Origin of the sequence: Actinomadura nitritigenes (genome assembly GCF_017573545.1) — a bacterium.
Lineage (GTDB): Bacteria > Actinomycetota > Actinomycetes > Streptosporangiales > Streptosporangiaceae > Spirillospora > Spirillospora nitritigenes.
Window position 1 is genome coordinate 114,054 of record NZ_JAGEOK010000006.1, and the last position, 113,172, is coordinate 227,225.

General features: G+C 73.8%; 101 protein-coding genes (1 of these 101 cut by a window edge). 40 read left to right on the forward strand and 61 right to left on the reverse strand.

The genetic code is table 11. The annotated features are described in order from the left end of the window. Positions 1-155: 155 nt before the first annotated feature. The 10 genes from J4557_RS10455 to J4557_RS10500 form a co-directional block, all read right to left on the reverse strand. The gene (locus tag J4557_RS10455; protein WP_208266282.1) at positions 156-503 is read right to left on the reverse strand and encodes a hypothetical protein; all 348 of its coding nucleotides are present in this window, start codon (positions 501-503) and stop codon (positions 156-158) included. Between the two features lie 152 nt (positions 504-655). After that, positions 656-1,168, reverse strand: a complete 513-nt coding sequence (locus J4557_RS10460) for an ATP-binding protein (protein ID WP_208266283.1) — start codon at positions 1,166-1,168, stop codon at positions 656-658. 219 nt (positions 1,169-1,387) lie between these two features. Next, the gene (locus tag J4557_RS10465) at positions 1,388-1,969 is read right to left on the reverse strand and encodes a PadR family transcriptional regulator (protein WP_208266284.1); all 582 of its coding nucleotides are present in this window, start codon (positions 1,967-1,969) and stop codon (positions 1,388-1,390) included. A gap of 59 nt (positions 1,970-2,028) precedes the next feature. Further along, positions 2,029-3,867 (reverse strand): fatty acyl-AMP ligase, encoded by a 1,839-nt coding sequence (locus J4557_RS10470; RefSeq protein ID WP_208266285.1) that lies wholly within the window; start codon positions 3,865-3,867, stop codon positions 2,029-2,031. 7 nt (positions 3,868-3,874) lie between these two features. Continuing rightward, positions 3,875-5,623 (reverse strand): acyl-CoA dehydrogenase family protein, encoded by a 1,749-nt coding sequence (locus tag J4557_RS10475; protein ID WP_208266286.1) that lies wholly within the window; start codon positions 5,621-5,623, stop codon positions 3,875-3,877. Positions 5,624-5,760: 137 nt separating this feature from the next. Further along, entirely contained in the window at positions 5,761-6,156 is a 396-nt protein-coding gene (locus J4557_RS51605; RefSeq protein WP_208266287.1) for a nuclear transport factor 2 family protein, read from the reverse strand. A gap of 215 nt (positions 6,157-6,371) precedes the next feature. Next, a complete protein-coding gene (locus J4557_RS10485; RefSeq protein WP_208266288.1) occupies positions 6,372-6,962 on the reverse strand; it encodes an SGNH/GDSL hydrolase family protein in 591 nt (196 codons plus the stop codon). Between the two features lie 32 nt (positions 6,963-6,994). Beyond that, positions 6,995-7,213: an acyl carrier protein gene (locus J4557_RS10490; RefSeq protein WP_151596800.1), complete on the reverse strand. Its 219-nt coding sequence runs from the start codon at positions 7,211-7,213 to the stop codon at positions 6,995-6,997. 507 nt (positions 7,214-7,720) lie between these two features. Then, entirely contained in the window at positions 7,721-8,752 is a 1,032-nt protein-coding gene (locus tag J4557_RS10495; RefSeq protein ID WP_208266289.1) for a sulfotransferase family protein, read from the reverse strand. 75 nt (positions 8,753-8,827) lie between these two features. Further along, positions 8,828-9,442: a hypothetical protein gene (locus J4557_RS10500; RefSeq protein WP_208266290.1), complete on the reverse strand. Its 615-nt coding sequence runs from the start codon at positions 9,440-9,442 to the stop codon at positions 8,828-8,830. Between the two features lie 452 nt (positions 9,443-9,894). Between J4557_RS10500 and J4557_RS10505 the strand changes: the two genes are divergently transcribed. The 3 genes from J4557_RS10505 (at position 9,895) to J4557_RS10515 (ending at position 17,812) form a co-directional block, all read left to right on the forward strand. After that, complete coding sequence (locus tag J4557_RS10505) at positions 9,895-10,770, forward strand: hypothetical protein (RefSeq protein WP_208266291.1); 876 nt, start codon at positions 9,895-9,897, stop codon at positions 10,768-10,770. Between the two features lie 63 nt (positions 10,771-10,833). Further along, positions 10,834-12,870, forward strand: coding sequence for a flotillin family protein (locus J4557_RS10510; protein WP_208266292.1), 2,037 nt, complete (start codon positions 10,834-10,836; stop codon positions 12,868-12,870). Between the two features lie 97 nt (positions 12,871-12,967). Then, entirely contained in the window at positions 12,968-17,812 is a 4,845-nt protein-coding gene (locus J4557_RS10515; protein WP_208266293.1) for a DNA repair ATPase, read from the forward strand. Between the two features lie 116 nt (positions 17,813-17,928). On the opposite strand, the gene J4557_RS10520 is transcribed toward J4557_RS10515, so the two are convergent. From J4557_RS10520 to J4557_RS10530, 3 genes are read right to left on the reverse strand one after another with little or no spacing between them, the layout of a single operon-like run. Continuing rightward, on the reverse strand, positions 17,929-18,078 hold the full coding sequence (locus J4557_RS10520) for a hypothetical protein (RefSeq protein ID WP_190854725.1): 150 nt from the start codon (positions 18,076-18,078) through the stop codon (positions 17,929-17,931). Beyond that, positions 18,075-18,959 carry a hypothetical protein gene (locus J4557_RS10525; RefSeq protein WP_208266294.1) on the reverse strand — a complete coding sequence of 295 codons (885 nt, stop codon included), beginning with the start codon at positions 18,957-18,959 and terminating at the stop codon, positions 18,075-18,077. Before J4557_RS10525 ends, J4557_RS10520 begins: the two co-directional genes overlap by 4 nt. Then, entirely contained in the window at positions 18,947-19,741 is a 795-nt protein-coding gene (locus J4557_RS10530; protein ID WP_208266295.1) for a DUF6084 family protein, read from the reverse strand. The genes J4557_RS10525 and J4557_RS10530 overlap by 13 nt, the downstream gene beginning before the upstream one ends. Before the next feature lie 452 nt (positions 19,742-20,193). Here J4557_RS10530 and J4557_RS10535 point away from each other — a divergent pair, with 452 nt between their 5' ends. Both J4557_RS10535 and J4557_RS10540 read left to right on the forward strand, forming a co-directional pair. After that, positions 20,194-21,234 carry an aldo/keto reductase gene (locus J4557_RS10535; RefSeq protein WP_208266296.1) on the forward strand — a complete coding sequence of 347 codons (1,041 nt, stop codon included), beginning with the start codon at positions 20,194-20,196 and terminating at the stop codon, positions 21,232-21,234. Beyond that, a complete protein-coding gene (locus tag J4557_RS10540; protein ID WP_208266297.1) occupies positions 21,231-21,680 on the forward strand; it encodes a VOC family protein in 450 nt (149 codons plus the stop codon). The genes J4557_RS10535 and J4557_RS10540 overlap by 4 nt, the downstream gene beginning before the upstream one ends. 54 nt (positions 21,681-21,734) lie before the next feature. On the opposite strand, the gene J4557_RS10545 is transcribed toward J4557_RS10540, so the two are convergent. Next, positions 21,735-22,427: an SDR family oxidoreductase gene (locus J4557_RS10545; RefSeq protein WP_208266298.1), complete on the reverse strand. Its 693-nt coding sequence runs from the start codon at positions 22,425-22,427 to the stop codon at positions 21,735-21,737. A 157-nt stretch (positions 22,428-22,584) separates the two neighbouring features. Between J4557_RS10545 and J4557_RS10550 the strand changes: the two genes are divergently transcribed. Further along, positions 22,585-23,517, forward strand: coding sequence for a helix-turn-helix transcriptional regulator (locus J4557_RS10550; RefSeq protein WP_208266299.1), 933 nt, complete (start codon positions 22,585-22,587; stop codon positions 23,515-23,517). Positions 23,518-24,522: 1,005 nt separating this feature from the next. Beyond that, a complete protein-coding gene (locus tag J4557_RS10555) occupies positions 24,523-25,800 on the forward strand; it encodes an HNH endonuclease signature motif containing protein (RefSeq protein WP_208266300.1) in 1,278 nt (425 codons plus the stop codon). A gap of 932 nt (positions 25,801-26,732) precedes the next feature. On the opposite strand, the gene J4557_RS10560 is transcribed toward J4557_RS10555, so the two are convergent. The 6 genes from J4557_RS10560 to J4557_RS10585 all read right to left on the reverse strand — a co-directional run bounded on the left by J4557_RS10560 (position 26,733) and on the right by J4557_RS10585 (position 33,970). After that, positions 26,733-27,491, reverse strand: a complete 759-nt coding sequence (locus tag J4557_RS10560; RefSeq protein ID WP_208266301.1) for an MgtC/SapB family protein — start codon at positions 27,489-27,491, stop codon at positions 26,733-26,735. Between the two features lie 259 nt (positions 27,492-27,750). Next, complete coding sequence (locus J4557_RS10565) at positions 27,751-29,232, reverse strand: CoA-acylating methylmalonate-semialdehyde dehydrogenase (protein WP_208266302.1); 1,482 nt, start codon at positions 29,230-29,232, stop codon at positions 27,751-27,753. Positions 29,233-29,241: 9 nt separating this feature from the next. Beyond that, positions 29,242-31,092, reverse strand: coding sequence for a 3D-(3,5/4)-trihydroxycyclohexane-1,2-dione acylhydrolase (decyclizing) (gene iolD / locus J4557_RS10570; protein ID WP_208266303.1), 1,851 nt, complete (start codon positions 31,090-31,092; stop codon positions 29,242-29,244). Positions 31,093-31,173: 81 nt separating this feature from the next. After that, entirely contained in the window at positions 31,174-32,076 is a 903-nt protein-coding gene (locus J4557_RS10575; RefSeq protein WP_208266304.1) for a Cgl0159 family (beta/alpha)8-fold protein, read from the reverse strand. After that, on the reverse strand, positions 32,073-33,035 hold the full coding sequence (iolC, locus tag J4557_RS10580; RefSeq protein ID WP_208266305.1) for a 5-dehydro-2-deoxygluconokinase: 963 nt from the start codon (positions 33,033-33,035) through the stop codon (positions 32,073-32,075). Before iolC ends, J4557_RS10575 begins: the two co-directional genes overlap by 4 nt. Next, positions 33,032-33,970 (reverse strand): TIM barrel protein, encoded by a 939-nt coding sequence (locus tag J4557_RS10585; RefSeq protein ID WP_208266306.1) that lies wholly within the window; start codon positions 33,968-33,970, stop codon positions 33,032-33,034. The genes iolC and J4557_RS10585 overlap by 4 nt, the downstream gene beginning before the upstream one ends. A gap of 208 nt (positions 33,971-34,178) precedes the next feature. On the opposite strand from J4557_RS10585, the gene J4557_RS10590 reads away from it, so the two are divergent. The 3 genes from J4557_RS10590 to J4557_RS10600 all read left to right on the forward strand — a co-directional run bounded on the left by J4557_RS10590 (position 34,179) and on the right by J4557_RS10600 (position 37,543). After that, entirely contained in the window at positions 34,179-34,901 is a 723-nt protein-coding gene (locus J4557_RS10590; RefSeq protein ID WP_208266307.1) for a GntR family transcriptional regulator, read from the forward strand. A 202-nt stretch (positions 34,902-35,103) separates the two neighbouring features. After that, complete coding sequence (locus tag J4557_RS10595; RefSeq protein ID WP_208266308.1) at positions 35,104-36,456, forward strand: phytase; 1,353 nt, start codon at positions 35,104-35,106, stop codon at positions 36,454-36,456. 124 nt (positions 36,457-36,580) lie between these two features. Then, entirely contained in the window at positions 36,581-37,543 is a 963-nt protein-coding gene (locus J4557_RS10600; RefSeq protein WP_208266309.1) for a LacI family DNA-binding transcriptional regulator, read from the forward strand. Between the two features lie 25 nt (positions 37,544-37,568). Here J4557_RS10600 and J4557_RS10605 read toward each other — a convergent pair whose 3' ends face one another. The 10 genes from J4557_RS10605 to J4557_RS10650 all read right to left on the reverse strand — a co-directional run bounded on the left by J4557_RS10605 (position 37,569) and on the right by J4557_RS10650 (position 47,934). Continuing rightward, on the reverse strand, positions 37,569-38,345 hold the full coding sequence (locus tag J4557_RS10605) for an MBL fold metallo-hydrolase (RefSeq protein WP_208266310.1): 777 nt from the start codon (positions 38,343-38,345) through the stop codon (positions 37,569-37,571). After that, entirely contained in the window at positions 38,342-39,184 is an 843-nt protein-coding gene (locus J4557_RS10610; RefSeq protein ID WP_208266311.1) for a Cof-type HAD-IIB family hydrolase, read from the reverse strand. Before J4557_RS10610 ends, J4557_RS10605 begins: the two co-directional genes overlap by 4 nt. Continuing rightward, positions 39,181-40,032 (reverse strand): inositol monophosphatase family protein, encoded by an 852-nt coding sequence (locus J4557_RS10615; RefSeq protein WP_243775562.1) that lies wholly within the window; start codon positions 40,030-40,032, stop codon positions 39,181-39,183. Before J4557_RS10615 ends, J4557_RS10610 begins: the two co-directional genes overlap by 4 nt. Next, positions 40,029-40,889 (reverse strand): HAD family hydrolase, encoded by an 861-nt coding sequence (locus J4557_RS10620; RefSeq protein ID WP_307799624.1) that lies wholly within the window; start codon positions 40,887-40,889, stop codon positions 40,029-40,031. Before J4557_RS10620 ends, J4557_RS10615 begins: the two co-directional genes overlap by 4 nt. Further along, positions 40,886-42,010: an ABC transporter ATP-binding protein gene (locus J4557_RS10625; RefSeq protein WP_208266312.1), complete on the reverse strand. Its 1,125-nt coding sequence runs from the start codon at positions 42,008-42,010 to the stop codon at positions 40,886-40,888. The genes J4557_RS10620 and J4557_RS10625 overlap by 4 nt, the downstream gene beginning before the upstream one ends. A 3-nt stretch (positions 42,011-42,013) precedes the next feature. Continuing rightward, positions 42,014-43,837, reverse strand: a complete 1,824-nt coding sequence (locus tag J4557_RS10630) for an ABC transporter permease (RefSeq protein ID WP_208266313.1) — start codon at positions 43,835-43,837, stop codon at positions 42,014-42,016. 143 nt (positions 43,838-43,980) lie between these two features. Further along, positions 43,981-45,177 (reverse strand): ABC transporter substrate-binding protein, encoded by a 1,197-nt coding sequence (locus J4557_RS10635; RefSeq protein ID WP_208266314.1) that lies wholly within the window; start codon positions 45,175-45,177, stop codon positions 43,981-43,983. Positions 45,178-45,302: 125 nt separating this feature from the next. Then, positions 45,303-45,962 carry a DUF47 domain-containing protein gene (locus tag J4557_RS10640; RefSeq protein ID WP_208266315.1) on the reverse strand — a complete coding sequence of 220 codons (660 nt, stop codon included), beginning with the start codon at positions 45,960-45,962 and terminating at the stop codon, positions 45,303-45,305. After that, on the reverse strand, positions 45,959-46,942 hold the full coding sequence (locus J4557_RS10645; RefSeq protein ID WP_208266316.1) for an inorganic phosphate transporter: 984 nt from the start codon (positions 46,940-46,942) through the stop codon (positions 45,959-45,961). The genes J4557_RS10640 and J4557_RS10645 overlap by 4 nt, the downstream gene beginning before the upstream one ends. Beyond that, a complete protein-coding gene (locus J4557_RS10650) occupies positions 46,939-47,934 on the reverse strand; it encodes a Gfo/Idh/MocA family protein (protein WP_208266317.1) in 996 nt (331 codons plus the stop codon). Before J4557_RS10650 ends, J4557_RS10645 begins: the two co-directional genes overlap by 4 nt. Before the next feature lie 438 nt (positions 47,935-48,372). On the opposite strand from J4557_RS10650, the gene J4557_RS50820 reads away from it, so the two are divergent. The 4 genes from J4557_RS50820 (at position 48,373) to J4557_RS10670 (ending at position 56,577) form a co-directional block, all read left to right on the forward strand. Then, the gene (locus tag J4557_RS50820; protein WP_208266318.1) at positions 48,373-51,222 is read left to right on the forward strand and encodes an AAA family ATPase; all 2,850 of its coding nucleotides are present in this window, start codon (positions 48,373-48,375) and stop codon (positions 51,220-51,222) included. A gap of 238 nt (positions 51,223-51,460) precedes the next feature. Next, complete coding sequence (locus tag J4557_RS10660; RefSeq protein ID WP_208266319.1) at positions 51,461-53,920, forward strand: M4 family metallopeptidase; 2,460 nt, start codon at positions 51,461-51,463, stop codon at positions 53,918-53,920. A gap of 77 nt (positions 53,921-53,997) precedes the next feature. Continuing rightward, positions 53,998-55,869 (forward strand): M1 family aminopeptidase, encoded by a 1,872-nt coding sequence (locus J4557_RS50825; protein ID WP_208266320.1) that lies wholly within the window; start codon positions 53,998-54,000, stop codon positions 55,867-55,869. 234 nt (positions 55,870-56,103) lie between these two features. Continuing rightward, a complete protein-coding gene (locus tag J4557_RS10670; protein WP_208266321.1) occupies positions 56,104-56,577 on the forward strand; it encodes a hypothetical protein in 474 nt (157 codons plus the stop codon). 57 nt (positions 56,578-56,634) lie between these two features. On the opposite strand, the gene J4557_RS10675 is transcribed toward J4557_RS10670, so the two are convergent. Continuing rightward, positions 56,635-57,123: a hypothetical protein gene (locus J4557_RS10675; RefSeq protein ID WP_208266322.1), complete on the reverse strand. Its 489-nt coding sequence runs from the start codon at positions 57,121-57,123 to the stop codon at positions 56,635-56,637. A 441-nt stretch (positions 57,124-57,564) separates the two neighbouring features. Here J4557_RS10675 and J4557_RS10680 point away from each other — a divergent pair, with 441 nt between their 5' ends. Both J4557_RS10680 and J4557_RS10685 read left to right on the forward strand, forming a co-directional pair. Next, on the forward strand, positions 57,565-58,197 hold the full coding sequence (locus J4557_RS10680) for a TetR/AcrR family transcriptional regulator (protein ID WP_208266323.1): 633 nt from the start codon (positions 57,565-57,567) through the stop codon (positions 58,195-58,197). Continuing rightward, positions 58,197-59,531, forward strand: coding sequence for a carotenoid oxygenase family protein (locus tag J4557_RS10685; protein ID WP_208266324.1), 1,335 nt, complete (start codon positions 58,197-58,199; stop codon positions 59,529-59,531). Before J4557_RS10680 ends, J4557_RS10685 begins: the two co-directional genes overlap by 1 nt. A gap of 31 nt (positions 59,532-59,562) precedes the next feature. Here J4557_RS10685 and J4557_RS10690 read toward each other — a convergent pair whose 3' ends face one another. From J4557_RS10690 to J4557_RS50830, 3 genes are all read right to left on the reverse strand, one after another. Continuing rightward, entirely contained in the window at positions 59,563-60,975 is a 1,413-nt protein-coding gene (locus tag J4557_RS10690; protein WP_208266325.1) for an NAD(P)/FAD-dependent oxidoreductase, read from the reverse strand. A 62-nt stretch (positions 60,976-61,037) separates the two neighbouring features. Next, on the reverse strand, positions 61,038-61,523 hold the full coding sequence (locus J4557_RS10695; RefSeq protein ID WP_243775563.1) for an Lrp/AsnC family transcriptional regulator: 486 nt from the start codon (positions 61,521-61,523) through the stop codon (positions 61,038-61,040). 81 nt (positions 61,524-61,604) lie between these two features. Beyond that, positions 61,605-61,739 (reverse strand): hypothetical protein, encoded by a 135-nt coding sequence (locus J4557_RS50830; protein WP_279576035.1) that lies wholly within the window; start codon positions 61,737-61,739, stop codon positions 61,605-61,607. Between the two features lie 146 nt (positions 61,740-61,885). Between J4557_RS50830 and J4557_RS10700 the strand changes: the two genes are divergently transcribed. Beyond that, on the forward strand, positions 61,886-62,491 hold the full coding sequence (locus J4557_RS10700) for a TetR/AcrR family transcriptional regulator (RefSeq protein ID WP_208266326.1): 606 nt from the start codon (positions 61,886-61,888) through the stop codon (positions 62,489-62,491). Here J4557_RS10700 and J4557_RS10705 read toward each other — a convergent pair. Next, complete coding sequence (locus tag J4557_RS10705; protein WP_208266327.1) at positions 62,454-62,768, reverse strand: helix-turn-helix transcriptional regulator; 315 nt, start codon at positions 62,766-62,768, stop codon at positions 62,454-62,456. The genes J4557_RS10700 and J4557_RS10705 overlap by 38 nt on opposite strands. Positions 62,769-62,970: 202 nt before the next feature. On the opposite strand from J4557_RS10705, the gene J4557_RS10710 reads away from it, so the two are divergent. Beyond that, positions 62,971-63,420 (forward strand): STAS domain-containing protein, encoded by a 450-nt coding sequence (locus J4557_RS10710; RefSeq protein ID WP_208266328.1) that lies wholly within the window; start codon positions 62,971-62,973, stop codon positions 63,418-63,420. Positions 63,421-63,475: 55 nt separating this feature from the next. On the opposite strand, the gene dapD is transcribed toward J4557_RS10710, so the two are convergent. Together dapD and J4557_RS10720 are read right to left on the reverse strand one after the other, a co-directional pair. Beyond that, on the reverse strand, positions 63,476-64,432 hold the full coding sequence (gene dapD, locus J4557_RS10715; protein WP_307799627.1) for a 2,3,4,5-tetrahydropyridine-2,6-dicarboxylate N-succinyltransferase: 957 nt from the start codon (positions 64,430-64,432) through the stop codon (positions 63,476-63,478). Between the two features lie 88 nt (positions 64,433-64,520). Then, positions 64,521-65,291 (reverse strand): hypothetical protein, encoded by a 771-nt coding sequence (locus J4557_RS10720; protein WP_208266330.1) that lies wholly within the window; start codon positions 65,289-65,291, stop codon positions 64,521-64,523. A gap of 265 nt (positions 65,292-65,556) precedes the next feature. Between J4557_RS10720 and J4557_RS10725 the strand changes: the two genes are divergently transcribed. After that, the gene (locus J4557_RS10725) at positions 65,557-66,621 is read left to right on the forward strand and encodes an SMI1/KNR4 family protein (RefSeq protein WP_208266331.1); all 1,065 of its coding nucleotides are present in this window, start codon (positions 65,557-65,559) and stop codon (positions 66,619-66,621) included. Positions 66,622-66,658: 37 nt separating this feature from the next. On the opposite strand, the gene J4557_RS10730 is transcribed toward J4557_RS10725, so the two are convergent. The 5 genes from J4557_RS10730 to J4557_RS10750 all read right to left on the reverse strand — a co-directional run bounded on the left by J4557_RS10730 (position 66,659) and on the right by J4557_RS10750 (position 70,083). After that, positions 66,659-68,068, reverse strand: a complete 1,410-nt coding sequence (locus J4557_RS10730) for an SMP-30/gluconolactonase/LRE family protein (protein WP_208266332.1) — start codon at positions 68,066-68,068, stop codon at positions 66,659-66,661. A 32-nt stretch (positions 68,069-68,100) separates the two neighbouring features. Beyond that, positions 68,101-68,715: a DUF4304 domain-containing protein gene (locus J4557_RS10735; protein WP_208266333.1), complete on the reverse strand. Its 615-nt coding sequence runs from the start codon at positions 68,713-68,715 to the stop codon at positions 68,101-68,103. Positions 68,716-68,889: 174 nt separating this feature from the next. Further along, complete coding sequence (locus J4557_RS10740) at positions 68,890-69,120, reverse strand: DUF397 domain-containing protein (RefSeq protein ID WP_208266334.1); 231 nt, start codon at positions 69,118-69,120, stop codon at positions 68,890-68,892. Further along, positions 69,083-69,271 (reverse strand): DUF397 domain-containing protein, encoded by a 189-nt coding sequence (locus J4557_RS10745; protein ID WP_208266335.1) that lies wholly within the window; start codon positions 69,269-69,271, stop codon positions 69,083-69,085. The genes J4557_RS10740 and J4557_RS10745 overlap by 38 nt, the downstream gene beginning before the upstream one ends. Further along, positions 69,268-70,083 carry a helix-turn-helix domain-containing protein gene (locus J4557_RS10750; RefSeq protein WP_208266336.1) on the reverse strand — a complete coding sequence of 272 codons (816 nt, stop codon included), beginning with the start codon at positions 70,081-70,083 and terminating at the stop codon, positions 69,268-69,270. The genes J4557_RS10745 and J4557_RS10750 overlap by 4 nt, the downstream gene beginning before the upstream one ends. 98 nt (positions 70,084-70,181) lie before the next feature. Here J4557_RS10750 and J4557_RS10755 point away from each other — a divergent pair, with 98 nt between their 5' ends. After that, positions 70,182-70,610: an ATP-binding protein gene (locus J4557_RS10755; protein WP_208266337.1), complete on the forward strand. Its 429-nt coding sequence runs from the start codon at positions 70,182-70,184 to the stop codon at positions 70,608-70,610. Between the two features lie 37 nt (positions 70,611-70,647). Here the strand turns inward: J4557_RS10755 and J4557_RS10760 are convergent, their stop codons facing one another. From J4557_RS10760 to J4557_RS10770, 3 genes are all read right to left on the reverse strand, one after another. After that, positions 70,648-71,775, reverse strand: coding sequence for a CU044_5270 family protein (locus J4557_RS10760; RefSeq protein ID WP_208266338.1), 1,128 nt, complete (start codon positions 71,773-71,775; stop codon positions 70,648-70,650). Continuing rightward, the gene (locus J4557_RS10765) at positions 71,772-72,374 is read right to left on the reverse strand and encodes an RNA polymerase sigma factor (RefSeq protein WP_208266339.1); all 603 of its coding nucleotides are present in this window, start codon (positions 72,372-72,374) and stop codon (positions 71,772-71,774) included. Before J4557_RS10765 ends, J4557_RS10760 begins: the two co-directional genes overlap by 4 nt. 95 nt (positions 72,375-72,469) lie before the next feature. Next, entirely contained in the window at positions 72,470-73,081 is a 612-nt protein-coding gene (locus tag J4557_RS10770) for a TetR/AcrR family transcriptional regulator (protein WP_208266340.1), read from the reverse strand. 101 nt (positions 73,082-73,182) lie between these two features. Between J4557_RS10770 and J4557_RS10775 the strand changes: the two genes are divergently transcribed. Then, positions 73,183-73,833 carry an FMN-dependent NADH-azoreductase gene (locus J4557_RS10775; RefSeq protein WP_208266341.1) on the forward strand — a complete coding sequence of 217 codons (651 nt, stop codon included), beginning with the start codon at positions 73,183-73,185 and terminating at the stop codon, positions 73,831-73,833. Beyond that, on the forward strand, positions 73,830-74,150 hold the full coding sequence (locus J4557_RS10780; RefSeq protein WP_208266342.1) for a DMT family transporter: 321 nt from the start codon (positions 73,830-73,832) through the stop codon (positions 74,148-74,150). Before J4557_RS10775 ends, J4557_RS10780 begins: the two co-directional genes overlap by 4 nt. A gap of 75 nt (positions 74,151-74,225) precedes the next feature. On the opposite strand, the gene J4557_RS10785 is transcribed toward J4557_RS10780, so the two are convergent. The 3 genes from J4557_RS10785 to J4557_RS10795 all read right to left on the reverse strand — a co-directional run bounded on the left by J4557_RS10785 (position 74,226) and on the right by J4557_RS10795 (position 76,673). Then, positions 74,226-75,353, reverse strand: coding sequence for a hypothetical protein (locus J4557_RS10785; protein ID WP_208266343.1), 1,128 nt, complete (start codon positions 75,351-75,353; stop codon positions 74,226-74,228). Continuing rightward, entirely contained in the window at positions 75,350-75,790 is a 441-nt protein-coding gene (locus tag J4557_RS10790) for a hypothetical protein (protein ID WP_208266344.1), read from the reverse strand. Before J4557_RS10790 ends, J4557_RS10785 begins: the two co-directional genes overlap by 4 nt. Before the next feature lie 100 nt (positions 75,791-75,890). Continuing rightward, entirely contained in the window at positions 75,891-76,673 is a 783-nt protein-coding gene (locus J4557_RS10795) for an inositol monophosphatase family protein (protein ID WP_307799630.1), read from the reverse strand. A gap of 188 nt (positions 76,674-76,861) precedes the next feature. On the opposite strand from J4557_RS10795, the gene J4557_RS10800 reads away from it, so the two are divergent. Further along, complete coding sequence (locus J4557_RS10800) at positions 76,862-77,284, forward strand: Fur family transcriptional regulator (protein WP_208266495.1); 423 nt, start codon at positions 76,862-76,864, stop codon at positions 77,282-77,284. Between the two features lie 15 nt (positions 77,285-77,299). Further along, complete coding sequence (gene katG, locus J4557_RS10805; protein ID WP_208266346.1) at positions 77,300-79,510, forward strand: catalase/peroxidase HPI; 2,211 nt, start codon at positions 77,300-77,302, stop codon at positions 79,508-79,510. Positions 79,511-79,581: 71 nt separating this feature from the next. Here the strand turns inward: katG and J4557_RS10810 are convergent, their stop codons facing one another. The 8 genes from J4557_RS10810 to J4557_RS10845 all read right to left on the reverse strand — a co-directional run bounded on the left by J4557_RS10810 (position 79,582) and on the right by J4557_RS10845 (position 86,689). Next, on the reverse strand, positions 79,582-80,016 hold the full coding sequence (locus tag J4557_RS10810; RefSeq protein ID WP_208266347.1) for a Fur family transcriptional regulator: 435 nt from the start codon (positions 80,014-80,016) through the stop codon (positions 79,582-79,584). A 92-nt stretch (positions 80,017-80,108) separates the two neighbouring features. Then, positions 80,109-81,023 (reverse strand): ABC transporter substrate-binding protein, encoded by a 915-nt coding sequence (locus J4557_RS10815; protein ID WP_208266348.1) that lies wholly within the window; start codon positions 81,021-81,023, stop codon positions 80,109-80,111. Continuing rightward, positions 81,020-82,132 (reverse strand): LLM class flavin-dependent oxidoreductase, encoded by a 1,113-nt coding sequence (locus tag J4557_RS10820; RefSeq protein ID WP_208266349.1) that lies wholly within the window; start codon positions 82,130-82,132, stop codon positions 81,020-81,022. Before J4557_RS10820 ends, J4557_RS10815 begins: the two co-directional genes overlap by 4 nt. Beyond that, positions 82,122-82,958: an LLM class flavin-dependent oxidoreductase gene (locus J4557_RS10825; RefSeq protein WP_208266350.1), complete on the reverse strand. Its 837-nt coding sequence runs from the start codon at positions 82,956-82,958 to the stop codon at positions 82,122-82,124. The genes J4557_RS10820 and J4557_RS10825 overlap by 11 nt, the downstream gene beginning before the upstream one ends. Further along, positions 82,955-83,791 (reverse strand): ABC transporter ATP-binding protein, encoded by an 837-nt coding sequence (locus J4557_RS10830; RefSeq protein ID WP_208266351.1) that lies wholly within the window; start codon positions 83,789-83,791, stop codon positions 82,955-82,957. Before J4557_RS10830 ends, J4557_RS10825 begins: the two co-directional genes overlap by 4 nt. Then, the gene (locus J4557_RS51610; protein WP_208266352.1) at positions 83,788-84,675 is read right to left on the reverse strand and encodes an ABC transporter permease; all 888 of its coding nucleotides are present in this window, start codon (positions 84,673-84,675) and stop codon (positions 83,788-83,790) included. The genes J4557_RS10830 and J4557_RS51610 overlap by 4 nt, the downstream gene beginning before the upstream one ends. After that, positions 84,672-85,676, reverse strand: coding sequence for an NrtA/SsuA/CpmA family ABC transporter substrate-binding protein (locus J4557_RS10840; protein ID WP_208266353.1), 1,005 nt, complete (start codon positions 85,674-85,676; stop codon positions 84,672-84,674). Before J4557_RS10840 ends, J4557_RS51610 begins: the two co-directional genes overlap by 4 nt. Next, positions 85,673-86,689, reverse strand: coding sequence for an ABC transporter substrate-binding protein (locus J4557_RS10845; RefSeq protein ID WP_208266354.1), 1,017 nt, complete (start codon positions 86,687-86,689; stop codon positions 85,673-85,675). The genes J4557_RS10840 and J4557_RS10845 overlap by 4 nt, the downstream gene beginning before the upstream one ends. Before the next feature lie 59 nt (positions 86,690-86,748). Between J4557_RS10845 and J4557_RS10850 the strand changes: the two genes are divergently transcribed. From J4557_RS10850 to J4557_RS10910, 13 genes are all read left to right on the forward strand, one after another. Further along, a complete protein-coding gene (locus J4557_RS10850; protein WP_243775564.1) occupies positions 86,749-87,540 on the forward strand; it encodes an IclR family transcriptional regulator in 792 nt (263 codons plus the stop codon). Between the two features lie 103 nt (positions 87,541-87,643). Continuing rightward, the gene (locus tag J4557_RS10855) at positions 87,644-88,858 is read left to right on the forward strand and encodes an acyl-CoA dehydrogenase family protein (protein WP_243775604.1); all 1,215 of its coding nucleotides are present in this window, start codon (positions 87,644-87,646) and stop codon (positions 88,856-88,858) included. 55 nt (positions 88,859-88,913) lie between these two features. Beyond that, entirely contained in the window at positions 88,914-89,387 is a 474-nt protein-coding gene (locus J4557_RS10860) for a flavin reductase family protein (RefSeq protein ID WP_208266356.1), read from the forward strand. Between the two features lie 76 nt (positions 89,388-89,463). Next, complete coding sequence (locus J4557_RS10865) at positions 89,464-91,086, forward strand: ABC transporter substrate-binding protein (protein WP_208266357.1); 1,623 nt, start codon at positions 89,464-89,466, stop codon at positions 91,084-91,086. A gap of 2 nt (positions 91,087-91,088) precedes the next feature. After that, positions 91,089-92,048, forward strand: a complete 960-nt coding sequence (locus tag J4557_RS10870) for an ABC transporter permease (protein ID WP_208266358.1) — start codon at positions 91,089-91,091, stop codon at positions 92,046-92,048. Continuing rightward, complete coding sequence (locus tag J4557_RS10875) at positions 92,045-92,953, forward strand: ABC transporter permease (protein ID WP_208266359.1); 909 nt, start codon at positions 92,045-92,047, stop codon at positions 92,951-92,953. The genes J4557_RS10870 and J4557_RS10875 overlap by 4 nt, the downstream gene beginning before the upstream one ends. Beyond that, positions 92,950-94,617, forward strand: a complete 1,668-nt coding sequence (locus J4557_RS10880) for a dipeptide ABC transporter ATP-binding protein (RefSeq protein WP_208266360.1) — start codon at positions 92,950-92,952, stop codon at positions 94,615-94,617. The genes J4557_RS10875 and J4557_RS10880 overlap by 4 nt, the downstream gene beginning before the upstream one ends. After that, on the forward strand, positions 94,614-95,459 hold the full coding sequence (locus tag J4557_RS10885) for a DUF1684 domain-containing protein (RefSeq protein ID WP_208266361.1): 846 nt from the start codon (positions 94,614-94,616) through the stop codon (positions 95,457-95,459). The genes J4557_RS10880 and J4557_RS10885 overlap by 4 nt, the downstream gene beginning before the upstream one ends. After that, a complete protein-coding gene (locus tag J4557_RS10890) occupies positions 95,456-95,983 on the forward strand; it encodes an NADPH-dependent FMN reductase (RefSeq protein ID WP_208266362.1) in 528 nt (175 codons plus the stop codon). Before J4557_RS10885 ends, J4557_RS10890 begins: the two co-directional genes overlap by 4 nt. Then, the gene (locus tag J4557_RS10895; RefSeq protein ID WP_208266363.1) at positions 95,983-97,344 is read left to right on the forward strand and encodes an NtaA/DmoA family FMN-dependent monooxygenase; all 1,362 of its coding nucleotides are present in this window, start codon (positions 95,983-95,985) and stop codon (positions 97,342-97,344) included. The genes J4557_RS10890 and J4557_RS10895 overlap by 1 nt, the downstream gene beginning before the upstream one ends. Next, on the forward strand, positions 97,341-98,537 hold the full coding sequence (locus J4557_RS10900) for an LLM class flavin-dependent oxidoreductase (protein ID WP_208266364.1): 1,197 nt from the start codon (positions 97,341-97,343) through the stop codon (positions 98,535-98,537). The genes J4557_RS10895 and J4557_RS10900 overlap by 4 nt, the downstream gene beginning before the upstream one ends. Next, positions 98,534-99,649 carry an LLM class flavin-dependent oxidoreductase gene (locus J4557_RS10905; RefSeq protein WP_208266365.1) on the forward strand — a complete coding sequence of 372 codons (1,116 nt, stop codon included), beginning with the start codon at positions 98,534-98,536 and terminating at the stop codon, positions 99,647-99,649. The genes J4557_RS10900 and J4557_RS10905 overlap by 4 nt, the downstream gene beginning before the upstream one ends. Then, positions 99,646-100,800, forward strand: a complete 1,155-nt coding sequence (locus tag J4557_RS10910; protein ID WP_208266366.1) for an LLM class flavin-dependent oxidoreductase — start codon at positions 99,646-99,648, stop codon at positions 100,798-100,800. Before J4557_RS10905 ends, J4557_RS10910 begins: the two co-directional genes overlap by 4 nt. Positions 100,801-100,815: 15 nt before the next feature. Here J4557_RS10910 and J4557_RS51615 read toward each other — a convergent pair whose 3' ends face one another. The 5 genes from J4557_RS51615 to lanL all read right to left on the reverse strand — a co-directional run bounded on the left by J4557_RS51615 (position 100,816) and on the right by lanL (position 109,451). After that, positions 100,816-102,549, reverse strand: a complete 1,734-nt coding sequence (locus J4557_RS51615) for an ATP-binding cassette domain-containing protein (protein ID WP_208266367.1) — start codon at positions 102,547-102,549, stop codon at positions 100,816-100,818. Continuing rightward, positions 102,546-104,372, reverse strand: coding sequence for an ATP-binding cassette domain-containing protein (locus J4557_RS10920; RefSeq protein ID WP_307799634.1), 1,827 nt, complete (start codon positions 104,370-104,372; stop codon positions 102,546-102,548). Before J4557_RS10920 ends, J4557_RS51615 begins: the two co-directional genes overlap by 4 nt. A 146-nt stretch (positions 104,373-104,518) precedes the next feature. Beyond that, positions 104,519-104,677, reverse strand: a complete 159-nt coding sequence (locus J4557_RS10925; RefSeq protein ID WP_208266368.1) for a VenA family class IV lanthipeptide — start codon at positions 104,675-104,677, stop codon at positions 104,519-104,521. Between the two features lie 5 nt (positions 104,678-104,682). Further along, on the reverse strand, positions 104,683-106,635 hold the full coding sequence (locus J4557_RS51620) for a S9 family peptidase (RefSeq protein ID WP_208266369.1): 1,953 nt from the start codon (positions 106,633-106,635) through the stop codon (positions 104,683-104,685). Beyond that, entirely contained in the window at positions 106,632-109,451 is a 2,820-nt protein-coding gene (gene lanL, locus J4557_RS10935) for a class IV lanthionine synthetase LanL (protein ID WP_208266370.1), read from the reverse strand. The genes J4557_RS51620 and lanL overlap by 4 nt, the downstream gene beginning before the upstream one ends. Positions 109,452-110,276: 825 nt before the next feature. Between lanL and J4557_RS10940 the strand changes: the two genes are divergently transcribed. The 3 genes in view from J4557_RS10940 to J4557_RS10950 are tightly spaced (each overlapping or abutting the next) and all read left to right on the forward strand, a layout consistent with a single transcriptional unit that may run on beyond the window. Then, positions 110,277-111,842, forward strand: coding sequence for an ABC transporter substrate-binding protein (locus tag J4557_RS10940; protein ID WP_243775565.1), 1,566 nt, complete (start codon positions 110,277-110,279; stop codon positions 111,840-111,842). Next, positions 111,843-112,826: an ABC transporter permease gene (locus J4557_RS10945; protein ID WP_208266371.1), complete on the forward strand. Its 984-nt coding sequence runs from the start codon at positions 111,843-111,845 to the stop codon at positions 112,824-112,826. Continuing rightward, positions 112,816-113,172, forward strand: the 5' end (the start) of a protein-coding gene (locus tag J4557_RS10950; protein WP_208266372.1) for an ABC transporter permease. It continues 534 nt past the right edge of the window; 357 of the gene's 891 nt are visible here — the first part of the coding sequence; its start codon is at positions 112,816-112,818; its stop codon lies off the right edge, out of view. The genes J4557_RS10945 and J4557_RS10950 overlap by 11 nt, the downstream gene beginning before the upstream one ends.

Sequence of the window (113,172 nt, forward strand, 5' to 3'; positions counted from 1 at the left end):
CCGCGTTCGGGGCCGCCGGCCGGCCTTCGGTGTCCAATCCGATCACCCACTCGTCGGGGTCGGGCCTGCTGTCGGCCCGGTGCAGGGTTCGTCGAACTCGGGTCGGGGCGGGCCGGCTCCGGGGGCCGCGCCTCGCCGGGGGCGGGACGGGGCGCTCACGGGTGCGCCTCGTCCAGTGCGGCGCGGGCGACCAGGCCGCGCAGCCGGCCGGTGATCATCTCCACCGCCTCGGCATGGCCGCGCGCCGCCTTCTCCCGCGTGCTGTAGCGCCCGACGTCGGCGTGCATCGACAGGTCGGACACGATCGTCTGCCAGAGCAGGGGTCTCCCGTTCGCCGCGAACCCCAGGTCGATCACGGTGAACCAGGTGGAGACGACCACCACGACTCCGCCGACGCGGATGACGTCCTGGGCGAGCAGCCTCGACCGCGCGTCCAGCAGCAGCCGCTGCGCCTCGTCCGCCGTGGCGCGTATCCCATCCGCCCGGTAGTACTCCACGGACATGGCAATCCCCATCGCCGCCGATATGGGCGTCCGCCGGCGCGCGCGCGTGGGTCCCGCCGTTCAGGTGACCGGCGGGAAGGGGCTGCGCCGCGCCGCGAACGGTGCACCGTCCCCGGGCCCGCGCGGGTGCTCGGGCCGGGACGGTGCCCGGGTCAGCGCGCGTGCGGCTCGTCGTGCGGCCGGCCGTCCAGCTCGCACCAGACCGTCTTGCCGGAGGCGGTGAGGTCGGTGCCGTGCCGGTAGGCGAGGGCGGCGACGAGGAACCAGCCGCGGCCGGTCTCCTCCATGAGGTCGACGGGCCTGGAGTGCGGCAGCGCCGCGCCGCGGTCGTGGACCTCGATCCGCAGCCGGGACCCGTCGCGCAGCAGCCGCAGGCACAGCAGCGAGCCGGTGCCGGCGGCGTGCCGGACGGCTCCCGTGACCAGTTCGGAGATCAGGACCTCCGCGTCGTCGCGGACGTCCGCGGCCCCGGCGGAGCCGAGGACGGCGCGGCCGAAGGTGCGGGCCCGCGGGACCGACGCGCGCTCTGCGGGCAGGGTCAGCTCGCCGAGCAGGACGGGGTCCGGCCCGTCCATCGTGGTGAGGCCGTGCGGGTGTGCGGGGACGGAGTGGTGGGGGGTGGCCAGGGTGCTAGGCAACTCGATGGTGCGGTGTTCGCCCGACATGTGGAACGCCTCCTTGACTAAGGCGTGGCGGCCCGTCCCGGCCCGGCCTTGACTCCTGGCCGGGGAGGTCGCTGGGGGTGAATGCCCGTACCGCCGTCCGGGGCGCCCGTTGGGGCGTCCCGCGCCGCCCGCCCGGCAGGGCCGGGACGGGGGCGTACGGAGGCACGGTGTGCGAAGGGGCCGGAACCGCGCGGCCGGCGGCCGTGCGGCCGGCGCCGGTCATGGCGCCTCGCCCCCTTCGGCGTGGGCGCCCGCCCTGGCGCGCAGCAACCGGGCGGTGCTGGTGAACCACTCGTGGTGCTCCTGCTCGAACCGGCGGCCCCGCAGGCACGTCAGGTAGGGGCCGATCGGCGTGGCGCTGCGCAGGAACGTGTGCTCGTCCTGGTCACCGCGCAGGCGTGCGAGCATGCGCTCGAACAGCTCGACCTTCGCGGCGGACATGCGGGCGCGCTCCTCCAGCTGCGCGATCACCGCGTCCGCGGAGATGTGGTCGACGGCCTGCACCATGACGAGGATGTTCTCGCGGATGGTCCCGGGTTTCGCGGGCGTGCTGGCGAAGCGCTCCAGCTCGTCCACGCCGGCCCGGGTGACGGTGTAGACGCGCTTGTTGGGACGGTCGTGCTGGATGACCTGCCGCCCGCTGATCAGGCCCTCGGTCTCCAACCTCGACAGCTCGGAGTAGAGCTGCTGCGGAACGGCGTGCCAGAAGTTGGAGACCGACAAATCGAAGATCTTGGCCAGCTGGTAGCCGCTGTACTCGCCGTCGAGCAACGCCGCCAGGACCGCGTGACGCAAGGCCATCGGACTTCTCTCCCTGCTTGACTCAGGGTGATGCCCGACGTTATCAGACAACGACATGATTAGTCATGCTTTTGACTAGGGTGAGTATGGACGAATTTCGCGACGCCCGGTTCGAGGTCCGCCCCGAGCGCCCCGATCTCGCCGTCCAGCAGCGCCTGCCGGGTCGGGCCGCGCCGCAGCTTCCCGCTGGTCGTGCGGCGTACGGAGCCGCGCCCGGTCAGTACCACGCTGAGCGCGGGCAGCTCGTGCGCGCGCGCCACGGCGGCCTTGATGAGCCCTGCGAGCTCGTCCGGCGCCGTCCCGGCCGCAGCCCGCGTGCTGATCTCCTGGACGAGCACGACCTGCTCCCGGCCGTCCTCGGTCGTCACGCCGTCGAGCACGAACGCGGCGCCGATCAGCGCGGCGGGGTGGGCCGCCTGCGCGGTCTCCTCGATGTCGTGGGCGTGGATGTTGCGGCCGTTGACGATGATCAGGTCCTTGCTGCGGCCGGTGACGAACACCTCGCCGCCGTCGATGAACCCGAGGTCGCCGGTGCGCAGGAACGGGCCGTCGCCGTCCGCGGTGCGCGCCTGGAACGTCACGCGCGTCGCGACCGGGCTGTGCCAGTAGCCCTCAGCGACGCTGCCGCCGCGCACCCAGATCTCCCCCGCCCGCCCGTCCGGCAGCGGCTCCAGGCTGTCGGGGTCGACGATGCGGACGTCCAGGGTGACCGGGCGGCCGCTGCTCACCAGCCGCCGCACCGTCCCGTCCACCGCGTCCCCTCCCGGCCCCTCGCGCTCCTCGGACGCCTCCGCCGGCACGGCCCGGCCGCGGGACAGGGCGGCGGCGTCGAAGTCGCGGATCACCGGGCCCGTGCCCCACGGCGCGGCGCTGATGAGCAGCGTCGCCTCCGCCATGCCGTAGCACGGCATCCACATCCGCGGCTCGAACCCGGCGGGCGCGAACCGCTCGCTCCACCGCTCCAGCGTCGCCGCGCGGACCGGCTCCGCGCCGTTCTTCACCGTCTCCAGCGACGACAGGTCCAGCGCCTCAAGCTGCCGGTCGGTGACGCGGCGCAGCGCCAGTTCGTACCCGAAGTTCGGCGCGACGATGATCGTCGCGCGGTGCCGGGTGACGAGCTCCAGCCACAGCGCGGGCCGTTTGATGAAGGTGATCGGCGACGTCAGCACGTACCGCATGCCGAGGTACAGCGGCTCCAGGAACTGGCCGACGAGCCCCATGTCGTGGAAGTGCGGCACCCAGCCGACGCCGATCGACGCCGGCGTCCCCTGGATGCGCCGCCGGATCTCCTCGGCGTTGTACAGCAGGTTCCGGTGGGTGACCATCACGCCCTTCGGCTCGCTCGTCGAGCCGGACGTGTACTGCAGGAACGCGAGCGTGTCCGGGCCGAACTCCGGCATCGTCCACGCGTCCGCGTCGGCGAGCGGGTCCTCGCCGCCGGCGGTCTCGGTGTCGAGGCACTGCACCTTCCCGGCGAGCCCCGCCTCCTTCAGCCACCCCTCCAAGCCCGCGAGATGGGCGCTGTCGGTGAGGATCCAGGTGATGTCGGCGTCGGCGATGATCCGGCGGGTGCGGTCGAAGCGCCCCGCGTCCAGCACCGGAAGCGGCGCCGGGACGGCCACGACCCGCGCGTACAGGCAGCCGACGAACGCCGCCATGAACTCCAGGCCCTCCGGATACAGCAGCAGGACGGCCCGGTCCCGCAGCCCGCGCTCCTCCAGCCGGCGGGCCAGCGCCCTGGCCCGCCGGTCCAGCTCGGCGAGGCCGAGCACGTCCTCCCGGTAGGCCCGGCCGGGGCCGGGCTCCTCCTTGACGAAGGTGAAGCCCCGGGCGTCCCCGTGCGTCCGCACGGTCTCCCGGACGGCCGACACGAAATCGGTGTGCTTGTCCATGCTCATGGCGGCGTCACACGTCCTCGGCCAGCGTCGTCAGCGTGAACCAGCGGCCCTCGCCGGAGGAGCGGAACATCGCCTCCTCCAGCGTCGGCAGGAACTCCTCCGACAGGACCGTGTCCGGGTAGGTGCGCTGCAGCAGCCGCTGGAGGCACAGGACGAGCCACTGGCCGCCCGCGAACGCACCGCCGAACTCGCGGTGGTTGTGCAGCCACGTGAGCATGCACGACACCATCGCGTGCAGCTCGCAGTACCGGCGCGCCCGCATCAGCGCCGCCACCGACGAGGTGTCGCCCTCGCTCTCCCGGATGCCCTCGTCGACCTTCGCGCGCAGCGCGCCGATGCTCGACACCAGGTCCTTCAGCTCGGCGGCGACGCCCGGCGCGGCGTGCGCGTTCGCCGCCGCGAGCAGCTCCTCGGAGATCTGCTCGAACCGCTGCCCGACCTCGTCGCGGCCCTCGTTGGTGAGCTGGAGGCGGCGTCCGTCCGGCTGCCAGGTCGGCGGCGTCCGGGTCCAGGAGAACAGCTCGGCGAGCAGCTCGTCCTCGCCGCCCGTCTCGTCCGGCGGACGGCAGAGGAACGGCAGCTGCGCGGCGACGTTCGCGAGGTTGACGTGCGTGGTGCCCTCGAAGATGCTCGCGATCGCGTGGTCGCGCTGCAGCTTCTGGAACACCCCGTGCGCCACGCCCTCGCGCAGGTAGCCGCGCGCCGCCAGGACCGTTCCCATGCTGGCGACGACCTCGTCCCCCTGCACCGGGACGAAGTACTTCACGATCGACGACCACAGGCTCAACCGGCCCGGCGCGACCGTCAGCGCGCGCGCCACCGGTATCGCGACGCACTCGGCGATCAGCAGGTCCAGGTGTGCCTTCAACAGATGGTCGCGGATCACCGGGATCTGGTAGATGTCCGCGCCGTAGAGGGTGCGCCGGCGCGCGTACTGCATCGCGATCCGCACCACCGCGTCCATCGTCCCGACCGACAGCGCCGCGATCGCCGTCCGGGTGATCTGCAGCGTCTTCAGGGTCTGGACGAGCCCGGCGCCGCGCCGCCCGATCACGCAGTCCGCCGGCAGGCGCGCCCCGTCGAACACGACGCCGCTGAGGTCGTGGCCGCGCAGCCCGACCGTCCGGACGGGCGGCAGCGTCGACCAGCTCTCCGGGTCCAGCGCCGTCTTGTCGACGAGCAGCAGCGAGAAGTCCCTCGGACCGGTCCTGGCGTACGTCGTGACGAACCGCCCGCGCGTCGCGTTGCCGACCGGCCACTTCGTCCCGGTCAGCACCAGCTCGTCGCCCTTGCTCACCGCCTCGGACTCGCTCGCCATCACGTCGCTGCCGTGGTCGGCCTCCGACACCCCGAAGCAGGCCAGGTCGCCGTTCAGCACGCCGTCCGCGACCGTCCTGCGCTGCCGGTCGTCGCCCCACAGCCACACCGGGTTCACCGCCAGCAGGCCCGACCCGTACATCACCGCGACCGTGACGCTGCGCCGCGAGATGCCGCGGGTGACGAAGAACAGCTCCTCCAGCGTCGTCAGGCGCCCGCCCAGCCCGGACGGCACCAGGTACTTCGGGAACCCCCAGGCCCGGACGGCGTCCACCGCGCCGGCGGGCAGCTCGTCGCGCTCCTCGGCCTCGACGATCGCCTTGTAGGAGAACGGGCCGGCCTCGTCGTCCATGGGATCGCCGAGGAAGCCGTCCAGATCGGCTGCGATGCCGTGCGCCGGCGACAGGCCGGCGCGTGCGGGGACCATTCCGCTGTCCATCTTCCACTCCCTGTAGCCGAACTTGTCGCGGCGTCCGCGTGCCCTCACCGGCACGCGCCGCCGCACGGGACGGCGCCGTCCGGGGCGGCCCCCCGCACCCCCGGTCCGCGCCGCCCCCTCACGAAGGGGGCGTCCCGTCACGCCCCCTGGTCCTCCATGCGGCGGCCGACCACGCGGGCGAGCGTCATCGCCGCGGGCAGCGGCCGGACCATGACCGTCAGCCCGGTCACCAGCCCGGTCTCGCCGAACCTGAGCAGGTCGAGGCCCTGCACCGCCTTGCCCATCACCCGCGCGCTGAACACCAGCGCCTGGGACGGGGCGCGCGCCGGATCGGTCCCGGCGAGCTCGTCGGTGTAGCGGAAGTCCTCGAACACCTCCAGCAGGACGCGCAGCAGCGCGGTGACCGCGTCGCGCCCCTGGTAGGGCTTCACCATCACCGGGCTGTGGAACTCGATGCCCGGGTCCAGCGCCCGCGTGATGGCGGCGAGGTCCTTGGCCTCCACCGCCGCTCGGAACGTTCCGGGGACCGTCACGTCGCCGCTCCCTTCGCTGTGGCGGCGCGCGCCGCGGTGGCGGCGCCCGCCTCGACGGCCCGGGCGCGGTCGCGCGCCCGGGCCCGGTGGACGGCGGGGGGCGGGTGGAGGCCGCCGGCGGCCGACGGCGCCGGCGATCGCGGGACATGGGCGGGCGAGAATGGTCTCTTCATCGTCATCCCGACTGTTCGACTGCCCCCGAGACTGCCTCCATCTCAGTTAGCACGCTCGCCGAGCATGCCGGCGGCGAGGTGTTCCATCACCTCCGCGACATAATCGTGCCCGGCCGGGCTGAGGTGGATTCCGTCGGAACTCCACATCGCGGGGTCAGCGATTTTCGTCACCGTTTCCCGGGCCGGGAAAGCCATTCCGAAGTCCCGTGCGGCACGTTCCAGCTCGACGTTGAACAGGGTGATGCGCTGGAGCACGCGTTTCTTACGGAACTGCGAGATGGGAGACCGGTCGAGCAGCGGCGGGCGGGGCACCGGAATCGCCAGCAGGACGGCGCCGGCGTCCCGCGCCCAGCCGTGCACCTCATCGAGCCGGGCGCCCGCCGCGGCGGGCTCGAACCCATTCAGCGCGTCGTTCATGCCGCAGCCGAGCACCGCCAGCCGGGGCCGCGCGGCGCGGACGGCGGGGAGCTGGTCGCGCACCACGTCCTCGATCGTGGCGCCCGCGTCGGAGACGTTCAGCACGTCACCGGAGTCCACGCCGAGGCGCCGCGCGAGCCGGCCGGCCCAGCCGAGCCAGCCGCCCGCCGGGTCGGGGTCGTCGCGGCCCTCGGCCACGCTGTCGCCGAGCACCACCAGGGCGGCGCCCGCGGCCGGCGGGCCGGCCATCACGCGACGAGGTCGAGGAGGTAGGCGGTGAGGTCGGCGACCGTCTCGCGGCGCCGCGCCTCGGCCACGTCCACCTCCACCTGCAGGTGGTCCTCGATGTCGCTGATGATGCTGATGGCGTACACCGAATCCACGCCGTAACGTGCGAGTTCGACTGCCGGGTCAATATTTTCCGTCGGCCTGTCGAGGTAGAAGGCGATGCGGTCAAGAAGCCACATCTGGAGCTCGTCGTGGGAAATTGTTTGCGATCCGCTCACCGCACTCCCCTTTTTGTCAGAGGATCTTCTGAACCAAACCCCGATGGCCATCCGTAGCTGAGCACATGGCACGGTACATGCATATGTTCGGCATGTCACAGATCTGTCTGTGAACGATCGGACACGAGCATGTCACTTTTCCGTAAATTAAGTCAGTTGAGCGGTAAAACGGAGCCCGCGTACCGCGCGGTAACAGGTTCCGTAAGGGGCCCACGACGGGCGCCGTCAGGCGACCGCCGTCACGGCCGCCCCACGCGGCCACTCCTCCCCCGCCGGCCGTCCCACGGCACGCGACCTGCACCGTTCCCCACGACCGCGCCCCCGTGCCCGCGGCGGGCGGCGGGCCGGCCCGGGCACGTTCCATGAGAATTTCGGACAACCGCCCAATCGGGCCCTGAAGACGGGCGCCAGCGGGGCCGAAGACGGTCCGAAAGGGGCGCCGCGCGCCCCGAGGTCACGCCCGTTCGGTCACTGATCGGGCGAAATGGGAAGTATTTCCGATCCGATCGCCGGGCCGGTCAGCAATGAACCGACGGGATTCGGCTCGCGCAGGCGCGCCGCCCGATCCCGGACCGCCCGCGCGCGCTGGGCCCGCCAGCGGTGCGCCGCCGTCCGGCGGAATCTCGCGACGTGTGCCGCCTCCGGACGGGCCCGTCCCGCCGGCGCGTACCCGTGCCGCCGCAGCCGGTCGGCCAGGACGTGCTCGACGAGGTCGGCCTCCCACGGCTCCATCCGCGCCGCCCATGCGCCGACGTTGCGGTCGTTGACGGCCTCGTGCGTCCGCAGGTGCCACCGTCGCTCGGCCGGGACCGTCCGGCGCGCGTGATGGTGCGGCTCTGCCATCGCCTCGTCGTACTCCTCCTCCAGGAACCCGCACAAGGCCACCAGCGACCGCTCGGGCTCGGCGACGAGGTCCTCGTAGCGCATCTCGAAGTAGCGGCGGGGGCCGAGCCGCCGCGCGAGCCGGCTCCCGGTGTCGACGGCCTCACGCCAGGTCAGCGCGGCGGAGTGGACGTCGCCCTCATACCAGGGCATCCGCGCGAGCGAGCTGACCGCGTCGCGGCCGTCGCGGACCAGGTGGACGAACTGCGCGTCCGGGAACATCCGCAGCAGCATCGGCACCTTGCGGAAGTAGCTCGGCCGCTTGTCGCCCCACCGCGCCTTGCCGTGCTCCCGCGCGTAGCGGCGGAACACGGCCGCGAGTGCGGAACCGAGCGTCGGCGGGCCGTGCACGATGTCGCCGACGACCGCGCCGGGGTCCAGCCCGAGGACGTCGAACTTCGTCCCGTCGCCCGTGGTGATCCACTCGCCGAGCGCCCGCCGGTTCGCCTCCGCCCGCAGGTCGCCGAAGCCGAGCCGCCGCGCGTACGCGACGTGCACGAACCTGGTCTCGGACGGCACCGCCAGGCGCCGGTGCGAGTGCAGCATCTGCTGCAGCAGCGTCGTGCCGGAGCGCGGGCAGCCGAGGACGAACACGGGGCGGTGGGACTGGCTGGTCATGGCGCGGGAAGCTACGGCCGCCGCCTGAACCGGACCTCAGACCGACCTCAGAGTTCGCTGAACGTGATGACTCGACTACTCGGCGCGACGGCGCAGGCTCGCGGAGAACGTCGCGGCGCCCGTGACCACGAAGAGACCCGCCGCTATCTCCAGGGCCAGAGCGGTGTCACCTCCGTCGCCGGGACCGTCCGGAAGCCGCGGCTTCAGCAGGCCCGCCGGATCCGTGCGCAGCGTGACCGCCTGGGACGGCTTGAGGTCGGTCGAGCAGTTCTGCTGCTCCGTGAGGTGGTGGACGGCGCGCCCGCCGCCGGCCTCGACCACGGTGCACGACAGGTCGGCCCCGCGCCGGGCGTCCCGCTTCTCGACGTGCGCGACGACGGCGTGGACGGGCTTCCCGGCCGTCCTCATGTAGAGCTCGTACAGGCCGGGACCGGCGAAGAAGGTCAGGGCGAGGCCGGCGCAGGACAGCACGACGGCCGCGCCGGGCCGGTGCCAGACCCCGCCCGCGAGCGTCGCGGCGACGGCGAGCGCGGCCAGGGCGACGACGACGCCGGCCACGACGAGCCCGTGCGGGTACTGGGCGAGGAAGCCGCCGGCCGTGAACGACACCGGGACGAGCAGCCCCCAGCCGAGCGATTTCCAGAACGGGCGGGCCAGCGGCCCGTCCGTGCCTGCGGGAGGCGATCCCACGACGACTCCTGCCTTCTCCGGGGGACGAATGCCTGCCATCCTGCCGTATCGCGGAAACGGCGAGGCCGCGCCCGGAAACGGATGCAACGGCCGCTCTGGAAGCCCACAAAGGCTTCCACCTCGGCCAGAACTACGCTAAAGTAACTCCCGGTGTGCCGGGAAGTCTGGTCGGCGAGACAGGATTTGTCTCCGACCAGGAGGTTATTCCAGATGACTCCCCGGCCCTTTCTCACGCCGCGGCGGATACCGTGCGGCACCTCCCACCCCGCTTCGCGCGGCTTCGGCGCGCGCTCCGGCCTGACGGCCGCGACCTGGGCGGACTCCTTTCCGGACACATGACCTGCCGTAGCCGGCGGGTACGCCGAATACGGCTGTGCATTTTCTGGTGAACCGGTGACCGCAAATGCGGTCCGGGCGGTGAATGACGCCTCGAGGCGGGAGCGTGCACACCCATGCGTGAATTCGTCGACACCGTGCTCGGCTTCCCCACGGCGCTTTTCAGCTTCTCTCTGGTGGTGGTCGCCGCGTACTGGACGCTCGTCCTGCTCGGCGGCCTGGGGCACTTCCACGCCGGCACCGATGGCCATACGGGGGCCGGTGCCGGCGGGGGAGGCCACTTCCACGGAGACGGCGGCCTCCACGCGCACGGCGGCTTCCACGGGCACGGGGGCTTCCACGGGCACGGCGCGGCGCACGGCCACGGGGCCTTCCACGGGCACAGCGGCGCGGACGGGCACGGCGGCGGCCACGATCCGTCCGGCGGCCACGAGGACGGCCACGGGTCGGGCGGGCCGCTGGCCGCGATCGGGCTGGGCGGCGTCCCCGCCACCATCACGCTGTCGCTGCTGATCGCGCTGGCCTGGTTCGCGAGCCTGGCCGGGTCGGTGCTGGCGGGCGGCACGCCGGCGCCGCCGCTCGCCGCCGCCGTCCTGGCCGCGGCGCTCGCGGCGGCGTGGCTCGGGACGCGGCTCGCCATCGTCCCGCTGCGCCGCGTGTTCCGGGAGGAGCCGGCGGCGTCGCTGCGCGACTTCGTCGGCCGCACCTGCGTCATTCGCACCGGACGGGTCGGCGTGGACTTCGGCCAGGCCGAGGTGACCGCCGACGACGGCTCGTCCGCCATCGTGCAGGTCCGCCGGCACGCCCTGGACGTCGCGGCCGACGGCGCACGGGGCGGCGCGGCAGAAGGCCCGCCGGGCGGCCCGGCCGAAGGCCCGCCGGGCGGCGCCGTGCGGCCCGCGCTCGGTGCGGGCAGCATCGCGCTGATCTTCGACTTCGATCCGGACGGCCAGTTCTTCTGGGTCATGCCCTACGACGGCCCGACCCCCTGACCTCCGCACTCCGCACCCTCTGACCCCCGCATCCCCACATCCCCCCAGTAGACAGGGATCCCGATGGACGCCATCACGATCGGAGCGGGCGTGCTGATCGCGCTCGCGCTGCTCATCGCCCTCGGCCTCGCGCTGATGATGACGCGGCTGTTCCGCAAGGTCGACCAGGGCAGCGCGCTGATCATCTCCAAGCTGAAGAAGGTCGACGTCACCTTCACCGGCGCGGTGGTCCTGCCGGTCCTGCACAAGGCCGAGCTGATGGACATCTCGGTGAAGACGATCGAGATCGAGCGGACCGGCCGGGACGGGCTGATCTGCCGGGACAACATCCGCGCCGACATCCGCATCACGTTCTTCGTCCGGGTGAACAAGACCGTCGAGGACGTGATCAAGGTGGCGCAGGCGATCGGCACCGACCGCGCCAGCCACCAGGACACGCTGCAGGCGCTGTTCGCGGCGAAGTTCTCCGAGGCGCTCAAGACCGTCGGCAAGCACCTGGACTTCACCGACCTCTACACGCGCCGGCACGAGTTCCGCGACCACATCATCGAGCTCATCGGCACCGACCTGAACGGCTACAGCCTGGAGGACGCGGCGATCGACTACCTGGAGCAGACGCCGCTGCTGTCGCTGGACAAGTCCAACATCCTCGACGCGCAGGGCATCCGGAAGATCACCGAGCTGACCGCGATCGAGCACGTCCGCACCAACGAGTACACCCGCAACGAGGAGAAGGAGATCACCCGCCAGAACGTGGAGGCGCGCGAGGCGATCCTGGAGCTGGAGCGCCGCCAGGCGGACGCGCAGCTGCGGCAGCAGCGCGAGATCGAGACCGTCCGTGCGCGGGAGCAGGCGGAGACCGAGCGGGTGCAGGCGGAGGAGCGGCTGCGCGCGCAGACCGCGCACATCCGCACCGACGAGCAGCTCGGCGTGCAGCAGGAGAACCGCAACCGCGAGGTGGCGGTGGCGGAGAAGAACAAGGAGCGGGTCATCGCGGTCGAGAACGAGCGGATCGAGAAGGACCGCATGCTGGAGGTCATCGCCCGCGAGCGCGAGACGGAGCTGACCCGCATCGCCGCGAACAAGGAGGTCGAGGCGGAGAAGCGGGAGATCGCGAACGTGATCCGGGAGCGCATCGCGGTCGAGCGGACCGTCGCCGAGCAGGAGGAGTCCATCAAGCGGGTGCGGGTGGTCGAGGAGGCCGAGCGGACCCGCCAGGCGGTGATCATCCAGGCCGAGGCGGAGGCGCAGGAGAGCCTCGTCAAGGACATCAAGGCGGCGGAGGCGGCGGAGGCCGCCGCGCAGCACCGCGCCCGCGAGCAGCTGACGATGGCCGACGCGCGGCGCCAGGCGTCCGAGCTGGACGCGGAGGCCAAGATCCGGCTGGCCGAGGGGATCCGCGCGGAGGCCGCGGCGGAGGGCCTCGCGGAGGTCGAGGTCCGGGAGCGGGACGCGGCGGCGATCGAGAAGGTCGGCCGCGCCGAGGCCGCGGTCGCCGAGCAGAAGGCGCTCGCCGAGGCGACCCGGATCCGGGGCGGGCTGAAGGCCGAGGCCGAGGGGCTCACCGACAAGGCGGCGGCGATGGCGGCGCTGGACGACGCGACGCGCCAGCACGAGGAGTACCGGCTGCGGCTGGCGGCGGAGAAGGACATCCGGCTGGCCGGGATCCAGGTGCAGCGGGAGGTCGCGGAGGCGCAGGCCGCGGTGCTCGCGGCGGGGCTGGAGAAGGCGGACATCGACATCGTCGGCGGCGACAGCGTGTTCTTCGACAAGCTCGTCGGGTCGATCACGCTCGGCAAGAGCGTGGACGGGTTCGTCGGGAACTCCGAGACCGTGCGGGCGCTGGGCGGTTCGTGGCTGGACGGGACGGGCTCGCTCAGCGGCGACCTGACCCGCGTCCTGGGGTCGGCGGGCGGCGGAGGCGTCGGCGACCTGACGATCGCGGCGCTGCTGACGCGGCTCGCCTCGACCGGCGGCCCGAACGCGCCCGCGCTCAGCGACCTGCTGCAGGCCGCGCAGCGCCTCGGCGTGGCGGACGCGCCGCTCGCGGCCGCGCCGCCCGCGGAGTCGAACGGCACCCCGCTGACCCCGGCGACCTGACCGTCCGGCCGCATCGACCCGCGGCGCGCCGCCCGCAGCGACCCCCCATGGGGCGGCGCGCCGCGACCGGACTCCCGACCAGGATGGAAGTGGACGCGTGAGCGGGCTCGACCAGGGGACGTACGAGGTGCTGCGGGCGCGGCTCGCGGAGCGGGCCGCGGAGGCGGCGCGGCGGGCGGAGGCGCTGAACGCCCGCCGGCTGGAGGTGTTCGGCGGCGCCGAGCTGCGGCTGACCGGCACCGAGCAGGTCCGGACGGAGCGCGCGGGCGTGCCCCGCGACGTGGTCGCGCTCGGCGGGACGCTGCTGCTCGGCTGCAACGCGCCCGCGACGGCGGACGGGACGGCCGTCGAGGACGTGTTCTCGCTGCACCGGTTCGGCGACGGCCACAGCGACGGCGGCGGGGGCGGGGGCGGGGGCGGGGGCGCGTTCGGGCCGGCGGGCCCGGACGCGGTGCCGGGGCTGCTCGACGACCCGCGCTTCCACCGCGACTTCGCCGACATGTTCCGGTACTACCGGCAGGCGCGGCTGCTGCAGCTCCGGCTGGTGGACGGGCGGCTGCTCGCGGTGTTCCAGACCGGGCCGCAGCTGTCCGACCTGCGCGTCCTGCGCTGGCGGACGTCCCCGGACGGCACCGTCGCCTACGAGGACAACCAGGGCGAGCGCTACCACACCTTCCCGCCGTCGCACGACGTCGAGTGGATCGAGACGACCCGCGACGACCACGTCCGCGGCGTGCACCCGCACATCTCGATCGAGGGCGAGGTGTTCGTCGCCACGGTCGGCGGGACGCTGACCGTCAAGGTCGACAACGACACGGCCACCGGCGAGGGGATCCACTCCGAGCCGGTGGACGAGCCGCTGCAGGCCCTCGCGGACGCCGATGTCCGGTACGCGCGGGTCGGCGCGCTGATCCTGCTGCGGATCCGGCCGTACAACGAGCCGGCGTGGCGGCACCTGGTGTTCAACGTGCGGACGAAGGAGGTCGTGCGGCTCAACGGGATCGAGCAGGCGTGCCGGCGGCTGCCCGACGACCACGGGATCGTCTTCCCGGGCGGCTACTGCCTGGACACCGGCGTGGTGAAGACGTTCGACACCGACGTCGCCGGGCTGGAGTACGAGCGGGTCGTCCGGTCGCCGAACGGCGAGGACGTGCTGTACGCGTTCCACTCGCGCGGGGACGGGCGGTCGCTGCTGCTGCCGTACAACGTGATCCGCAAGCGGGTGGCGGCGCCGATCACGTGCCACGGGTACTCGCTGTTCGAGGACGGCACGCTGGTGGTGCTGCGGGCGGAGCCGGCGGAGCCGGTCCGGGCGCATCCGATGCAGGTGTGGGCGACGCCGTTCGTGTCGGAGGAGCACGCCGCCGCGCAGCCGGTCGGGACCGGGCCGCTGGAGCGGGTCGGGAACGCGGACCTGGTCCGGGGGATCTCCGAGTGCCTGTCGATCACCCGGATGGTGGACGAGATGTCGCCGTCCGCGCGGGTGTTCGAGGCGCTGATCGCGGCCTGCACGAGGACGTCCGACCTGTTCCACTGGCTGGCGGACGAGGAGCTGGGCGACCTCGCGGCGCCGCTCGCGGACGTCCGGGCGGCGGCCGGGCAGGTGCTGGACGAGTACGAGAAGGTCCGCGCGCTGACCGAGCAGGCGGCGGCGGCCGTGGCCGAGGCGGGCGAGGACGTCGCCGCGCTGGTCCGGCGGGCGAACGCCGAGGAGCCCGCGACCGCCGACGGCTGGGTGTCCCGGCTCGCCAAGATGCGGCGGGCGCTCGGCCGCCTGGAGACGCTCCGCGACCTGCGGTACGCCGACACCGCCCGCATCGACGAGCTGTCGGGCACGGTCGAGGCGGAGCTGCGCGGCCTGGGCGAGCGCTCCGTCCGGTTCCTGCAGGGCGAGGACGCGTTCACCGGCTACCACGCCGAGGTGGAGCGCATCGCCGAGGCGGCCGGGGCGATCGCTACGGCGGCCGCCGCGGCGCCGCTCGCCGAGCTCCTCGACGCGCAGAACGAGGGCCTGGAGGTCGTCACCGAGGTCGTCGGGGACCTCGACATCACCGACGCGACGGCCCGCACGGCGATCCTGGAGCGCGTCGGCGAGGTGCTCGGCGGGCTCAACCGGGCCCGCGCCGTCCTCGGCAACCGGCGCCGCGAGCTGCTGGAGCACGAGGGGCGCGCGGCGTTCGCCGCCGAGCTGGCGCTGCTGGACCAGGCGGTCGCGGGCGCGCTGGCCGGCGCGTCCACCCCCGAGCGCTGCGACGAGCAGCTCGGCCGGCTGCTGCTCCGGCTGGAGACGCTGCAGGCGCGCTTCGCCGAGCTGGAGGAGTTCGCCGCCGGGCTGGAGACCAAGCGCACCGAGCTGTACGAGGCGTTCTCGTCGCGCAAGCAGACGCTGCTGGACGAGCGGGCGCGCCGCGCCGGCCGGCTCACCGGGTCCGCCGACCGGATCCTCACCGGGGTGCGGCGCCGCGCCGCGTCCCTCGCCTCGCCCGACGAGGTGAACGCCTACTTCGCGGCGGACGCGATGGTGGCCCGGATCCGCGCGATCGCGGACGAGCTGCGGGAACTCGGCGACGACGTGCGCGCCGAGGAGCTGGAAGGGCGAGTGAAGGCGGCCCGGCAGGAGGCGGCGCGGGCGCTGCGCGACCGGCTCGACCTGTACGGCGAGGACGGCACCACGATCCGCCTCGGCCGGCACCGGTTCGCGGTGAACACCCGCCCGATCGAGCTGACGCTCGTCCCGCACGACGGCGGGATCGCGTTCACCGTCACCGGGACCGGCTACCGGGCACCCGTCCGCGACGAGGCGTTCGCCGCGACCCGCGGCCTGTGGGACCAGACCCTCGTCTCGGAGACACCGGAGACGTACCGGGCCGAGTACCTGGCGGCGTCGATCCTGGCCGCCCGGTCCGCGGACGAGCTGCGGGACGCCGACCTGCTCCGGGTGGTGCGGGAGGCGGCGGCCGACCGGTACGACGAGGGCTACGAGCGCGGCGTCCACGACCACGACGCCGCCCGCATCCTGGAGATGCTGCTGCGCCTGCACGCGGACGCGGGCCTGCTGCGCTACCCGTCGTCCGCCCGCGCGGCGGCCCAGCTGTTCTGGACGCACGGCCCCGACGACGCGGCCCGCGCGGCCTGGGCGACCCGCGCCCGGTCCCTCGTCCGGGCCCGCCGGTCGTTCGGGCGCGCGCCCGCGCTGGACGACCTGGCGGGCGAGCTGACCGCGGCCGTCGAGGCGTTCTCGGCGCGCACCGGCCTGCCCGCGCCGGACGGCCCGCCGGCCGCCGAGTACCTGATCGAGGAGCTGGCCACGGCGCCGGACGGGTTCGTCATCGGCACCGGCACCCGCGACCTGCTGAAGTCGTTCGGCCCGCACCTGCCCGCCCTGGAGGAGGACCTGCGGGCGCTCGGCGGCGACCTCGCCGCCCGGCACCAGCTCGCCGGGGCGTGGCTCGGCTCCCACCTCGCCGGCACCCCGGACGCCGACCCGGCCGACCTGCCCGAGGCCGTCGCGACCGTGCTGTGCGCGTCCGCCCGCTACGACTCCCCCGCCGCGCTGACCGCCACCGTCGAGGGCCTGCTCGGCGCCCACCCGCGCATCACGGGCCGCGCCCTGCCGCTTCGCCTGGACGAACTCCTCGCGCGCACACAGCGGTTCCGTACCGAGCGCGTCCCCGCGTTCCGCGCCTACCAGAAGCGGCGCAACGAGCTGGTCGCCGTCGAGTCGCGGCGGCTCGGGATCGCCGCCCTCAAGCCCCGCACGATGAGCGCGTTCGTCCGCAACCGGCTCGTCGACGAGGTGTACCTGCCCCTCATCGGCGACAACCTCGCCAAGCAGATCGGCGCCGCCGGGGACGGCAAGCGCACCGACCAGATGGGGCTGCTCCTGCTGATCTCGCCGCCCGGCTACGGCAAGACGACGCTGATGGAGTACGTCGCGGACCGGCTCGGCCTCGCCCTCGTCAAGGTGGACGGCCCGGCACTCGGCCACGACGTCACGTCCCTCGACCCGGCGAAGGCGCCGAACGCCACCGCCGCCCGCGAGGTCGAGAAGATCGACTTCGCGCTGGAGATGGGCGACAACGTCCTGCTCTACCTCGACGACGTCCAGCACACCTCGCCGGAGTTCCTGCAGAAGTTCATCCCGCTCTGCGACGCGCAGCGCCGCATCGAGGGCGCGTCCCGCAGCCACGACCTGCGCGGCAAGCGCTTCGCCGTCTGCATGGCCGGCAACCCGTACACCGAGTCCGGGCAGCGGTTCCGGATCCCCGACATGCTCGCCAACCGCGCCGACGTCTGGAACCTCGGCGACGTCCTCGCCGGCAAGGACGAGCTGTTCGCGCTCAGCTACATCGAGAACGCGCTGACCTCCAACCCGGTGCTCGCGCCGCTGGCCGGCCGAGACCGCGCCGACGTCGAGCTGCTCGTCCGGCTGGCGTCCGGCGACCGGAGCGTCCGCCCGGACCGACTCGCGCACCCGTACTCGCAGGCCGAGCTCGACCAGATCCTGTCGGTCATGGCGAAGCTCCGGCGCGTCCAGGAGGTCGTGCTGACGGTGAACCGCGCCTACATCGCCTCGGCGGCGCAGGACGACGCGTCCCGCACCGAGCCGCCGTTCCGGCTCCAGGGCTCCTACCGCGACATGAACAAGCTCGCCGAGCGGGTCCTCCCCGTGATGAACGCCGAGGAACTCGAGACGCTCATCGACGACCACTACCGGGCCGAGGCGCAGACGCTCACCTCCGACACCGAGTCCAACCTGCTGAAACTGGCCGAGCTCCGGAACGCCCTCACCCCGGAGCAGCGGGCCCGCTGGACGGAGGTGAAGGCCGCCTACGTCCGCGCCCGCACCCTCGCGGGGAACGACGACGACCCGTCCGTCGGCGCCCTCCTCCACCTGGCCGACCAGCTCTCCGCCATCGAGAAGGCCCTCCGCGACCGCTGACGCCCCCGAAGCCGAAAGGCGCGCCCGATCGTTCGGGCGCGCCTTCACGCAGTCGCGGGGGCGGGCATCGCACCCGCATCGCCGGGCTCACGGGACCCGCATGCTCCTCGTCCCGGTCACTCCTGCTCGGACCGGGCACGGCGCATCAGCGCCGGCATCATCTTGATCAGGACGGCGGCCATCGCGGCCACCAGCATCCCGACCATCATGCGGCCCGCCATGGCCCGCATGCCGCCCTTGCGCATGCCCATGTTCTGCTTCCTCATCGCTCACTCCTTCCTGTTCCGGTGGTGGCGCGGCCTCCGCCGCGCGGGTCGCCGGCGGCGAGCTCGGCCAGCAGCCGGTCGAGACCGGCGCCGCCGAACAGGTCGGCCGGAGTCTGCGGGGCCACCTGGGGCCAGTCGTAGAGGACGATCGGCGCGGCCAGCACCGTGCCGTGCCCGCCCCGCGGGCCCGCCAGGACGGGCCAGAGGCCGTCGCTGTGGCAGGCCGCGGCCGCGTCGGCGAGGTGCGCGGGCGGGGCGGCGGAGGAGACGAACGCCCCGCCGGAGGCGTCCGAGACGAGGTGCGCGCACAGCATCCCGGTGCGGTCCGCCTCGTCCCGGTCCTCGGCGGGGCCGGTGTTGACGATCACGGCGCGGATCCGGACGGCGCCGGGCGCGGCCCGCTCCGCGGACAGCACCACGGTCCCGGTCACCCGGTCCCACGTGCGGATGATCCGCGCCGTGCCCTCGATCCGCTTCTCGTCGAGGCCCGCGGCGATGGCGACGGGCACGCGGACGGGCGAGCGCAGCAGCCGTTCCAGCCGCAGCCGCCCGCTGGTGATCTCGCGTTCGCGGGCCTCCCGCCGCGTCCGGTACGTCCCGGCTCCCACCTTCAGCTCGTGGACCGGGGCGTCGCCGTCCATCATCTGCCGGTGCACCGCGTGCAGGAACCGCAGCGTGAACTCCACGGTCGTCTCGGGGCCGTCCTCCAGCAGGAACTCCGCGGAGACCGTCCAGCGGCCGCCGGACCGTTCCGCCTCGTCCTTGGGAAGGACCCCGCCGATCGTCCAGCGCTTCCCGGTCCGCGCCGCCGAAGCACGGTACGGCCACAGGAGATGCCCCTCGTAGAGAACCGTGTCGGCGATCGCCCTCACGGCGTCCATGGGCCGCTCTCCTCCGGCCGCGCGGCCATCTCCGCGCTCAGCGCGGTGTCGCGCAGGGCCGCGCCGGTGTCGTCCAGCGACTCCAGCCGCGCGGCGTCCCGCAGGCGCTCGGTGTCGTCCGGCTCGGCGCCGCCGTGGAGGGACTCCGCGGCGTGGAGCAGCTCGTCGACGGTGTCGTCGAAGGAGGTGTGCGCGCGGCGGGCCCGGTAGGCGGCGAGGCGGTCGAAGCGGTCCTCGTCGAGGCGCAGCCACCGCACGGCGCCGTAGTAGCGGTCCACGAGGCTCCGCCAGACGGCGACGGACAGCTCCCCGGTCGCCTGGTGCCGGCACGGGATCTGCGCGGTGCGCAGCACGCCGTCCTCGCCCGGGTAGAAGACCGTCCCGTCGAAGGCGAGGTCGAGGGGGACGTGGCCGCCGCCCAGGGCGCGCAGGTACTGGTCGGCGGTGACCTGCATGTCGTGCCCGCAGGGCAGCGCGACCGTCACCTCGGTCTCGCCGCGGAACGTCGGGACGGTCAGGCCGATCCGCGCCCACAGCAGCCCGCCGGGCGGCTCGTCCGACAGCGCGGACGCGCCGATCAGGCGGACCAGCCGGTCGCGCTCGGCGTCCTCGTAGCGGCGCCGCGCCGCCGCGATCGTCACGGTGGTGGTGAGCAGGACGCACTGGACCGGCCCGCCGTCCGGGCGGCGCAGCGCGATGCGCAGGTTCAGCGTGGGCGCCGCCGCGAAGGGCTCGGGCTCGATGCCGAGCAGTTCCAGCGCCAGTTCCGGGACCGCGTTCATGCGGGCGTCACGCCCCCTCGCCGACGGTGGTCATGGCCACTCCCCCCAGAGATCATCGACCAATTCGACCTGCCCGGCGGCATTCGCCCGCAAACACCGCCGGAAAGGCGCCTGCGGCATTTCCATGGTTACGCAAAGAGCGCACTCGACCTGGGAAGGTCCGGGCAGCGGAACCCTTGCCGCGAGGCGAGCGGGACGGGCGGCGAAGCGCGCGGAAATTCGCCGTGACGGGCAGCGCCATCGACGCGATATCGACGTATTAGTCCGATATACGAGTGACAGCGTCCCGGTCGGAGACCGGAAAACTTTCCGGAGTCATGCACGACACGGTGCGGTTCCGCTGCGCGTCGGCGGACCCGGGACCGCGCTCGCGCCAGACGGGGCCACGGCTTGACCTGGAGCGCGCTCCATCTCCTAGCGTTCTGCCCGTCCACCACGAGAAGGAGCCCGCATTGCAGTACCGGAAGCTCGGCCGCACCGGCGTGGAGGTCAGCACCCAGTGCCTCGGGGCCATGATGTTCGGCGCGGTCGGCAACCCCGACCACGACGAGTCCGAGCGCATCATCCACCGCGCGCTCGACGCCGGGATCAACTTCGTCGACACCGCCGACATGTACTCCGCCGGGGAGAGCGAGGAGATCGTCGGCCGCGCCCTCAAGGGCCGCCGCGACGACGTCGTCCTCGCCAGCAAGTTCTTCTTCCCGCTCGGAGACGAGCGCAACGCCCGCGGCGGGTCCCGCCGCTACATCGTCCGCGCGGTCGAGGCCAGCCTCCGCCGCCTCGGCACCGACCACATCGACCTCTACCAGATGCACCGCCCCGACTGGGACACCGATCTGGAGGAGACCCTCGACGCCCTCACCGACCTCGTCCGCCAGGGCAAGGTCCGCTACATCGGCTCGTCGTCCTTCCCGGCGGACCAGATCGTCGAGGCGCAGTGGGCGGCGGCGCGCCGCGGCGGCGCCCGGTTCGTCTGCGAGCAGCCCCAGTACTCGATCTTCGCCCGCTCGATCGAGGACGCCATGCTGCCCACCGCGCAGCGGCACGGCATGGGCGTCATCCCGTGGAGCCCGCTCGCCGGCGGCTGGCTGACCGGCAAGTACCGGCGCGACGAGACGGCGCCCGCCGGCTCCCGCTTCGCGCCCTCCGACGACTCGAACTGGAAGGGCCGCACGGTCGACACCGACCCGAGCGCGCCCGTCCGCTTCGACGCCGTCGAGCGCCTCACCGAGATCGCCGACGAGGCGGGCCTGCCGCTGACCCACATGGCGCTGGCCTTCGTCGGCGAGCACCCGGCGATCACCTCGGCCATCATCGGCCCGAAGACGATGGCGCAGCTGGACGACCTGCTCGCCGCCGCCGACATCCGGCTCGACCCGGCCGTCCTGGACGCGATCGACGAGGTCGTCCCGCCCGGCACCGACATCGCGGGCATCAAGCACCTCACCGGCAACCCGGCGCTGAACCCCGAGAACCGCCGCCGCCCCCGGTGACCGGCTTCTACCACGTCTGCTTCGCCGTCCCCGACCTCGCCGCGGCGATGCGCGACCTCACCGCCACCACGGGCCTGGCCTGGCGCGACCCCGCCGACGGGCGGATCGGGGAATGGGACTACCGGATCGTCTTCTCCGCCGGTGGAGCCCCGTTCGTCGAGCTCATCGAGGCCGCGCCGGGCGGGCCGTGGGGCGACACGTCCCGGCCGGGCTTCCACCACCTCGGGTTCTGGACGTCCGACCTCGCGGCGGGGACGGCCGCGCTCACCGCCGGCGGCTTCGCCGAGACGTTCTCCGGCTGCCCCTACGGCCGCGCGTTCGCCTACCACCGCGTCGACTCGATCGGCGCGCACGTCGAACTCGTCGACCAGGGCCTCCAGGCATCCTTCCTGGACACCTGGAACCCCGGCGGCCCGCCGATGCCCGCCATCGACGAGCCCACCTGACCCGCCGCCCGCCCGCCGCCGCGCCGCCTCCCCGTGCGACCGGGCGTTCCCAGGTCAGACGGGCTGACCGATGGGCCGGATGGTGAGGGTGTTGAGGTCGACGCCCGCCGGCTGGTCGAGGGCGAAGCAGATGGCCTCGGCGATGGGCTGGGGAGGCAGCGCGAAGGGGGGAGCGCCGGCGCCTTGCCAGAAGGGCGTGTCGATCATGCCGGGGTTGACGAGGGCGACACCGATGCCGCGGGTCGTGGCGTGCAGGCGCAGGTTCTCGGCCAGCCCGGTGACGGCCCACTTGGTCGCCGAGTACAGGTTGGCGGGGGCGTTCTTCAGCCCGGCGACGCTGCCGACGAGCACCAGCCGTCCGCCGGTGGCCTCAAGGTGGGGCAGGGCCGCGTGGGCCAGGAGGGCGGGGCCGAGAACGTTGGTGAGGACCATCGGCGCCCACGACGCCGGGTCACCGGCCCCGATGGAGTCACCGGTCATGAATCCGGCGTTCGCCACGGCCGCGTCCAGCGCGCCGAAGTGCTCCACGGTGCGGGTCACGACCGACTCGGTGGCCTCCCAGTCCGCCGCGTCCGCGACGAGGCCCAGCAGCCGGTCGGGGTGGCCGGCCTCGTCGAGGAACGCCTTCAGCCTGCTCTCGTCGCGGCCGGTGACGGCCACTCGGTGGCCGCGGCCGAGCAGCAGCCGCGCGGTGTGGGCGCCGATACCGCTGGTCGCACCGGTGATCAGTACAGTCTTGCCGGACATGTCATGCTCCTCGGGTGTAAGTGGCGGACGGCGACGAAGGAAGCCGTTCGGGCCGCCGATCCCACGAAACCGGCGCCGGCACGGGCGAGGAAGGTCGCGTTTATGGGGGGCATAAACGCAACCTCCCTATCGGCCGGTCCGTAGGTACGGTGGACGAATGGAGCCTCCGCCCGAGAGCCGCGCCGGCAGTCGCACCGACAACCGCTCCGACATCCGCGGCTTCCTCACGAGCCGGCGCGCCAGGCTCGCCCCGGAGCGGGTCGGGCTGCCCACGAGCCGGCGGCGCCGGGTCCCGGGACTGCGGCGCGAGGAGGTCGCGGCCCTCGCCGGCGTGAGCACCGAGTGGTACACGCGGCTGGAGAGGGGCCACATCGGCGGCGTGTCCGAGGAGGTGCTCGAAGCGGTCGCCCGGGCGTTGCTCCTCGACGAGGACGAGCGCACCTACCTGCTCGATCTGGCGAGAGCGGCCCGCCCCGCCGGCCGGGCGGGGCGCCGCCGCCGCAACGACGTCGAGATCCCGTCCTCCGTCCAGTGGATGGTCGACTCCATGACCATGGCCCCCGCCTTCGTGCGCAACGGCCGCTTGGACCTCGTCGCGAGCAACGCGCTGTGCAGGGCCCTCTATTCACCGATGTTCGACAGCGACACCACCGCTGAGCGGGGGTTCGCCAACTTCCCCCGCTACTTCTTCCTCGACCCTGGCTCTTCCCGTTTCTTCGTCGACTGGGAGGAAGGCGCGAAGGCCACGGTCGCCGTGCTCCGCGCCGAAGCCGGACGCGAACCTCACGACCGGGCCCTGCGTGAGCTCGTCGGTGAACTGTCCACGCTCAGCCCCGAGTTCCGCACCATGTGGGCCAGTCACGACGTCCGAATCCACCACGAGGGCGTCAAGCGGCTGGACCATCCCGAGGTCGGCCGCCTCGAGTTGACGTTCCGCTCCCTGAACCTGCCCCTGGCTCAGCGGGCCGTACACGACCTGACGGTCTACGCCGCCGAGCCGGGCACCCCGTCGGAGGACCGCCTGAAAGTCCTCGCCAGCTGGGCAGCACCTCGGACCTCGGCCACGGAACCGCTCCGCCCTCCCCGCTGACACCGGACGGATCAGGGCCGAACCCTGCGAGCAACCGCTTCGCGAGCGCCTCACCACGATCGCCGACACGGCGAATCCAGGCATCAAGCACCTCACCGGCAACCCGTCCCTGACCCCCGAGACGCGCCGCCGCCCCCGCTGGCCCCCGGCGACCCCCGGCCAGGCGTCCCGGCGAGCCCGAACGCACCGTCCCCGTGACCGAGCCGAGCGCCCGGCGTCCCAGCGTCCGGCGTCCGGCGTCGGCGGGAGAACGTCTCGCGCTCGGTCATGAGGGCTGTACAACCGCATCGACGACCAGAGCGCCTCGCCGGACGGTCGGCATCAGCCGGGTGCGAGCGGCCTCGTCGAGATGGCGTACGACGCATTCGATGCGACTCTTCGGGGCGCCTGGACTTCGCCGAGGAGGGTAGGCCACCGGTCCGGGGAGGGTGGATCACCGGTCCAGGGAGGCCGCGGCCGCGCTACGTCCGGGCGGCCAGGACTCGATCGCGTCGGCGGTGGCGCTGTCCGGGCGGCTGCGCTCGTTCTTGATCATGTACGTGATCAGTTCCCGTTCATGCCCGGCGATGAGCATCTTTGCAGCACGCAGATCACGCGGTGAGCGCCCTTCAAGGAGGGCGAATTCGAAAGTTCTCCGATGCCATAATTCATGACCCCATCGACGTTCTCGCGACAACCAAGAAGGGTGTTCGGGTGGTGGGGTGGCGCTGGCGTACGGGGCCGCCCCTCCAAAGTCAAGGGCGCCTTCGGCGTCGCTTCGCGATGGACTTCGTCCACCCTTGACTTTGGAGCCTCTGCGGCCCCTGAGGCAGCGTTAGGGGCAGGCTCCGCCTGCCCCGCCCCGGGTCGCGCCACCCCACCACCCCCTTCCGTCAGGGACCAGCCTCGGGGTGCTCCATAGAACAAAGACTGCAAGGGCACGCTTGCCTTTCCCGCCAAAAAGATACCGGAAGGAATGTGCCGTGAACGGCCCCGAATGTCGGTCACACAGGGTACTATTTACGTATGCAATCAGTGACGGTCGAGCTTGAGGCCGCGTCCACCATGGAACTGGTGAACGCGCTCTCAACCATCGCCACTGAACTCGCCTCAAGGGAAGCCCCCGAATCAGCTGCCGCATGCCTGGAACTCACCGAAACCCTCGTGGCCGCCTCCGATAAGCAGGAAAGCGCCCTCGCCGCATTCATCGGCCGAGTCGACGCCACCAAAGAACAGGCCCGGTGGGGATACCCCTCCACCCAAGCATGGCTGCGATCCCGGCTCGGCATGCGCGACAACCGCGCCAAGGAGCGCCTCACCCTTGCCCGGCAGCGGCGTCGCCTCCCGCAGGTGGCCGAGCAGCTCGCAGCCGGGGAGCTGTCTTACGGTTACGCCGTCACCGTCGCCGACTCGGTCTCCCGTCTGGACGACCACGACTGCGCCGAGGCCGAGGCGACCCTGCTCGGCTTCGTCGACCAGGGCTTTTCGGCCGGGAAGGTCGCCGCGTTCGGGCGCCGCATCCGTGACCTCATCGCCGAACGCGACGACACCGAAGACGCCCCCGATGAGGATTCTCGGCGCGGTTACGACAAGTCGTGGCTCACCACTACCCGATCTCTGGACGGCGGCCGGTACGTTAAAGGGTGGCTGAACCCCGAGGACGCCGCGATCTGGGACGGCACCCTGGCACCGCTGGCCAAGCCGGCCGGACTCGACGACCGCCGCGACCTTCCCGAACGCACCGCAGCGGCACTGTCCAGTGTCCTGTCGGGCGGGCACAAGGCTTCCAAGGTCACCGTGATCTGCGACCTGGACACCCTCACCGGAGGCAACGCCCCGGCCCGCCTCACCGACGGCACCCCCATCCCCGCCGCCCAAGCCCGCCGCATCGCCCTGGCCGCCGGGGTATCGCCCCTGCTGCTCGGGCGCGGGAACACCCCGCTGTACCTGGGCTATCGGGAGCGGTTCGCTTCGGCAGCACAGCGGCAGGTGCTGGAGACGCTCTACTCCTCGTGTGCGGTGCGGGGATGTGAAGTGCCCGGGACGCTGTGCGAGGTCGACCATGTCCACGGTTGGGCGCTCGGGCGGTCGCCGACCGACATCGATCAGCTCGCTCTGACCTGTGGGTGGCACAACCGCTTCAAACACACCAACCCCGACCAGATCCAGATCGGCAAGGATCACGACGGGCGATACGTCTACCGGCTGCTCCCACCAGCCGACGCCAGAGGACCCGCGACCGGGACCGGACCACCGGGCAGCATCGGCCCACCCGACAACCCCGCCCTCGACTGGGCCGCATAACCGCACCACCCCGCCACACCGCACCCGGTCATGCCCTGCGCCGGTCTACCGCCCGCATCCACCCCCGGTGACGGGCGGCCCCGGCATGCCCACACCACAGACGACGGCGCCCCCTCACACCGGTGCGCGCCCCACCAGACACCCCTCAGCAGAGACCACCCCAACCCACCCGGCCACTGCACCGCCCAGGCACCGACCCACCCCACACCACCCTGGACTGGGGCTGCATCACCACCCCGCCCCAGCAACACGGCACCCGGCCACACCCTGCCCCAGGCCATTCGCACCCACCCCCATCAGGGGCGAGCCAGCCTCCCTATATGACATCGCCATGCCAACACGGCAGTGCGATGCGGATGCAATGGCCGAGACCGCCCCGGCGAACGCAGTGCGCCACCCCTACAGGCCGCAATGCCAGAGCCATCGCCAACACCGGATCACGGGCGACTCACACCGACGGGCCTGGCGACGGCCGGGAGCGAACTGCCGAGAACGGGTTCGCCCCTGACGGAAGGGGGTGGTGGGGTGGCGCGACCCGGGGCGGGGCAGGCGGAGCCTGCCCCTAACGCTGCCTCAGGGGCCGCAGAGGCTCCAAAGTCAAGGGTGGACGAAGTCCATCGCGAAGCGACGCCGAAGGCGCCCTTGACTTTGGAGGGGCGGCCCCGTACGCCAGCGCCACCCCACCACCCGAACACCCATTCCCCATATCGCAAGAACACCCCCCCGTCCGACCCCCCGTCCGACCCCCCGTCCGACACCCCACCATCCGCCACTCCGTCATCCGAACACCCTGGCCATCCGCACGCCTCGCCATCCGAACCCCCTGTTGCCATTCATTTGAATAGCCACCCGGTAAGCGACGGGACTGGTCGTTCATTCGGTGGTCATTTGGAGATGAAACGGCTAGCGATATCGCCCCCGATGCCGGCGGGCTACTCGTCGTCGCGGTCGGCGCCTGTGGTGACGGCGGCGACGTCGGGGAGTTCGCTCAGGACGGCGGTGAGGTCCGGTATCGAGCCGGGGCCTTCGAGGACGAGGGTGACGACCGCGTTCCAGTGGCCACGGCGGTGCGCGGTCTCCTCCCGCCCGCGGCGTTCGTCGCGGCCGAGGTCGGTGTCGTCCGGCAGGTGCTCGCGTTCCACGTCCGCCTCGATGACGGCGAAGCCCCGCTGGGTGCATTCGACGAGGACCCGGCGGAGCGCCCCGCGTCCGTCGCGGTAGACCAGCCGCATCCGGGTCCGGTCGGCGGGCCGGAACCGGTCGAGCGGCAGCCGGCGGGTGAGCGGGCTCAGCCCGTAGACGACGAGGAAGTGCCCGGCGGTCCCGGCGATCGCGAGGAGCCAGAGCCCGCCGCCCGCGGCCATCCCGACGGCGGCGGTCACCCAGACGACGGCGGCGGTGGTGAGGCCGCGTACGGCGTCGCGGCGGACGAAGATGAGGCCGCCGCCGATGAAGCCGATACCGGAGACGATCTGGGCGGCGACGCGGGACGGGTCGAACGCGACGGGTCCGGGGGCGTGCTGGAAGCCGTACTTGCTGACCAGCATGAACAGGGCGGCGCCGACGCCGACGAGGGTGTGCGTGCGGAGGCCGGCGCTCTTGTTGCGCACGCCCCTTTCGAGGCCGATGCATGCGGAGAGCACGAGGGCCAGTACGAGTTCGCCGATCTGGACGAGTCCTTGGCCTGTCACTACCTGGTCCTCCGTTCCGGTCGACGGCCCCGCTTGTCGACCTTGCTTGTCGACCTTGCTTGACGGTCCCCGCTGGCCGCCCCGCTGGCCGCGCCGGTGGCCGCGCCGGTGGCCGCGCCGGTGGCCGCGCCGGTGGCCGCCCGGTGGCCGCCCCGCTGGCCTCGCCGATGACCGCGCCGATGGTCGCGCCGGTGGCCGCCCCGTGGCCGCCCTGGCACCCGCCGGGACAGGTGCCGGGGCGGCGCGGTGGCGCGGCGGGTCAGGTCGCGGTCGGGAAGGCCATCTCGCCGGCGGCGGACGCGGTCTGCGGTTCGGGCCACCGGGACGTGACGGCCTTGGCGCGGGTGTAGAACCGGACGCCTTCGGGGCCGTGGATGTGGGTGTCGCCGAACAGGGACGCCTTCCAGCCGCCGAAGGAGTAGAACGCCATCGGCACCGGGATGGGCACGTTGACGCCGACCATGCCGACGTGGACGGCGCGCTGGTAGCGGCGGGCCGCCTCGCCGGACGAGGTGAAGATCGCGGTGCCGTTGCCGTGCGGGTTGGCGTTGACGAGCGCGATGGCCTCGTCGAGGCCGCCGGCGCGCAGGACGATCAGGACCGGCCCGAAGATCTCCTCGGTGTAGGCGGGCAGGTCGGTGCCGACGCCGTCGAGCAGGCAGGGCCCGAGGAAGTAGCCGGGGCCGGGGCGTCCGCGGCCGTCGACGACGACGGTGGCGCCGGCGGCCTGCGCGGCGTCGACGTGGCCGGTGACGCGGCGCAGGGCGTCCTCGCTGATCAGGGGGCCCATGTCGCTGCCGGGGTCGGTGCCGGGGCCGACCTTGACGGCGCGGGCGCGGTCGGCGAGCCGCGCGACGAGGGGGTCGGCGGCCTCGCCGACGGCGACGACGACGGAGATCGCCATGCAGCGCTGCCCGGCGGAGCCGTAGGCGGCGGAGGTGATCTGGTCGGCGGCGTGGTCGAGGTCGGCGTCGGGGAGGACGACGGCGTGGTTCTTGGCGCCGCCGAGGGCCTGGACGCGCTTGCCGGCGGCGGTGGCGGTCTCGTGGACGTGCCGCGCGACGGGCGTGGACCCGACGAACGACACGGCGGCGACGCCGGGGTGCCGGATGAGGGCGTCGGCGGTCTCGCGGTCGCCGTTCAGCACGTTGAACACGCCGTCGGGGAGGCCGGCCTCGGCGTACAGGTCGGCGATGAGGGCGGACGCGGACGGGACGCGCTCGCTCGGCTTGAGGACGAAGGTGTTCCCGGTGGCGATCGCGATGGGGTGCATCCAGAGCGGCACCATGACGGGGAAGTTGAACGGGACGATGCCCGCGCACACGCCGAGCGGCTGCCGGAAGGAGTAGGCGTCGATGCCGGAGGACACCTGGTCGGAGTACTCGCCCTTGAGGGCCTGCGGGATGCCGCAGGCGAACTCGACGACCTCGCGGCCGCGGACGATCTCGCCGCGGGCGTCGTCGAGGACCTTGCCGTGCTCGGCGGTGACGAGCCGGGCGATCTCGTCCTCGTGCCGTTCGAGGAGGTCGCGGAAGGCGAACATGATGCGGGCGCGGCGGGCCTGCGAGACGTCCTGCCAGGTCTCGAAGGCGCGGGCGGCGGCGCCGACGGCGGCGTCCACCTCGGCGGCGCGGCCGAGGACGACCTCACCGGCCTGCTTTCCGGTCGCGGGATCGTGCACGGGGGCGGTCCTGCCTCCGCCGACCTCGACACCGCCGATCCGGTGCTGAATCAGGCTCATGATTTCCTTTCACAGGTAGCGGCGCTGGGCCTTCTTGGCGTCGTCGTAGCGGGCGCGGGCGTCCCGCGTCGCGCCGCGCCGGGAGGTCTCGGCGACGGGGACGTCCCACCAGGCGTCGCTGCCGGGGGCGGGGGCGAGCGGGTCGGTCTCGACGTGGACGACGGTGGTGCGGGGGGAGGCGGCGGCCTTGCGGAGCGCGGCGCGGAACTCGTCGGCGCCGGTCGCGCGGAGGACGTCGGCGCCGAGGCTGGCGGCGTTGGCGGCGAGGTCGACGGGGATGGGCGCGCCGTCGAGCCCGGTGCCGGTGCGGACGCGGTGCCGGGTGCCGAACCGGTCGGCGCCGACGGTCTCGGACAGGTTGCCGATGGAGGCGTAGCCGTGGTTCTGGACGAGGACGACGACGAGCTTGATCCCCTCGGCGACGGCGGTGGTGAGCTCCTGCGCCATCATCAGGTACGAGCCGTCGCCGACCATGACGAACACCTCGCGCGAGGGGTCGGCCATCTTCACGCCGAGGCCGCCGGCGATCTCGTAGCCCATGCAGGAGTAGCCGTACTCGACGTGGTAGCCCTTGGGGTCGCGGGTGCGCCAGAGCCGGTGGAGGTCGCCGGGCATGGAGCCGGCCGCGCAGACGACCACGTCGCGGGGGCCGGACTCCTCGTTGACGATGCCGATGATCCGCGACTGGGCGGGCGGGTCGCCGTGGTCGAGCGCGTAGGCGCCGTCGACGACGGCGTTCCACCGGGCCGTCAGGTCCCGCGCGTTCTCCCGGTGGGCGTCCGGAGCCGTCCATCCGGCGAGGGCGGCGTCCAGCGCGGTGATGGCCTCGCGCGCGTCGGCGACGATGGTGGCGCCGCCGAGCTTGAACGCGTCGGCGCGGGCGACGTTGATGTTGACGAACCGGACGCCGGGGTTCTGGAAGAGGCTGTGCGACGCGGTGGTGAAGTCGCTGTAGCGGGTGCCGATGCCGACGACCACGTCGGCGTCGCGGGCGAGCGCGTTGGCCGCGGTGGAGCCGGTGGCCCCGATCGCGCCGACGGCGGACGGGTGGTCCCAGGACAGCGAGCCCTTGCCCGCCTGCGTCTCCGCGACGGGGATGCCGGTGCGTTCGGCGAACGCGTGGAGCGCGTCGGTGGCGCCGGAGTAGATGACGCCGCCGCCCGCCACGATGAGCGGGCGCTCCGCCGCTTGGAGGAGCGCGCACGCGTCGTCGAGGTCGCGGGCCTCCGGCAGCGGCCGCGGGATGCGCCAGACGCGCCGGGCGAACAGCTCCTCCGGCCAGTCGTACGCCTCCGCTTGGACGTCCTGGGGCAGCGCCAAGGTGACGGCACCGGTTTCCGCAGGGTCGGTGAGGACGCGCATCGCCGCCATCAGGGCGCTGGGGAGCTGCTCGGGGCGGTTGATGCGGTCCCAGTACTTCGACACCGGCTTGAAGCAGTCGTTGACCGACACGTCATGGGACCGCCCGTCCTCCAACTCTTGAAGGACGGGGTTGGCCGGACGGGTCGCGAAGACGTCCCCCGGCAGCAGCAGCACCGGCAGCCGGTTGATCGTCGCCAGCGCCGCACCCGTGACCATGTTGGTGGCGCCCGGCCCGATCGAGGTCGTGCACGCCAGCGCCGACAACCGGTCGCTCATCCGCGCGAAGCCCGACGCGGTGTGCACCATCGCCTGCTCGTTGCGGGCCATGTAGTACGGCATCTCCTCGCCGTACTCCAGCAGCGCCTGCCCGATCCCCGCGACGTTCCCGTGCCCGAAGATCCCGAAGCACCCCGGGAAGAACCGCTGCTCCCGCCCGTCGCGCTCCGACCACTGCGCCGCCAGGAAGCGCACCAGCGCCTGCCCGACCGTCAACCTCATCGTCTTCTCCTTCACAGCGCCCACCTCACCGTTCACTCCGCCGCTCACCGTTCGCTCACCGCTCACCGTTCACTCCGCCGCTCACAGGGCGTCCACGGCGGCGTCCACCGCGCCCGCGACGTCGCCGTCCTTCGGGTACAGCAGCGACCGGCCGACGATCAGCCCGCGCACCGTCGGGAGCCGCAGCGCCCGCCGCCACCCGTCCAGCGCGGCGCGCGGGTCGTCGGCGACCTCGCCGCCGAGCAGCAGCGCGGGCAGCGTCGACGCGGCCATCACCCGTTCCATGTCCGGGACGACCGGGACCTTCAGCCAGGTCCGCGCCGACGTGGTGCCGAGCGCGGACGCGATCGAGACGGCCCGGATCATCGCCTCCGGCGTCAGCACGTTGCGGACGCGGCCGTCGACGCGGCGGGAGACGAACGGCTCGACCATCGCCATCAGCCCGTGCCCGGCGAGCGCGGACACCGCCTGCGCGCAGCCCTCCAGGGTGTCGGCGGTGGCGGGGTCGTCGTCGTCCACCCGCAGCAGCATCTTGCCGCCGTCCAGCCGGGACGCGGCGATCGCGTCCGCGCTGTAGGCGGTGAACCGGTCGTCGATCTCGAAGGACGCGCCGGCCAGGCCGCCGCGGTTCATCGAGCCGAGCACGATCTTGCCGTCGAGCACGCCGAGGAGCAGCAGGTCCTCGACGATGTCGGGGGCGGCGAGCACGCCGTCCACGCCGGGGCGTTCCAGCGCGGTGCAGAGCCGGTCGAGCAGCTCGCCGCGGTCGGCCATCGCGAAAGGGTCGCCGCCGGCGGCGAGCGCGCCGCGCGCCGGATGGTCGGCGGCGACGATCATCAGCCGTCCGGTGGCGCCGGCCGGGGCGGTCCGCCGCGGCCGGCGGGCCGCCGCCTCGGCGATGGCCTCGGGCCGCCGCACGCGGGTCTCGGTCAGCGCCGCGATCCGCGAGCGCGCCGGGGACTCGGCGCGTGTCTCCACGCTCATGCCGGCACCCCGTCCAGCAGCGCCGCCACCTCGGCGTACTCCGGCATGGCGGCGGCGCACGCGAGCCGCGACGCGACGACCGCGCCGGCGGCGTTGGCGAACGCGACGGTCCGCGCCAGGTCCCAGCCGGACAGCAGGCCGTGGCAGAGCGCGCCGCCGAACGCGTCGCCCGCGCCGAGGCCGTTGACGACCTCGACCGGCACCGGCGGCGCCTCCACGACCTCGCCGTCCGCGCCGACCGCCAGCACGCCGTCGGGCCCCCGCTTGACGACGGCGAGCCGGACGCCCCGGTCGAGCAGCGCGCGGGCGGCCCGCACCGGGTCGGTCTCGCCGACGGCGACCTCGCACTCGGCGAGGTTCCCGACGGCGACCGTCGCGTGCTCGAGGGCCTCGGCGGCCCAGCGGGACGCCTCGGCCGCGGACTCCCAGAACATCGGCCGGTAGTCCAGGTCGAGGACGGTGAGGGCGGCGCGCGGCCGGGCGCCGAGCGCGGCGAGCGTCGCGGTCCGGGACGGCTCGGCGCACAGCCCGGTCACCGTCGCCCACAGCACCCCGGCCGACCCGATCGCGGCGAGGTCCAGCTCGTCGGCGCGGACCTCCAGGTCGGGGGCCTTGGGGAAGCGGTAGAAGTACAGCGGGAAGTCGTCCGGCGGGAACAGCTCGCAGAACGTGACGGGCGTCGGCAGGCCGGGGACGTCCGCGACGAACCGGGCGTCCACCCCGTACTCGGCGAGCGCGCGGCGGACGAACCGGCCGAACGGGTCGGCGCCGGTCCGGGTGATCACGGCGGCGCGGCGCCCGTACCGGGCCGCGGCGACCGCGACGTTGGTGGCGCTGCCGCCGAGGAACCGGCCGAAGCGCTCGACCTCGTCGAGCCCGACGCCCGACTCCAGCGGGTACAGGTCGACCCCGACGCGGCCCATCGTGATGACGTCCAGGGACGCGGGCTCAGCGGTCATGCCGCGATCCCGGCGAGGAAGTCCAGGCACGCGCGCACGTCCCCGATCGGCCCGGCGCCGTCGTCCGGCTCGCGGTCGAGGATGGTGTCCTGCTCGAGGACGTACCAGCCGCCGTACCCGGCGCCTTCGAGGGAGCGGACGATGCCGGCGATGTCGATGTCGCCGCCGCCGAGGGGCCGGTAGATGTTCGCGCGGACGGCGTCGGTGTAGGCGATCCGGCCGGCCTGGACGTCGCGGGCGAGCCCGGCGTCGACGTCCTTGAGGTGGACGTGCGCGATCCGCCCGGGGACGCGGGCGGCCAACTCGCCCGGGTCGACGCCGCCGATCAGCAGGTGCCCGGTGTCCAGGCAGAGCGGGATGCCGGAGCCGTCGAGGACGCGCCGGACCTCGTCGGAGCGCTCGACCATCGTGCCCACGTGGGGGTGCAGGACGGCGCGGACGCCGGACTCGGCGGCGAGCGCGGCGATCCGGTCGAGGTTGGCCAGCAGCGCCGCCCAGCCCGCCGCGTCGAGCGCGGGCCGCTCGTCGTACCCGTCGAGCCCGTGCACGGCGGCGAGCACGAGCGTCAGGCCGCCTTCCGCGGCGCCGGCGGCGGGAGCGTCCGCGCCGGGCGCCCCGGGCGCCCCGGTCGCCTTGGAACGTTCCACACCGAACGCGGCCAGGGTCCGCCGGATCTCGGGGAGCGGGTCGCGGTCCGGGTCGTGCAGCACGACCGGGGCGAACCCGCCGAGCGGGCGGAGCCCGTGCGCGGCCAGCAGGTCCGCGCGCTCGGCGGCGCCGGCGGGCAGGAAGCCGTCCGGGCCGAACTCGGTGGCGGCGAGGCCGAGGGCGCCCATCTCCGCCAGCACCCGGTCCGGCGCCATCTGGTGCCCCCACCCGGGCACCTCGCACACCCCCCAGGAGATCGGCGCTCCCGCGACGCGGTCTTTGATCATCGGCACTCCATCCCGGTGAAAGGCGACGCCGGCGCCGCGGCCGGCCACGCCGAGTCTGCTGAAACCGGCCGAGCCATGTCAAGGCTTTGTCATGACATTATGAGGTAAGGAGGTTCGGCCAAGCGCGGAGTATCATCCGGTACGGAAGCCCCGGCCGGAAGCCCGGCCGGGAGCCGGGCCGGAGGGAGCCGGGGTGTACCGACCGCGCGTGATCGTGGACCGTGGCAGCCCCGTGCCGCTCTACTACCAGCTGGCCCGGCAGCTCGAGGCCGCCATCCAGTCCGGCGAGCTGTCGCCCGGCACCCGGCTGGAGAACGAGCTGGAGATCGCCGAGCGCTGCGGGCTGTCCCGGCCGACCGTCCGGCAGGCGATCCAGCACCTGGTGGACCGCGGGCTGCTGGTGCGCAAGCGCGGCGTCGGCACGCAGGTCGTCCTGTCGGAGATCCGCCGCCCGGTCGAGCTGACGAGCCTGCACGACGACCTGGCGGCGGCCGGCCGGGAGCCGCACACCGACGTGCTGGAGTTCGGCACGGTACCCGCCGACGACCGGGTCGCCAAGGAGCTGGGCCTCGCGGCGGGCGACCCCGTGCTCCGGATGCGCCGCACCCGGCGCACCGGCGGCGAGCCGCTCGCGCTGCTCACCAACTACCTGCCCGAGGGCCTGCTCGCCGTCACCGCCGACGACCTCGCCCGGCACGGTCTCTACGAGCTGCTGCGCGCGAGCGGCGTCAACCTGCGGATCGCCAACCAGTCCATCGGCGCGCGCCGCGCCACGGCGGAGGAGGCGCGGCTGCTGGACGAGCGGCGCGGCGTCCCGATGCTCACCATGACCCGGACCGCCTACGACGACAAGGGCACCGCGATCGAGTTCGGCCGCCACGTGTACCGGGCGAGCCGCTACTCCTACGCGCTCACGCTCGTCGAACGCTGACCGGCGCTGACCGGCGCTGACCGGCGCCGACCGGCGCCGACCGGCGCCGACCGGCGCTGACCGGCGCTGACCGGCGGCGCCCGGCGGCGCCTGCGCGGGAGCGCAGGACCTCTGTGATCAATTAGAGCGCTCTATTGAATTAGAGCGCTCTAACGCTTACGGTGCAGGGCATTCCCCCCACGAGCGCATCAGGAGGAACCCGATGCCCTTCGCACCGTTCCGCAGCCGGCCCCGCCTCGCCGCCGCCGCGGTGACCGCCGCGCTGGCCGCCGCCGCGCTGTCGGCCGCCCCGGCGTCCGCCGACGACGACGAGCTCGCCCAGGTCCACGCCCGCCTGGAGACCCCGGCGGTGTTCGACGACGACGCCGGCGGCAACGCCAACGCCGACGACCCCGCGATCTGGAACCACCCGAGCGACCACGACGGCGACCTCGTCATCGCCACCCTCAAACAGGCCGGGCTCGCCGTCTACGACGCGTCCGGACACGAGATCCAGCGGATCGCCGCGCCCGCGCCGCCGCGCGAGGGCGACGAGCCGGGCCGCTTCAACAACGTCGACCTGATCTACGGGTTCCGGCTCGGCGACCGGAAGGTCGACCTCGCCGTGGTGTCCGACCGGGGCCGCGACATCGTCCGCACCTACGCCATCGACCCGCGCGCCGCGCTGCGGCACGGCGCGCCGCTCACCGACGTCACCGACGCCGCCGCCCCGTTCGTGTTCTCCTCGTCGCTCGACCAGGTCAACGACCAGGCGACCGCGTACGGGATCGCGTCGTGGAAGGGCGGGGACGGGGCCTCGTACGCCGCGCTGAGCCGCCGCCACACCCCGCGCGTCGGGATCGTCCGGCTGGCGGCGACGACCGCCGGCAAGATCACCTACCGGCACGTCCGGGACGTCGACCTGCCGTCCTCGTTCGCGCTGCCGGGCGGCGGCACCTGGTCGCCGTGCGAGGACCCGGGCCGCGGCCCGCAGGTCGAGGGCATGGTCGCCGACGAGGAGCACGGCGTGCTGTACGCCGCGCAGGAGGACGTCGGCATCTGGCGCATCCCGCTCGACGGCGGCACCCCGAAGCTCATCGACAGGGTCAAGGACTTCGGCGTCCCGGCGGCCTACAACGCCGAGACCGACGAGTGCGAGGTCACCGGCCCCGACCCGGGCGCCGGCGGCCAGCACATCACGCCTGACGCCGAGGGCCTCACCATCTACCGCAAGGACGACGGCGAGGGCTACCTGCTCGCGTCCAGCCAGGGCGACAACACCTTCGTCGTCTACGACCGGGAGGGCTCCAACGAGTACCTCGGCCACTTCCGCGTCGCGCCCGGGACGAACGCGGACGGCTCCGAGGAGTGCGACGGCGCGATGGTGACCAGCGCCCGCGTCGGCGGCTTCAAGAACGGCCTGCTGGTCGTCCACGACGGCTTCAACGCCCCCGACGAGACGGGTCCGGACGGCGAGGTCCGCACGAACACCGACTTCAAGTTCGTCGACTGGAAAGACGTCGTCGACCCGCTCGACCTGGACGTCACCCCCGGCGCCTGGGACCCCCGCGACTGATCCGCTCCACCATCCTCGCGGCGGGCCGCCGTCATGAGCGCCTTCATGACGACGGCCCGCCGCGAGGCGACGCGCGGGGCGGGCGGCTGGTTGGATCGGGGGCAGCGTGAGCGAAGGAGCGTCGATGTCCCATCCGACCTTGGAAGACGTCGCTGCGCGTGCCGGGGTGTCCCGGGCGCTGGTGTCGCTGGTGATGCGCGGCTCGCCCAAGGTCGGCAAGGAGCGCCGCGAGGCCGTGCTGAAGGCGGCGGACGAGCTGGGCTACCGGCCGAACGTGATGGCGCGCGGCCTGGCCGCCGGGCGCACCGGGATGGCCGGGGTGCTGGCGGCCGACCTGCACGACCCGCTGTTCGCCTCCGTCCACGACGGGCTGGCGGAGGAGGCGGGGCGGCGGGGCGTCCGGTTGCTGCTGGCGAGCGGCGGCGGGCGTCCGGCGCGCGAGCGGGCCGCCCTCGGCGAGCTGTTCGACCTGCGGCTGGACGGGCTGCTGCTCGCGGGCCCGAGGATCGCGGCGGCGGAGATCGAGCGGGCCGCCGCCGGGTGCCCCGTCGCGGTGGTGGGGCGCTCGCTGCGGTCGGCCGGCGTCGACTGCGTGACCGCGGACGACGCGGCGGCCGTGCGGCTGGCCGTGACGCGTCTGGCGGACCTCGGGCACCGCCGCATCGCCTGCATGAGCGTCGGCCGCTCGCGCCTGGAGAAGGCGTTCGAGGCGGCCGTGGACGAGGCCGGGCTCACCGCCGTCGAGGATCTCCGGTGGCGCTCGCCCGGGGCGCCGACGGCCGTCCTCGCGCTCGGCGATGTCACCGGGACGGCCGCGCTGACCGGCCTCTACCGTGCCGGGCTCGACGTGCCGGGGGAGGTGTCGCTGATCGTGCACGGCGACGCCCCGGGCGCGGCCGCCGCCGGCGTGACCACGGTCGCGGCCCCGCCCGCCGAGCTGGGACGGCTGGCCATGGCCGCGCTGCTCGACCGGATCGGCGGTGCCGGCGGCGGCGGCGGTGGCGGCGGCGCGGCGGGGGAGGGACGGCGCGTCACCGTCCCTCCCGTCCTGACCGAACGCACCACGACCAGGCCGCTCACGCCATGAACCAGGCCGCTCACACCAGGGCGCCTCACACCATGACGCGCAGCCCCGGCACGGCGAGCGAGATCGGCCCGGCGTAGACCTGCCGGGCGTCGCGCAGCGCGGCGAGCGGGTCGGCCCACGGCCGCAGGTGCGTGAGGACGAGATGTCCCGCGCCCGCCTCCCTCGCCAGCCCGGCCGCCTGGGCGGGCGTCAGGTGCGTCTCGGCGGCGCCGGGCGTCCGCACCGACGCCGCCGCCTCGCACAGCAGCACGTCCGTGCCCCGCGCGAGGTCGAGCAGCGCGTCGCACTCGCCGGAGTCGCCGGAGTAGGTGAGGCTCGCACCGCCCGCAGAGACGCCGCCCTCCGAGCCCCCGCCCGCTGACGCGCCGCCCGCCGAGACCCGCACCGCCACGCCCGGCACCGAGTGGACGACCGGCGCCGTCACGACGGTGAGCGGCCCGAACGGGTGCGGCCCGGCGGGCGGGGTGCGCCAGTCGAGCGCCCCCGCGTACGCGGGCGGCGCCGCCGGGTTCACGACGTGCGCCGCCGTCCCGGCGGGCGCGGTCACGGGCAGCCGCTTCGCCGCGCCGCGCCGGTCCCGCAGGTAGGCGAGGGGGATGAGGTCCGCGTAGTGGTCGCGGTGCGGATGGCTGATCACGACGGCGTCGATGGCGCACGGGTCGGCGTAGCGCTGCAACGGGCCGAGCGCTCCGGTGCCGAGGTCCAGCAGCAGCCGGAACCCCGCGTGCTCCAGCAGGTAGCAGGAGCACGCGGCGTCCGGCCCCGGGACGGTGCCCGCGCAGCCGACGACGGTCAGGATCACGCCATGACCCGCGCGACCAGGTCGGCGACGGCGCCCGCCGCGCAGTCGGCGACCACGACGTCCGCGGCGGCGCGGACGCCGGGATCGCCGTCGCCCACGGCCGCGCCGAGCCCGGCGGCCTGGATCATGTCCAGGTCGTTGGGGTTGTCGCCGATGGCCGCGATCCGGTCCATCGGCACGCCGCGCAGTGCCGCCAGCTCGCGCAGCGCGGTGCCCTTGGTCGCGCCCGCCGGCAGCACCTCCAGGTACGTCGCCTCCGACCGGACGAGGGTGACGCCGGTCCCGGGGTCGGCGGCGAACCCGCCGAGGGCCGTCTCCGCCGCGCCGACCAGGCCGGGCCGGTCGCAGATCAGCATCACCTTGATGATCTCGTCGAAGGGCAGCTCGCTCCACGAGCCGACCCGCGCGAGGGCGATGCGGTCGCGCCGCGCGTACTCGGCCAGCGCGGCGGGCAGCGCCGTCTCAGGGGCCCGGACGTGGGCGCGGCCGCCGCTGAACGCCACCGGCCGCACCCCGTCCGGCATCTCGTCGAACAGCAGGGTCAGCCGCGCCCACGCGGCCGCGCTCAGGCACCGCCGGTACAGGACCGCGCCCGTGCTCAGGTCGACGACCCGGGCGCCGTTGTAGAGGATCGCCGGGGTCGTGAGGCCCAGCTCCCGGTAGTACGGCAGCGCGGACTCCTCGCTGCGCCCCGTCGCGACGACCACGCTGCCGCCCGCGCCGGTGAAGCGGCGCAGCGCCGCCAGGTTCGCCTCGACGATCCGCAGGTCGCGGCCGACGAGCGTGCCGTCCAGGTCCGTGACGATCCACTCGGCGGTCCGCACGCCGGTGGCGCTCACCGGCGGCCCGCCGGGGCGAGGCCGGCGATCTCCGACAGCACGGACCGGGCGAGGTCGAACCCGCCGACGCACGCGACGTAGCCGGGCGCGTCCCAGTCGTCCCCGCCCGGCTCCCCGCCGAGCGGCAGGTACGTCCCGCCCGCCTGCCGGATCAGCAGCAGCCCGGCCGACACGTCCCACGCGTTGACGGACGTGCCGTACGCCGCGTCCGACCAGCCCGCCGCGACGTGCGCGAGGCACAGCGCCGCGCTGCCCGGGCGCCGGACGGTGGCGAACGACTCGACGAGCCGCGCGTAGTCGCGCAGCGCCGCGTCGCCCGCCCGCTTCAGCTCGCGGGCGTTGGGGTAGCCGGTGACGATCACGCCGGTCCGGTCCTGCGCGGCGCCGGCGGAGCGGATCGGCTCGCCGTTGCAGGCCGCGCCGCCGAGCGACGCCGCGAACATGTCGTCGCGGACCGGGTCGTACACGACGCCCGCGACGACCTCGCCGCCCGCGACCGCCGCGATCGAGGTGCAGAAGAACGGCAGGCCGGCGGCGAAGTTCGCGGTCCCGTCGATCGGGTCGACGTACCAGCGGACGTCCCCGGCGCCGCCTCCGCCGTCGCCGCGCGTGCCGCCCTCCTCGCCGACGACGACGCTGCCGGGCGTGTGCTCGGCGAGCACTTCGCGGATCGTCTCCTCGGCGGCCCGGTCGTGCTCGGTGACCGGGTCGTGGAAGTCGCGCTTGACCGCGACCTCCGGACGCGAGCGGAACGCGCCGCGCAGCCGGTCGCCGGTCGCGCGCGCCGCGATCTCGGCGATCCGCGCCAGCTCCTTCGACTCGGGCACGTCGATGCCCTTGCTGTTCATGCGTCTCCTTGGGCAGCGGTGGTGAGCAGGTCCAGCAGCCCGTGGCCGTCGTCGACGACGGCGTCGGGCCGGTAGCGGACCTCGTACGGGACGTCGTAGGTGCCTTTGGCGACCATCAGCACGTTGCCGCCGACGCCGGCGCGGTGCCCGCACACCACGTCCCGGTCGAAGTTGTCGCCGACGTACCAGGCGTCCTCGGGCTCGACGCCGAGCGCGCGCGTGGCGATCCAGATCATCTCCGGGTTGGGCTTCCGGACGCCGGCCTCGTCGCTGTACACCTCGATGGCCAGCTTCCCGGCGAGGCCCGTCGCCCCGGTGTAGTCGCGGTGCACGGCCCCCGACAGCGCGTTGCTGACGATCCCGCAGGGGACGCCGAGCGCGGCGGCGCCGTCCAGCAGCTCGGGGATGCCGGGGCGGGTGCGGCGGTCCTGCCGCAGCTCGCCCATCCGCTTGCACAGCGGGGTCGCGTGCGCGACGACGAGCTGCCGCGCGGCCGCCGGCCAGTCCGCGGCGACGTAGTCGCCCCAGAAGCCGGTGTGCGTCATCTCCGGCGGCGCGTAGGGCCGCGACATCGCGTCCTTCCAGCACTTGTCGGCGGCGGCGCCCGCCTTGATGTCGGTCTCGACGGCGGCGGCGTCGAGGTCGTGGCAGCCGGCGCGGGACAGCAGCGCGTGCACCTCCTTGGCGAGCGCCGCCGACCAGCCGGGCCTGCGGGACGTCTCGACCAGCACGCCGCCGAAGTCCAGCAGCAGCGCCCGCGGCCTGCGCATCGCCCGCCCGGAGAGCCGGTGCACCCTCTCCGCCGCGGTGGCCGGGGTGGTCGCGGGGCCGGCGTTCACGGAGTTCGCGTCGCTCACTTGGCGCCCTCGCGGACCGGGGTGACGGCCTCGTCCCAGGCGGCCGTCCGGACGCCGTCCTCGCCGAACAGGTGCAGGTGCTCCGGGCGCGCCCAGCAGCGCAGCGCGTCGCCGGGGCCCGCGCCCGGGTCCTCGTGCGTGATCGCGAACATCCGGGTGTCGTGCGCGCGCAGCCCGACCGTCCAGCTCGGGCCGGTCGGCAGGACGGTCTCGACGACGGCGTCCTCCGACCAGGCGGTGTCCGGCACCGCGCCGCCCGCCGGGGCGAGCCGCAGCGCCTCGGGGCGGACGCCGAAGCAGCCGGCCGGGCCGAAGCCGCCGCGCTTCTCGGCGAACCGCTGGAGCGACGAGGCGAGCCCCGCCTGCTCGGCGGGCACCATGTTCATCGGCGGGCTGCCGACGAACTCGGCGACGAACCGGTTCGCGGGCCGCTCGTACATCTCCATCGGCGGCGCGACCTGCTGCAGCTCGCCGTCGCACATGACGGCGATGTGGGTGGCCATCGTCATGGCCTCCATCTGGTCATGGGTGACGAACACGACGGTCGCGCCGGTCTCGTCGTGGATGCGCTTCAGCTCGGTGCGCATCTCCAGCCGGAGCCGCGCGTCCAGGTTCGACAGCGGCTCGTCCAGCAGCAGGACGTCGGGGTCGACGGCGAGCATCCGGGCGAGCGCGACGCGCTGCTGCTGCCCGCCGGACAGCTGCGACGGGTAGCGGTCCATGCAGTCGGCGACGCGGACCTTCTCCAGCGCCTCCTTCGCGCGGGCCCTGCGCCGCTCCGCCGGGACCTTGCGCATCCGCAGCCCGAACTCGGTGTTCCCGCGCACCGTGAGGTGCGGCCAGAGCGCGTAGTTCTGGAAGACCAGCCCCATGTCGCGCTTCTCCGGCGGGACGTAGACGCCGCGCTCCACCGAGTCGAGCACCCGGTCCCCCACGGTGATCTCACCGCGGGTCGGCTGCTCCAGCCCGGCGATCATGCGGAGCGTGGTCGTCTTCCCGCAGCCGGACGGCCCGAGCAGGCAGGTGAACGAGCCGTCGGGGATGGTGAGGTCGAGGTCCTTCACCGCCGCATGCCCGCTGACGTAGTTCTTGACCACTCCGCTGAGCGTGATGGTCGGCATTGATCAACCTCCGATGCCCGAGGCCAGGCTGCTCTTGGTGAGCCGCTGGGCCAGGTAGGTCATGGTGAACGAGACCAGCGCGATGACGAGCACGACGCCGTTGGCGAGCTGGGTGTAGCCGTAGTCGACGAGCCCGATCGACAGCGTGGTCAGCAGCTGGGTGCCCGAGGTGGTCAGCATGATCACGATGCTGAGCTCCTTCAGGCCGGAGATGAACGGCAGCACCACGCCGGTGACGAGGGCGCCGCGCTGGATCGGGATGATGATCCGCAGCATCCGGGTCGGCCACCGCGCGCCGCTGATCTGCGCGGCCTCCTCCGGTTCCCGGCCGAGCTGCATCATCGCCGCGATCCCCGACCGGGACGAGTACGGCAGGTGCGTGATGACCAGCACGACGACGAGCAGCGTGATCGTCCCGTACAGGGCGGGGACGGGGCCGCGCCGCACCGCGAACAGCGACAGGCAGGCGGCGGCGAACGCGATGCCGGGCACGAGGTAGGGCAGGAACGACACCTGCCGCAGGAACGTGGCGACCCGGCTGCCGTCGCCGCGCACCACCACGTACCCGATGAGCAGCCCGAGCAGGCCGCAGACCAGGGACGCCAGCCCGACGATGCGGAGGCTGTTCCAGGCCGCCTCCCACAGCTCGGTGCCGCGCAGCACCCCGTGCGGGAACCCGACCGCGCCGGGGATGTCGCTGCCGAACCAGTACTTGAGCGTGAAGTTGTCCGCGCTGAACACGCCGGGGGTCTTGGTGACCGTGGACAGCAGCAGCGTCAGCACCGGGACGACGACGCTCGCGGCGAAGACCGCCATGCCGAGGGAGAAGGCCGGCCAGCGCCAGGCGCGCAGGTCGCTGCGGCGGTCCATCGCGCCCTTGCCGCCGACGGTGACGAACCGGCGCTGCTCGCGGACGAGCCGGGTGTCGACGAGCACGACGAGCACGCCGACCAGGACGATGACGCCCGCGAGGGTCGACGCCACGCCGGTGCTGCGGTCCCGGATCGCGTGGTAGAGGCTCGTCGACAGCACGTTGTAGTCGCCGGGCAGCCCGAGGATGTACGGGGTGCCGAACGTGCCGAGGACGCGGCCGAGGACGAGCAGCACCGCCGACGACAGCGCCGGCATCATCAGCGGCAGCGTGACGCGGCGCAGGACCGTCCGGCCTCCCGCGCCGAGGATCCGCGCCGAGTCCTCCAGCTGCGAGTCGATGCGGCGCAGCGCGTTCCCGAACAGCAGCAGCACGAACGGGTAGTAGTGCAGGCCCAGCGTCACGATGATCGGCAGCGGCCCGTAGGCGAGCCAGCCGGGGGTGTCGATGCCGGCGCCCTGCAGGTAGCCGACCTGCCCGCCGGACCGCCCGTTCTTGAACAGCGTCAGCCACGCGAGCGCGAACGTCCAGGACGGCAGCATGTACGGCACGACGAGCGCGGCGGCCAGGAACTTGCGGCCCGGCACGTTCGTGCGCGTCACCAGCCACGCCATGGAACCGCCGACGACCAGCGCGAACACGATGACGCCGACGGCGACGAACAGCGTGTGCCACAGCGGTTCCCAGAACAGCAGCTTGCTGACGGGCGAGCGGAACACCCGCCACAGGTAGTAGCTCGTCCAGGAGCCGGGGGCCTGGCCCGAGCGGGCCTCGTCCCCGTACTGGACGCGGCCCGCGTCGGAGATCACCGACACCAGCGGCGCGATGACCAGGTACAGCAGGACGAGGGTCATCACCATGCCGAGCAGGACGGTGGGATCGCGCAGCAGCACGCGGGCCCGGTACAGCACGCGCCGGCCACGTGACGCCGGCGGTGCGGAGGCGGCGACCGCCATGGAAGGTTCCTCCGGGGTGAGGGGCCGGCGGGCCGCCGCTCGCGGCCGGCCGGACGAGGGGGGGATCAGTGCCGGGCTGGGGGACGACCCCAGACCCCCGGCAGGAGCCGCCGAGCCGAGCCTTCGCTCCGCTCGGGCGCGGCTCAGTGGTGGTTGAGACGCCAGAAGTCCTTGATGTCCTGGCGGGCGCGGAAGTCGGCGATCAGCTGGCTCGACGAGAACCGGTAGAGCTGGCCGTTCCAGTCGGTCAGCCCGGGCGGGTTGTTCTTGCTGACGCCGACCGCGTCGTTACCGGACACCCCGCCGGCGTGGGCCTCCAGGTCGAAGCCCTCCTTCTCCATGGCGAAGTGCACGAACAGCTTGGCGGCGTTCGGGTGCTTGGAGCCGGTGGCGATGGTGGCGAACTTCGGGTAGGCGAAGCCGGCCCACGGGTTCAGGCCCTCGCAGACCTTCATCTGGTAGCCCTTCTCCTCCACGTCGCGGAACTTCGCGATGGAGAACAGGCCGATGCGCTGCTCGGTCTGGTTCGGGGCGGCGACCCCGGCGGCGACGTCCTCGTCCTCGGTGGTGAGCACCGGCGAGTTCTGCGCGAACCGCTTCACCCACTCGTGCGCGGGGTCGTCCTCGGTCAGCTTGAGCCGGCCCTTTCCGAGCTGCGCGTAGGCGGCGGTGAGCTTGTCGCCGCCCTGCTTGGTCATCTGCGTGAACCACTGGGTGAAGACCTCCTTGCCCAGCGGGTCCTGCAGCATCACCTTCCCCTTCCACTTCGGGTCGGTGAGGTCCCAGATGTTCTTCACCGGGCAGCCCTGCGGGCTGAGCTTGGTGTTGTAGACGAACACGTACGCCTTGGAGATCATCATCAGCGGGTTGCGGTCGGCCTCGCTGATGTGCGGCGCCAGGTCCGGCGGGATCCACGTCTGGACGATCTTCTGCGGGAGGAGCTGGCCGACGAGCATCGGCCCGTCCTCGAACAGGTTCACGTCGATCGTGACGTTCTTCGCCTGCGCCTCGCGGGTCATCTTCTCGGCGGTGTCGGCGGCCTTGGACTTCACGCCCTCGGCCTTGATGCCGTACTTCTTCGTGAACGCCTCCGCCATGTCCTTGACGTCGCCGCTGCCGTCGTAGGCGAGCACGCTGCCCTCCTTCTTGGCGGCGGCGACGAGGTCGTCCAGGTTGAACGACGCGGCGTCCTGCACGGTCACCGACGGCAGCGGCGTGCCCTCCTCGCCGGCCTGGCCGCTGGTCGAGGGCGCGCAGGCGCCGAGCAGGGCGGTGGCGACGGCGGCGGCCGCCGCGGCACCGGCCCGGGCGCGGCGCCCGGTGGGAATGGTGCGGATCATGTGGTTCTCTCCTCGGTATGCATCCGCGGGCCCCCGCCCTGCGGCTCTCCTGCGGGTGACAGCGGGGTCGGCGCCGATCGGGCGGGGGGACGACCCCCCACGCCCCCCGATCGACTCCGTCGACATCAGTGACTGCGTTTCAACATCGCGTCGGACAGGGCGTCCGCCGCCTCACCGAGGCGGCGGCCGACCGCGTCGAGCCGGGCGAGCAGCTCCCGGCCGCGCAGGACGTCGATGCCGAGCGGTCCGGCGAACAGGCGGGCCAGCTCGGCCTGCCGGGTCTCCCGGACCCGGTTGCGGGCCTTGCGCGCGCCCAGCGCCGCGAGGGTGACGGCGGCGGGCTCGGCGAGGACCTTCCGGACGGCGCCGTCGAGGGCGGTCAGCCCGTCGAGGACGGCGTCCAGCGGTGCGAGGGTGAAGTCGAGGTCCGGCGGGCCGAACAGGTCCGCCTCCCGGACGAAGTCGCGGAGGTTGTCCAGGACGTCGTCGACGGACCGGGACAGCCGGTAGAGGTCCTCCCGGTCGATGGGCGTGGCGAGCACGCCGCGCAGCATCGCGGCGAGCGCGGCGCGCTCGGCGTCGCCGGCGTGCTCGATCTCGGCCATCCGGGCGCGGGCGTCGGCGGGCGCGACGCGCCCGGCGGCCATGGCGCGGGCCAGCTCGGCGCCCTCGCGGACGGCGCGGATCTGCCGGCCGACCTGGTCGATCACCCGGTTCCCCGACCGGCCGCGCAGGTCGTCCCAGACGAGCCGGAAGCGGCGCGCGGGCCGCACCGCGGCGCTCACAGCGCCCTCGCGGCGAGGCCGCCGGCGGCGCCGGCGGCGAACGCCAGCGGCAGCGTGAACAGCCAGGCCGCGCCGATGCCGAGGACGTTCTGCCAGCGCACGCGGGACGCGCCCTCGCTGGCGGCGACGCCGACGACCCCGGCGGTCACCGACTGGGTCATGCTGACCGGCGCGCCGGCGAGCGAGCTCGCCGTGACCGACGCCGCTGCCGCCGCCTCGGTGGACACCACGTGCAGCGGGCGGGCGAGGACGAGGCCGCGGCCGAGCCGCTCCCCGACGCGGTGCACGGCGCTGAGCGCGCCTGCGCAGAACACGACGGCGATCAGCAGCAGCATCAGCGGGGCGGGCTGGACGGGCCCGACGGCGCCGAGCCGCCGGGTCGCCACGACCTGGCGGGCGACGCTGACGACGGCGAGCATCTTCTGCCCGTCGTTGGCGGCGTAGGCGGCGCACTGCGCGCCGTAGGCGAGGACGTGGGCGGTGCGGACGGCCCGCGGCATGCCGGCGAACGACGGGACGCGCCGCGACGCGAGCCCGAGGCCGTAGCCGACGGCGGTCCCGACGAGCGGCGCCGCCGCCCCGATGAGCAGGACGGTGGCGAGGCCCGTCCACGACACGCGCAGGCCCATGCCGAGGCAGGCGCCGCCGATGCCGCCGAGGATCGCGAGGGTCAGGCTGGTCGGCAGGCCCTTGCGGGACAGGAGCCCGACGACGCCGAGCGCGACCGTTACGCCGAGCAGGAACGCGACCGCGCCGCGGGGGTCGCCGAGGTCGGCGAGGCGCTCGGTGAAGGTCCGCGCGACGGCGGTGCCGACGAGCTGCGGGACGAGGACCAGCGGCACCAGGACGAGCAGCATCAGCAGCGGCGCGGGCGAGCGGGGGTAGCGGCCGCTCAGCCCGAGCAGCGCGGCGCCGTCGTTGACGCCGGTCACCCAGACGAAGGCGAGGGCGACGGCGCCGAACGCGATGGCCCAGATCATCGCAGCTCCGCGAGGCCGACGCGGCGTTCCTCGTGCAGCGACACCGTGGCGGCCTCGGCGATGAGCAGCGCCTCCAGGGCCTCGTCCACGGTGCACGGGCTGTCGGCGTGGCCCCGCGCCATGTCTAGGAACGTTCCAATTTCGCTCGCGTAGGCGGGCTCGAACCGGTCCCAGAAGTTGGTCCACGCGTCCCCGGACGGCCAGTCGACGCCCGGCTCGGCCGACCGCAGCGCGGCCCGCTCGTCCAGCCCGACCACCCACGTCCCGGCGGTGCCGGACAGCTCCATCCGGACGTCGTAGCCCGCGCCGTTGTAGCGGGAGCCCTGCATCGTCGCGATCGTCCCGTCGTCCAGCACCAGGACGGCCGCGCTGGTGTCGACGTCCCGCGCGTCCGCGAAGTAGCCGTCGCCGCGGTTGGCGCCCACCGCCGTCACCGACTCGACCTCGCGGCCGGTGACCCAGCGCAGGATGTCGAAGTCGTGGATGTGACAGTCCCGGAAGATCCCGCCGGACGTGCGGACGTACTCGGCGGGCGGCGGCGCCGGGTCGGCGGTGACGAGGTGCACGCGGTGCAGGTCGCCGAGCCGGCCGTCCAGCACCGCCTGGCGGGCGGCGGCGTACCCGGCGTCGAAGCGGCGCTGGAAGCCGATGTGCACCGGCACCCCGGTCTTGGCGACGCGGTCGCGCACCTCCAGCGTGGTGCGCAGGTCGGGGGCGACGGGCTTCTCGCAGAACGCCGGCACCCCGGCCTCGCAGGCCCGGACCAGCAGGTCGGCGTGGGTGGAGGTGGGCGTCGCGATGAGCACCGCGTCCGGGCGGGCGGCGAGCACCGCGGCGGGGTCGGCGGCGCGGGCGCCGAGCGGACCGGCGAGGGCCTCGGCCCGGCGCGCGTCGGCGTCGCCGATCACCAGCTCCCCGACCGCCGGATGACCGCTCAGGAACCGGGCGTGCCACGCCCCGATCCGTCCCGCGCCCAACAGTCCGACCCGCATGGTGTGCCTCCAATGGCCCGGTCGAGGGGATGACGCGTCATGTGAAGTTCAGAAGGTGTTCACCTTCTGTTCACCTTCTCGTCATCTGTGTGGCTTGGGGCACATTTGTATCCGCAGCGGGAGGGCCCGTCAAGACTTTGTTCTTACATATGGACGTACTGACGTGACGTCATGGACGCGGGGCGGGCCGCTCGCCGGCGCCGCCGGGGGCGTCCGGACCGGACCGCCACTCGGATCTTGACTGCCGTTGCGGGGCGGGTTACCGTCCGCGACGGGTTCACACGCCGACCCAGGCGGTGCGGAGGCCACGCGATGAGGCATGCGATCCGGCCGGCCGGCGGAGACGCGACGGGCATCGTCCCACCTGCGCGTCCTCCGGCAACAGACGGGGAACGGCTCCAGCGCGTCCGCGGCGCTCCGGCGCCGAGCCGGGAGAGCGTGCTGGACGACGTGCGCGCCCACCTGGCCGGGGGCGGCGGCGCGCTGCTCGTCGGCCCCACCGGGATCGGCAAGTCCACCCTCGTGTCGACCCTCGCCGACGAGTACGCGGCGGCCGGGCACCGGGTGTTCGCGTGCTGCCCCGCCGAGACCGAGCGGCACCTGCCGTTCCTCGGCCTCATCGACCTGGTCGCGCAGGGCGCCGACGAGGTCGTCGACCGGCTCCCCGAGCCGGAGCGGCGCGCCCTGCGGTCCGCGCTGCTGCTGCACGACGTCCCGATCGGCGAGCGCGACCTGCTGTGCCTGCGGCTCGGCGTGCTCCACACGCTGCGGATGCTCTGCGCCGACCGGCCCGGGCTCGTCCTCGTCGACGACGCGCAGTGGCTGGACCAGCCGACCGGCGAGCTGCTCGCGTTCGTCGCCCGGCGGGCCGGGCGGCTCGCGCCGCCGCTGCGGATGGTCGCCTCCGTCCGGGCGTCGTTCGGCGACCCGCGGCGGTCCGGCGGGCAGTGGCGGGACGCGGCCGGGCTGTGCCCGAAGCCGGTGCTGACGGTGAAGGTGCCGCCGATGTCGGCGGCGGAGCTGGCGGCGCTGCTGGCGGACCGGTTCGGCCGGTACTGGCCACGGTCGCAGGTGGTCCGCATCCACCGGGTGAGCGGCGGGAACCCGTTCTTCGCCGTGGAGCTGGCGCGCAGCGCGGTGGAGAGCGGCGCGCTGGAGGACGGCGGCCCGCCGGGCGGCGCCCTGCCGATCCCGCAGAGCCTGTCGGTGCTGATCCAGAAGCGGGTGGGCGCGCTGCCCCGGGCCACCCGCGAGACGCTGCTGATGGCGAGCGCGGCGAGCCGCCCGTCGGTCGAGCTGCTGCGCCGGGCCGGCGGCGCGGACCTCGCGGAGGCCGAGCGGCAGGGCATCGTGGACGTGGACGGCGACGGCCAGATCCGGTTCACCCATCCGCTGCTGTCGGCCGTCATCTACGCCGAGGCGGAGGCCGTCGACCGGAAGGCGGTGCACGCGTCGCTGGCGCAGGCCGTCCGCGATCCGGTGGAGCGGGCCCTGCACATGGCGAAGCTGACGTCGGGCCGGGACCGGCGGATCGCCGGGACGCTGGAGGACGCCGCCGCCGTGGCGCGCCGCCGCGGCGGCCTGTCGACGGCGGCGCACCTCGGCGAGCTGGCCGCCGACCACACCCCCGAGTCCGAGCGGGACGCCGAGGTCGGCCGGCGGCTGCGCGCGGCCGAGGACGCCGTCGCCGCGGGCGACTACCCGCTGGCGCGGCGGCTGGCGCACCTGGTGCTGGAGGCGTCCGCGCTGCCGCGCGACCGGGTGCGCGCCTGGATGGTCGTGATGGACTCCTCCGGCCAGGCGCTCGCCGAGGTGGAGGAGGTCTTCCCGCGCGCGATGGAGGACGCGCGGGGCGAGCCGGAGCTGCTCGCGCCGCTGCACTACCGGCTGAGCTGGCGGGCCTGGATGGTGCTGGGCTCGGCGGAGGCCGCGCTCCAGCACGCGCGCCGCTCCGCCGAGCTGGCCGCCGTCGCGGGGGACCGGGCGACGGAGCTGCTCGCGCTCACCAAGCAGGCGAACATCGAGTTCTTCCTGGGCCGCCCGGAGGGCGAGCAGACGCTGCGCCGGGCGCTCGCCGACCCGCAGGAGCCGCAGGTCATGTGGCACCACAACGGGCCCATCTACCTCAAGCACCGGCACCACCTGCTGCACGACCGGCTGCAGGAGGCCCGCAACGAGCTGCGCGCGCTGATCTACGGCGTCCGCCAGCGCGGCGTCGTCGAGAGCCTGTGCCTGAGCCAGTTCTGCATGAGCCAGGTGGAGATCCACCGGGGTCGCTGCCGGCAGGCGCTGAGCCTCGCCCGGCAGAGCCTGGGTCTGGCGGAGGACTCCGGGTTGAGCCAGGGGCCGTCCTGGTACGCGCTGGCGCTCGCGGAGGCGGCGGGCGGCGACCTCGAACGGGCGCTGACCGCGGCGGAGCAGGCGCTCCAGCACAGCGAGAGCGACGGCGACCTGCTGTTCCTGCCGCGCGCGCTGCACGCCGAGGCCCAGGTGCGGCTGCGGCTCGGCGACGCCGCCGCGGCGGTGCGGATCCTGGAGCGGGTCCGGCTGATGGAGACGTCGCAGGGGCTCGGGGACCCGGCGGTCCGCCGCTGGCACGCCGACCTCGCCGACGCCCTCGTCGCCGTCGGCCGCACGAGGGACGCGGCGGACGTGCTGTCCGAGGCGAGGGCGCAGGCCACGCGGCTGGGGCGGCGCAGCGTCCTGGCGGTGCTGGAGCGCTCGTCCGCGCTGGTCCGCGCGGCGGAGGGCGACCGCGACGCCGCGCTGGACGGGCTCGTCCGCGCGGTCGAGCTGTCGCAGGCGCTCCCGTACCGGCTGGAGGAGGGGCGTGCCTGGCTGGAGCTGGGCTCGTTCCGCGCGCACACGGGGGACGCGGAGGCGGGGCGCGCCGACCTGCTGCGCGCCCGGACCGTCTTCGCCCGTGCGCAGGCGCGGCCCTGGCTGGAGCGCGTCCAGGACGAGCTGCGGGACATCGAGCACGGCAGGCACCGGCACGGCGGCCCCGGACGCGGACGTCCCGGTGACGGCGGGCCGGAGCGCGGCGGTCACGGGCATGGGCCCGGCGAGGCCGCCCGCCGGGCCGCAGGCGCCCACCCGCTGGACGTCCTGACCGACATCGAGCGCGAGGTCGCCGTCCTGGTCGCCGAGGGCGCGACCAACCGGGAGATCGCGTCCCGGCTCTTCCTCAGCGTGAAGACCGTCGAGGCGGCCCTCACCCGGACGTTCCGCAAGCTGGGCGTCCGCTCCCGGGTGGACGTCGCGCGGGTGGCGGTGTCCGGCCGCTGACCTGCGGTTTCGCTGACTTCTTGCGGCTCGGCCGCGGGTCGCGCCCGCAGGCATAGGGATATCCCTACGCCTTCGCCGTGAGGCTTCTGCAAACGCTCACGTGTCCACAGACTCGCGCTTGTCCGTGATGCCCGACTTGGACCAAATCGCGCAGAAGGGAGCGGATGTCGCGGCCTCCGGACGTCCACCCCCGTCACCACGGGATACCCGCTTCAGTGGTGAAAGGACGACCACCCCCATGTCCCAACGGACAATCGCCATCGCCTCGTCGGCGGCCGCGCTGATCGCCCTCACCGGCGTCGCGGTCGCACCGCAGGCCGCGGCGACCCCGCGGCCCACCCCCAAGGCCAAGACCCAGCCCGCCGGCCCGGACGCCTTCTCCAAGGCCGACTTCACGCTGAACCCCGCGCCGTCCACGCGCGACAAGGCCGTCAAGAACGCCCGGAAGGCCCTCGACGCCCACGGCGCGCGCGCCCACCGCGCGAGCGGCCAGGCGTTCAAGGTCCGGACCGTCGCCGTCAGCCGCGACGGCGCCGCCGACGTCCGCTTCGACCGGACCTACAAGGGGCTCCCCGTCTACGGCGGCGACCTCATCGTCCACCTCAAGCCCAACGGCTCCTACCGGACGCTGGAGACCGCGTCCGCCACGTCCGGTGCCATCGGCACCACCCCCGCCATCAGCTCCCGGAACGCCGCCGCGCTCGCCCGCAAGCAGCTCAAGGGCACCGTCTCGGCGGTCTCCGCGCCCAAGCTCGCGATCAGGATGGACGGCCGGTCGGCCACGCTGGTCTGGGAGACCGTCGTGTCCGGCGTCAAGGCCGACCAGACGCCGAGCAGGCTCCACGTCATGGTCGACGCCCGCAAGGGCCGGGTCGTCCAGAGCAGCGACGAGATCGACACCATCGCTCCCAGCGGCGTCCGCGCCGCCGCTCCCGCCGCTCCCGCCGCTCCGCGGACCGCGCTGACCACCGGCTCCGGCCACGGCATCTACGTCGGGACGGTCAACCTCGACCTGACGCAGTCCGGCAGCACGTGGCAGATGAAGGACCCGTCGCACGGCAACGGGTACACCACCAACCTCAACCACGCCACGTCCGGGACCGGCACCATCTTCAGCAACTCCACCGGCACGTTCGGGACCGGCTCCAACAGCGACCCCGCCTCCGCCGGCGTCGACGCCCACTACGGCGCCGCGATGACCTACGACTACTACAAGAACGTCCAGGGCCGCAGCGGCATCTTCGGCGACGGCCGCGGCGTCCCGTCCCGCACCCACTACGGCAACGCCTACGTCAACGCGTTCTGGGACGGCACCCAGATGACCTACGGCGACGGCGAGAACAACGCCCGGCCGCTGGTCGAGATCGACGTCGCCGGCCACGAGATGAGCCACGGCGTCAGCGGCGCCCTCACCGGCTGGGAGGAGAACGGCGAGACCGGTGGGATGAACGAGGGCACCAGCGACATCTTCGGGACGATGGTGGAGTTCTACGCCAACAACCCGGTCGACACGCCCGACTACACCATGGGCGAGCTGATCAACATCAACGGCGACAACCAGCCGCTGCGCTGGATGTACAACCCGTCGCTCGACGGCAACTCGCCCAACTGCTACGACAGCAACAACGGCAACCTGGACCCGCACTACTCGCTCGGCCCGCTGACCCACTGGTTCTTCCTCGCGGCCGTCGGCAGCGGCGACCACGGCTACGGCAACAGCCCGACCTGCAACAACTCCACGGTCACGGGCATCGGCAACGACAAGGCCGCCAAGATCTGGTACAAGGCCCTGGCGTCCTACGCCAACAGCAACGAGAACTACGCGCAGGCCCGCACCGACTCGCTGAAGGCCGCGGCCGACCTGTACGGCACGCACTGCACCGAGTACAACACCATCAACGCCGCGTGGGCGGCGGTCAGCGTCACCGGCAGCGACCCTGTCCCGGGCACCTGCCCCGGGCAGGGCGGCGGCCCCACGGTCACCAGCCCCGGCGACCAGACCAGCACCGTCGGCCAGGCCGTCAACGTGCAGATCAAGGCCAGTGACCCCAACGGGCAGGCGCTGACCTACAGCGCGACCGGGCTCCCGGCCGGGCTGTCGATCAACGCGAGCACCGGCGTGGTCTCCGGCACCCCGACCACCGCGGGCACCAGCACCGTCACGGTCACCGCCAAGAACACCTCGGGCCAGACCGGCACGGCCACCTTCAACTGGACGGTGAACCCGTCCGGTGGCGGCTCGTGCTCCTCGCCCGGCGACAAGGTGTCCAACGGCGGGTTCGAGAGCGGCACCTCGCCGTGGACCACCACGTCCGGCGTCGTCTCGGCGAACGGCAGCGGTGAGAGCGCCCACTCCGGCACCCACTTCGCCTGGCTCGACGGCTACGGCTCGTCCCACACGGACTCCGCCACGCAGTCGGTGACGATCCCGGCGAACTGCAAGGCCACCCTGACCTACTACCTGCACATCGACACCGACGAGTCGCCCGGCACCGCCTACGACACGCTCACCGTCAAGGCCAACGGCACGACCGTCGCGTCCTACTCCAACCTCGACGCCAACTCGGGCTACGCGCAGAAGAGCATCGACCTGTCCGCCTACGCGGGCAAGACCGTCACGCTCTCCTTCTCCGGCACGGAGGACGCCTACCTCCAGACCAGCTTCGTCCTCGACGACGTGGCCCTGAACGCCGGCTGACGCCCCCTCCCTCACCCCGCTCTGTCGCCGGCCCCCACCGCTGGGGGGCCGGCGACAGCCATGAGCAAGGAGCATCCATGAACAGCAGACTGCTGGCCGCCGCCACCGCCGTGGCGACCGCGGCGGCCGGCCTGGCCGCCGCGATCGCCCCCGCGCACGCGGCCCCGCTCGCGCGGACCACCTCGCCCGGTACCACCATCACCGACTGCTCCGCCGCCCAGGTCGTCTCCAACGGCGGGTTCGAGAGCGGCACCTCACCGTGGACGACCACGTCCGGCGTCGTCTCGGCGAACGGCAGCGGTGAGAGCGCCCACTCCGGCACCCACTTCGCCTGGCTGGACGGCTACGGCTCGTCCCACACCGACACCGCGTCCCAGTCGGTGACGCTGCCCGCGGGCTGCACGGCGACCCTGTCGTTCTACCTGCATGTCGACACCGACGAGTCGCCCGGCACCGCCTACGACAAGCTCACCGTGAAGATGGGCGGCGACACCGTCGCGTCCTACTCCAACCTCGACGCGAACTCCGGCTACGTGAAGAAGAGCATCGACGCGTCCGCCTACGCGGGCAAGACCGTCACGCTCTCCTTCTCCGGGACGGAGGACTCCGGCGCCCAGACCAGCTTCGTCCTCGACGACGTCGCCCTCGACGTCTCCGGCGGCGGCACGACGCCCCCGCCGGCGGGCGACGGCACCCGCACCCCCGACTCGCAGTCCTACACGGTCGACCTCACCAGCGACTCGTCCGGCGCCAACTGGCAGGGCCACGAGTCGGTCGCGTTCACCAACACCGACTCGGCGCCGCTGTCGGAGGTCTACCTGCGGCTGTGGGACAACGCCCACGGCAGCTGCCCGTCCAGCACCCCCATCACCGTCACCAACGTCACCGGCGGCACCGCGTCCGCCCTCACGGTCGGCTGCACCGCGATGAAGGTGACGCTGCCGGGCCCGCTGGCGCAGGGGCAGAGCGCGACCGTCGCGTTCGACCTCGCCATCGCGGTGCCGTCCGGCGCCGACCGGTTCGGGCGCGACGGGGCGTACAACTTCCTCGGCAACGCGCTGCCCGTCCTCGCCGTCCACGACGGCGACGGCTGGCACCTCGACCCGTACACCAACAACGGCGAGTCGTTCTACGGCCTGGCGAGCGACTACAAGGTGACGCTGGACCACCCCAGCTCGCTGTCCGTCCCCGCGACGGGCACGTCCGTCGACACCCCCGGTTCGTCCGGCCGGACGGTCACCACCGCGACCGCGGCGCACGTCCGCGAGTTCGCCTGGGGCGCCGGCCCGTTCTCCAAGCTCTCCGCCACCTCGCCGAACGGCGTCAAGGTGAACATGTACTGGGTGAGCGGCATCAGCCAGTCCAGCGCCCAGCAGATGCTGTCGCTCGCCACCAGCGCGATCGACGCCCACTCCGGCCGGTTCGGCGCCTACCCGTACGGCGAGGTCGACGCGATCCTCGACAACGACTTCTGGTTCGGCGGCATGGAGTACCCCGGCTTCGTCCTCGACCTGGTCAGCACGGTGGCGCTGCCGCACGAGCTGGCGCACCAGTGGTGGTACGGGATCGTCGGCGACGACGAGTACGACCACCCGTGGCTGGACGAGGCGTTCGCCGACTACGCCACCGACCTGTACCGCGGGATCAGCGGCGCGGGCTGCTGGGACGGCGTGTCGTGGGCGTCGTCCGACGAGAAGATCACCAACTCGATGGCGTACTGGGACGCGCACTCGTCCCGCTACTCCACCGTCGTCTACGACTACGGCAAGTGCGCCCTGCACGACCTGCAGCGCGTGATCGGTGACTCCGCCATGGCGAACCTCCTCAAGACCTACGCCGCGAGCCACTGGTACGGCGTCTCCACCACCGCCGAGTTCAAGAAGGCCGCCCAGGCGGCCACCACCACCGACCTCACGTCCTTCTGGACCCAACACCGCATCGAGGGCTGACGCCCCCGCGGCGCCCGGACGGCCGTCAGCCCGTCCGGGCGCCGCCCGTTGATCAGAACGACCGGATCACTCGCACCCGTCCCCGGTCTCGGGTCCTCGCGACGCCGGCGCCGTAGCCGCCGCGCGCGTCGAGGCAGCCGGCGGCGTTGCACGCACCGCACTGAAGGGCTATTCTGGCCGACCGTAAGTTAATAATATTAACTTCACCGGTCCCCCAACGTGAGGATTCAGCGCATGACCGTACGCAAATGGGCCCGCCGACTCGGCATGATGGGAGCCGCCGCGATCGCGGCCGCGACCATTGCCCCACCGGCGCACGCGAGCACGAACCCCTACACCGGAGCCGAGGCCTGCCACAACGAATTCGGCGGCAGCTGGAGCTACTCCTCCGACGGCCACCGCCAGGCCAAGACGGACGGCGGAAGCGTGTGGGGCGACGTCTACCTGCTGTACAACAGCGCCACCGGATACAACTGCGTCGCCACCATCAAGTCCGCCTACGTGGGCACCTCGACCGGGACCACGGCCAATCTCCTGGTCGATGACGGAACCTGGAAGAACCATTCCGACGCCGACCTGTACCGCTATTACGCGGCCGTGCAGTGGTATGGCCGCGGCAAATGCGTGCAGTACTGGGGCACCATCTGGGACCCGACGGCCACCTACCTGGCCGAGGGCAGCCGGGACTACTGGGGCAACTGCAGCTGACCCGCACGGATCAAGGACCGGCCTTGGCGAACGCAGGCAACGCCTCCGATCCTTGCGCTATGGGATCGACGCCTCACCGACCGCCGCCAGCAACTCGATCGGGAGCTCCCGATCCTGCTGCCCGACGGTAAGGGCGACCCATCGGCCGGCCTCCGGCCGTCGCCAGAGGAGCATCCTGCCGCTGAGCATGCACAACTGATTGATCGGCTCCGGAACCGGGTCTTCCTCGACAGGCGTCTGCTGATCGACCAGATCGATGACCGGTTGCTGGGCGAGTGCTCGTTGCAGGTACGGCCACAAATCGATTGTCTCCGCCTCGCCCCAGCGCGCTGTGAACACCGTCGCGAGCGCCTGGAAAACGACGTCCATCTCCTCATCGGCCGCCGCAACGACATCCAAGCCGTCATCCCAAAAGTCCTGGCTGGCCCGGAGGACACGCACGTGGTAGCCCGGCCCGCTATGCCGATCACCCGCCCGCTCATCTTCCTGCGGAAAAGGAAGAACGAGCAGGTCATCGACGATCGCCTCCAGATCCCGCGTTGTCATGCCAGGAGACTAGCCGTGACCTGGACTTCGGCGGCCTGCCTTTCGTGCCGGGGGTACTGCGGCCTCGGCCGTCCGGTGCGCCGCGGCCGATCACTTGCAGCCGTCCTCGACGGCCAGGACGCCCTGCGTGACGGCGGTCACCCAGCCGCGCCCGCCCCGGCCGAACGCCACGAGCACCAGGGCGACCGCCACTCCGACGCTCGCGGCGATCCGCGTGACGAGAACGGCCTGATCCCACGCGGGCCGGCTCCACCACCGGACGATGTCGGCATTTCCTGCGAGCCGCTCATGTCGCCCAGTCTCGGCAACTCGCCACCGCCCCGCATGAGTACGACTACTCAACCGCACCGGCCGGCGGTGCGGGCGCCGGGGGGTTGACGGGCCTTCCCGGGCGTGCGATAACAGCGTTACCGATCAGAAACGTTGTTATCGAGGGGCGGTATGGCGGCGAGCGCGTACGAGGCGGCCCAGCGGCGGGGGGACGAGGCGATCCGCACGTCGCTGCTGGACGCCGCCAGCCGCCTGCTGGCCGACGAAGGGCCGGGCGCGCTCGCGCTGCGCCGGATCGCCGCCGAGGTCGGCTGCTCCACGACCGTCCTGTACCGGATGTTCGAGAGCAAGGCGGGGCTGATCGAGGCCCTGTACGTGGAGGCGTTCGAGCGGTTCCGGCGGCGGCTCGCCGCGGTGCCCGAGCGGTCCGACCCGCTGGAGCACCTCGTCGACCTGGGACGCGCCTACCGGGACAACGCCCTGGCCGAACGCAACTACTACCGGCTGATGTTCGGCGAGCCCGTCCCGGGGTTCCGGCCGAGCGACGAGGCCCTGGTGCAGGCCGCGGAGACCTTCACGATCCTGCAGGACGCCGTGGCGGCCTGCGCCGCCGCCGGGCTGCCGTCCGGCGGCGAGCCGCGCCATGTCGCCGCGTCGCTCTGGGCCGCCATCCACGGCGTGGTCAGCCTCGAACTCGCCGGCCACCTCCCCGCCGACGCCGGCGAGGTCTTCGAGGCCACCCTCCTCGCCATGGGAGCCGGCCTGTTCCGCACCCCTTCCGCCCCCGAGAAGCGAGGCCCCTGATGCCCAGCCCGTTCCTGGAAGGCCCCTACGCCCCCGTCACCGAGGAGACCACCGCCCACGACGTGCCCGTCACCGGCCGCGTCCCCGCCGGGCTCGACGGACGCTACCTGCGGATCGGCCCGAACCCGCTCGGGCTGGAGGACCCCGAGTCCTACCACTGGTTCCTCGGCGACGGCATGGTCCACGGCGTGCGGCTGCGCGACGGCCGCGCCGAGTGGTACCGCAACCGGTGGGTGCGGTCGCGGCGGGTGGCCGCCGGGCTCGGCGAGCCGTGGCCGGAGGGACCGGTCTTCGACGACTTCGACTTCGCCCCGAACACCAACGTCATCGGCCACGCGGGCCGCACGTTCGCGCTGATCGAGGGCGGGTTCCGGCCGTACGAGCTCGGCCACGACCTCACCACCGTCGGCCCCTGCGACTTCGGCGGCACCCTCAAGGGCGGCTACACCGCGCACACCAAGAAGGACCCCGCCACCGGCGAGCTCCACGCGATCGCCTACTACTTCGGCTGGGAGCACTTCCAGTACACGGTGCTGAGCGCCGCCGGGCTCGTCACCCGCTCGGTGGACATCCCCGTCTCCGACGGCCCGATGGTGCACGACCTGGCCCTCACGGAGAAGTACGTCATCGTCTACGACCTGCCCGTCACGTTCTCGATGCCGCTGGCCGCCGCCGGAGCCTCCCTCCCTTACGCCTGGAACGACGAGCACCCCGCGAGGATCGGCCTGCTGCCCCGCACCGGCGACGCGTCCGACGTGCGGTGGATCGACATCGAGCCGTGCTGGGTCTTCCACACCATGAACGCCTACGACGACGGCGACCGGATCGTGCTCGACCTGGCGAAGTTCCCCAGCTTCATGCGGGACGGCCGCCTGGAGGGCAACCCGCCGCCGGTCCTGGACCGCTGGACGATCGACCCGGCCGCCGGAACCGTCGCGCAGCGGACCCTCGACGACCGCTCCCAGGAGTTCCCCCGCGTCGACGAGCGGCTGACGTCCCGGCCGCACCGCTACGGCTACACCGTCGCCTCGGAGTCGTCCCCCGGCGAGCTCGTCGGCGACGGCCTCCTCAAGCGCGACTACCGGACCGGACGCACCGACGTCCGCCGTTTCCCCGCCGGCTCGGCGGTCGGCGAGGCCGTCTTCGTGCCGTCCGCGCCGGACGCCGCCGAGGACGACGGCTACCTGATGGCCCTGGCCCACGACACCGGCCGCGGCGCCACCGACCTCGTCATCATCTCCGCGCAGGACTTCACCGGCCCTCCGATCGCCGTCGTCCACCTCCCCGTCCGCGTCCCGCCCGGCTTCCACGGCAACTGGCTCCCCGACAACTGACCCGCCGCGCCGACGGCGCCGGCGGGCGGGGTCAGCTGTCGAAGCCGAGGCCGAGGGTGTCCAGGGTGCGGAGCCACAGGTTGCGGCGGCCGCCGTTGCGGTCGGCGCGGGCCATGGAGCGGCGGGTCAGCTCGATGCCGAGCCAGCGCAGGGGTTCGGGCGGGAACGGGACGGGCCTGCTGCGCACCATCGCGAGCCGGGTGCGAGCGGTGTCGAGGCCGTCGAGGCGGTCGAGGATCACCTGGGCGGCGAAGCGGGTCGCGCCGACGCCGAGGCCGGTGAAGCCGAGCGCGTAGGCGGCGCGGCCCTGCGCGGCGGTGCCGTAGAAGGCGGAGAACCGGGTGCAGGTGTCGATGACGCCGCCCCACGTGTGGGTGAACCGGACGTCTTCGAGCTGCGGGAACGTCCGGAAGAAGTTGCCGGCGAGGACCCGGAAGGTGTCCGGGCGCTGGTCGAGGTCCGCCGACATCCGGGAGCCGTAGTGGTACACGGCGTCGTAGCCGCCCCACAGGATCCGGTTGTCGGCGGTCAGCCGGTAGTAGTGGAACCGGCTGCCCGAGTCGGCCATGCCGTGCCGGTTCCGCCAGCCGATGGCGGCGAGCTGGGCGTCCGTCAGCGGTTCGGTGACCATCGCGTAGTCGTAGACGGGGACGACGTACGGGCGGACCCGGTGGACGAGCGAGGGGAACGCGTTGGTGGCGAGGGCGACGCGGCGGGCGACGACGCGGCCGTAGGCGGTGGTGACGACCAGGTTCGGGCCCCGCGCGGTGAGGGAGGTGGCGGGGGTGCGCTCGTAGATGCGGACGCCGAGCCGGAGGCACGCGTCGCGCAGCCCCCAGGCGAGCCGGGCCGGGTTGAGGAGGGCGGTGCCGTCGCGGTCGAGGAGGCCCGCGAGGTAGGTGGGGGAGGCGACCTCGGCCCTGACCCGCTCGGTGTCGAGGAACTCGGGGGACAGGCCGTGGCGGCGCATGGCCTCGGCCTCCTCGCGCAGCTCGCGGACCTGGTGGGGGCGGGTGGCGACGTTGAGCTCGCCGGTGCGCTCCCAGTCGCAGTCGATGCCGTACCGGCGCAGCGCGTCCTCGATCTCGTCGAGGTTGCGCATGCCGAGCCGTTCGAGTTCGGCCACCTCGCCGGGCCAGCGGGCGAGCCCGTTGCCGAAGCCGTGGGTGAGGCTGGACGAGCAGAACCCGCCGTTGCGCCCGGACGCGGCCCAGCCGGCCTCGCGGGCCTCGACGAGGACGACGTCGCGGCCGGGGTCGCGCTCCTTGGCGAGCAGCGCGGTCCAGAGGCCGCAGTAGCCGCCGCCGACCACGGCGAGGTCGGCGCGCTCCTCGCCGGCGAGGGCGGGGAGGGCCGCGGGGCGCGCGGGGTCGTCGAGCCAGAAGGGGACGGGTTCGGCGTGCACGAGCGCGCGTGCGGGATCAGCGGCGATGGCCTGCGACATGCCACTAATTTAGCGGCTTGCGGCATAGATTTCACTAATCGAGTTGCAGTGACCGGGTGTGGCTACTGATTCAGTGGCCGGCGCGTGCCCCATCGGTAGCTCTCCTTGCGGAGCTGGAGGTACACGAACGTCTCGGTGCCCGCGACGCCGGGGATCGAGCGGATGCGGGACGCCAGCACCTCCGCGAGGTGCGCGTCGTCGTCGCAGACGATCTCGCAGAGGATGTCGAAGCCGCCCGCGCACAGCACCACGTAGATCATCTCCGGCATGTCCGACAGCGCGGACGCGACCGGTTCGAGGGGGCCGGAGACCCGCACCCCGACCATCGCCTGCCGGTGCGCGCCGACCAGCAGCGGGTCGGTGACGGCGACGATCTGCACCACGCCAGACTCGGTCAGCCGCTGCACCCGCTGCCGGACGGCCGCCTCCGACAGGCCGACCACCTTGGCGATCGCCCCGTAGGAGCGCCGGCCGTCCTCCTGCAGCTGCTCGATGATCTGCCAGGAGATGTCGTCGAGGTCCGGCCCGGCCGTGCTCTTCCTGCTCATGGCCCGCATCATCGCAGGCCGCCGCGCGGTCGGCGGCCGGATCCCCGCAAGAGGGCACGTTGTCGCCCGGAGTGGGACGGATCAGGAGAAGGCGGACGGGGCGATGCGGGGCGCGCGGTCCTCGACCGCCTGCGCCGGGTCGAGGACGTCGGCGTCCTGCTCGAAGGGCGGCTCGGCGGAGACCGGGGTCAGCAGGAGCATGCCGGTGCCGAGCATCTCCTGGAGACGGGTGATCGGCGTCGCGCGGCGGGCCCAGCCACCGAGGTAGGCGGTGAGGCCGGGCTCCTCGCCCCACAGCGCGGCGGCGTACTCGAACGCGTACCTGCTTGTGGACGCGGAGGGGCTCGTCGGCCATCTCCAGCATGCCGGGCAGGCCGGGGCGCAGGTCCTCGAACAGCAGCAGCGACCAGCGCCTCGCGACCATCGCCGACGCCACCCTGGACATCGTGGCGGCGGACGGTCTCGACGGCGTGTCCATCCGGGCCGTCGCCAAGCGGATCGGCGGCTCGACGACCCTCGTCACCAACTACCTGCCCACTCGGGAGGCGCTGCTGCGCAACGCGATAGAGCACGCCATGCGGGACTGGGACGCCGACCTGGACCAGGCCCTCGAAGGCACCCCCGCCCCCGGGCGGCTGGCGGTCCTGGCCCGCTGGGCGTGCTCGACCACCGGCAACGACGAGGTGCTCCGCCGGCTGTTCCTGGAGATCCTCGGCCGCAGCGGCCGGAGGTCGGAGGCGCTCCAGCTCATCCGGGACGACGCGCGCCGCAACCTCGACGGGCTCGTCGACGCCGCGCGGGACGCGGGCGCCGCCGACGCCGCGTTCGCCGCCGACGTCCTGCACCTGGTGTTCCGCGGCTTCCACGTCTCCAGCCTGGAGGCGCCCGAGCGCTGGAACAGCGAGCGGATGGCCCCGCTCGCCGGGGCGGTCAGGCGAAGGAGCCCTCGCCGAGGAACACCTCGATGAGGTCCTGGACGTCGTGGTCGGCCTCGGCCGGGTGACGGAAGGGCCGGTCGCCGTTGATCGTGTAGGTGTTGCGGCGGCCGACCCGGGTCCGGACCAGGTACCCCGCCTCCTCCAGGTCCGTGATGATCAGCTGCGCCGCCCGCTCGGTGATCCCGATCTGCTGCGCCACGTCCCGGACGCGCAGCTCGGGGTCCCGGGCGATGCAGATCAGGACCCGGGCGTGGTTGGTCAGGAACGTCCACGGCTTCCGGTCCTGCCGTGCCTTGGTGCTCTCCATCGGAGACCTCGCTGTCCGGTGCTTCCCCCCGGCGGTGACGAGCGCGGGCGGAGCTCCAGCGGTGCCCCGCCCCGCCGGAGCGGGAGGTGTCGGCCACCTCGATGATACGACAGGCTTTTACCGAATAATTTTTCCTGTAACATCTTTGCGGCAAGCAGGATCAGTCATTGACGCCGTCGTCTCGTGAGGAGGGTGCTTCGCCATGCTCGTGCAGTCCGCCACCTCGCAGGTCACACCGGATCACCGCGCCGGTGCGCCCGCATGCGGGGCACCCGGGCCCCGGGGCCGCCCCGCCCTCGCCTTCGAGACCGGCACCCGCGACGGCGCGGCCGTCCTGGCGATGACGGGCCAGCTCGTCGCCGAGACCGTGGTGACCGCCGAGGCGAAGATCCTCACCACGACCGTGCTGGCCGGGCGCCCCCTGAACCTGGTGCTCGACCTCACCGGGATCGACGCGATCGACCAGCTCGGCACCGCCCTGCTGACCAAGACGCGGTTCACCGTCTCCGCCGCCAGGGGCACCCTGCACCTCGTCGCCCCGCCCGGCGGCGCCGTCCACCCCGCGCTCAACCGGTACCTGCGCCGGATCTCCGTGCCGCAAATGCAGGACGTCCCCGCCGCCCCCATGCCGAGCGCCGTCCGCCGCGCCTGAACCGCAGGCCGCGAGTCGCGTGCGGGCTCCAGAGGGGGGAGCCCGCACGCGATCCTCAGTTGTTGGTGTGGAGGTCGGTGTTCAGCGCGATCTTCGCGCCGTTCCGGGGCAGCGCCTCCACGGCGCCCGTGGCGGAGTTGCGGCGCAGCAGCAGCCCCGAGCGCCCGGACAGCTCCGCGGCCTTGACCGCGGTGCCGTCCGGCAGGGCCACCTTGGTGCCCGCCGTCACGTACAGGCCCGCCTCCACGACGCAGTCGTCGCCCAGCGAGATCCCGATGCCGGAGTTGGCGCCCAGCAGGCAGCGCTCGCCGACCGAGATGACCTGCGTGCCGCCGCCCGACAGCGTCCCCATGATCGACGCCCCGCCGCCCACGTCGGAGTCCGCGCCGACCACCACGCCCGCGGACACCCGGCCCTCGATCATGGACGTGCCGAGCGTCCCGGCGTTGAAGTTCACGAACCCCTCGTGCATCACCGTGGTGCCGGCCGCCAGGTGCGCGCCGAGCCGGACCCGCGACGCGTCGGCGATCCGCACCCCGGACGGCACGACGTAGTCGGTCATCCGCGGGAACTTGTCGACCCCGTCCACCGTGACCGGGCCCCGCGCCCGCAGCGCCGTCCGGACCCGCTCGAAGCCGTCCACCGCGCACGGCCCGGCGCTCGTCCACACCACCGTCGCGAGCAGGCCGAAGATCCCCTCCAGGTTGACCCGGTGGGGCCGGACGAGCCGCGCCGACAGCAGGTGCAGCCGCAGGTACACGTCGTGCGCGTCCACCGGCGGGTCGGCGAGGCCGCCGATCTCCGTCCGCACCGCGACGGTCTCGACCCGCCGCGCCTCGTCCCGCCCGACCCGGACGTCCTCACCGAAGGCCGCGCGCGCCTCGCCTGCGTCCAGCCGCCGCGTCCCCTTGCCGGCCTCCCCGGCGAGCCGCGGCTCGGGGAACCACGTGTCGAGCACCGTGCCGTCGTCCGCGACCGTGGCGATGCCGTCGCCGACCGCTCCGTCTGTCACAAATCCCGTTCCGACCATGCGGAACACGGTAACGGCCCGCCCACCCCCTCACCGCACCCGCCGGGGGAACGAACCGGCGAGGGGCGCTTCAGCGGTGCATCCGGCGCCAGGGGTTCCGCGTCTCGTCCACGGAATCGAGAAGGAGGCCGTGCACCCGTTCGGGAAGGGCCTGGATGAACGGCGTCACCACGGGCAGCGCCGAGGCGAGGCCGTCGAGGATCTGCTGGGCGGGCGCGTCCTCGTGCGTGCTGACGAATCGCTCGGCGGCGGCCCGCTGCTGCATGCCGATGAATTGCGACGCCCTGATGAGGAACAACGACCGCACATGCTCGTGGAGGACGGCGAGGTTCTCCTCGGAAGGCTGGAATCCGGCCGTGCGGACGATGTCCTCGAGGTAGGTGGGGGAGAGGCGCGGGGCCGTCAGGCCGACGAGGCCGGGCGGAAGCGTTCCTATGGACGCCAGGGACGGGTCCCGCCGTTTCCACATCCCGGCGAGCGGCATCCGGTTGAGCCGGTCGGGGCCGGCGCCGAGCGGGAACAGTCCCGACTCGGTGCCCGCCGGCGTCTTCCAGAACGCGCCGAACACGAAGTCGTCCTCGGTGTCGTGGAAGCCCACGACGCGGGCCGGGGGTTCGTCCGGCCCCAGCCAGACGAACCCGGGCTGGAAGACCAGCGGCGTGTGCTCGTAGGGCCGCTCGCCGTAGGACTCCACCGTCGCGGTGAGGGAGCGCAGGGCGTCGTCGAGCGCGAGCCCGCTGCGGAAGCGGCGCCCGGAGTCCAGGCGGAGGCACTGCGGGCCCGGTTCCGGCGGCGCGGCGGTGCCGGTCCGCGCGGCCTTGCGTCTGCCGAACAATGGCATTCCCGGCTCCTTGATCTTTTCGCGCGCCATTTCGCGCGCCGCGAGCACCTTGCGCTCGCCCCCGTTGTCCCGCCGAATGAACATCTATCACGGGCCATGAATGGCCGACCGAGGTCGAGGTAAAGGATCTAGTCCGTATCCGGCCAGCCCTTTCCGGCCGGTGGAATTGCGGATGCGGAAACCGGTGTTTCCACGGAGGCGAGGGAACGCCGCGAGAAAAGGCCCGCCGCGCCGGCGGCCACGTGATGGCGGTAGGGTCCGGCGGGTGGACGATCATGTTTCCGCCGCGGACGGTCTCCGGCGGGCGGGCGAGAGGCTGGCGGCGACCTTCCGGAGCGTCCCGGACGGCGGCGGCCCCGGCCGGGCGCCGCACATTCCGAGCGGTCCCTACCCGGACGACTACGTCGCGCTGATCTCCCGGACCGGACCGGGCACCCTCGCGGGCGTGCTCCGGCTCCTCGTCCCGGGCGGCGACGGCGGTTTCGGCATGGAGGCCGAGCAGCGCGAGCATGAGCCGCCGCACCCGGAGGCGAGGCTCTGGGGAGTGTTCACCGGCGGGGAGACGTGCTGGTGGCTGCCGTTCGGCGACGATCCCGCCCGGTGGCTGGTGGCGCTGGACGGCCACGGGCAGCAGCAGCTCAACCTCACCACCACCGAGTTCCTCGACGAATGGCTGGACGGCCGGCTCGACCTGCCGGTGCTGGCGCTGCCGCCCGTCCCGCGCGAGCGCACCCTGACCCGCGCCGGGCATCCGGTCGCGGCCCCGGCCGAGCCCGTCCGGGACGGCGCCCGGGATCCGCTGGCCCAGCTGCGGACCATCATCGGGCCGGGCCGTCCGGCCGCCGCCTATGACTGGGAGGCCATCGAGGCCGAATTGGGCGTCCCGGGGCTGCCCGCCGACTACAAGCGCCTTTACGAGGCGTACGGCGCCGACGGGCGGTTCGCCGTGAACGGCATTTTCGTCCAGGCCCCGGACGGCCTCGCGTCGCACCTCGCGGAGTACGGCCACATCTACCGGAAGTGGGCGGAGAACGACCGCAATCCCGCGAGCCCCGAGCGCCGCTACACGGCGTATCCGGAGCCCGGCGGCCTGCTCTACTGCGGCAGTACCGAGGGCCGCGACGTCCTGTGCTGGGACACAGCCGGCCCGGACCCGGACCGCTGGCCCGTGGTGAACCTGGGCTACAGCGAGATCGTGGAGTTCGGGCCGCTGACCGAGCTCCTCGTCGCCGAGCTGACCGGTGTCGGCCTGGACATGACGGACGCCTCCCTAGGCGACCCCACGGAATGGGCGTGGCCGTTCTGGGGCCCGCGCCCACCCCGCACCTGACCGCGCGGGGCCATTGCGGCGCGGGCGGTGGGGGTCGTCACTTGCCCGTAGGGAGGCGTAGCCGTATGACCGCTGACCGGTCGTTCGCGATGCCGCACTTGGCCTCGGTGGACGGGCAGGTGTCGACGGCGAGGTACAGGTATCCGTTCCCGGTCGAGAGCGCTTCGGCTCCGGCGGTGACGGCGGACAGGTCGCCGTTCCGCCCGACCTGGTAGACGGTCTGCTGAGCGTTGCGCAGCGAGCCGCGGAAGTCGAGCTGGGACTTCGTGAGGTCGCCGCTCCACCGGAACTTCGCGGAGATCCCGGTCGTGCCGCTGCCGGGCAGGGGATCGCCGGCGCCGTAGTAGAGGTCGCCGGTGGCCCGTTCCACGGCGATGCTCGATGCGTGTTCCGCGTCTCCGGCGCGCGGGGCGTCGACATATCCGTTGATCGCCTTGCCGAACGGCTTGAACGGTGCTTCCGGACGCTTGAGGGCGCCCGTGTCGCGGGACCCGACGACGGGATAGACCCGTTCCGTCGCGGTGGCGATTCTCAGGATCCCGCGACCGGTGTGCACGTACAGGTCTCCGCCGTTCCACGCCAGCGGCGCGTTGCCGTCCTCGGGGATGTAGGTCTCTTCGGCGGGGGCGCCGGTCTTGGGATCCAGGAGATTCGGATCCTTTTTGGGGGGTTCTTGCGCGGCACGGAGGGGAGTGCCCGCGATCACGGTCGCCCGGCCCGAGATCAGGCGGTGGACGAGAAGCGAATTGCGCTGGTTCTGCCGATCGCTGAAGAACACGGTCCCGTCGTCGGCGACCGCCACCCCGTTCACCGACAGAGGGGGGAGCCGCTCCGCCGGCGTCCGATCCGTGAGGGGGTGCTCGCGCGCCGTCGCCACGATCCTGGTCGCCCGCCCGTCCCTGGTGACCTTCCACAGACCCGCCGCGTCGAGCGCCAGATAGAGACTGCCGTCGGGTGCGGCGGCCGCCTGAACCGCCTGGTCCGACGCCCCGGTGCCGAATCGGTCCAGAGCGGGGACGCGCACCCGCTCGACGGCTCCGCCGGGATCGGCCGTCCACAGTTCGTAGCCTTGGGAATCCAACGTGAACAGGGCGACGTTCCCGTGCTCGTCCGTGGTCATGCTCTGCAGTTCCCCGGGCACTTTTCGCTGCGGTCCGCTGCCGCTGTCGCCGGTACCGGCCCCCAGGACGAATTCGACCGATGCGCCACTGGAGGAGCCGCGGAGGGCGAAACCGGCGACGACGGCCGCCCCGACGATGACCGGGACGAGCACCGCGAGAATCCAGCGGCGGCGTGCCAGGTTGGAGATCTGAATGACCGGCCTCCCAATGCATCGTTCGCCGTCCCGGCCGGGAGTAGCGCGGAAGTGACGAAAGCGGCGGCATCCTACCGGTCGCCCCTGAAGGTGAAGGCCGACGGGGACCAGCGCGCCGGTGAAGGTCGACACGTCGTCAGCGGTCCCGGTGACGGGGCCGCCCGTCAGGGTGACGGGCGGTTCAACGCCCGCTCGATGAGGTCATCGATGAATCCGGCGGCGCGAGGCCGGCCTGCGCAGGCGCGACGCAGCCCGACACACGCGGCACGCAATTCCGGCGTCGTGCCACGGTCGGCGAGCAACACCACCAGGGCATGCCAATCCCCCACCTGCTTGTCAGGCAACGCCGACAACTCGTCGACATAGCGGCCCGGCTCCAGCAACTCCGCAGCACGGCCCGCCGCGTGCGTCACGGCGGCGAGGAGATCGGTACGCAGCCGGTCAACGTCCGTACCGTCCGTCACCCGCCACCGGTGGGCATCGTCCGCACTCCTGGCCCTCCCTTCGAGGAGCCGGATCCCGTGAACGTCCCTCGCCTTTTCGATCGGGCGGTCAGCCCCGTGATTCCACTCCCACCACGCCCTCGGCACCACGGACGTATTGAGGTAGAACAGCCTGGCGTCCCAACTCGAGCCCTGCGACCCCTGTTTCTGGACCACGGCGACGCCCTCGGCGGTGACGAGCCGCCAGAGACCGCCAGAACCGCGCCAGCCCATCGGGCGAAGTGCGGTCCCGACATCTCGCATCAGGCCCCTGACGACCCCGTCGAGATCAAGCATTCCCCGACGATACGGTCCCCGGTTAGGCGAGTTCACACGCTCGCTGTGGTTGATGACGCTGCCTTGCGTTACTGCCGGAGCCCGCGCGGGCGCGTGCGGTCGGTGGCTCCGTGATGCGGAAGGCCCAGCGGCCGGGCCGCCAGGCCGTCCGGGGAGCTGCGTCGTGGGGGCCGGTCAGAGGGACGTGGTGCGCTTGATCCGCGTCAGGAGGGCGGCGAACTGCGCGGCCGTGAGGGTGAGGTGCCCAGCGTCCGGGTCCTTCGAGTCCCGCACCCCGAGACCGACCCCAGGCGCCAGCCGTCCCAGCTCAACGCAGTGCTCGTCATCGGCTCCGCCGCTGAAAGAACTCTTGCGCCACTGCACGGTCTCAGCGCTCCGTGTGCTGCTTGATCTGGTTGATGACATCTGTGAACTGTGCGGACGTGAGAGTGAGGTGTCCGCCGTCGGGGTTCTTCGAGTCCCGAACCCCTATGCCGGACGAGAGGCGTCCCAGCTCAACGCACTGGTTGTCGTTCACGCCACCGGTGTACGAACTCTTGCGCCACTGGACGATCATGTGTACCTCTCCAAGTACTGCCGGATGATCTCGCGGGAGGCTTCCTCTGAGGCAGCCTTGACGCCGATACGATCGAACGTAATCGAAAGCTCGCGCACCTCGCCAGGCGATTCGATCAAGCGCCCGCCGTTCAACGCGCCGGAGTATGCGACGTCCCGGTCCTCCAAGCCGATGATCTGCATCGAGCCGTCGACCCCCATGTGCTCGCCTGACGAGAACGGGACGACCCTGACGCTCACGTATGGCCGCTCGGCCAGTTGCAGCAGGTGCTCCAACTGCTTCCCCATGACCTCTGTGCCTCCGAACGGGCGTGCGAGTACCGCTTCGTCGATGATCGTCCAGGTGAGTAGCGAGTCACCCTTCTCCCAGTAGGCCTGCTTCTTGGATGTCCGGAATGCCATGACCGCTTCGAGATCCTTGAACTTGCTCGCCTTGACGCACGCCCAGGTGTAGTCGTCGGTTTGGAGGGCGAGTGGGACGACCTGTCCGTGGTAGGTCTTGATGGAGACGGCCTCCTGCTCGTAGCGGTCGATCTGGCGTCCCCAGTCCGGGTCGTGAGCCATTCGCGCGAACCAGAGCAGGACCTGGAACAGGACGCCGGTTCCGTAGGCCATGTCCAGCTTGCGCATTTGGTCGTCCTGGGGCCGTCGCCTGCCTGACTCCAGGTTGGAAACAGACGAGCGAGCGAGGCCCATGATCTCGCCGCACTGGGTCAGGGAGAGCCCCATCTTCTCGCGGAAGAACCGCATGGAGAAGGCCAGGAAGTGCCACATCGAGATCCTGGGGTCGAGGGGGTCGCGGACGATGGGCATCGCTTCTCCTGTTTTCACTATGCGTGACTACAGTGAAACTCTAAGTCAAGGCCATGACCCTTGCCACAAGAATCGAAAACTCGGGTGAGGGCGGGACGATGGTGATGACGACGGCGGGGGATCTGGTCATTCCCATGCTGGCGACGCCGGCGACGGTGGGGCTGGCGCGTACGCTTGCGGACGCGTGGATGTGCAAATGGGGATATTCCCACATTCTTGATGACGCGTTGCTGGTCGTCTCGGAACTCGTCACGAATGCGGCCCGCGAGACGCCGCACAAGGAGATCCGCTTCCAGCTCAGCCGGGACGCGCAGGGGATCATCATCGCCGTCTGGGACTCCGGCGTCGGCGTCCCGCGTCCGAAGCCGCTCCGGAGGCTCACCCTCGACGACCTCGACCTCTCCGCGGAGGCGTTCGACGACAACGGCGGCTGGGGCCTGCACATCGTGCAGGCCCTCTCGACCCGCTGCGGCGCGACCCAGGATCCGAACGGCGGCAAGTGGATCTGGGCCCGCCTGTCTCCGTGAATCCGCTCCGGCCGACGGTCGGCGCCTGGGACCCCGGTCAGCGCGGGGCGGTGTCGGTCCAGCCGGACGTCAGGTTCGCCACCGAGTTGATCAGCGAGCCCGGTGCGCGTCCCGCGTTCCTGCCCGCCGGCTTGAGGACGAGCTGCTCGTAGGCCAGGGCGGTCCCGGACGCCTGGTCGATGATCAGGCGGTGCTCCAGGTCCCCGTCGGAGGTGTGCTCGTCGATCGCGACCGCCGTGCCCTGGCGCCCCTCCGCGTCCCGCACCGAGCCGATCGTCCGGACGGTCGGCAGGTCGGCGATCATCCGGAAGGCCGCCGCGCGGACCCGGGGGGTCACCGGCATGGTGAGGATGATGTCGCGGGCGACCGAGAACATCCAGGAGTCGCCGGTCTTGTTCCTGGTCAGCGGCTCGGTGTCGGTGCCGGACCTGCCGAACCGCTCGACGAGCATCCGCTTGAGGCGGTTCGGGTCGGCGGGCAGCGTGCGCAGGTCCTTCATGGTGACGTTGCCGCCGAGCGAGAAGATCGCCCCGTCGGGCGGGAGGGCCCGGCAGGCGGTGGTGGGCGGGCCCGCCGCCAGCTTGCGTGTCATCGGCGCGAACCCCTTGCGGTCCATGGGGATCGAGAAGGCGGCGGGGGAGCCCGCGCGGCGCCAGACCGCCTGGTCGGCGGGCCCGGCCGGGCGGGTGCCGAGATCCTGCCGGCGGCCGCAGTCGCGCCCGGTAGGGTTGCTCGGCGTCCAGCCTTCGAAGCGCCGCGCCCAGACGACGGTGTAGTCGCCGGTCGGCGCGTGCAGCCGGTAGTAGAGGCGCGAGGTGCTCGTATCGTGCCAGTACCTGCGCATCGTGTCGTCCTGCCGTTCGGCGCTCTGCGCCGCTACGAGCAGCACCGTCCGAGCGGCCGGGGGCGGTGCGGTCGAGCGGTGCGGGCCGGTCTCCGGCGACGCCCCCAGGACGGGCACCGCGACGGCCGCCGCCGCGGCGACGGCGGTGAGGCCGAAGCCGCCGACCCACAGGCGTCTCGAAACGGCGGTGAGGCCGCGCGAGCGCCGAGCGGCGGCCCCGCTAGCGATGTCCCGCTGCACACGGGCGAACGCCGCGGCGGTCTCCTGCTCGGTGGGACGCGGCCGCCCGAGGGCTTCGCGCACCAGGTCGATCTCGTTCATCGGTCTGACTCCTCGGTGATGAGCGTGGGGTCCACCCCGCCCAGGGCGTCACGGAGCTTGCGGCGGGCCCGGTTCAGCCGGGAGGCCACCGTTCCGGGCTTGAGGCCGAGCGCCTCGGCGACCTCGGGATAGGTGCAGTCGCCGAGGGCGACCAGCAGCAGCACGTCGCGGTCCCCCGGCGACAGGCCGCGGAGCGCCTCGGCGAGGCTGCCTCGCACGAGACCGGCGCTGACCTGGGCCACGACCTGCTCTTCATGCCCCGTCTGGGGACCGGCGGCGGGCGTTCTGGCGAGCGTCCGCAAGTAGCGGGCCTCGCCGCGCCGGTGCATCGCCACCAGGTTGGTGGCGATGCCGAACAGCCACGGCCGCAGGGCGCCGCGCGCCGGGTCGTACCTGTCGCGCCGCCGGTAGGCCGTCAGGAACGTCTCCGCGGCGATGTCGTCGGCGGCGTCGGGGCCGAGCCGTCCCGCGACGTACCGGTGGACGTCGGGGAAGTGGCGGTGGAAGATCTCAGCGAACTGCTCAGGCTCATGCCACGATGCCTCGATCCCCACGGCGTCGTCGCGGAGCGGGTCCGCGGCGGCGGGGGTGTGGCTCATCGTCACCTCGTCCTTCGCTGGGGCGATCGGTCACCCCTACTCCGCCGCCCGTGCCGCAACCCTTCACACGGACAGGACCGGCGACGCGCCGCAGCTCAGCGAGAGGGCGTGGTGCTGGTGACGGCGTGGGCCAGGTGGGTCAGGGACTCGGTGATCTGGGGCGGGGTCAGGCCCTGGCGGCGTTGCTCGGCGTAGACGTCGGGGGCCAGTGGGGCGAGCAGGGCGTCGGTGAGGGCGGCCGGGTCCGGGGTTCCCGCCTCGGTCAGCAGCATCCGGACATGGGCGCGCCAGAAGCCGTAGGCGCCGGCGGCGAAGCGCGCCGCGCCCTGCTCGGCTCCGAGGACGAGCGCGATGTGGTCCTCCAGTAGCTCGACCATGGCGGCGTAGAAGGCGGCCAGGCGGTCGCCGGGGGGCGCGCCGGGGCCGAGCGGGGGATCGCCGCGCAGCAGGCGCTCCTGGAGCGCGCGCTCGTGCTCGTCGAGGAGCGCCCGCGCGATCGAGACGGTGTCGGGGTAGCGGCGGTAGAGCGTGCCCCGCCCGACGCCCGCGGCCTTGGCGACGTCGTCCATGGTCACGGCGCGCGGGTCGCGGGAGACGAACAGCTCGGCGGCGGCGGCGAGCACCTTGGCGCGGTTGCGGGCCGCGTCCGCGCGCTCGCGCGGCGGGCCCGCGGGACGTCCGCTGAGCAGGTCGGTACGGGGCTCCATGACGGCGACTCTAGTAGCGATGTGGACAAAGTGTCCACATCGTTGCTACCGTCGGGCCCACTTCAAGCGGACACCATGTCCAGTTAGAGAGGGAGTCGCTCATGGCCACGTTGCTGCACCTGGACGCCAGCGCCCGGCGCCGTTCGATCAGCCGCGAGATCGGAGACGCCTTCGCCGGGGCGTGGCGGGCCGCCCACCCCGAGGGGACGTACGTCCACCGGGACCTGGCGGCCGACCCCGTCCCGCACATCGGCGAGGCGTGGACGGAGCTGTGCGACCACGTCCTCGCGCACGGCATCACCGACATCGACCGCTACAAGGAGGCCGTCCGCACGCCGGAGCAGGCCGAGGCGTGGGCGGTCGTCGAGCCGCTGCTGTCCGAGCTGGTGGCCGCGGACGTCGTGCTGATCGCGACGCCGATGTACAACTACTCGGTCCCGTCGTCGCTGAAGGCGTGGCTCGACCAGGTGACCTTCCCGCGGATGTCGCTCGCCGGACGGCGCTTCGTGGTCGCCACCGCGCGCGGCGGCGCCTACGGGCCCGGCGCCCCCAAGGCCCGCTTCGACCACCAGGAGCGCTTCCTCCGCGACTTCTTCACAGGCCACTTCGCCGTCGAGGACGCCGTGTTCGTCGCCGCGGACCTGGCCAACTCCCGCGTCGACCCGGCCCTCGCCCACCGGCGCGCGGAGCACGACGAGCTGTACGCCGCCGCGCTGCGCACCGCCCGCGACCTCGGCGGGGAGTACCGATGAACTGGCTCGTCCTCGGGCTGGCGGGGCTGGTCGAGATCGCCTGGGCGCAGAGCATCAAGCCGACGCAGAGCTTCACCCGGCCGCTGCCGACCCTGGTCTGCCTGGTCCTCATGGTGGCCGCGGTCTGGCTGCTGGCCCAGGCGATGCGGACCCTGCCGGTCGGCACCGCGTACGCGATCTTCACCGGCATCGGGGCGGTCGGCGCGATCGCGCTGGGCGTCGTCGTCCACAGGGACCCGCTGACGGCCGGGCGCATGACAGCGCTCGCCCTCATCGTCGCCGGCCTGGTCCTCGCCCGCGTCACCAGCCCGGAGTGACCCGGGCCGGCGGGCGGCGAGCCGGACCCCGGCCCGCGCGAGCCCCTGGCCCGCCGCGGGGATCGCCCGGGAGCGTCAGGAGTCGGTTTCGGTGAGCGGGTCGGTCGCCGACGCGAACCGCGCGTCCGAACCGTCGTCGGCCTGGGCCGGCCTTCTCCAGGTCCTCGCCGGGTCCGGGCTGTCGAACATCCAGTAGACGTTGTCCGGGTCGCCGGTCACGCGGAACGGCCTCCCGTGGTCGTCGATCTTGATCTGCTGGCTCTCCCCGTTGAGGACGGCCTCGATCGTCAGCGTGAACTCGCAGCTGCGGTGCCGGGTCTCCAGGGCGACGATGTCGAAGGACTCGGTCCCGGAGGCCGGCAGCGTGAAGCCGAAGTTCCTCGCCTGCCTCGCGTCGGGCGCCGGCCTGTCCGCGGGGCCGATCCACTGTTCGTTGACCTTGGCGAAGAGCAGCGGTCTCGGGCCGGGGGAGTCCAGGTCGAGGAGAACGGCCTTGGGGGACAGCGGGTCCGCTCCGCCGCCGGACCAGAGCCGCGTTCCCTTGAGCGGCGGTCCGTAGTGAAGGTCGGTCACCCGCATGCTTCGCAGGTAGACGGCGCCCTTGGTCACGTTCTGGATGGTGGTGTTGAAGAAGAGATGGTTGACCGCGATCCCGTTGCGCTGCTGGACGAACCGGTAGAAGCCCATGGCAGGTCTCTCGCCGGTGTCCGGTGGCCTTCCGACGACCTTCGCGGGGTGCGGGATGAGCCAGTCCTGGTTCCGGCCGTAGAGCTCCACCAGGTCCTGCGTCCCGAGCTTCAGCGGGTTCATGTCGGAGACGGGCTTGACCAGCGGCTTCGTGACCGCCTGCGGCGAGGTCGCCGCGGTGCCGGGAGCGCCGGTCGCGCCGGCCCCCGCGGTCCTGCCCGGGTCGGCGCCGCCCGAGCCCGGCCTCCAGTGGTCGCGCACGTAGAGGGCCGCGGCGACCACCACGATCAGCGCCGCGAAGAAGGCGCCGCCGACGAGAAGCGGGGAGGGCCTCGATGATCTGCTGCCCGGCGCGCCCGGCCCGCGGTCGGCCGGCGGATAGATCGTCACGTCCCTGCCGACGCCGCTGACCACGTAGAAGTCTTTCCCCTTGTTGCCGGAGACGTTCTGGTCGGCGGGCTCCGGCGGGTCCGGGGACGCGGCGCCGTCCCCGGGCGGGGTGGTTCCGGCCGTCACGTGTCCACCTGGGCGTCCCCGCCGACGCCGTCGACCAGAGTGGCGTCACCGGAGATCTGCGAGCGGCTGACCGACTGGCCGCCCGGAGGCGGTGGTGAGGCCGGGCCGGGCGGGGGCGCGGGCGCGGGGCCGGGAGGCGGCGCGCTGCCTCCGCCGATCCGGAGGCTCCCCTGTACGTTCCTGACCACGGTGAGCCTGCCGCCGACGGTCGAATCGGTGACGCTCTGCCCGCCGCCCGTCCCGCCGCCGGAACGGGGCCTGTCGAGGAATGCGCCGTACGCGGACATCGCCAGGCTCGCCAGCGCGATGAACGCGCCGAGCACGCTGGCCGTCTTGTCCGCCTTGTCGAGGCCGACGGCGGCGAAGTACGCGGCCAGCGCGCACACGCTCGCCAGGGCGACCACACCGCCGAGCCATTTGAGTATCCGGCCTGCCATGGCAGCATCTTCGCCGCCAACCCAAGATCAAGGCGGTGGGCGGCGGAGCCGATCGCTGGCCGGTGTAGGTCAGCGGCCCGCGGGCGCGTCGGCCGGGCCCCTACCTGTTGATCATTTTCAGGAGGGCCGAGTGGGTCGCGGGGTCCGCGGCGGCGATGAGGCCGCCGGGGCCGGTGTGCGGCGGGCCGCCGTCGAGGCCGGTCACGACGCAGCCGGCGGCCTGGCAGAGCGCGATGCCGGCGGCGAAGTGCACGCTGTCGCGGAGGTGGCCGTCGGTCACGTAGGCGGCGCGGCGCCCGGCCGCCACCCACGCCACGGCCAGGGTCGTCGACACCACGCGGGGACGGAACCGGGCGGCGAAGCCCGCGTCGGCGAGGAGGCCGGCGGCGCGGAACGCCGGGGCGTTGGGGAACGGCGGGTCGAGGTTGACGTCCACGAGGTTCGAGGCGGACGAGGGGGCCAGCGGCGCGTCGGTGCCGCCGGCGCGGACGCGGGCGCGCGTGCCGTCCGTCCAGAAGACCTCGTCGCTGAACGGGTCGGCGGACGCCGCCGCGATCGTCCCGGAGCCCGCGCGGAGGGCGACGTTCACCGCGACCAGCATGCTCCGGACGGCGTAGTTCAGCGTCCCGCAGAGCGGGTCGACCAGCCAGCGGCGGCCCGCGCCGTCCGGGCCGGTGCGGCCGCTCTCCTCGCCCGTCACGGCGTCGTCCGGGCGGGCGGCGCGGAGGACGTCCATGATCGCCTGCTCCGCCGCGAGGTCGGCGGACGTGGCGAAGTCGCCGCCGGGCTTGCCGAAGCGGGCCAGGGACGTGCCGTACATCTCCCGGACGACGGAGGCGCCCGCCCGCGCCGCGCGCACCGCCACCTGCGCATCGTCTTCCACGGGGGCGTCCGCGGGGGCGTCCAAAGAATTCTCTGCGGCGTTCTCCACGGGGGCGCAGCCTAGCCGTGCGGGGCCGATCCGCATCCTGGACCTGACCTGGTCAAGAACTGGGTTCCTACAAACACTTGACTCATTCAAGAAAACGCGGCAGCCTGTCGGACGTGGCCACGACCGTGGAGATCCGGCAGATGCTGCGCGGGGCCGCCCTCCGCGTGACCCGTCCGCGGGTCGCGGTGCTGGAGGCGGTGCACGCGCATCCGCACGCCGACACCGAATCGATCATCAGCGCCGTGCGCGGGGACGTCCCGAAGGTCTCCCACCAGGCGGTCTACGACTCGCTGCGCGCGCTGACGGAGGCGGGCCTGGTCCGGCGGATCCAGCCGGCCGGCTCCGTCGCGCGGTACGAGGCGCGCGTCGGCGACAACCACCACCACATCGTGTGCCGGTCCTGCGGGACCATCGCCGACGCCGACTGCGCCACGGGCGAAGCGCCCTGCATGACCGCGCCCGACGGCAGCGGCTTCTCGATCGACGAGGCCGAGGTCACCTACTGGGGCCTGTGCCCCGACTGCTCCACCGCCCACCGTTCCTCATCCGCCAACCTCGCGTAGCCCTGGAGGGAACCCATGTCCGAGAACAACGAAGCCGCCGCGGGCCAGTGCCCTGTCGCGCACCAGCGCGCCCCGCACCCGACCCAGGGCGGCGGCAACCGCGGCTGGTGGCCCGACCGGCTCAACCTGAAGCTCCTCGCCAAGAACCCGCCGGTGACGAACCCGCTGGGGGAGGACTTCGACTACGCGGAGGCGTTCAGCAGCCTCGACCTCGCCGCCGTGAAGCAGGACATCGCGAACGTGCTCACGGACTCGCAGGACTGGTGGCCCGCCGACTTCGGCAACTACGGGCCGCTGATGATCCGCATGGCGTGGCACAGCGCGGGCACCTACCGCGTCAGCGACGGCCGCGGCGGCGCCGGCGCAGGCCAGCAGCGCTTCGCGCCCCTCAACAGCTGGCCGGACAACGCGAGCCTCGACAAGGCCCGCCGCGTCCTCTGGCCGGTCAAGAAGAAGTACGGCCGCAAGATCTCGTGGGCCGACCTGATGGTCCTCGCCGGCAACGTCGCGCTGGAGACGATGGGCCTGAAGACCTTCGGCTTCGCCGGCGGCCGCGAGGACGCCTGGGAGGCGGAGGAGGACGTCTTCTGGGGTCCCGAGACCGCGTGGCTGGACGACGAGCGCTACAGCGGTGAGCGGGAGCTCGAGAAGCCCCTGGCCGCGGTGCAGATGGGCCTCATCTACGTCAACCCGGAGGGCCCGAACGGCAACCCGGACCCGCTCGCCGCGGCGCGCGACATCCGCGAGACGTTCGCCCGCATGGCGATGAACGACGAGGAGACCGTCGCGCTGATCGCGGGCGGCCACACGTTCGGCAAGACGCACGGCGCGGCCCCGGCCGACGCCATCGGCCCCGAGCCCGAGGGCGCCCCGCTGGAGGACCAGGGCCTCGGCTGGAAGAACAGCCACGGCACCGGCAAGGGCCGCGACTCCATGACCAGCGGCCTCGAGGTCACCTGGACCAACACCCCGACCAAGTGGGACAACAGCTTCTTCGAGATCCTCTTCGGGTACGAGTGGGAGCTGGAGAAGAGCCCGTCCGGGGCGAACCAGTGGCGGCCGAAGAACGGCGCCGGGGCGAACACGGTGCCCGACCCCGAGGACGGCACCCTCAACCGCGCGCCCGGGATGCTGACGACGGACCTGTCGCTGCGCTTCGACCCGATCTACGAGCCGATCTCGCGCCGCTTCAAGGACAACCCCGACGAGTTCGCGGACGCGTTCGCGCGCGCCTGGTTCAAGCTGACCCACCGCGACATGGGGCCCGTCCAGCGCTACCTCGGCCCCGAGGTGCCGAGCGAGACGCTGGTCTGGCAGGACCCGGTCCCGGCGGTCGACCACGAGCTCGTCGACGCGCAGGACGTCGCCGCGCTCAAGGCCCGGCTGCTCGACTCCGGCCTGTCGGTGTCCCAGCTGGCCGCCACCGCGTGGGCGTCGGCCGCCTCGTTCCGCGGTACCGACAAGCGCGGCGGCGCCAACGGCGCGCGCATCCGGCTGGAGCCGCAGCGCAGCTGGGAGGTCAACAACCCGGCCGAGCTCGCGACCGTGCTGCGCACGCTGGAGCAGGTCCAGGAGGCGTTCAACGCCGAGCAGACCGGCGGCAAGAAGATCTCCCTGGCCGACCTGATCGTGCTCGGCGGCTGCGCCGCCGTGGAGAAGGCGGCCAAGGACGCCGGCCACGACATCGAGGTGCCCTTCACGCCGGGACGCACCGACGCGTCGCAGGAGCAGACCGACGTCGAGTCGTTCGAGGTCATGGAGCCCACGCACGACGGGTTCCGCAACTACCTCGCGAAGGGCAACGCCCTGCCGGGCGAGTTCCTCCTCATCGACCGGGCGAACCTGCTCACCCTGAGCACCCCGGAGATGACGGTGCTGCTCGGCGGCCTCCGGGTCCTCGGCGTGAACCACGGGCAGTCCGACCTGGGCGTCCTCACCGACCGGCCCGGGCGGCTCACGAACGACTTCTTCGTGAACCTGCTCGACATGGGCACGGTGTGGAAGGCGACGAACGAGGAGTCGGAGACCTACGAGGGCCGCGACGCCTCGGGCGAGCTGAAGTGGACCGGCAGCCGGGCCGACCTGGTGTTCGGCGCGAACGCCGAGCTCCGCGCGGTCGCCGAGGTCTACGCCTCCGACGACGCGAAGGAGAAGTTCGTCCAGGACTTCGTCGCGGCGTGGGACAAGGTGATGAACCTCGACCGGTACGACCTGAAGCGGGCCTGACACGACGGCGGCCGGGCCCGGTCCTCGCGGACCGGGCCCGGCCGTCGCATGCTCGGTCGGAGGCGCCCCGGTCAGCCCGCCTGCTCGCGGCACCGCGGGCACAGGCCCCAGAACGTGACGTCGGCCTCGTCGATGAGGTAGCCGGCGTCGTCGACCGGGTCCAGGCAGGGCGGGTGGCCCACGGCGCAGTCGACGTCCTTGACGGCGCCGCAGTTGCGGCACACCAGGTGGTGGTGGTTGTCGCCGACGCGTCCCTCGAAGCGGGCGGGGCTCCCGGCGGGCTCGATGCGGCGCACCAGCCCGGCCTTGGTGAGGGCGTGGACGGCCTCGTAGACGGCCTGCAGGGAGATGTGGCCGACGCGGTCGCGGACCCCGGCGGCGATCCCTTCGACGTCGAGGTGGTCGCCCTCGCGGACGGTCTCCAGCAGCGCGACGCGGGCGGCGGTCACCCGCAGGCCGGCACCGCGCAGCTCCTCGGCGGTGGTCGGGGTCTGCGATGCGCACATGACCCGCAGATTACCTTAACAAAGAGCGAACGATTCAAAACAGCAAACGCTACAACTCTGTACCTCCGTTGGGAAGGGCGACACCCGTGCGATCAGGACGCGGGTGCGGAGACCAGAGCGTTGACCTCCGGCAGGACCGCGTCGGCGACGGCCACCGGGCGCGGGATCAGGCCGTTGGCGTGGAAGAGGTCGGCGGCGTGCTGCTGCTCCGCGACGAAGCCCTCGTCCACCGGGTTCAGGCCCCAGGGGCGGGTCCGCAGCGCATGCTCCCAGGCGCCCGCGTCACCGCCGTCGTCGGCGGCGAACAGCTCCGCGGCCGCGCGCGGGTTCGCCTCGATCCAGGCGTCCGACTCCTTCAGCGCGGTGACGATCGCGGCCAGTTCGTCGCGCCGCTCCGTCGCGAACGCCCGGCTGGTGAACCACAGCGAGCGGTGGCTGAACAGGCCGGGCGTCTCGATGACGGTCCGGACGGGACGCTGCCTCTCGACGTCGGTGAGGTACGGGTAGGAGCCGACCCAGGCGTCGACGTCGCCGTTCAGGAACAGCTCGGCCGCGTTGCCGTAGGCGTCCACGGGCTCGATGTCGCTCCAGGTCAGGCCCGCCTTCTCCAGTGCGAGCAGCAGCAGGGTCGTCTGCCAGGAGCCGTGCCCGAGCGCGACGCGCCGGCCCTTGAGGTCGGCGGGGCCCGCGACCGGCGAGTCGTCCGGGACGACGATCCGGCCGTTCTCCACGCGCGGCCCGGAGATCGCGACGTAGACGACGTCGTGCCCCTTCGCCTGCGCGGTGACGGGCGGGGTGGAGCCGGTGCCGATGAAGTCGTAGCCGCCGTCGAACAGGTGGTCGCCGTGCCCGGACGGGAGGCCCTCGGTGGGCGCGGGACGGTCGCCGGCGGGCAGCGACCGCAGGTCCACCCACTCCACGTCCGGGACGGTGCGTTCGAGGATGCCGCGGTGCCGCAGCACCCACAGCGAGTTGTTCTGCGGGAAGTAGCCGACGCGCAGGGTCATGCGATCTTTCCTTTCAGGAGGGGGAGGACGTGGCGGCCCACACGCTGGGCCTCCTCCAGGTGCGGGACGCCCGCGAGGATGAAGGCGTCCACACCGAGGTCGATGAGCTCGTCGAGCCGCCCGGCGACCTGGTGGTAGTCGCCGACGAGCCCGAACAGCGGGCCCGGCCGGAGCCGGTTGAAGCCGCCCCACACGTTGGGCTGCACTTCGAGGTCGCGGAGGTCCGAGCCCGCGTCGGCGGTGAACGCGCGGCCCCGCTGCCAGCCCACGGACTCGGACGCGTCCGGGGTCCGCGGCGCCTCGCCGAGCCGCGCCCAGCCCCGGCGCAGCTCCTCCCACGCCTCCTCCTCGGTCTCGCGCGCGAGGACGTCGACGCGGACCGCGAACTTCGGGGGCGTGTCGCTGTGCTCGCGGACGAGGTCGAACTTCGCGGCGAGCGCGTCGAACGGTTCCAGCCAGGACAGGTAGTAGTCGGCGTGGCGGCCGGCGGCGGCGATCGCGGCGGGCGAGGAGCCGGAGAAGAAGATCTCGGGGAACGGCTGCCCGCGCAGCTCCGGCGGCAGCGCCGCGCCCTCGACCCGGTAGAAGCGGCCCTCGTGGTCGAACGGGCCGTCCCACACGCCCTTCAGCACGTCGAGGAACTCCGACGTGCGGGCGTACCGGTCGTCGTGCGCGACCTTGTCCCCCCACCACAGCTGCTGCGGCCCGCCGCCCCCGGAGATGATGTTGTAGACGACGCGCCCGCCCGTCGCGGCCTGCAGCGACGCCGACATCCGGGCGGCCTGGACGGGATGCAGGAACCCCGGCTGGAACGCGATCATGAACCGGTAGGCCGCGGTCTCCCCGGCGAGCGCGGCGGCCGCCGCCCACGGGTCGTCGGTCTCGGGGAACGACGGCATCAGCCCGCCGACGAACCCGGACCGCTCGGTCGCCCGCGCCACCTCCGCCATGTAGTCGAGCGGGCCGTGGCCGTCCGGGGCGCCGCCGCGCAGGCCGGGGCCGAGGCTGCCCGGCAGGTACGGGCCGAAGCCGCCGCGGGTGATGTCGCCGAGGCGCAGCGCGGGCGCGTCGCCCTCCATCGCGATGCGCCAGTAGATGTCAACCGACACCTTCGGTCTCCTTCCGCAGCAGGGGCAGGACGCGCTGCGCCAGCCAGTACGTGGTGGCGGGCGCCGCGTCACGGTCGGGCGTCGCCGCCGGCTCCACGAAGAACTCGGCGATCCCCTCGCCGGCGCGGCGCAGGATCTCGTCGGCGAGCGCCGTCTCGTCGTGTCCGCCGGCGCGCAGCCGCAGCGCCGCGTCGACGCCGTCGGGGACGAGGCCGGGATCGTCGTCCGGGCCGATGAGGTGCGCGTCGGCGTGCCGCGCGGACAGCGCGAGGGCCTCCGGCGACGTCCCGGACAGGTACACGCGCGGGAACGGGCGCGGGACGCGGGAGCCGGGGAGGCCGCCGTCCAGCACCTGGAAGTGCTCGCCCTCGAAGGTGTACGGGCCCTCGCCCCACACGCCCTTCGCGATCGTGAGGAACTCGTAGGCGCGGGCGTAGCGGGCCGGGCCGTCCAGGAAGTCGCCGTGCGCGCGCGCCACGTCCGGGGCGAGGTCGACGGCAAGTCGCCACGCGAGCCGCCCGCCGGTGTAGCGCTGCAACGACGCCGACAGCTTCGCCGCGTAGACGGGCGTCGCGATCGCCGGGTGGAATTCGGCCGCCACCTGGACGTGCCGGGTGTCGCGCAGCACGGCCGCCGCGAGGACCAGCGGATCGTGGCCGGCGGGGTCGAACGGGACGAGCACCCCGTCCAGCCCGCCCAGCTCGGCGGCGCGGCCCACCGCGCGATGCTCGGGCTCGACGGCGCGCGGGCGCACGTCGGTGACGAAGTCCGGCAGCACCGCCCGTCCGGGCGCGCGGGTCGGCGCCACGACATGCAAGCGGGTCAACGTATCGCTCCTTCCGAGGGCCGTCCGGCCTTCTCCTTGTCGGGCCCGCGCTCGGGCGCGGGCTCGCGCTCGGGCTCGGGGACGGGGTCGCCGAGCCGGACGCCGAGGTCGGCCAGCAGGCGGCGGCGCAGCGCGGTGAACTCCGGGTCGGCGGCGTCGCGGGGGCGCCGCGCCGTCACCCGCTCGTCGGTGACGAGCCGGCCGTCCCGCAGCACCGCGACCCGGTCGGCCAGCCGGATCGCCTCGTCCACGTCGTGCGTGACCAGCAGCACCGCCGGGCGGTGCGTGCGGACCAGGTCCCCGACGAGGTCCTGCATCCGCAGCCGGGTCAGCGCGTCGAGCGCGGCGAACGGCTCGTCCAGCAGCAGCAGTTCCGGCTCGCGGACCAGCGCCCGCGCCAGCGCGACGCGCTGCGCCTCGCCGCCGGACAGCGTGTGCGGCCAGGCCCGGGAGTGGTCGCCCAGGCCGACCTCCGCGAGCGCCCGCCGCCCCCGCTCCTGCACGGCGGCGCCGCGCGGCAGCCCGACGACGACGTTGCCGAGGACGCGCTTGGACGGCACCAGCCGCGGCTCCTGGAACACGATCGTGCGGGCCTCCGGGACCAGCACAGTGCCGCCGTCCGGGCGGTCGAGGGCGCCGAGGATGCGCAGCAGCGTCGTCTTGCCGGTGCCGCTGGCGCCGAGGAGCGCGAGGAACTCGCCGCGTGCGATGTCGAGGTCGACCCCGTCCAGGACGGCGCGGGCCCCGAAGACCCGGCGCAGGCCCCGCAGGTGCACGGCGGTGCCCGCCGTGCCGGTGCCGGTCGTGCGGGTGCCGGTCGTGCCGCCGCTCATCGCGCCGCCTCCTTCGCCCGCCACGGCATCAGCAGCCGCTCGGCGCCGCGCGCCAGCAGGTCGGCGGCCAGCCCGAGCAGCCCGTACACCAGCACGCAGACCGACAGGATGTCGGTGCGCGAGAAGCTCTGCGCCTGCGTCATCAGGTAGCCGATCCCCGACGTGGAGTTGATCTCCTCGGCGGCGATCAGCGCGATCACGCTGAGCGTCATCGACAGCCGGAACCCGGCGAGCAGCGAGGGCAGCGCGCCGGGCAGCACCACCTCGCGGACGAGCCGCCACCCGCCGAGGCCGAAGGCGCGCATCGCCTCCAGCAGCCGCCGGTCCACGTTCCGGACGCCGCCGGCGGTCGAGACGTACATCGGGAACGTGGTGGCGACGGCGATGAGGATGACCCGCGCGGACTCGCCGATCCCGAACCACACCATGAACAGCGGGACGAGCGACAGGAACGGCAGCGCGCGCAGCAGCTGCAGCGGCGAGTCCAGCAGCTCCTCGCCGAGGCGGGAGAAGCCGGTGACGACGCCGAGCAGCAGCCCGGCGGCGAGGCCGCACGCCAGGCCGAGGACGGCGCGGGTCAGCGAGACCCGCAGCGCGCCGGTGAGCTGGCCGTCCGCCCACAGCTCGCGGGCGGCGTCCGCGACCGTCGCGGGCGAGGCGAGCACGTCGGGGCTGAGCACGCCGGTCGCGGACGCCAGCCACCAGCCGCCGAGCAGCGCGAGCGGGCCGAGGGTGCGCAGGGCGACGGTCACGCCGCGCCGCCGCGGCCTCGGGACGCGCGGGCGCGGGACGACGAGCCCGGCGTGCGCGCCGCCGGCCTCCCTGCCGCCGGCCTCCCCGGAGGCGGCTCGAGCGGGCGCGGCGTGAGCGGAGGCGGCGGTCACGTCCCGCTCCCGGGCAGCGCCACCACGTACGGCTTGACGTCCACCGCCGTCGGGGTGATCTTCTGGTCGGCGAAGAACCGCGCGACGCTCGCGAAGCCGTCGAGGTCGGCGGCGCCGATCGGCTCGGCGGTCGCGCCCTGCGCGAGGTTCTGCACGGTGAGCCGCTCGGCGTCGCCGCCGACGGCCTGCGGGCCGGCCTTGGTGAACACGTTGACGTAGGCGCCGGGGTTCTTGATCTGGTCCTGCCCGCGGTCGTGCAGGTACTGGTAGAACGCCTTGACGACCTCGGGGTGCGCGTCGGCGAGCCTCGTCCGGACGGCCCACACCGAGTAGTTCTGCGACCCGATCTGCCCGCCGTTCACCAGGAAGCGCGCGCCGGTCGAGGCCATCTCGGGGAGCGAGTACGTCGCCCACACCGCCCACGCGTCGACCTTCCCGGAGTTGAACACCGGGGCGGTCTGCGCGGGGTTGAGGTAGACGCGCTTCACCTGGTCCGGCTTGATCCCGGCCGCGGTGAGCGCCTTGAGCAGCAGGTACTCGGCGGTGCCGCCCTTGTTGACCGCGACCGACCTGCCGATCAGATCGCGGGGCGTGCGGATCGGGGAGTCCTTGCGCACCAGGATCCCCTCGCCGGTCCTGTCGGGGGCGATCCGCGCGAACAGCTTGAAGCCGGGCTTCTGCGCGAGCGCGGCGATCGCGGAGGTGATCGAGCCCTGCGCGAAGTCCAGCTCGCCGGCGTTCAGCTCCTGCGCGGCGGGCGCGAACGGCCCGGCGCTGCCCGTCCACGCGACCTTGGCGTGCACGGCCGACAGCGCCTTGGCCAGGCTGCCGTCCTTCTTCCCGGCGGCGAGCACCCCGGAGTTGCCCGGGTCCGGGACGCGGATGGTGACCGTCCCGCCGCCGGACGCGCCGGCGTCGTCCGAGCCGCCGCAGCCCGCGGCGGCCAGCAGGACCGCGAGGGCGCCGGCGGCCAGGGCCGGGAGGGCGGGGAAGCGCTTCATGGATGCTCCTGTGCGACGAAGGCGAGCCGCGGGACGAGGTCGCGCGCGGCGGCGAGGGGTGCGGGGTCGGCCCAGGCGGACACGTCCACCGGGGCGTCGTGGAAGCCGTGCCGGCGCAGGAACTCCTCCTGGCCGGCCAGCAGGTCGAGGCGGTCGGCGTCGAGCGCGGCGTGCAGCTCGCGGTGGAAGCCGTCGCCGTAGGCGCGGGCGACGCCCTCCGCGCCCGACCCGGTCTCGTCCGCGAGGATGCGGGCGAGGTCGCCGGGGTGGGCGCGGGCCCAGTCGGCGGCGCCGAGCAGCACGGCGAGGAACCGGACGACGAGGTCCGGGTGCTCGTCGAGGAGCCGCTGGTCGACGGTGATGGGGCGGGGCGTCCCGTTGTTGACCCGCCACCGGCGGTCCGGCAGGGCGTCGAGGTCGATCGCGACCTCCGCGCCGTAGCGGGCGGCGGTCTCCACGGCCACCGAGCCCTTGGTGTAGACGGCGTCGACGCGGCCGTCGCGCAGCGCGGCGAGCTCGGCCTCCCACTGGCCGGGGAGGGCGTCGCCGTCGAGCTCGACGAGCTCGGCGTCGGCGAGGGTGAGCCCGGCCTGGCGCAGCGCGCCGTCGAAGCCGCGCAGCGCCATCGCCCGCCAGAAGTCGATCTCGATGGCGCGGCGCGGGACGGCGAGCCGGCGGCCCTTCAGGTCGTGCGGGCCGTGCAGGCCGGCGCCCGGCCGGGCGAGCACGACCTGCCGCTCCTCGAACCAGGTGAGGCCGACCAGGCGGGTCGGCGCGCCGGTGGACCGGGCCCACAGCGCGGGGACGTTGCCGCCCTCGCGGACGAGCGTGGGAAGCCGGTGGCGGAAGTGCTCGCCGCGGTCGGGTCCGGCGCCCGCGTCCTGGAGGGAGCGGACGGCGATGCCGTCGGCGGCGAACTCCGCCGCGAGCCAGCCCTGGTCTGCGGCGATGCCGGTGGCGGTGGGGACGGGACAGCGGGTGAACCAGAGGTCCGCGGGACGGGTGTCGGCCATGCCGGGAGTATTACCGACAATACCTACCAACTCAATATAGATCCCATATGGTGGGAACCATGGCACACCCTCCCCCCGGCGGGCAGGCCGTGCGGCGCGCGCTGGACGTCCTGCTCTGCTTCCGCGACGGCGCCCCGCCGCTGACCGCGTCCGGCATCGCCCGGCGCCTCGGCCTCAGCACCTCGACCGCGCACCGGCTCGCGCAGACCCTCGCGGGCGCGGAGTTCCTCGCCCGCGACGCGTCCGCCCGCTACCTCCTCGGCCCGGCGGTGACCGAGCTGGGCCTGCTGTCGTTCCACCGGCAGGGCCTGCACCGGGTCGCGCCCGAGCTGGACCACCTGGCCCGCGTCACCGGCACGACCGCCGACCTCGCGATCCGCAGCGGCGACCACGCGGTGCTGCTGGCCGGCGGCACGGTGCGGCGCACCGAGGACGGCGGCGGGCTGCGCCGCCCGCTGCACTCCACCGCCCTCGGCAAGGTGCTGCTCGCCTGGCCGCGCCCCGGCGCCGACGACCTCGCGGAGCTGGCGCCGCTGCGCCCGCTCACCGGCCGGACCATCGCGGACGTCGGCGAGCTGCGCGCGGAGGTGGAGCGGGTCCGCGCCGCAGGGCACGCGATGAACGACGGAGAGTCCGCCGAGGGCGTGCGCACCCTCGCCGTCCCGCTGCTGGACCGGTCCGGCCACGCCCGGTACGCGCTCGCGCTGCGCTCGACGCCCGAGGTCGTCACGGACGCGCGCGTCCCGTGGTTCCTCGCCCACGCGCAGTCCTGCGCGCGGGCGATGGAGGTGCTCCTGCTGCCGCCGGAGGACCGCCGGAGCTGGCCGGGGCAGGGCGCCTCCCGCCCATAACATGTATTTCCTACTGTTTTAGTTGATTTTTCGCCGGATGGGTGCTTACACTCCCCGCGTCCGCCGGGACGCTCCCGGCCCTTGGGAGACGACCGTGACCACCATGTGCGACGAGCCCGCGCAGCGGGTCCCCCCGCGCGACCACGCGGGCTGGCTCGCCCTGGCGCGGACCACCGCGTCCGGCCCGGACGTGGACGACCCGGACGGCCGCCACGCCGGGCGCCCGCAGTCGCGCGGCGCGGAGGCGCTGCGGCGGGCCGGGCTGTTCGCGCTGCCGATCCCCGCCCGCCACGGCGGCGGGGGCGCCACCTGGCGCACCGCGTTCCAGGTCGTGCGCGAGGTCGCCGCCGCCAACGGCGACCTCGGGCTGCTCCTCGGCCACCACTACCTGCTGTCCTGGACGCCCGCCCTCCACGGCACCGAAGAGGACCGCGCGCGGGTCTGGCCGGTCGCCGCCGCCGGCCGCCGGCTGTGGGGCGGCGCCACCGACCCGCGCGACACCTCGCCGACGCTGGCGCCGCGCCCGCACGGCGGCTTCACCCTGGACGGCACGACGGCGATCACCTCCGGCGCCGCCCTCGCCGACCGCCTCGCCGTCGGCGCGACCCGCGCCGGCACCGGCGAACCGCTGGTGGTCCTGGTCGATCCGGCCGCGCGGGGCGTCGCGCGCGCCGAGGGCGGCGCCGGCGGCGCGTCCAGCGGAACGGTCCTTTTCTCGGGCGCCGCCGTGAGCGAGCACGACGTCATCGGACGGCCCGGCCCGGCCTCCACCGCGCTGATGGCCCCCGCCGTCCAGATGGTGTTCGCGCAGCTCTACCTCGGCATCGCCGAAGGGGCCCTCGGCGCCGCCCGCGCGCACGCCGTCGCCCGTTCGCGGCCCTGGCCGTTCGGGCAGGCGCGGCGGACCGGCGGCGACGCCTACCTCGCCGGCGCCTACGGCGGCCTGCTGGCACAGGTGCGCGCGGCCCGCGCGCTGGCGGACCGGGCCGCCGACGACCTGGCCCCGGCCCTGCACGGCGCCGCCGCCGGGCCGCAGAGCGCGGAAGGCGCCGAGGGCGCGGCGCCGCCGGACGTGCGGTACCGCGAGACGGCGGTCCTCGTCGCGACCGCGAAGATCGCCGCCGCCCAGGCCTCGCTGGCGGTCGCCTCCCGCGTGTTCGAGCTGGCCGGACCGGACTCCGCCCGGACGGCTCCGGGCCTGGCCCGGTTCTGGCGCTACGCCAAGACCCTGCACGACCCGGTCGCCCACCGGCAGGCCGAGGTCGGCCGGGAGTTCCTGACCGGCGAGTTCCCTCCCGAAAGGAAGGCCCCACCGTGACCCCGACGTCCCCCTGGCCGACTCCCGCGCCACCGTCCTCCGGGCGAGCGGCGCGATGACGGCGCTCGACCTCAACCTCCGCCGCGTCTACGGCGCCTATCCCACCGGGGTCGCGGTCGTCGCGGGCCTGGCGGGCGGGCGGCCCGCCGGCATCGCCGCCAGCTCGTTCGTCCCCGTGTCCCTCGACCCGCCCCTGGTGTCGGTGTGCGTCGCGCACACGTCCACGACCTGGCCGCTGCTGCGCGAGCTGCCCCGCATCGGGATCAGCGTGCTCGGCGCGCACCAGGAGGACGTCGGCCGGCGGCTCGGCGCCCGCACCGGCGACCGGTTCGCCGGGGTCGCGTGGCGGTCCACGCCGGGCGGCGGCGTGCTCGTGGAGGGCGCGTCCGCCTGGTACGAGTGCACGATCGAGCAGCGGGTCCGCTCCGGCGACCACGACATCGTCGTGTTCCGCGTCCACGACCTGGACGCCGCCCCGGACGTCCCGCCGCTGGTGTTCCACGCCAGCGCCTTCCGCCGGCTCGGCTGAGTATTTCCTACTTTGTTGGTCGGTATTGACGGATACATGATCGCCCGCTTACGTTGGCCGTGATCAGGAGACCGTGATGGGAGAGATCCACGTGAGAGCGACGCCGCGCCCGCTGAGGAGCGCCGCCGTGCTGGCGGCCGGACTGGCGGCGCTGACCGCGTGCGGATCGGGCGGTGGCGCCTCCGGCGGCGGCACCGGGACGCCCCGCACCGGCGGCACCCTGACCTTCGCCGTCGGATCGGACGCGGGCTGCGCCGACCCGCAGCAGGTCGCCAGCAACGACACCATCTACTCGGTGCGCCAGCTCGTCGACTCGCTCACCGACCAGGACCCGTCCACCGGCAAGATCGTGCCCTGGCTCGCGCAGAGCTGGACCATCGGCGACGACGCCCGGACGTTCACCTTCCACCTGCGGCCCGGCGTCACCTTCAGCGACGGGACCCCGCTGACCTCCAGGGTCGTCAAGGCCAACTTCGACGCCGTCCCGAAGCTCGGCCCGCTCGGGCTGCTGGCGGAGGGCTACCTGAGCGGCTACCAGGGCACCGACGTCGTCGACGACCTCACCTTCACGGTCCGGTTCAAGCAGCCGAACGCGCAGTTCCTCCAGGCCACCGCCACGCACTCGCTCGGCATCGAGGCCGAGGCCAGCGTCCGCAGGACGCCGCAGCAGCGGTGCGCGGAGGGCATCGTCGGGTCCGGGCCGTTCACGCTCCAGAAGTACGTGCCGAGCCAGTCGATCACGCTGGCCGCCCGCAAGGGCTACGCGTGGGGCTCGTCGCTGTGGAAGAAGCCGGGCGCCGCCTACCTCGACCGCGCCGTGTTCACGATCCTTCCCGAGTCGGGCGTGCGGACCGGCGGGCTCCAGTCCGGGCAGGTCGACGCCATCGGCAGCGTCGGACGGGCCGACGAGTCGGCGCTCAAGGCGTCCGGCGTGCGGCTGATGGCACGTGCCAATCCCGGCGTCGTCTTCGGGCTCACCCCCAACAACACCCGGTCACCGCTGAACGACGAGAAGGTCCGGCAGGCGATCGCGCTGGGCGTCGACCGGCAGCAGATCGCCCAGACCGTCTTCCCCGCCGGGACGCACCCCGCCACCAGCGTCCTCGCCCACACCACGCCCGGCTACGTCGACGTCGGGGCCGCACTGGCGCACGACCCCGCGCGAGCGAAGTCGCTGCTGCAGTCCGACGGCTGGACGCCCGGCAGCGACGGCGTCCTGCAGAAGGGCGGCAAGAAGCTGAGCGTGACCGCCACCTGGGCCCCCGTCGCGGCCACCAACAAGCCGGCACTGGAACTGCTCCAGCAGCAGCTCAAGACGATCGGCGTGCAGCTCGCGCTCAAGGAGCAGCCCATCGCGCAGCTCGCGCAGATCCAGACGTCCGGCAACTTCGACCTGCTGTTCGGCAACATCACCCGCGCCGACCCGGACATCCTCCGCAGCTCGTTCTCGACCAGGCTCGCCAATTTCTACAGGCTCCCGGGCACCGGCCTGGACGCCCTCCTCGACGGCCAGGCCGCCGAACCCGACCAGGCCAAGCGCCTCGACCTCGTGGCGCAGGCGCAGCGGCAGATCGTCCAGCACGCCTACACCGTCCCCGTCGTGGAGCTGCAGACCGAGCTGGGCGTCGCGAAGAAGGTCCACGGCCTGCTGTTCGACGCGTCGAGCCGCATCCAGCTCCACGACACCTGGATCGGCTAGAGATGCGACGCTACGCGGCCGTGCGCCTCGCCCAGGCGGCCGGTGTGCTGTGGGCGGCCTACACGGTGTCGTTCCTCGTCCTCGACCTGCTGCCCGGCGACCCCGTCTCGGCGATGGCCGGGGCGGGCGCCGACCAGGCGGGCGTCGACCCCGCGCGGATCGCGCGGCTGAGGGCCGAGTACGGCTTCGACGAGCCGGTCCCCGTGCAGTACGTCCACCACCTCGGCCGCGCGCTGCGCGGCGACTTCGGCGACTCGGTGTCCAGCGGGCGGCCGGTGACGTCCGTCATCGGCGACGCGCTGCCGTCCACCCTCCAGCTAGTGGCCGCGGCCCTCGCGCTCGCCGTGCTGTTCGGCGGCGGGCTCGCGCTCGCGGCCACCTACACCTCGCGGCGATGGCTGCGGCAGCTGCTGCTCTCGCTGCCGCCGCTCGGGGTGTCGGTCCCGACGTTCTGGGCCGGGCTGATGCTCGTCGAGATCTTCTCGTTCCGGGCGCGGCTGCTCCCGGCGTTCGGGAACGGCGGGCCGCGCGGGCTGATCCTGCCCGCCGTCACCCTGGCGATCCCCACCGGCGCCGTCGTGGCGCAGGTACTCGCCAAGAGCCTGCTCGGCACGCTCGACGAGCCGTACGTCCAGACCGCCCGCGCCAAGGGCGCCGGACGGCCCCGGATCCACCTGCGGCACGCGCTGCGCAACGCGTCGCTGCCCGCGCTGACGGTCGTCGGCGTCCTCGCCGGGCAGCTCATGGCCAACTCCGTGGTGATCGAGACGGTGTTCTCCCGCAACGGCCTCGGCCGGGTCACCGCCGGCGCGGTCACCGCCCAGGACATCCCGCTCGTGCAGGGCGTCGTGGTGTTCGGGTCGCTGGTCTTCGTCCTGGTCAACCTGATCGTCGACCTCGCCTACCCGCTGCTGGACCCGCGGATCTCCGCCGCGGGCGGCCGGCGCTGGAGCCCCGCATGAGCAGCACCCTCGACGCCCTCGGCGTCCTCGACGTCCCGGAGCGGCCCGGCGTGCCCGAGCCGCCGCCGCGCCGCCGCGCCGGGACCGCCCGCACCGTCCGGTTCCTCCTGCGCCGGCCGGGGCTCGTCCTGTCCGTCCTCATGCTCGCGGCGGTGGTGCTGGCGTCGTTCTGGCCCGGCCTGCTCACCTCGCGGGACCCGCTGACCGGCGTGCCGGCGCAGGCGTTCCGGGCGCCCGGCGCGGCGCACTGGTTCGGCACCGACGAGCTGGGCCGCGACCTGTACGCGCGGGTCGTGCACGGCGCGGCGCTGTCGCTCAAGGCGACGCTCATCGCGGTCGCGGTGTCGTTCGCCGCGGGCGGGCTGCTCGGCCTGATCGCCGGGTTCGTGGGCCGCTGGATCGACGACGCGCTGATGCGGTGCGCCGACGTGCTGCTGTCGATCCCCGCGCTGTTCCTGTCGCTCGCGCTGGTCACCGCGCTCGGCTACGGGACGGTGAAGGTCGCGGTCGCCGTCGGCGCCGCCGGCGTCGCGACGTTCGCGCGGGTGATGCGGTCGGAGGTGCTGCGGGTCCGGCAGGCCGTGTTCGTGGAGGCGGCCCGGTCCTGCGGGACGCGCTGGTACGCGGTCCTCGGCCGGCACGTCCTGCCGAACGCGATCGGGCCGGTGCTGGTGCTCGCGACGCTCGACTTCGGCACGGCGGTGCTCGCGGTGTCGTCGCTGAGCTTCCTCGGCTACGGCGCGGCGCCGCCCGCGCCGGAGTGGGGGACGCTGATCTCCGACGGCCGCAACTACCTCGCGAACGCCTGGTGGATGACGGCGCTGCCGGGCCTGACGATCGCCGCGACCGTGCTCGCCACGAACCGGATCGCGCGGGCGCTCGACGGCGAGTGGGGGCGGCGGTGACCGCCGCGCAGGACGCCGCGCTCCTGGAGGTGGCGGGCCTGTCCGTCTCGTACCTGACCAGGGCGGGCCGGGTGGAGGCCGTGCGCGGCGCCGACCTGGACGTCCGGCCGGGGGAGATCGTCGCGCTCGTGGGGGAGTCGGGCTCGGGGAAGAGCACCACCGCGCACGCGGTGCTGCGGCTGCTCGCGCCGAACGCCTCCCTCGACGCGGGGGCCGTCCGGTTCGCGGGACGCGACCTGGCGGCGCTGTCCGAGCGGGAGCTGCGCACCGTCCGCGGCGCCCGGATCGGGCTCGTCCCGCAGGACCCGGGCGTCGCGCTGAACCCGGTGAAGCGGATCGGCGAGCAGGTCGCGGAGGTGCTGCGGCTGCACGGGCTCGCCACCCGCCGCACGGCGCCGGCGGCGGCGGTCGAGGCGCTGGAGCGCGCCGGGATGCCGGAGCCGGCGGTGCGGGCGCGGCAGTACCCGCACGAGCTGTCCGGCGGCATGCGGCAGCGCGCGCTGATCGCCGTCGCGATCGCCGCCGGTCCGCAGCTGATCGTCGCGGACGAGCCGACCAGCGCCCTCGACGTCACCGTCCAGCGCCGCATCCTCGACCACCTCCAGCACCTCACCGAGGAGCTCGGCACCGCCGTGCTGCTCGTCACCCACGACCTCGGCGTGGCCGCGGACCGGGCCGCGCGGATCGCCGTCATGTCGCAGGGCCGCGTCGTCGAGTCGGGCCCGGCGCGGCGGATCATCGAGGACCCGCAGGACGCCTACACGCGCCGGCTGCTGCGCAGCGCGCCGAGCCTCACCGCCGTCCGCGCGCGCCCCCGGCCCGCCGCACTCGAGGAGCCGGGTGAGCCCGACGAGGTACTCGTCACCGCGGAGCACCTCGTCAAGGACTTCCCGCTGCCGCGCGGCCGGACCGTCCGCGCCGTCGACGACGTCGGCCTCACCCTGCACCGGGGCCGGACGCTCGCGCTGGTCGGCGAGTCGGGCTCGGGCAAGTCGACGACGGCCCGGCTGATCCTGCGGCTCGTCCCGCCGACGTCCGGCCGGATCGTGTTCGACGGCGAGGACGTCACCGCCGCGGGCGGGGCGCGGCTGCGGCGGCTGCGGCGCCGTGCCCAGCTCGTCTACCAGAACCCGTACGCCTCGCTCGACCCGCGGTTCTCGATCGGCGATGTGATCACCGAGCCGCTGCGGGCGTTCCGCGTCGGGGACCGGGCCTCCCGCACGGCCCGCGCCCGCGAGCTGCTCGACCGGGTCGCGCTGCCGGCCGCGACGCTGGAGCGCCGCCCCGCCGAGCTGTCGGGCGGGCAGCGGCAGCGGGTCGCGATCGCCCGCGCGCTGGCCCTCGAACCCGACCTCGTGGTGTGCGACGAGCCCGTCTCGGCGCTGGACGTGTCGGTCCAGGCGCAGGTGCTCGACCTGCTCGCCGAGCTGCAGGACGGCACGGGCCTGGCGTACCTGTTCATCTCCCACGACCTCGCGGTCGTCCGGCAGATCGCGCACCGGGTCGCGGTCATGCAGGCCGGACGGGTCGTCGAGACCGGATCGACCGGCGCCGTCTTCGGCGACCCGGCCCACGAGTACACCCGCGAACTGCTCGCCGCCATACCCGGCGGGGACGGGCGCATCGGCGCCGCAGGCGCACGGCTGTTGGAGGAGCGGACATGACCGTACAGACCACGACGACCACCGGCGCCGCGGAGGCGTTCGCCGAGGAGTGGCGCGGCTGGCACGCCGCGCAGGAGGCGCTGCTCGCCGACCCGCACGGCTTCCTCGCGATCACCGGGCTGCACTTCCTGGACGCGGAGCCGCGCCGCCTCCCCGGCGCGCCGGGCGCCTGGAGCACCGGCCCCGAAGGGGTGACCGTCGTCCTCGGCGACGGCGAGGAGCTGCTCGTGGACGGCGAGACCGTGCGCGGCGAGCACCGGTTCGGCGTGCTGCCCGAGCGCGGCGGCGTCACCGCGTTCTGGGGGGACGCGGCGATCGAGGTGGCCAAGCGTGGCGGGAACGACCTCGTCCGGCCCCGGCACCCGGACCATCCGCTGCGCACCGCGTTCCGCGGCACCCCCGCCTTCCCGCCCGACCCGCGATGGGCGGTGACCGGCCGCTACGTCCCGTTCGACGCGCCGCGCCCGACCACCGTCGGCGCCGCCGTCGAGGGGCTCCAGCACGTCTACGACGCGCCGGGCAGGATCGAGTTCGAGCTGGACGGGCGGTCGCTCGCGCTCACCGCGTTCAACGGCAAGGGGCCCGGCGAGCTGCTCGTCCTGTTCACCGACGCGACGTCCGGCGTCACCACCTACGCCGCGAACCGCGCGCTGTCCGTCGCGGCGCCCGCCGCCGACGGGACCGTGACGCTCGACTTCAACCGGGCGCACAACCTGCCGTGCGCGTACACCGAGTTCGCGACCTGCCCGCTGCCGCCCGCCGAGAACCGGCTGCCCGTCGCGGTGGAGGTGGGCGAGAAGATCCCCTACGAGCGCGGCGCGGGGCAGGGGGCGCGGTCGTGAGCGTCCTGGTCCTGGTGGGGAACCCGCGTCCGAAGTCCCGGACGCTGCAGATCGCGCTCCAGGCCGCCGAGGCGGTCGCCGGACGCGTCGGGCACGCCGGGGAACCGGACGTCGTCGACCTCTCGGCCCTCGCGTCCGGGCTGCTCGACGCGGCGCCGCCGCCCGAGGTGAAGGACGCGCTCGACCGGGTCGCCCGAGCGGACGTCCTGGTCGTCGCGAGCCCGACCTACAAGGCCGCCTACACCGGCCTGCTGAAGGTGTTCCTCGACCGGCTGCCCGGCGGCGCGCTGGCGTCGACGGTCGCGCTTCCGCTGCTGGTGATGGGCGACCCGAAGCACTCGCTCGCCGTGGAGGTGCACCTGCGGCCGCTCCTGGTCGAGCTGGGCGCGACCGTCCCGACCCCCGGCCTGGCGTTCCTGGAGGCGCAGGTGCCGGACGCCGCCGAGGTGCTCGGCGCGTGGGCGGACCTCGTCGCCCCGCAGGTGTCCGCGGCGCTCGCGCACACGACCGCGGGAGCCCGCTGATGCCGGTCAAGCAGATCCACCTGGCGGCCCACTTCCCGGGCGTCAACAACACCACCGTCTGGACCGACCCCCGGTCGGCCAGCCAGATCGACTTCGGGTCGTTCGTCCACCTCGCCGAGACCGCCGAACGCGGCAGGTTCGACTTCTTCTTCCTCGCCGAGGGCCTGCGGCTGCGCGAGATGAAGGGGCGCATCCACGACCTGGACGTGGCGGGGCGGCCCGAGTCGCTGACCGTCCTGTCGGCGCTGTCGGCCGTCACCACCCGGCTCGGCCTCGCCGCCACCGTCAACTCCACCTTCAACGAGCCCTACGAGGTGGCGCGCCGGCTCGCCACCGTCGACCACCTCAGCGGCGGCCGCGCCGCCTGGAACGTCGTGACGAGCTGGGACGCGTTCACCGGCGAGAACTTCCGGCGCGGCGGCTTCCTCGCCGAGGCCGACCGCTACACCCGCGCCGCCGAGTTCCTGCACACCGTCCGCGAGCTGTGGGACTCCTGGGCGGACGGCGACCTGGTCGCCGACCCGGCGGCGGGGGAGTTCGCCCGCCCCGGCGCCGGCGCGTTCGCGCACCGCGGCCCGCAGTTCGACATCGCCGGCCGGTTCAACGTGCCGCGCCCGCCGCAGGGCCACCCGGTGATCATCCAGGCGGGCGACTCGTTCGAGGGCCGCGAGTTCGCCGCCGCCGACGCCGACGTCATCTTCAGCCGGCACGGCACCCTGGAGGACGGCCGGGCCTTCTACAAGGACGTCAAGAGCCGCCTCCCCCGGTACGGGCGCCACCCCGACGACCTGAAGATCATGCCGGCGGTCACCTACGTGCTCGGCGACACCGAGGAGGACGCGGCCGAACGCGCCGCCGAGATCCGCCGCGCGCAGGTCTCCCCGCAGAACGCCATCGCGTTCCTGGAGGGCTACTGGGGGCGGGACCTGTCGGCCTACGACCCCGACGGCCCGCTCCCCGACATCGAACCCGACCTCGGCCAGGGCGTCTCGAAGGGCCGCGCGCAGTTCCGCGGCGACCGCGGCGAGACCGTCCGCCGGTGGCGGGAGCTGGCCGCCGAGCGCGGCCTCAGCATCCGCGAGCTGGTCATCGAGGCCACCGCGCGGCAGACGTTCGTCGGCACGGCCCGCACGGTCGCCGACCGGATCGACGAGTTCGTGCAGACCGGCGCCGCCGACGGCTTCGTGTTCGTCCCGCACCTGACCCCGGGCGGCCTCGACGACCTGGTGGACCACGTCGTCCCCCTGCTGCAGGAGAAGGGCGTGTTCCGCACCGACTACACCGGGCCCACGCTGCGCGACCACCTCGGTCTCCGGGCCCCGCGCGTCCACTCGACCCGAACCGGAAGGGAGGCGTCATGACCGGCCTGCACCTGTCCGCCGCGCTCACCGACGCGGGCTGGCATCCGGCGGCCTGGCGCGACCCCGCCGCGCGCCCCGGCGCGCTGTTCACCGCCCGCTACTGGGCGGACCTGGCCGCCGAGGCCGAGCGCGGGCTGCTCGACTTCGTCACCATCGAAGACTCCCTCGGCCTCCAGTCGGCCGGCCCGACCGCGCCCGACGACCGGACCGACCAGGTCAGGGGCCGGCTCGACGCGGTGCTGGTGGCGGCGAGCCTCGCGCCCGCCACGTCGCGGATCGGGCTCGTCCCGACGACGATCACCACGCACACCGAGCCGTTCCACGTGTCCATCGGCATCGCGTCGCTGGACTACGCGAGCCGGGGGCGCGCGGGCTGGCGGCCGCAGGTCGCGGGCGCGCGGCTCTCCGACGCCGACCACTTCGGCCGCCGCGCGTTCCCCGAGTTCGACCTGCCCTGGTTCGCGACCCCGGACGGGGCGGCGTTCAGCGCCGAGCTGTTCGGGGAGGCCGCCGACTTCGTCGAGGTGGTGCGGCGCCTGTGGGACAGCTGGGAGGACGGCGCGGAGATCCGCGACGCCGCGACCGGCCGCTTCCTGGACCGCGACAAGTTGCACTACATCGACTTCGAGGGCGCCCACTTCAGCGTCCGCGGCCCCTCCATCACCCCGCGCCCGCCGCAGGGCCAGCCGCTCGTCACCTCCCTCGCGCACGACGTCGGCCCCTACGAGTTCGCCGCGCGCGGCGCCGACGTCGTCTACGTCACGCCGCACTCGCGGCCCGACGCCGTCACCATCGTCGCCCAGGTCCGCGAGGCGGAACGGACGGTCGGCCGGGCCGGCGAGCCCCTCAAGGTCTTCGCCGACCTGGTCGTGTTCCTCGACGAGGCGCCCGGCGCGGCGTCCGCCCGCAAGGCCCGCCTGGACGGGCTGGACGGCGCCGCCCTCGCCTCCGATGCCGAGATCTTCGCCGGCACCCCCGGCGAACTGGCCGACCTGCTGCTCGACTGGCGCGACGCGGGCCTCGACGGTTTCCGGCTGCGGCCCGCCGTCCTCCCGCTCGACCTGGAGGGGATCACTCGGGGACTCGTCCCGGTCCTGCAAGGGCGCGGCGCGTTCCGGACCGCCTACGACGCCGCGACGCTGCGCGGCCACCTCGGCCTGTCCCGTCCCGCCAACCGGTACGCGACCGCATGAAGTTCCTCGCGATCACCCTCATCGTGCACGCGCCCGACCCCCGCACGGGCGCGCTGAAGCCCGTCACCGAACGGCTCCGCGACGTCGTCGAGCACGCCGTCCTCGCCGAGCGGCTCGGCTTCGACGGCTTCGGCGTCGGCGAACGGCACGAGCGGCCGTTCCTGTCCTCGTCGCCGCCCGTCGTGCTCGGCCACATCGCCGCCCGGACCTCGGCGATCCGGCTGTTCACGGCCGTCACCACGCTCAGCCTCCTCGACCCCGTCCGCGCCTACGAGGACTACGCCACGCTGGACCACCTGTCCGGCGGGCGCCTCGAACTGATCATCGGCAAGGGCAACGGCACCGCGCAGGCCGCGCTGTTCGACGTCACCGCCGAGGACCAGTGGGACCGCAACCGCGAGGGCTACGAGCTGTTCCGCCGGCTGTGGCGGGAGGACGCCGTCACCTGGTGGGGCCGGCACCGCCCGCCGCTGGACCACGCCGAGGTGCTGCCCCGGCCGCTCCAGCGCCCCGTCCGCGTCTGGCACGGCAGCGCCACCAGCAAGGAGTCGGTCGAGCTGGCCGCCCGCCACGGCGACCCGCTGTTCTCCGCGAACGTCACCAACCCCGTCGAGCCGTACGCCGAGCTGGTCGCGCACTACCGGGAGCGGTGGGCGCACCACGGCCACGACCCCGCCGACGCCCTGGTCGGAGCCGGGACGGCCGGGCTGTACGTAGCCCCGAGGTCCCAGGACGCCGTCGAGGTGTACCGGCCGGTGTTCGAGGCGCGGCAGGCGCTGTTCCGCCGCACCGGCGTCACGCCCGTCTTCGACTCCGTCGAGGACGCCGTCGAGCGCGGCTCCGCGCTCATCGGCAGCCCCCAGCAGGTCATCGACAAGGTCCACCGCTACCACGACCGGCTCGGGCACGAGGTCATGCACGTCCAGGCCGACCCCGACGGGCTCCCCGAGGACCTGCACCGCGCGTCGCTGGAGCTGTTCCAGAGCGACGTCGCGCCCGTCCTGCGCAGGGAGATCCCGAGCCGGCCGTTCCCGCCCGTCCCCGCCCCGCCCGCCGCGACTCTGCCCGCTCCGACCCCGACCGCCCCGACCGCCGCAGGGAGCCGCCCGTGACCCCCCTCTCCGTCCTCGACCTCGCGCCCGTCCCCGCCGGCGGCACCGCGCGCGACGCGCTCCGCAACACCCTCGACCTGGCGCGCCGTACCGAGGCCGCCGGCTACCGCCGCTACTGGCTCGCCGAGCACCACCTCGCGCCGGGCGTCGCCAGCGCCGCGCCGCAGGTCCTCATCGAGGCGGTCGCGGCGGCCACGTCCCGGATCCGCGTCGGCTCCGGCGCGGTGCAGACCGGGCACTGGACGCCGCTGTCCATCGTCGAGCAGTTCGGCACGATCGACGCGCTGCACCCCGGCCGCGTCGACCTCGGGCTCGGCCGCTCGGGGCAGCGCCGCGCCGAGGCCGCCGCCCGGCCCGCACCGCCCCCCGCGCCCGCCCGCGAGGCCGAGGTGGTGGACGGGCTGCTCATCCCCGCGCCGTTCGACTTCACCCGGCTCGCCGCGTCCGCCGCGTTCGGGCTGCACGGCGCGCTGCTCCAGCAGCCGGGCGCCGAGTCCCCCGGCTTCGCCGGCGTCGTCGACGACATCGCCGCGCTCCTCGCCGGCACCTACGCCCGGGACGGCCAGGAGGCCCACGCCACCCCCGGCGAGGGCGCCGGCCTCGCCCTGTGGATCCTCGGCAGCAGCGGCGGCGAGAGCGCCCGCGTCGCGGGCGAGCGCGGGCTGCCGTTCGCGGCGAACTACCACGTCAGCCCGTCCAACGTGCTGGAGGCCGTCGAGGCGTACCGGTCCGCGTTCCGGCCGTCGGACGTGCTGGACGAGCCGTACGTCATCGTGTCCGCCGACGCGGTGGTGGCGCCGACCGACGAGCAGGCCCGGGAGCTGGCGTCGCCGTACGCGCTGTGGGTGCACAGCATCCGGTCGCGGCTCGCCGCGATCCCGTTCCCCACCCCGGCGCAGGCGGCCGCGCACGAGTGGCGGCCGGAGGACCTCGACCTGGTCGCGGACCGCGTCGACACCCAGTTCGCCGGGGCGCCCGGCACGGTCGTGGACGGCCTCGCGACCCTCCAGCGCGTCACCGGCGCCGACGAGCTGCTCATCACGACGATCACCCACGACCACGCCGACCGCGTCCGCTCCTATGAGCTGCTCGCCGCGGCCTGGGACCGCGCGGCGTCCCGGGTGACCGTCCCGCGCCAGGCTCGCCGATGACGGCGCCCCGCGCCGTCAGGTCCGCCAGTGGCCCACCAGTTCGGCGTAGAGGGGGCTGAGGGCGAGCAGGGTCTCGTGCGTGCCGAGCTGCGGGGCCGAGCCGTCCAGCAGCAGGACGCGCTGGGCCCGCTGGGCGGAGCTGATGCGGTGCGCGATGACGATCAGCGTGCCGCCGCGCGCGGCCAGCGCCCGCTCGGCGCGGGCCTCGGCGGCGGGGTGCAGGTGGCAGGTCGCCTCGTCGAGGATCGTCACCGGCGCCGCGGACAGGTACGCGCGGGCGAGGGTGACGAGCTGGCGTTCCCCCTGCGACAGCGAACCGCCGCCGGGCGGGACGGCGGCGTCGTAGCCGCCGAGCCGCTCCACCGTGCCGGCCAGGTCGATGGCGTCCACGGCCTCGTCGATGTCGGCGGTGGCGGCGTCCGGGCGCAGGTACGTGAGGTTCTCCCGCAGCGTCCCGGCGAACACGTAGCTCTCCTGCGGGATGAGCACGACGGCCGACCGGAGCTGCGCCTCGTCCAGGTCGGGCAGCGGCACCTTGCCGAGCGTGACGCCGCCCCGCTGGGGCCGGACGAGGCCGGCGAGGACGTCGGCGAGCGTCGACTTGCCCGTCCCGCTCGGCCCGACCACGGCGAGGTGCGTGCCCTCCGGGACGTGCAGGGACAGGTCGGCGAGGACCGGCGCGGCCTCGGCCGAGTACGCGAACGTCACGTGCTCGGCCTCCAGGTCGTAGGACGTGGCGGTGACCGGCGCCGCGACCCGGGGCGCACGAAGCGGTTCCGCGCAGACCTCGGCGAGCCTGCCGAGCACCACGGCCAGGCTGAGCAGCAGCGTCCCGCCGGCGTCGACCAGCAGCACCATCGCCGGCTGGAGCCCGGTGACCAGGTAGCTCACCCCGCCCGCCACCTGGCCGGTGGTGAGCCGGTGCTCCTCGACGAGCCGCGGCGACAGGGCGAGCAGCGCCAGCAGCGGCAGGTGCACCCCGAGCGCCAGCACGGGCAGCCGGACGAGCCGCGACCGGGCGAACGCCCGCAGCGCCCCGGCCTGCGCGTCGACCGCCTCCCCGACGGTCCGCGCGGCGCGCGGCTCGGCCGCGCACGCCACCACGTCCCGGGCGCCCTGGACGATCTCGGTCGCCGCCTCGCCGATGCGCTCGGCGTCCCGCACGACGGTGCGGTAGCGGCGGACCTGGACGCCGAGCAGCGCACCGAACAGCGCCAGCGCGAGCGTCACGGACACGGCGGCGGTGAGGGCGGGCAGCGGCGCGAGCAGGGTCAGCCCGAGCAGCGCGGCGATGCCGGCCGCGAGCATCTGCCGGACGTTGCGCAGCGCCGTCCCCAGCAGCGCCCGGACGGCCTCCGCCTGCTCGGTGACCTGCGAGATCCCGGCACCGGCGCCCCCGGACGCGGACGCGGGGCCGGTAACCCGGTCGATCGTGCGGCGCAGCGCGCCGGTGACGACCGCGCCGACGAGGGAGTCGCGGAGGGGCTCGACGGTGGCGGCGAGCCAGGGGTAGATCCGCCGCGTGCCGAGCGCGCCGACCGCCTGGAGGACGGCGAGGGCGGCCAGCCAGCCGAGCCCGGTGAGCGGGCGCCGGGCGAGGAAGCCGTCATCGATGGCGCGGGCGAGCAGCAGGCCGGACGCGAACGCGGGCAGGCTCTCGACCGCCGACCACAGGGCCAGGCGCCGCATCGCGGGCCACTGCCCGCGCAGGTGGCGGTGGAGCAGCCGGGCGGCGGGCGCGGCCGTCACCGGGCGGGCCCCGGTGCGGCGGCGAACGGCGCCGGGGCGCCGGGCGGCTCGCCGGGCCCGGCGGCGAACACGGCCCGGTACCGCGGGTCGGCCCACAGCTCGCCGTGGGGCGCGAGCGCCCGGATCCGGCCCGCGTCGAGCCAGGCGACGAGGTCCGCGCGGGCCGCCGTCGCGGGACGGCGCGCCACCACCAGGCTGGTGCGTCCCGCGAGGACCTCCCGCAGCGCCCGCGTCACCCGCATCTCCGTCGCGGTGTCGAGGCTGCTCGTGGCGTCGTCGAGGACGAGCAGCCGCGCGTCCGCCAGCGCCGCGCGGGCCAGCCCGAGCCGCTGGAGCTCCCCGCCGGACATCGGCGCCTCGGCGAGCGGGGTGTCGTACCCGGCGGGCAGCGCCCGGACGAACCCGTCGGCCGCCGCGGTCCGCGCGGCCCGGCGCACCTCGGCGCGGGTGGCGCCGGGTCGCGCGTACGCGATCATGTCGTGGACGGTCGCGCCGAGGAGCGCGGGACGCTCGAAGGCGTACGCGACGGCGCGCCGCAGCTCGGGGAGCGCGACGTCCGCGACGTCCACGCCGTCGAGCTCGACGCGGCCCTCGTCCGGGTCGGCGAGCCGCGCGATCGTCGCCACCAGCACGCTCTTGCCCGCCCCGGACGTCCCGACGACCGCGACGGCGGTCCGCGGCGGCACCGCGAGGTCGAGGCGGTCGAGCACCGTCCGGCCGCCGGCCCGGACGGTGACCCCGCGCAGCCGCAGCGCGCCGGGGCCGTCCGGCAGCGGGACGGGCCGCGCCGGCGGCCGGACGGCCGGGCCGGCGTCGAGGATCTCCGCGACGCGCCCGGCGGCGACCTCGCAGTTCAGCAGCGCGACGAAGGTGTCGAAGAGCGCCGCCGCGCCGACCGCCATGGACGTGTACGACGCGGCGGCCACGAGCTCGCCCGCCGTGACGTCGCCGGTCGCGAGGCGGACCCCGGCGGCGCCGACCACCGTGATCTGCAGCAGCGGCGCGAGCAGCGAGAGCCGCCAGCCCACCTGCCCCTGCGCGTCCCAGGTCAGGCGCCCGGCCGCGCCGAGCAGCGGCAGCGGCCGCAGGATCCGCCGGACCTCGCGGGCGGTGGTGCCGGAGGCCCGGATGGTGCGGGCGCCCTGCCGGGCGTCGAGCAGCCGCGTGCCGATCTCCGCCTGGTGGCGCTGGTAGTCGGCGAACGGCGCGCCCGCCTTGGCGGCGAACATCCGCAGCGCGAGGACGGCCGGGGGCGTCCCGAGGGCGAAGACCAGCGCGAGGGTCCAGTCGATGAGGCCGAGGGCGACGACCGCGCCGGCCGTGGTCGCCAGCACCGCCGCGCCGGACAGCAGCAGCGTCGGGAACGCCGCCGGGCCGCCCGCGCTCTCGGTGAGGCGGGACAGCACGTCCCCGGCGGGGAAGCGGCGCCGTCCGGGCACGCCGAGTTCCAGGACCCGCCCGACGAGGCGGTGCCGGAGCCACGCGGTGATGCGGCTGCCGCAGTAGGTGCCGGCCAGCTCCTCGGCGGCGTCGGCGAGCGCGGCGGTGAGGAGGACGGCGGCGAGGCCGGCGACGGCGGCGCCGAGGCCCCGGCCGGAGCGGACCGCGTCGATCGCCCGGCCGAGCATGACCGGGGTCGCGAGCATCGCCGCGACGCGGACGGCCGTGGCGGCCGCCAGCAGGCCGAGCGGCCCGCGGAAGCGGCGCGCCGCCGCGCGCAGCAGCCGCCTCCCGTCCCGGCGCAGCGCGGCGGGCGCGGCGGGCGCTCCGGCGAGGAGCGGCGGACCGTCGCCCGTGGCGGGCTCTGGCTCGGGATCGGGCACGCTCGTCGGCTCCGTTCGCGTTCGGCGGCCGTCGGGTTACAGTGGAAAGTGGGTCCGGTCACGGACCGGCCTTCCGGCCGGCCCGTGACCGGTGTCAGCGGACGGGGATCACCTCGGGCGCCCCGGTCCGCGGTAGGTGCCGGGCATCAGGCGCAGGAGACGCCGATGCACACGGTGTTCAGCAGGGTCAGCAGGCCGGTGCACGCGCACGTGCCGCTGAGCTGGACGCCCTCGATCTCGATCGGGTCGGTCTCGGGCAGCTCCTGAAGCTCCGCCACGAGGTCGCCCTCGAAGATGTTCTCCATTCGGTTCACCTCCCTTCGCTGGTCGTCGCCGAGACCCGCTCCGCCGCGAGGCAGAAGCGGACCACCGCCGTCCGGAGGACCGGGGACCATGCCTGGACGACGGCGGTGTGCCCGTCGTCGACCTCGATGTAGTCGAGGCCGGCCCCTTCGGTCCTGCCGAGTTCGAGGAGGCGCCGCCGCAGCGCCCGGGAGTGCGCGACGGGGATGACCTCGTCGCGGGTCCCGTGCGCCAGCAGCAGCGGCGCCGTGAGCGCGGCGCACGCGCGCAGGACGTCGCGTCCCGCGCCGAGCGCTCCGCCGCCTTGCTCCGTGCCGCCGTGCTCTGTTCCGGCGGGCTCCGTGCCGCCGCCGGGCCGGGCGAGCCGCGCGACCCGGTCCCGGACGGGGGCGGGCGCGTCGTGGTACAGGCCGTCGGCGGAGGTGAACGGCGCGAGCGCCGCGCAGCCCGACCACAGGTCCGGGCCGTGGCAGGCGGCCAGCAGCGCGAGGAACGCGCCGTAGCTGCCGCCGAGCACGACCGGCTCCGGCAGCCCCGCGTCCCGCCGGGGGAGGGCGATGCCGCGCGCCAGGTGGAGGACGTCCTCCAGGTCGGGGCCGCCCCAGTCGCCGATCACCGCGCGCAGGTGCCGCGCGCCGTAGCCGGTGCTGCCGCGCTGGTTGGGCGCCACCACCGCGATGCCGGCGGCGGCGAGGTGCTGGAACAGCGGGTCGAACTCGAACCGCCACGCCGCCAGCGGCCCGCCGTGCAGCGCCAGCACCAGGTGGCGCCGCTCGCGCCAGCGGGGACCGCCGTACACGATCGCCTCGATCGGTCCCGCCGGGCCCGCCAGCTCGACCAGGTCGGCGTTCCGCCAGTCCGCCGCGACGTCGGGCGCCCGCCGCACCGGCGCCCAGCCCGCGAGCGGCGGACGGTGCGCCGTCGCCAGCGTCGGCGGCAGGTGCGGCGCCGAGAACCGCAGGTGGATGCGGTCGCCCGTCCACGAGGCGGGCGGCCCCGCCGTCCCGGGCGGGACGGCCACCGGCGTGACCCGGTCGTCCGCCCGGTCGTGCACCAGCAGCCGGGACACGGCGCCCGACACCTCGCTCAGCAGCAGGTGCGCGCCGGTGTCGTCGAAGGTCAGCGGGACCATGCCGCCACCGGCACGGTTGAGCGCGGCGGGGAACCGGACGCGCCCGCCGCCGGGCGACCACAGCCCGATCCGCAGGGCGCCGGTCCACTCGGCGCCGGGAAGGCCGGTGGTCACCGCGAGCGTCCCCGAGCGGCGGTCGCGGGCGACGATCCGGTCCGCCGTCGTGGCCGCCACCGACCAGACCCGCCGCCAGGAGCGTTCGCGCAGGTCGACGGCTATCCCGTCGGCGCGGTGGTCCGCCGACGCCTGATCGAGGGCCAGCGTGCGCCCGTCGTCGAGCCAGACGCCGCCCGACAGCGTGCCGGGCACCGCCATGACCGGTTCGAGCCGGCCGGTGGCGAGCGACAGCTCCCAGATCCGCGACCGGTGCTCGTCCTCCACGGTCACGAGGACGACGGTCTGCGGGGCGCCCGGGCTCGCCAGCGCGTACCCGGCGAGCATCGACGGGATCCACCACGACCGCCCGACGGTCGTGCCGCCGTGCCCGGCCTGCGCCGCGACCACCGTTCCGTGGCCGGCGGGCGTCCCCTGGGCGTCGACCTCGGGGCGGACGACGAGGAGGCGGCCGTCGTCCAGCGGCAGCGGGCGGCTGTGCCGGTCGACGGGCTCCCGGCGGCCGGGACCGGAGGCGACGGTCCCGCCGCCGAACACCCGCCGGGACGGCACGGCGCGGGCGAGGTTCCACCGCTCCAGCGTCACGTCGTCGTCGACGGCGCTCAGGCAGGCGGCCCACCGGCCGCCGGCGGAGAAGGCGAGGCCGAACCGGGTCGGGATCCCCGGAAGGGCGGGCACGGCCGGGTCGGCGGTGCCGTGCGCGGTCCCGTTCACGGGGCGGACCCCCGCACGGCCGCGCCGGCCACCGCGTCCCCGGCCGCGCCCGGCGCGGGCGCGGCGTCGGCCATCCAGAGCCGTTCCGCGCCGTACCGCAGCCGGACCAGGAAGGCCAGCACCCCGCTCAGCCCCTCACCCCAGCTCGTCGAGACGTCGCCGCGCTCGTCGGGCAGGACGATCCCCCCGTCGCGGTGCGCGCCGTCGGCGATGATGATCCGGGCGAGCCGCCAGGCGGCGGCCCGGTGCCGGGCGTCGCCGGTGAGGTCGGCCATGTCGAGCAGGAAGTCGCCGTTGCCCGCCAGGCCGTGGCACTGCCCGAGCACCGAGCGCCAGGACTGCTCGGTCACCGCGCGGGCGGACAGGTCGGCCGCCCGCAGGAACCGCTCCTCGCCGGTGGCGGCGCCGAGCCGGACGAGGAACGTCCCGATCCCGGACGCGCCGTGGCACCAGTACGGCGCGGTGGGCGGGTCGCCGGTCCCGGCGCCCCACATCGCCGAGCGCGGCGTGACGACCGCCGCGTCCAGCAGGCCGTCCCCGACCCGGACCGCCAGCTCGCGGTGCTCGGCGCGCCCGGTCGCCTCCGCGCAGGCGAGCAGGAAGTACCCGACGCCCGCGATGCCGTGCGCGAACCCGTAGTACGACTTGCCCGCCAGCTTCGACTCCACGTGGGCGGGCGTCCGCCAGACGAGCCCGTCCGGGCCCTCCTCGACCGAGGCGGCCAGCGCGTCGGCGGCGGCCAGGGCGCGCTCGGCGAACAGCGGCCGGCCGGTCCGGGCCCACAGGTGCAGGGCGGTCAGGCCGATGCCCGCGGTGCCGTGGGTGACGTCGGGCCCGGGAGCGGCGGCGGGGAGCGCCTCCGCCACCGCGACGGCCTCCTCGGCCAGCCCCTCGTCGCCGAGCGCCAGGCCCGCGTCGAGCAGCGCCCACGCGGCGCCGGCCGTCCCGAAGTACAGGCCGGACGGCCGCCGGGTGCCGTCCCGCAGGCGGTCCAGCATCCAGCGCGACGCCGTGGCGGACGCGTCCGGGAGGCGCGGATCGCCGGTGTGCCGCATGTACCGCACCAGCGCGCCGGTGCATCCGGCGGCGCCGTGCTGGAGGCTGCACGGGTCCGGCGCGCCGTGCGCGCAGGACATCGGCCACAGCGCCTGCGGCGACTCCGGTTCCATGGCGGCGAGCAGCTGCCCGGTGATGCCCTTGACGGTCTGCTCGCACGCCTCCCGCAGCCACTCGGGCGCGTCCTCGCCGGGGTCGGCGTCCTCGCCGGCGGCGTGCCGGCGGGCCGTCCCGGCCCGCCGGGCCTGGGGCGGGACGGGGGACGGCGCGCACGAGGCCAGGACGGAGCGGGCCCGCGCCGGCGTGCAGCGGCGCCCGGGGTCGTCCGCCATCAGCTCCACGAGCACCGCCCGCAGGGACTCGGGCAGGTCCAGGCCCTGGGTGCGGGCCGCCAGCCATTCGGTGAGCCGCCGCGTCAGCGGCCGGGGGCGCGGGTGCTCCTCCATGAAGTGGGGCGGCCCGCCGGTGAGGACGTAGCACAGCGTCGCGCCGAGGCTGTAGTAGTCCGCCGTCGCGTGGGGCGGCGCGCCGCCGAACTGCTCCGGCGCGCTGAAGGCGGGGGTGCCCGCGCGCAGCGGCACGTCCTCGTCGCCGCCGTCCACCGCGGCCAGTTCGAGGTCGATCAGCACCGGCGTGCCGTCCGGGCGCACCATGACGTTGTTGGGGTTGAAGTCGCGCAGGACGAGCCCGGCGGCGTGCGCCTCGATCATCAGGTCGGCCAGCCGGCGCGCCATGCCGAGCGCCGGAGCGAGGTGCGGGCCCCAGCCGGCGTCGCGGATGGAATCGGCCGTCCATTCCCGCAGCGGCGTTCCCGGAATCATCTCCTGCGCGAGGAAGAGGTGCCCGTTCTGGGGGAACAATCCGGCCGAGCGGGGCGCGAGTCTCCGGCCCTGAAGCCGTTCGAGCGCGCGGGCCTCGGCGCGCAGCCGGTCCCGGGTGTCGCGTCCCTCCATATCGGCGGCGACATGCGGACGTGCTTCCTTGAGCACCATCGCGTCACCACTGCGGACGTCCACGGCGCGGTAAACTCCACCCTTGTTGGTGTGGCGGATCGCGTTCTCGACCGCGAAGCGCCCGCCGATCACGATGTCCTTTCGGGAACCGCCTTCCGGGCGGGTGACCCGCATGCCGTTGTCGGGAAAGGGACAGGTCACCCAAGGGGGAGGTGTGTAGCGGCCGATGCGCCGATCCTCGACCGGATTCCCGTCCGGGTCGATGATCATCCAGGCGTAGAATCCGTCATTGGTGAGACGCCGGTCCTCGGTGAAGGCGCCGTAGCGGTAATGGACGAGGCTGTCCGTCGCGTAGGGCCGGTCGGAAAGGATGCGCGGGCCCGGCAGGCCGGCCGTCGCCTCGTGCAGCGCGGCGGCGAGCCGGACGGCCTCGTCATCACTTTCGGGATAGACCGTGACGAACTTGCCCGAATGGCCGCGCGGTGTGTTGCGCGCGTTGAGGGCCGCGACGTAGTCGGTCGTGGCGGCGAACTTGAACGCCGAGCCGGCCTGGAGGAGGACCTCCAGGCATCGCCGGAGGATCTCGGGCGCCGCCGCCGGGGTGGCCGTGACGTGCAGTTTCCACCCCTGCGGGCGGTGGGGCGCCCCGTCGGGGGCGACGGTGCACCACATGCCGGCCCGGCCGGTGCGCCACCGCTCCGGGGCGGGCGCCCGACCGATCGCCGCCGCGAGGAGATCGGTGAGAGCCGTGTCCTCGTCCGCCGCCTCGGGGGCAGCCGAGAAGACACTGAAATTGAAATCCACCATGAGGATCTCCGCTCTCATTGCGCGTTTAGAGTGCCGCCCTACGCGCGCAAAGATCGAATGCCGCCTTGATCGGGTTCGCCTCTCCCGGTGCCGGCCGGAACTTCTCGGCGAACGGGAACACGTTAACCACGGACCCGCCGAGAAATCCAGAGGCTCGAATAACAAATCAAACCTACCGGATTGGTTGTGAACATTCTTCCGTCGCATTAAGGGTCGTGACCGGTGTGGCTCGTGTGACGTGGGAGGCGGTAACTGACCGCAAGAGGAACGCCATGGGGGTTGACCGGAGGCCCTTGCGTACTTTGATCTCGACAGCGCAGTTATGATCGAGTTGCTGTCCGCATTCGGCCGCGCGATCGGCGAAAGCGCAGCTAGGCGGGCTCTTTAGCGCACCACCTCGGGGCTCTTCGGCGCACTCCCGCATGCCGCGAACAGATCGTCTTCCCGCGGCCGGCGGGCTCCGATGTGGCCGAATGCAATTCTATTGCCCTAATTTATCCGGATTGTCGGTCTAGATCGGGACATGCGGGCCGCAGGTCGCTCCCTATTCCGATCGCTCCGTTCACCTTTCGCGGCGTCGGCGGGCCGACGGAAAGAAGGATGGACCGCGCCAGGAAAACGGATCCGCTGCGCCGCTCCGGGGCCTGGCCGGCGCGACCGATCCCCGGGACGGCCGGACGCGGCCCCTCGCACGGCCGGGCTCAGTTCGGCCCGCACGGCCGGACGCGGCCTCGCCCGCACGGTGCCCCGTGGACGCTCCGTGCCGTGCCGTCCGGTCAGATGCGAAGAACTCGCTACTGCGAAGAGTTTGCAATAATGCGCCGCATGGTGAAACGTCCTCTGATGGCAGGGATGGCCGCCGTCCTGGCGGCCTCGGTCGCGTCCGCGTGCGGGCAGGGCGGCGGGCCCGCGTCCGGCGGGAAGGACGGGGCGCTCACCTACGCGGTCGGGGACGAGCCGGAGACGTTCAACCCCGGGCTGCAGGACGAGCACACCGACCCGGTGACCGAACTCGTGTTCCGCGGGCTGACCAGGCACGACAAGGACAACAGGGTCGTCCCGGCGCTGGCGCGGTCGTGGACGGTCGCGCCCGACGGCAGGACGTACACGTTCGCGCTGCGGCCGGGCGTCACCTGGCAGGACGGCAGGCCGTTCACCTCCGGGGACGTGAAGTTCACCATCGAGAGCGTCCGCGACGCGGGGGCCGGCTCGCCGCTGTCGCGCGACTTCTCGAGGGTGAGATCGATCGAGACGCCCGACGCGGCCACGGTGCGGCTCGTCCTCGACGAGCCGTTCGCGCCGATGCTGGACGCGGTGTCGATGGGCATGCTGCCGAAGCACCTGCTCCAGGGGAAGAAGCTCACCGACCCCGGGTTCGGGCGGCGCCCCGTCGGCACCGGCCCGTTCACCCTCACCACCTACAAGCCCGGCCAGTACGCGGAGCTGACCGCGTTCGACGGCTACTACGAGGGCAGGCCGGGGCTGAAGAAGGTCGTCGTCAAGTACGTCCCGGACGACTCGGCGCGGCTGATCCAGCTGCGCAACGGCGAGGTGGACGCCGCGAACCTCGCGCCGCAGCAGGCGGGCAGGGCCGGCGGGCACCGGCTGGAGGTGTACCCGACCGCCGACTACCGGGCGCTCATGTTCAACATGAGGGACCCGGTGTTCGCCGACCGCCGGGTGCGGCAGGCGATGAACCACGCCGTCGACCGCGACGCCATCACCAGGAGCGTCGTCCTCGGCTACGGCACCCCGGCGAAGGGGCCGCTGGACACGAGCCCGTACGCCGCCGCGCCCGGGTTCGCGTTCGATCCCGCCAGGGCGGCGTCCTTGATGAAGGACGCCGGGTACGCCAGGAACGCCCAAGGGCTGTGGGCGAAGAACGGCAGGACCGTGAAGTTCGAGCTGACCACCTTCGCCGAGGACTCGCTGCGCGTCGCGATCCTGAACGTGTCCGCCACGCAGCTCAGGCAGCAGGGGTTCGACGTCGACCCGCGCCCGCGCCCGCGCGACTGGGTGCGCAAGCACTGGGGCGACCTGCAGGGCATGGTGGTCGGCTGGGGCACCCCCTACGACCCGGACTCCTCGGTCTACGGGCCGTTCGCCTCGTCGCAGGCGCTCGCCAAGGGCGGCTCCAACTACGGCTCCTACAGCAACCCCACCGCGGACAAGGCACTGGAGGACGGCCGCTCGACCCTCGACCCCGCCGGGAGGAAGGCCGCCTACACCGCGTTCCAGCAGGCGCTGCAGGACGACCCGCCGTTCGTGTGGATCTCCTACCTCAAGACGATCAACGCCGTCCCGAAGAACCTGGCCGGGCCCGCCCCGCGCACGCTGGGCCACCACGGCTACGGGTTCTTCTGGAACGCCGAGACCTGGCGCTACAACTAGATGGCGCTCCGTGCGGTCCGCCGGGTCGCGACGGCCGCGCTGGTCGTCGCCGCCCTGTCGGCGGTGTGCTTCGGGCTCCTGGACGCCGCGCCCGGCGACCCGGCCGCGTCGGTGCTGGAGTCGCGGTCGGGCGGGCGCCCGCCGTCCCCGGCGGCGGTCGCCGAACTGCGCGCGGAGATGGGTCTCGACGACCCGCCGCCCGTCCGGTACTGGCGGTGGGCGTCGCACGCCCTGCGCGGTGACCTCGGCACCTCGTACATGTCGGGACGGCCGGTCACCGAGACGCTGGGCGACACCGTCCCGTGGACGCTGCTCCTCACCGGCGCCGCCGTGCTGCTGAGCTTCGCCGCCGCCCTCGCGGTCGGCCTCGTCGCCGCGCTCACCCGCCGGGCCTGGCTCCGGCACGGCATCGACCTCCTCCTGTTCGTGATGGGCGGCATGCCGGGGTTCGTCGTCGCGCTGCTGCTGCTGTACGCGTTCGCGGGGGCGACGCACCTGATGCCGTCCGGCGGGGTCAGCCGCCCGGGGGAGCCGGTCACCGCGTACGGGCTGCTCGCCCACCTGGTGCTGCCGGCCTGCGCGCTCGCGTTCGGTCACCACTTCGGGGTGTACGTGCGGCTGGTGGAGAGCGGCGTCGGACGGCTCCGGGACGCGCCGCACGTGCAGAACGCCCGCGTCCGGGGCCTGCCCCGGCGGACCGTCGTCGCCCGGCACCTCATGCGGCCGGGGCTGGTGCCGTTCACCGCCCGGCTCGGCGTCGGCGCCGGCACGCTGGCCGGGGGCGTCTACGCCACCGAGGTCATCTTCTCCTGGCCCGGCATGGGCCGCGAGGCCGTCACCGCCGCCCGCGCCCAGGACTACCCGCTGCTCATCGCCATCGTGCTGGTCACCGGCCTCATCGTGCTCGCCGCGAACCTGGCCGCCGAGCTGTTCGTCGCGGCGCTGGACCCCCGAGCCCGGACGGGACGCGCCGATGCCGCCTGACGCCCCCGCCCCGGCCCGCGTCCCCGCCGCCACCCGCGTGCGCGGGCTGCTCGCCGTCCGGGTGCGGCCCCGGCGCCCCGCGCTGCTCGCCGCCGTCGCCGTGCTCGCCGCGCTGGCGCTGCTCGCCGCCCTCGCGCCGCTGCTCACCCCGCTCGACCCGGTCGCCACCGACACGTCCGCGACGTCGCTGAAGCCCGGCTCGCCCGGGCATCCGCTCGGCACCGACCTGCTCGGCCGCGACCTGTGGACCCGGATGCTCCACGGCGCCCGCACGTCCCTGCTGGTCGGGCTCACCGCCGCCGCGACCGCGGTCGGGCTCGGGCTGCTCCTCGGCGGGCTCGCCGCG

Excerpts from the sequence above, each read along its gene's own strand:
- J4557_RS10495 (WP_208266289.1), bottom strand. The coding sequence starts at position 8,752 with ATGACCAGCCAGTCCCACCGCCCCGTGTTCGTCCTCGGCTGCCCGCGC.
- J4557_RS10885 (WP_208266361.1), top strand. The coding sequence starts at position 94,614 with ATGACCGTACAGACCACGACGACCACCGGCGCCGCGGAGGCGTTCGCC.
- J4557_RS10685 (WP_208266324.1), top strand. The coding sequence starts at position 58,197 with ATGCCCAGCCCGTTCCTGGAAGGCCCCTACGCCCCCGTCACCGAGGAG.
- J4557_RS10745 (WP_208266335.1), bottom strand. The coding sequence starts at position 69,271 with ATGATCGTCCAGTGGCGCAAGAGTTCGTACACCGGTGGCGTGAACGAC.
- J4557_RS10460 (WP_208266283.1), bottom strand. The coding sequence starts at position 1,168 with ATGTCGGGCGAACACCGCACCATCGAGTTGCCTAGCACCCTGGCCACC.
- J4557_RS10905 (WP_208266365.1), top strand. The coding sequence starts at position 98,534 with ATGAAGTTCCTCGCGATCACCCTCATCGTGCACGCGCCCGACCCCCGC.
- J4557_RS10670 (WP_208266321.1), top strand. The coding sequence starts at position 56,104 with ATGACCGTACGCAAATGGGCCCGCCGACTCGGCATGATGGGAGCCGCC.
- J4557_RS10510 (WP_208266292.1), top strand. The coding sequence starts at position 10,834 with ATGGACGCCATCACGATCGGAGCGGGCGTGCTGATCGCGCTCGCGCTG.
- J4557_RS10845 (WP_208266354.1), bottom strand. The coding sequence starts at position 86,689 with ATGGCCGACACCCGTCCCGCGGACCTCTGGTTCACCCGCTGTCCCGTC.
- J4557_RS10635 (WP_208266314.1), bottom strand. The coding sequence starts at position 45,177 with ATGATCCGCACCATTCCCACCGGGCGCCGCGCCCGGGCCGGTGCCGCG.
- J4557_RS10770 (WP_208266340.1), bottom strand. The coding sequence starts at position 73,081 with ATGGAGCCCCGTACCGACCTGCTCAGCGGACGTCCCGCGGGCCCGCCG.
- J4557_RS10630 (WP_208266313.1), bottom strand. The coding sequence starts at position 43,837 with ATGGCGGTCGCCGCCTCCGCACCGCCGGCGTCACGTGGCCGGCGCGTG.
- J4557_RS10855 (WP_243775604.1), top strand. The coding sequence starts at position 87,644 with ATGTGCGACGAGCCCGCGCAGCGGGTCCCCCCGCGCGACCACGCGGGC.
- J4557_RS50825 (WP_208266320.1), top strand. The coding sequence starts at position 53,998 with ATGAACAGCAGACTGCTGGCCGCCGCCACCGCCGTGGCGACCGCGGCG.
- J4557_RS10660 (WP_208266319.1), top strand. The coding sequence starts at position 51,461 with ATGTCCCAACGGACAATCGCCATCGCCTCGTCGGCGGCCGCGCTGATC.
- J4557_RS10455 (WP_208266282.1), bottom strand. The coding sequence starts at position 503 with ATGTCCGTGGAGTACTACCGGGCGGATGGGATACGCGCCACGGCGGAC.
- J4557_RS10850 (WP_243775564.1), top strand. The coding sequence starts at position 86,749 with ATGGCACACCCTCCCCCCGGCGGGCAGGCCGTGCGGCGCGCGCTGGAC.
- J4557_RS10775 (WP_208266341.1), top strand. The coding sequence starts at position 73,183 with ATGGCCACGTTGCTGCACCTGGACGCCAGCGCCCGGCGCCGTTCGATC.
- J4557_RS10650 (WP_208266317.1), bottom strand. The coding sequence starts at position 47,934 with ATGCGGGTCGGACTGTTGGGCGCGGGACGGATCGGGGCGTGGCACGCC.
- J4557_RS10475 (WP_208266286.1), bottom strand. The coding sequence starts at position 5,623 with ATGGACAGCGGAATGGTCCCCGCACGCGCCGGCCTGTCGCCGGCGCAC.
- J4557_RS10615 (WP_243775562.1), bottom strand. The coding sequence starts at position 40,032 with ATGAACAGCAAGGGCATCGACGTGCCCGAGTCGAAGGAGCTGGCGCGG.
- J4557_RS10530 (WP_208266295.1), bottom strand. The coding sequence starts at position 19,741 with ATGAACGCGGTCCCGGAACTGGCGCTGGAACTGCTCGGCATCGAGCCC.
- J4557_RS10865 (WP_208266357.1), top strand. The coding sequence starts at position 89,464 with ATGGGAGAGATCCACGTGAGAGCGACGCCGCGCCCGCTGAGGAGCGCC.
- J4557_RS10940 (WP_243775565.1), top strand. The coding sequence starts at position 110,277 with ATGGTGAAACGTCCTCTGATGGCAGGGATGGCCGCCGTCCTGGCGGCC.
- iolD (WP_208266303.1), bottom strand. The coding sequence starts at position 31,092 with ATGAGGTTGACGGTCGGGCAGGCGCTGGTGCGCTTCCTGGCGGCGCAG.
- J4557_RS10695 (WP_243775563.1), bottom strand. The coding sequence starts at position 61,523 with ATGAGCAGGAAGAGCACGGCCGGGCCGGACCTCGACGACATCTCCTGG.
- J4557_RS10750 (WP_208266336.1), bottom strand. The coding sequence starts at position 70,083 with ATGCCCATCGTCCGCGACCCCCTCGACCCCAGGATCTCGATGTGGCAC.
- J4557_RS10765 (WP_208266339.1), bottom strand. The coding sequence starts at position 72,374 with ATGAGCCACACCCCCGCCGCCGCGGACCCGCTCCGCGACGACGCCGTG.
- J4557_RS10490 (WP_151596800.1), bottom strand. The coding sequence starts at position 7,213 with ATGTGGCTTCTTGACCGCATCGCCTTCTACCTCGACAGGCCGACGGAA.
- J4557_RS10525 (WP_208266294.1), bottom strand. The coding sequence starts at position 18,959 with ATGGACGCCGTGAGGGCGATCGCCGACACGGTTCTCTACGAGGGGCAT.
- J4557_RS10520 (WP_190854725.1), bottom strand. The coding sequence starts at position 18,078 with ATGAGGAAGCAGAACATGGGCATGCGCAAGGGCGGCATGCGGGCCATG.
- J4557_RS10700 (WP_208266326.1), top strand. The coding sequence starts at position 61,886 with ATGCCGGGCAGGCCGGGGCGCAGGTCCTCGAACAGCAGCAGCGACCAG.
- katG (WP_208266346.1), top strand. The coding sequence starts at position 77,300 with ATGTCCGAGAACAACGAAGCCGCCGCGGGCCAGTGCCCTGTCGCGCAC.
- lanL (WP_208266370.1), bottom strand. The coding sequence starts at position 109,451 with ATGGTGGATTTCAATTTCAGTGTCTTCTCGGCTGCCCCCGAGGCGGCG.
- J4557_RS10755 (WP_208266337.1), top strand. The coding sequence starts at position 70,182 with ATGGTGATGACGACGGCGGGGGATCTGGTCATTCCCATGCTGGCGACG.
- J4557_RS10645 (WP_208266316.1), bottom strand. The coding sequence starts at position 46,942 with ATGATCTGGGCCATCGCGTTCGGCGCCGTCGCCCTCGCCTTCGTCTGG.
- J4557_RS10780 (WP_208266342.1), top strand. The coding sequence starts at position 73,830 with ATGAACTGGCTCGTCCTCGGGCTGGCGGGGCTGGTCGAGATCGCCTGG.
- J4557_RS10600 (WP_208266309.1), top strand. The coding sequence starts at position 36,581 with ATGTCCCATCCGACCTTGGAAGACGTCGCTGCGCGTGCCGGGGTGTCC.
- J4557_RS10760 (WP_208266338.1), bottom strand. The coding sequence starts at position 71,775 with ATGAACGAGATCGACCTGGTGCGCGAAGCCCTCGGGCGGCCGCGTCCC.
- J4557_RS10735 (WP_208266333.1), bottom strand. The coding sequence starts at position 68,715 with ATGCTTGATCTCGACGGGGTCGTCAGGGGCCTGATGCGAGATGTCGGG.
- J4557_RS10680 (WP_208266323.1), top strand. The coding sequence starts at position 57,565 with ATGGCGGCGAGCGCGTACGAGGCGGCCCAGCGGCGGGGGGACGAGGCG.
- J4557_RS10720 (WP_208266330.1), bottom strand. The coding sequence starts at position 65,291 with ATGCCATTGTTCGGCAGACGCAAGGCCGCGCGGACCGGCACCGCCGCG.
- J4557_RS10465 (WP_208266284.1), bottom strand. The coding sequence starts at position 1,969 with ATGGCCTTGCGTCACGCGGTCCTGGCGGCGTTGCTCGACGGCGAGTAC.
- J4557_RS10815 (WP_208266348.1), bottom strand. The coding sequence starts at position 81,023 with ATGACCCTGCGCGTCGGCTACTTCCCGCAGAACAACTCGCTGTGGGTG.
- iolC (WP_208266305.1), bottom strand. The coding sequence starts at position 33,035 with ATGACCGCTGAGCCCGCGTCCCTGGACGTCATCACGATGGGCCGCGTC.
- J4557_RS10790 (WP_208266344.1), bottom strand. The coding sequence starts at position 75,790 with ATGGCAGGCCGGATACTCAAATGGCTCGGCGGTGTGGTCGCCCTGGCG.
- J4557_RS10565 (WP_208266302.1), bottom strand. The coding sequence starts at position 29,232 with ATGAGCCTGATTCAGCACCGGATCGGCGGTGTCGAGGTCGGCGGAGGC.
- J4557_RS10925 (WP_208266368.1), bottom strand. The coding sequence starts at position 104,677 with ATGGAGAACATCTTCGAGGGCGACCTCGTGGCGGAGCTTCAGGAGCTG.
- J4557_RS10585 (WP_208266306.1), bottom strand. The coding sequence starts at position 33,970 with ATGATCAAAGACCGCGTCGCGGGAGCGCCGATCTCCTGGGGGGTGTGC.
- J4557_RS10710 (WP_208266328.1), top strand. The coding sequence starts at position 62,971 with ATGCTCGTGCAGTCCGCCACCTCGCAGGTCACACCGGATCACCGCGCC.
- J4557_RS10840 (WP_208266353.1), bottom strand. The coding sequence starts at position 85,676 with ATGAAGCGCTTCCCCGCCCTCCCGGCCCTGGCCGCCGGCGCCCTCGCG.
- J4557_RS10800 (WP_208266495.1), top strand. The coding sequence starts at position 76,862 with ATGCTGCGCGGGGCCGCCCTCCGCGTGACCCGTCCGCGGGTCGCGGTG.
- J4557_RS50830 (WP_279576035.1), bottom strand. The coding sequence starts at position 61,739 with ATGCTCGGCACCGGCATGCTCCTGCTGACCCCGGTCTCCGCCGAGCCG.
- J4557_RS10900 (WP_208266364.1), top strand. The coding sequence starts at position 97,341 with ATGACCGGCCTGCACCTGTCCGCCGCGCTCACCGACGCGGGCTGGCAT.
- J4557_RS10545 (WP_208266298.1), bottom strand. The coding sequence starts at position 22,427 with ATGTCCGGCAAGACTGTACTGATCACCGGTGCGACCAGCGGTATCGGC.
- J4557_RS10595 (WP_208266308.1), top strand. The coding sequence starts at position 35,104 with ATGCCCTTCGCACCGTTCCGCAGCCGGCCCCGCCTCGCCGCCGCCGCG.
- J4557_RS10945 (WP_208266371.1), top strand. The coding sequence starts at position 111,843 with ATGGCGCTCCGTGCGGTCCGCCGGGTCGCGACGGCCGCGCTGGTCGTC.
- J4557_RS10895 (WP_208266363.1), top strand. The coding sequence starts at position 95,983 with ATGCCGGTCAAGCAGATCCACCTGGCGGCCCACTTCCCGGGCGTCAAC.
- J4557_RS10575 (WP_208266304.1), bottom strand. The coding sequence starts at position 32,076 with ATGAGCGTGGAGACACGCGCCGAGTCCCCGGCGCGCTCGCGGATCGCG.
- J4557_RS10810 (WP_208266347.1), bottom strand. The coding sequence starts at position 80,016 with ATGTGCGCATCGCAGACCCCGACCACCGCCGAGGAGCTGCGCGGTGCC.
- J4557_RS10625 (WP_208266312.1), bottom strand. The coding sequence starts at position 42,010 with ATGCCGACCATCACGCTCAGCGGAGTGGTCAAGAACTACGTCAGCGGG.
- J4557_RS10875 (WP_208266359.1), top strand. The coding sequence starts at position 92,045 with ATGAGCAGCACCCTCGACGCCCTCGGCGTCCTCGACGTCCCGGAGCGG.
- J4557_RS10555 (WP_208266300.1), top strand. The coding sequence starts at position 24,523 with ATGCAATCAGTGACGGTCGAGCTTGAGGCCGCGTCCACCATGGAACTG.
- J4557_RS10740 (WP_208266334.1), bottom strand. The coding sequence starts at position 69,120 with ATGTCATCAACCAGATCAAGCAGCACACGGAGCGCTGAGACCGTGCAG.
- J4557_RS10550 (WP_208266299.1), top strand. The coding sequence starts at position 22,585 with ATGGAGCCTCCGCCCGAGAGCCGCGCCGGCAGTCGCACCGACAACCGC.
- J4557_RS10690 (WP_208266325.1), bottom strand. The coding sequence starts at position 60,975 with ATGTCGCAGGCCATCGCCGCTGATCCCGCACGCGCGCTCGTGCACGCC.
- J4557_RS10675 (WP_208266322.1), bottom strand. The coding sequence starts at position 57,123 with ATGACAACGCGGGATCTGGAGGCGATCGTCGATGACCTGCTCGTTCTT.
- J4557_RS10870 (WP_208266358.1), top strand. The coding sequence starts at position 91,089 with ATGCGACGCTACGCGGCCGTGCGCCTCGCCCAGGCGGCCGGTGTGCTG.
- J4557_RS10470 (WP_208266285.1), bottom strand. The coding sequence starts at position 3,867 with ATGAGCATGGACAAGCACACCGATTTCGTGTCGGCCGTCCGGGAGACC.
- J4557_RS10705 (WP_208266327.1), bottom strand. The coding sequence starts at position 62,768 with ATGGAGAGCACCAAGGCACGGCAGGACCGGAAGCCGTGGACGTTCCTG.
- J4557_RS10505 (WP_208266291.1), top strand. The coding sequence starts at position 9,895 with ATGCGTGAATTCGTCGACACCGTGCTCGGCTTCCCCACGGCGCTTTTC.
- J4557_RS10860 (WP_208266356.1), top strand. The coding sequence starts at position 88,914 with ATGACGGCGCTCGACCTCAACCTCCGCCGCGTCTACGGCGCCTATCCC.
- J4557_RS10830 (WP_208266351.1), bottom strand. The coding sequence starts at position 83,791 with ATGAGCGGCGGCACGACCGGCACCCGCACGACCGGCACCGGCACGGCG.